Below are 115,343 nucleotides of genomic sequence, written 5' to 3'. Positions count from 1 at the left end.
ACGCCCGGGGGGATCATTTATCAGGCCGACGCCTATCCGCCCGAATTCCAGGGGGCGTTCATCGGCGGCAACCTCCTGTCGAATACCGTCTACTGGCATCCGCTCGCCCCGACGGGCTCGACGTACTCGATGTCGACGGGGGGAACGCTCATCGACGCCAAGGACCCCTGGTTCCGGCCCATCGACCTGCTCGAAGGGCCGGACGGCTCCGTGAACGTCGTCGACTGGTACGACAGGCGAGCGGCCCACCTCGACCCGAGAGACACCTGGGATCGCACCAACGGCCGGATTTACCGGGTCGTCTACGGGCAAAGACGGAAGGTGGCCCCGTTCGACCTCTCCAAGAAGTCGAGCGAGGAGCTCGTGGCCTTGCGGACGAGCAAGAACGACTGGTTCGCTCGGGAGGCACGCCGGATTCTTGCCGAGCGACACGACGCGAGCGTAATCCCTCCGCTCAAAGCCCACCTGAAGGACGATCACGACGAGACACTCGGACTCCGCGACCTCTGGGCCCTTTACGTCAGCGGAGGGCTGGACGACTCGACGGCCTTGGGGCTGCTCGAGCACGAGCTCGCCGGGGTCCGCCGATGGACCGTCCGGCTGCTGGGAGACGAGCGCCGGATGTCGCCGAGTTTGCTCGCCAGCCTGATCCAGCTCGCCGAGACCGATCCGAGTCCTGCCGTCCGCAGCCAACTCGCCGCGAGCTGCCAGCGCTGGGCCTCGAAGGAGGCCCTTCCGATCCTCGCCCGGCTCATGCGGCACGACGAGGACGCGACGGACTCCCAGATCCCCCTCATGGTCTGGTGGGCCCTCGAACGCCAGTTGCGCGACGACCGCGACGGTGTCGTTCGCCTGCTCGCAAATCCCGAGACCCAGAAACGGACCCTCGTCCGTGACGTCGTCCTCGAACGGGTCGCCCGCGTCCTCGCGTCTCGCTCCACTCCGGAAGACTTCGAAGCGTGCGCCCGGCTCCTGTCCCTAGCCCCCGGCGCGAACGAAGTCGCCCCGTTGATCTCAGGCATGGAGAAAGGCTTGGAAGGGCGGAAGCTTGCCGCCGTTCCCCCCGAGCTGGAGACCCCGCTAAGAACACTTTGGAAGCAGGCGACGCCGACCCCGTCGCTGGTCCGCCTCGCCGTCCGACTCGGCAGTCTTCCCGCGTATCAGCATGCCCTATCGCGAGTCGTGGATCCTTCGACTCCCGCCACAGAGCGGATTTCGCTGGTCGAGTTGGTCGGCCAGGTGGGCAAGCCGGCCGGCCTCTCAGCCCTCCTCGGCGTCCTTGCTCGAGACCCGAGCGAGGCCGTCCGCCTCGCGGCCGTCAACGCGGTCGGAGGATTCGACCAGATCGAGGTCGCCACGTCCCTCATCGACCTGTACCCGAAGCTTCCTCCCGTCCTCCGCGATCGCGTGCTGGGCCTGCTCTGCACCCGGGCGGCCTGGGCGAAGCCCCTCCTCGAGGCTATGGCCCAGAAGAAGGTCTCTCCCAAAGACCTGCGACAGTCCCAGGCGCTACTGGTCGCCCAACTCGGAAACTCTGATCTTACTTCGCGTCTCGAGAGCGTTTGGGGTCATGTCCCCGGGCCCGGGTCTCCCGAGAAGACCCGACGGATCGCCGAGATCCGGGGGCTCTTGCCCGAAGGCGACAAGGGGAATCCCGACCGCGGCCGGCCGATCTTCAAGGAGAACTGCGCCGTCTGCCACCGCCTGTTCGAGGACGGCGAACGGATCGGTCCCGAGCTCACCGGCGCCGAGCGAAGCAACCTCGACTTCCTGATGACAAGCCTCGTCGATCCGAGCGCCCTGATTCGCAAAGAGTACGAGTCGCAGACCGTGGCCCTCGACGACGGCCGGATCCTCACCGGCTTGATCGTCGAGGAGTCCGCCAACACCCTGACCTTGCTCGACAGCAACCGCCAGAAGACCGTCGTCCCTCGCGATCAAGTCGAAGAGATGAAGCCGTCTCCCGTGTCGTTGATGCCCGAAGGGCTCATCGACAAGCTCCCCGAAAACCAGATCCGCGACCTGTTTCGCTATCTCCAAAGCCCTGGTCCTCGGTAACGTCCCTGGATTCACGCGCTATCAAATAACCGGCCCCGGCTGGCGACATGATCATGTCGCCAGCCGGGGCCGGTTTTGATGACGCCCTACCTCGATCGCTACCGAACGATCCTCTCGCGGGGTCTTCCCCCGAATTCCTTCGTGTCTCTGTGCCTTTGTGGTGAAGGCCCCACCCCATCGACCGGGAGACTCAACGCCGCTTCGGGTCGAGATTCATCTTCAACTCTTCGGGCGTGACATCGGCCTTGATGCCTTCGGGAGGCACGTCGACCTTGGCCGTCCAGAGGATGGCGTTCAGGATTAGCGAGCGGAACTGGGGGATACCCCAGTTGGTGTGGTTATGTCCGCCCGTGAATCCGAACGAGCGGCCGCCGTCCTTACGCTCGGTCGTCCAGGCGACGACCTGGTCGGTATACGTCTTCTTGTCGTGGCCGACGAGCGACTTGGCGACGAGCAGGGGGGTGACGCGGGGGTCGTCGGGGCGGAAGCGGATCTTGAAGTACCACTCGTCGTTGGCGTGGAAAGGGCGGATCCCGCTGGAGATCGGGTGGCCTTCCTTGGCGACGACTTCGGAGTCGTTGTGGGGATTATCCGAGTAGTGGGTCTCGTAATAACCACCGAGCCATTCCAGGAGCTGGTCCCCGGGATTCCCCTTCGGAAACTCGACGGCATAGTGGAGGCAGACCAGGCCGACGCCCTGATCCATGAGTCGCTTCATGACCTGGAGCCGCTCGCCCTGGATCATGGGGTGGCCGCTGCCGCCGTCCATGTAGAAGACGACCGACTTGGCACCGTCGAAGACGTGCTCATCCTTGGGCCAGCCCCCTTCGACGAAGACCGGGTCGATGCCCGGGATCGCCTTGAGCCACTTGACGAGGAGCTTGGTCCCCGCGTTGAACTCGTGTTCGCCCGGCCCGTGGCTCGCCTTGCCCGCGATCAGGACGATCTTGGCATCCGCCGCCTGCGCGGTGGCCGAGGCGCCGAGCCAGGTAAAGAGGCTGAGGATAGAAAGCAAGAGCATCCGCGTCTTCATGGGCGAGTGTCCTCGATGTGAGCTCAATTGGGCAAGTTTGGATTCGTAGTGTCGATCAACGAACGCGGCCCATGGAAGCCGGCCGATTCCCCAATCGGGAGCTCGTTCGGGACCAAGGGCCATGGGGGCGAGTTCGCGGCACAGCATTTCGGGCGAATCGCGTTCGGGAATGGCTCCCCGAACGATCTGAAACAAGCCCGAAGCGCCGGCGAGTGAATCCCGTTGCAGAAAACTGAAAAAAATACACTCGCCGGCGCTACGGGCTTGTATCGGTGTCACACCGCTCGGTCGTACGGACGTTCCCCCGGTGGGTGGGGCACTCTTGCCCCGCGGCTTTCGCCTCGACGTTCGCAGCAAGAGCGGGGCAGGAGTGCCCCACCCACCGGGGGGATCATCCGCATCCGAATGGGGCCCTGGATTCGGCGCCAACTTTGAGCGTTGACGCCGCTCCAGGCTCGGTTCAGATCAACTGGGTCTGGCCGGGGACGGCCACCGGGGGCGTGGGCAGCGGGCCGAAGGCGAGCGTCTCGGGCAAGAGGTTCTGCTTCGAGTTCAGGGCCTCTTCCCAGGTCACGGCCTTGCCCGTGTAGGCGGACATCCGCCCCATGATCGCCGTCAGGGTGCTCTCGGCGACCGTGCGGAGCTCGTTCAGCGGCGTCCCGGCGCGGATGCTCGCGATCAGGTCGATGTGCTCCTGCACGTACGGGTTGACTTCCTTGTTCCTGAACCGCGACTTCTCCTTGCCGATGAAGCGGTATCCGTTGCTCTCCCAACGTCCGGTCGAGCCAACGACGGTCTCGGAGACGTTGTTCTCGCACCCTTCGATCTGCCGGGCATAGCTCGAGATGTGGACCCCGTTCGCGTACTCATAGTCGACCGCGAAGTGGTCGAAGATGTGTCCATAAGCGGGGCTGGTCCGGACTTGCCTGCCCCCCATGCCGACGGCGCGGACGGGGTGGGCGTTGAGCGCCCAGTTCATGACGTCCAGGTTGTGGACGTGCTGCTCGCAAATATGGTCGCCGGAGAGCCAGGCGAAGTAGAGCCAGTTGCGGATCTGCCACTCCATGTCGCTCCAGGCCGACTCCCTGGGCTTCATCCAGAGGGCGCCCTGGTTCCAGTAGCAGCGCCCGCCGGTGATCTCGCCGATGGCCCCGTCATGGATCCGCTTCATGCACTCGACGTAGCCGGCCTGGTGCCGGCGCTGGGTGCCGGCGACGACGGCCAGGCCCTTCGACTTGGCGACCTCGGCCGCCTCGAGGACCTTGCGGATCCCCGGTCCGTCCACGCCGACCGGCTTCTCGGTGAAGACGTGCTTGCCCGCCTTGATCGCCGCCTCGATCATCATCGGGCGGAATCCGGGAGGGGTGGCGAGCATCACGAGGTCGACGCCGGAATCGATCACCTTCTGGTAGGCGTCAAAGCCGACGAAGCAATTGTCGTCATTGACGGCAAGCTTGTCGCCGACCTTCTCGCTCCCCTTGAGCGTGCTCTTGCAGTTCTGAAGGTGGTCGGAGAAGAGGTCGCCGAGGGCGGTAATCTTGATGTTCTTGTCGCCGGCCGCCGCCTCGCAGAGGTTCTCGGCGGCGCCGGTCCCTCGCCCGCCGCACCCGACCAGGCCGACCTTGATCAGGTCAGAACCCGCGGCGTGCGCCGTCGACAGGAGACCGAACTGGGTGGCGACCGCGCCCCCGACGACTGCGGTCGAGGACTTGAGGAAGTTGCGGCGATTGGCCCCGGTGGGATCGGTCATCGGATCACACTCCTACGAGAGTCTGTCGGTACGGGTACGGCCTTGGGCACGACGGAGGGGAGGGGGGAGTCCCGGGGCAAGGCCCCGGGCAGGTATCGCTGTCGAGAAGATCACCCGCCCTGGAGCGGCGATCCCCCGCTCGATTACTTGGTCCCTTTCTTCTTCACGACCAGCGACTTGAGACCGCGGAGATTCTCCTGCTCGTCGACGGCACGGACGACCCGGAAGCCGACGAACGTGGCGTCGGTGTGCCACCAGATGCTCTGGGGACGCTGCGGGTCGCGGACGCTCCACTCGGGGTTCGACGAGTTCCTCGCCGCGCTGCGGAGCTTCTCCGCGTCGTCGTCCCACGAGCCTCCTCGGGCTACGTACGGATATTCCTTGGCGTCGGGCAGGACGACCGGGCCTCGCGCCGGGGTCGTCTTCGCCAACGTACTGTAAATGTCCCCGACGTAGTGGTCCAGACACCACTCCGCCACGTTGCCGTGCATGTCGTAGAGGCCCCAGGGGTTCGGCTTCTTCTGCCCGACCTTCTGGGGACGCTCGGCGGAATCGACGTTCCAGGCGTACTCGCCGAGCTGTTCGACGTCATCTCCGAACGAGTACGCCGTCTTCGTCCCGGCGCGGCAGGCATACTCCCACTCGGCTTCGGTCGGCAGCCTATAGACATGACCCGTCTTCACGGAGAGCCAGCGGGTGTATTCCATCGCGGCGTGGTGCGTGATGCAGATGACCGGCTGCCCTTTGCGGCCGAGGCCGAAGGTCTCGTCGGCGTAGGGTCGAGTCGGCCTCGTCAGGGCGTCGGCCGCCTTCTCGCTCTCGGGCTGCTTGGCGAGGTCGACCTTCTCGCGCTCCTTGCGCTTCAGGTCCATCGCGAACGCGAACTCGTCGAACTCGTCCCAGGTCACTTCATACTTGCCCATCCAGAAAGGGGCGATCTCGACTTCGAGCTGCGGCCCCTCGTCCTCTCCGCGCTTCTCCTCGCCCGAGGGGCTGCCCATTTGGAACTTGCCGCCGGGGATGGGGAGCATCTCGAACTTCAAGGTCGTGCCGGGGATCGCCTCCGAGTAAGGCTTGGACGCGTCGGTCTGGGCCAACGCGGTGGACGAGCCCATCAATCCCGAGAGGGCGAAGGCCCCGGCGGCGAGCCAATGACGAAGGCAGAACGGAAGCCGTTGCACGTGAGGTAGTCTCCACGAAAGAATGGGCCAAGGAGGGCGATGGGCGTCCTCGGGTCCGAACGCGGCCTGGAGCAAGGTTCTCGATGGCGATCCAACGACGGGGCCGGCTCTCGCGGCCCTTCTTCGCGTGCTTGGCGATCACCGGGTTGGGGGCCGGGCCGGGGCCCGAGCTGTCGCGCTTCGAATTCGCCGAGACCCACATGGGTAGCCAGTTTAAGATCGTTTTATACACGGAAAACGCGCAAACCGCCAGCCTCGCGTCCCGCGACGCCTACGCCCGCATCGCCGCCCTCGACGCCACCCTAAGCGACTACCAGCCCGACAGCGAGCTGATGCGACTCTGCGGCAAGGCCGGTGGCCCTCCCGTTCCCGTCAGCGCCGACCTCTTCGACATCCTCGCCCGTTCCCGCTCCATGTACGAGAAATCCGCCGGTGCTTTCGACGTCACCGTCGCCCCGGTCGTCCGCCTCTGGCGCCGGGCCCGTCGCGAGCGCAAGATGCCCGACCCCGACCTCCTCGCCCGGGCCCGCGCCCTCGTCGGCTCCGATCGGATGATCCTCGACCCCGACAAGCGCACCGTCCAACTCCTGACCGCCGGGATGAAGCTCGACGTCGGCGGCATCGCCAAGGGCTACGCCTCCGACGCCGCCATTCAAACCTTGAAGCGCCACGGCATAACCCGCGCCCTCGTCGCGGGCGACGGCGACATCGTCGTCAGCGACCCGCCCCCCGGCCGCGACGGCTGGACCATCGGCGTCGCTCCCGTCGAGTCGTCCTCTGCCCCCCCTCGCCGCTACTTCTCGCTCAAGAACGCCGCCGTCTCCACCTCCGGCGACGCCGAGAAGTTCGTCGAGATCGACGGCAAGCGCTACTCCCACATCGTCGACCCCAAGACGGGCCTCGGCGTTATCGACCGCGCCAGCGTCACCGTCATCGCCCCCGACGGCGGCACCGCCGACAGCCTCGACACCGCCATCTACATGCTCGGCCCCGACCGCGGCCTCCCCCTCGTCGAATCCACCCCCGGCGCCTTCGCCCTGATCGTCCGCCTAACCCCTCAAGGCGAAAAGGTCTACGAATCCCGAAACCTCAAGACTTTGCCTGCCGCTACCCCACCCCGATGACCTCTGTCTACCTTGTCCTCTTCACACGAACGTTACGCCCGACTCTTGACTCGGGGCCTCCCCCAGGGTATAAAAAGTCTCCTCAAGCCGAAGTGGCGGAATTGGCAGACGCGCTAGGTTCAGGTCCTAGTGGGCTAACCATGCCCGTGGAGGTTCAAGTCCTCTCTTCGGCACATTGAAGCATAGAGGGGTTGCGTCGACTTGACGTAACCCCTTTTTGCTGCGCAGTGTGTTTGTCGCTCGGGTGGCCTACCTCTGCACGCGTCGGAAGTCGACAGCGGCGCAGCGGTTGACCGAACATGATGGTGCGGACGACTCACGACACTTGTCGATTTTTGGTAAATTTGCATTTCTTCAGTTGCGACCAGGCCTCGATCTCAGCCCTCGTGCACGGAGATGTTTCCGATGGACGTCGTACTCAAAGGCGGACCGCTCGATGCTCAGACGGTGACCATCGCCGTCGCCAGAACGACCTACAGCACCCGCATCGACGACCGCCTCGTCGTCTACATCCAATCCAACGAGCGGACCGAACGCGGCCAGCAAGTTTTCCTCCACCGCCCTGCACAGGCGGCCACCAACAATGGTAACCCCTAACTAGACTACCGACGGGGCGGGTGAAAAAGGGGACGTGACGGAATGGCATGAAGATAGCACACAGGTTCTTCGCTGGCAATGATTTGCGGAGTTACCGTCGAGGCTTCTTCATAAAGCGATACCGCTCGGCCCTTGGTTTTTCACCCGCGGCTCGATCCGACTACGCCGCGAGGCATCGACGAGCAAACACCGACAGGTCCCCGCCCTCGATCCCGATCAACCAACTCATCGCATCGACCAGCCGGATCGGGTCGGGTTCCATTCGCAGGAGATGAGCCGACTTACCCATCGACGAATGCACCAGGTTGCACGCCAACGAGATGATCCCCGGAAACTTTAGCACGGCCTCCAGGGTCTCGTGTCGCTGATAGCGTGAGTATGATGACAGATAAAGTTTGAATGTTGATTTGGGCATGCCGTCTCCGGCGGTGGAGCTCGGCCGAGTACGATGCCGCGTCCAGCAGGCTCGTCACCAGCGTGATCTCTCGCATGCGGTAACGCAACCCACGCAGCTTGATCTCCTCAGGCATTGCCCCATCTTTCTCCGCCGTTATCCACGAAGGCTTACCTCTCGACTTGAACCAGACGACGACCTGGTCCGAGTCCCCTTGCGCAGTATCCAACACGAGCGGGCAGCCTCGGAATCTCCTTCGCCCCCCCGGTCCCCGGCTTGCCAGGGGTGAAGTCGACGATCTGTCGCTGATGGATTCGAAACACACCATGCAACTTGCGGCCGAACAGTAAGGCCATGTGAGCATAGGAGCAGAACCTGCGACCCCCCTCTCGATGCCGCCGGGTTCCAGCACCCCCGAAATCTCCGAGGCCCTCGACTTGTCGTGGGTTCGCAACGGCGACGAGATCGAGCGGAGCAGCATCCCGATCGTGAGATCGTTGTGGGAAGCTCTCGCAAATCTGTTTAAAATACCCCCAACCACGGCAAAGAACTGTTTGAGAGCCGGCTACGGCCGAGCTTTTCAAATCGACCTACCGTTTACCTCTCGCCGATAGCGCCCGCTTGAGGACACCTCGTGAAAGGGGTCCGACTTTGCGATTCGGAATCTCCGTCCTCGCACTCCTGTTCGCTGGAGTGATCCTCGGTTCAGCGGATGCGAACGAACCTTCGCGTGCTGAAGCCGCATTTTTTGAGAGCGAAGTTAGACCCGTGCTGGTCGAGCGGTGTTGGTCGTGCCACGGCGATAGCAAGGCCCCCAAGGGAGGGCTTCGACTGACGTCTCGCGTCGAGTTACTTCAGGGTGGGGACAGCGGCGAGGCCGTGGTCGTCGGCGATCCCGATAAGAGTCCGCTGATCCAGGCCGTTCGGTATCTGGGCGAGCCCAAGATGCCTCCCAAGGAGAAACTGAAGGACCGTGAGATCGAGATCCTGACCAAATGGGTCAAGTCGGGGCTTCCGTGGCCTGAGGCGAAGGTCGCACCCGTGGCGGAGAAGCGAGATCGTCGTTTAACCGACGATCCAGGGCGATTCTGGTCATTCCAGCCGATCCAGGCCGTTGCGGCTCCCGAGATACGAAACACGACTTGGCCCCGATCGGACATTGACCGCTTTATCCTCGCTCGACTTGAGGAGAAAGGTTTCGGACCTGCTCCCTCGGCCGATAGACGGAGCTTGATCCGACGGGCGACTTTCGACCTGATCGGCCTACCTCCTTCTCCCGAGGAGGTCGAGGCGTTCATCGCCGACGACTCGCCCGACGCATTCGCGAAGGTTGTGGATCGTCTGCTGGCCTCGCCGCTCTATGGGGAACGCTGGGGTCGTCACTGGCTGGATATCGTTCGCTACGCCGATGCACGTGACCTGATCCAGTTGCCCGCCGAGAGCGATTTTCGCGAAGCCTGGCGTTATCGAGACTGGGTCGTTTCCGCGTTCAATCGCGACCTTTCTTACCCCGAATTCATCCGCGATCAGGTCGCCGGTGACCTTGTGCCGCCAACAGATCGCAACGGGATCAATGCGGCCGGACTGGTCGCTACGGGGATGCTCGCGATTGCCGACTTCGTGCCTGGTGACGTTGACAAGGATCAGATGATTGCGGATTACGTCAACGATCAAATCGACGTCGTCGGCCGGACCTTCCTCGGGCTCAGCCTTGCCTGTGCTCGCTGCCACGACCATAAGTTTGACCCGATCTCGACCGAGGATTATTATGCCCTGGCGGGCATCTTCTTCAGCACTCGGCTCGTCCCCGGCCCTGTCGCGGGCAATACGCCACTCGTTCGAGTGCCGTTGCTCCCGGAGAATGAAGTCGCCAGGATCAAGGCACAAGACGCGGCGGATCTGAAGCGAAGGGCGGAGCTTGAGAATACACTCCCCGACGCCGGGGCGCGTGAATTCCTCGCCTATCTGAAAGGCTCGCTCCTCAAGCAGACGGCGAGTTATCTGGTCGTCGCGTGTGAACATCGGGCGCAGGCATCTGAACCCAAGGTCGAAGTGAGCGAGCGTGCCAAGCAGCAAGGTCTTGACGCCAAGATGCTCGCGGGCTGGGTCGAATATCTGGGCCGAGTAAAATCTCAGACTGGGATCCCGCGTCATGCCACGCTGAAAGCCGCGGCCGCTGGCAAACTCTCCGGGGCTGAGCTCGAACGATCCGCCTCGGAGTTGCAGGCGGCCATCATCTCGCATTCGAAAGCGCTCACAACGGCAAACTCTTCATTGAGCACATCGCTCCTGATCCACCTTCGAGCGGACGACCCCTATCTTGTCACCGATACCCAGGGACATGTCACGCTCTGGCCCAACCATTCGACTCTGCTAGCGGACGCCAAGGTTGTCGGCCGAGAGCTTGGGCCGTCGAAGGTCGAGGTTGCGATCCATGGGAATACCAAGACGGTGCTTCGGTTTGACGGTCGATCGATGATGGAATCGCCGAGACGGGCACCTCCGGTTGGCAGCCTGTTCGCGGTCTTTCGGGGCGCAAAGAGCGGCAGCGCGACTCAACGGCTCGTCGGCTGGGAGGATTCCGATGTCGGTAAACATGGGCTCGGTCTGATGCCGAATCCCGCCGGCCCATTGCACGCGGTCTTGCGGAATCAAGGGACATCGGGAGATCTTGTCGACCCGAATCGGGCCGAGGATTTTGAACTTGTCTGCGTGACCTGGGGCCCGGGCGGGACCGCTCTCTACCGCAACGGAGCAACCTTGGCCCAAAAAGGGATCGAGTCGATTTCTTCCGAAGAGAAGATCACCGCCCTGCACATCGGCGGACCGGGTTCCGGGACCAGTCCGATGTTTCAGGGCGAGGTCGCCGAGATTCGTATTTACGATCGTCCTCTCGAAGAATCCGACCGTAGGCAGGTCGAGGCCGAATTGCGCGGATCCTGGTTCAATCCTTCCGATCCGAGCCGTCCATCTCGCGAAGTTCTGGCCGATCTTAATGAAGAGCTGCTGTCGCCTCGCGGCCCGTTCTGGGTCTCCGCGGAGCAGCAGGCGACGATGCTTCCGGCCGCTAGTCAGGCCAAGCTTGCCGCGATGAGCCGCGAGCTTGCGGAGCTCAAGAAGAAGGCACCACGCGAGATTCCCATGGCGGTTGTCGTCCAGGACGGCGGTCCTGCGGGGACTCGTCACGAAGGCTTCAAGGACGCCCAGGTTTTTCTTCGCGGCAATCCCAAGCGTCCTGGCAAGACGGTGCCTCGTGGCTTCCCTCGAATCTTGACCGGCGAGCATCGCGAGCCGATTACCGATGGGAGCGGCCGTCGCCAACTCGCCGATTGGCTGGGGAGAGCCGATCACCCGCTGACGGCGCGTGTCATGGTGAACCGGATCTGGCAGCACCACTTCGGCGAGGGGCTGGCCCGCACTCCCAACGATTTCGGAAACCGCGGCGAACGACCGACGCACCCGGCGTTACTCGATTTTCTCGCGGGACGATTCGTGGCGTCGGGCTGGTCGATCAAGGCCATGCATCGGCTCATTATGCTGTCATCAACCTATCAGCAATCGGTTCATGCGGTTGCTGGGTTGGTTGCGGCCGACCCCGAAAACCGGCTGGTCGGCCGGATGAACCGTCGTCGACTGGATGCGGAAGCCATACGCGACAGCCTTCTGGTCGCCGCCGGTCGGCTTGACACGGCGCCGGGGGGACCTGCCTTCGTCGATTTGAACGTTCCGAGACGGACGCTTTACCTTTCGTCTGCACGGACCGGAGGCAGCACTTCCGACTTCGGACGCCTCTTCGACCGCGCCGACCCCGGGTCGATCGTCGACCGTCGAGGTCAGTCGACCGTGGCCCCTCAGGCCCTCTTCTTCATGAACGACCCGTTCGTGGTCGATCTCGCTCGCACAGTGGCCAAGCGTGTGGCACGAGAGGAAGGGGACGGTGACGACAAGGCCCGGATCCATCGACTCTACAGGCTGGTTTTGAGTCGGCCTCCGACGCAAGCCGAGGTCGAGTTGGGCCTGGGTCTGCTGATGCCGGGCGCGGAATTCGACCCCTGGGAGCGATATTGCCTAATCCTATTGGGAAGCAACGAGTTCCTCTATCTTGATTGAGTTGAACAATGGATGACATCCACTTCCCGAGTCGCCGCCAGTTGCTCCGACAGGCGGGCGCCGGCTTCGGGTCGCTTGCACTGGCGGCGATGTTGGCCGAAGAGGTTCGGGCGACCTCGGCTGGAAATCCACTGACGCCTCGCGAGCCTCATTTCCGGGCGCGGGCCAAGCGCGTGATCTTCCTGTTTATGCCCGGCGGCCCTTCTCAAGTCGATACCTTTGATCCCAAGCCGCGTCTCCAGCAAGAACATGGCAAGCCCTCACCCAAGCTCTACCAGGGGCAGACCCGAAACCTGCTCGCCTCCCCCTGGAAGTTTCGAAAGCGAGGGGAGTCCGGCCTCGAAGTCAGTGAACTCTTTCCACATGTAGGGAACTGTATCGATCAGCTTTGCGTTATCCGCTCCATGGTGGCCGACGACCCCAATCATCCGGGGGGCTGCCTCCTGATGAACACCGGGGAACGCGTCGCGACGCGTCCCAGTCTCGGCTCCTGGATTTCCTACGGCCTGGGGACCGAGAATCAGAATTTGCCGGCCTTCCTCGCGATCGGACCGGGACCACTCATCGAAGGGAGTCGGCAGTATGGTGCCGCCTTCTTGCCGGCATCGTACCAGGGGACGTTCGTCTCCGACCTGGAACGCCCGATCCGCAACCTGAAGAACGCCAACGTCGGTCTCGATCGGCAGCGACGGGAACTCGACGCCTTGAAACAGCTCAACACGATGCATCTCGACCAGCGAGCCGAGGACAGCCGACTCTCCGCTCGGATCGAGTCGTTCGACCTGGCCTATCGCATGCAGATACAAGCTCCTGAGGCTTTCGACATTGGTCGCGAGTCGGAGGTGACCAAGCGACGTTATGGCCTCGACCGTGAGGAGACGCGAGACTTCGGCCGTCAATGCCTGCTGGCTCGGCGACTGTCCGAGCGAGGTGTGCGATTCGTCCAGCTGTACCACACGACCGGTGGCTTCCAACCTTGGGATCAGCACAGCAACCTGAAGGATGGCCATGCCAAGAATGCCCTGGCCACCGATCAACCGATCGCCGCGCTGCTTCAGGACTTGCAATCGCGGGGGCTCCTCGACGAAACGCTGGTCATCTGGGGTGGTGAATTCGGCCGGACTCCGGCGGCTGAGGGTAAGGATGGGCGGGACCACCATCCCTACGGCTTCACGATGTGGCTCGCTGGGGGCGGTGTACGCGGGGGCATGGCGCACGGCAGCACCGACGAGTTTGGATGGGACGCGGTCGAGGATCGAGTCCACGTCCATGACCTCCACGCCACGATTCTCCACCTCCTCGGGCTTGACCACGAAAAACTGACCTATCGCTCCACGGGGCGAGACTATCGATTGACCGACGTTTACGGCGATGTGGTGAAGAAAATTATCGCTTGAGCACCAGTTGAGCCATCTACGGAATAAGTCAAGGACCGATCGAGTTGCAAACGGAGCGTGTGTCCAACCACCAACCCACCTGATCCCTTCCGACGCCGGATCGCCATGTCGATCGCTGGATTCGCGGCGGGTTTACTGGCAATCGAACCCTCGGGATACGAGGTGTTGGCCTGATATCGTTCGTAGTGGCGTTACGCGACCAAGCTGAACCAGACGGGACGGCCTCACTGCCGGAGTCAGACCGCAACAGCTTCGTGCTCCGGCAGGTATTGCTGGACCACCACGCGAGCACGCTCCACGTATTCCTGCTTTTGGCCGACGGGAGCGACGTATTGGACGACGCTCTCCGCCATGTCCCAACCTGCGAGGCGAGCGATCACCCACGCCGCGAGGTAGTGAGAGCCGAGGCAGCCTCCGGCCGTTGCGACGTTCCCGTGGGCGACAAACGGCTGATCGAGGACCTGGATCCCGGCCTCTTCAACCCACGGCTTGGTCGTCGAATCCGTGCATGCCGGGACGTTTCCAAGGAGTCCGAGCTTCGCGAGCACGAGCGCCCCGGAGCATTGGGCGCCGATGGTCTGGCGCGAAGGGTCGAGCCTGAGCTCTTCCATGAGGCGTGGGTCTCTTACCAGGTCTCGTGTGAATCTCCCACTGCCGACGATGACCGCCTCGGCTTCCCGTGCGAAGCTCAGGGGAGCCTGAGACTGGACGACAACGCCGTTCATCGACGCGACCCGATCGGTGGGGCACACAATCAGAGCTCGCAATTGCGGCGTCTTGACACGATTGAGCATGGCCGAGGCGACGAACGAATCGATCTCGTTGAAACCTTCGAAGGTAAGGACAGCGATGCGCATTCGGCCTCCAAGGTCTGAGGACGCGATACAACGGTTGTTGCCGAGTTGCTATTGCTGACGGCAATTACGGTCGCCGGCCGCCGAAGAAGGCAAGCTCGAAAGCCTTAATGACCGAACATCGAGCTACGATCCGTCACGGATAGGTTGAATGGATTTTGAGCCACGGATGTAGCACGGATAAACCATAGGAACAGGGAATTCGTCCATGGATGGTGCGGATGGTCAAACATCGGAGATTTGTTAAAGTTGTTGAATTAATCAATTGTATCGATCTGCGTTATCTGCTGATCATCCGTTTCTCGTCCTTTCCGTGTTCCATCCGTGGCTAAGAGCGTTTCGTCTTCCATACCCTGGCGGATTCTAGCCCGATGTAGGGTCTTTGAATTCATCTGGCTTTGGGATCCTGCCGCCGTGAAGTCGTCGTCGGTGGCTTGGACTGAGATTCGAGCGCCAGCCGCCGGACGGCATCGAGGATGACTTCCTCGACGCGAGGCTCGAAAAAGCCGACCATGGGGCTCAGGTTTCGGCTCCAGGCCCAGAGGGTCACGCCGATCGCCTCGTGGCCGCCCTCCTTGACGACTCGCGCGGTCGGGAGGTAGCCGAAACAATCGTTGCTGTAGCCGGCGATCCAGAGCTTGTCTGGGCCGATTGCTCTGCGCAAGAGGGTCGCGTACTCGGCGACCGGCTCGCCCGGCAGGGCCGTCAGTGTCAGGTCGTTGCCGAATTGCCAGACCGCGACGGGAGCCTTGTAACGCGTCGGCAACGCTCCGCCCGCGTCCAGAACTTCGAGCATGTGCCGGGCTTGCCACGCCTGGAAATTCGGGCGATCCAGGTAGCCTTTGATCTCCTCTCGGGAGAGTTGCTGCAGCGGCAGGTCCACCTGCGCGTAGCCGATCTGGAGCGGACCGACGACGGGGGCGAGTGGCCCATCGAGCACCCGGCAGACCTCGACGCCGAGTGTGTTGCCGTGCTTCCGCGCCTCTTCGATCGTGCCCCGAGGTTCCGGGTTGGCGTCGCCGCCGCAACCGGCCAGGAACAGGGCCGTCGCGCCGGGGTGTCGGGCCTCGACGACCGCGCGGGCGTAGCCGGGATAGTCGGCGCTCAGGGCGTTCTGGCCGCCGGCGGCTACCGCGTGGCAGGAGCACCCGAAGACCACGGCGAAGGTCTTCCCTTCCGGCGAGTCGATCCGCAGGACGGGAACCGCGTCGTCGACTGGAGCATCGGGGTTGGGAGCCATGATGACCCCTTGCGGTTTCGGGAGCCGACGGTTGGTGGGCACCTTGGTGCGGCCAGCCGCCCAGGAAAGTTTCGCCGGCTTTAAGGCCGCGAGTGCCTGCCCAACCAGGTCGACCAACTGATCCTGAAGCCGACGGGTGTAGTCGATCGTCGCCTCGGCCTGCTCGGACGTCATGCCCGGGTGGGCGACGTTGATCGTGCGGTTCGGATCCAGGCTAACGACCGGCCCGGTGTGGGTGTGCGAGGCGTTGAAGATCAACCGTTCGCGGCCCAGGCCGGTCCGCTCGGTGATCCGGCGCGTCACGGCATCGGTGACGACCGCCGCCTGAAACCCGACCAGGTCGGCGGCGACGATCACGGCACGGCGGCCTTGTGCGTCCTCCAGAGCCAGCGCGCGGGCCGAAAGGTCGTCGGAAACCCCTTCGTACGGCCCCTTGCGGCTGGTGTATCCGAGGAGGATCAGGGGCCTCTCGGGCGTTATCGTGACCGAGGCCGACCCGGCCCGCCAGGACGAGGACGCTGCGCCGCCGTCGAAACCTCGAGTCGCCGGAACACCGAGGATCCCCAACAAAATCCCGACCACCACCGCTCGGCAGAATCTTCTCATCTTCGACTCCATGTCTTTCAGGGACCATCAGCATACCGGCTCTTGCCGCCGAGTGCACCCTCGTCGACGATCCCGAATGCTGGAGGGGGATCACCCCACACGCCGAACTTGCTTTCAATTCGGACTCAAGAAAATGCGACGTAATGAATTGTTGAGGTTGGCTTGATGAGCCGACTGGCTCGATAGGATATTGCCACGCCCCCGCTTCTGGTCTCGAGTGGAATGAAACGGGATACAAAAGCCTCGAGATCTGGCGGACCTATGGACTTCGAGAGAAGGCTCAGGGAGGAATTCGCTCGCAACCCACGGGGCTCGCTCAACTCCAGGTTCGACGTCTGTCGGCGCTCGTCAAGGGCGCTAGCCGAGTGCCTTCGTCCCCAGGGGCATGTGGACTTCCTCGAAGTTATCAGCGACCCTGAGAATAATTGCCACAACCAGATGCTGGAGTGGATCGGTCGGCACCTCGACCCCGAAGTCATCGACCCGGCGTTTGCGACGAGGCATATGAAGGTCGGCCTACCGGACCGGAGGACGATTCAGTGAAGTTCGCCGAGATTCGGCTGAAATGCCGTACGTCCCGGTACGGCCCCAGGCGGGGATCGGGAAACCGAATCGTAGGGGCCTATCCATGAAGCCGGGCAACCGCGACATCCGCCACAAAGTTCTGATCGCCGGTGAGGAACTGCGAGAACTGCAACGGCACACTGCCTTGCTCGTCGAGGCGTTCGGGCTCGATCGCAAGATCGAGGCGTACAAGGGGACTCGACCGATCACCCTTTACCGCTGGGATCTGGAGTGTCTCATGGACACGATCGAGAGTGAACTCAACGATCCGAGAGAATACCCCGACGAAGCTGCGCCCGAGTATTTGGCCCTGAAACGCCTCGCGCAGCAGCTCCGTGAAGAGTATGACCGGCATTACGGCGACGAGTGGGGCGCTCCCAACATTCCTATCAGGGCGGCGAGGATCCGACCTGGGAGTTCGAAGGCCTGGCCCCGTGAGAGTGCCCTCTGGAGTATCGCCTCACTCGTCGTAACGACGTTTGACGAAGACGCCCAGAAACACGTCGGCGGATGGATCGAGTTGACTCCTACCGTAGTAGGTATGGGAAGTTCGAGGGACCCCTGGGCTACGTCAATCCGGGACGGCATTCACGCGATTCGGCTTCTTCTCATCTTGATGAACGGATGAAAGGTCTGACTTGATGATATCGCGAATCATTGTCTCCGTTGGCCTCCTCGGCTCGATCTGGGCCTCGGTCCCCAGTCTACTGGCCCAAGAGGCGCCCAAGCCTGAATGGAACTATTCCGCGGAGCAACTCCGGCCCTTCTGGTTGGGCGAGGTGATGGAAGGAGAGTCGATCCTCTTCCTCAGGGATGACACGACGGGCGAGGCCCGAGCATCGGTGCTCTTCCCAATCCAGAAGCTTCTCTCCGTCCGGAGCTCGTCGGGCGAGGCCCAATATGAGGAAGGGCGAGACTACCTCTGGAAGGCCGACTCGAGAGAGATCGTAATCCCGAAGGGGTCGCGGATCACGACGTCGACGCCTGACTTGCTCCGCAGGCCTGCGGGGAGTCAGCCGTATCGGCTCACGCATCGGGACGGGAACGGGGAGATTTATTTCGGGGGGAAACTCGAGTATCACGAGCTCCAGACCATCGTCCGATATTCGCACGCGCCCGGCCTTTGGAAAACGTCGGTGCCGAAGTTTGATCCCAAGGCTTTGCCGCATACGATGGAGACGCTCCGCAGCCGCGCTCCGCTGAAGATCGTGATGCTGGGAGACAGCATCTCCACGGGGTGCAATGCCTCGGGATGGGCGGATGGGAAGCCGTTCCAGCCGGCTTATCCGGACCTGGTGAGCCGGGCGCTGCACGAGACATATAAGGGACAGGTCGAGGTCACGAACCTTTCGGTCGGCGGGATGGACTCGGCGTGGGGGCTGACCATGGTCGGGAAGGTGGTCGAGGCCCGTCCGGATCTCGTCCTCCTGGCCTTCGGCATGAACGACTCCGGCGGTAGGCCCGCCAAGGACTTCGGGGAGAAGATCGCCGCGACCATCGAGGGCATCAGGAAGGATCGTCCGGGGACCGAGTTCATCCTCATCGCCACGATGGTTGGGAACCCGGGTTGGGTCGCGCTCAAGCAGGAGCTCTTCCCGCAGTATCGAGATGAGCTCGTGCGGTTGTGCGGTCCGGGGGTGGCACTCGCCGACGTCACCTCGATCTGGAGCGAGTTCTTGAGGCTTAAGAAGGATTGGGATCAGACAGGCAATGGCGTGAACCACCCCAACGACTTCGGCCATCGCGTGTACGCGCAGGTGATCGCCTCGCTCCTGATCCCGATCGACGAACACGACGGGGCGAACTCGCCTGCGGGGCGATAGGAACGAGGCTCGACCCAGGTTCGGTCTAGATTCAACTACGGATGGAGGTCGGAAACCATCTAGCCACGGATGAAACACGAATAAGACGGAGAAGGGGAACGATCAACAGATGGCAGGATTAATACAGGTAATCCATTTATTGGTTTGATGGATTTAGTAGGGTTTCCAATCGGAGTGCCGAAAGAATCGCTTTTTGAGTGATCATCACGACCGGGATTGAAGGGAAAGGATCGTGGAGGAAGGGGGGGCGATCCCCGAAATCGGCGAGGTCCTCGGGAAGGTTGATTCGAACCCACGGCGCCTTGAAAGACTCGGCCCAAGCCTTGCAAGCGGCGGGCCGAGTCATTTTCGAACGGTCGTTTTGAAGGCGGGCCGCAGCAAGTCCCCGCGTCGACGCCGGGGTGATTCTATTGTTTACACGTTTTCGCTTGAATCGCGAATCAAGCGACGCAAACGCGTCGGCGCCATCGGCGAACGCCAAGCCCGGCGAGGACGGACACGCACAGGGCGAGTGTCGAGGGCTCGGGGACCGGGGTGTAGTTGTCGTATGCGTAGAACGGCGAGGGCCCGGTGGGGTAGATCGTCTGGGGGGCGAGGATCTGGAAGGATGCGAGCGGGAAGGGCAAGGGGTTCGGCCCGACCTGGGCGATCGAACTGACCGACGCTTGCATCGTGGAAGAGGTCGTCCCGGTGATGGTCCCGTTGATGACGCCCTTGATCTCAAGCTCCGAGTTGGTCGTCCCGTCGTTGAGGAACACGTCGATCGTGTAAGGGACATTGTCGTAGTTCAGGACGTTCGAGCCCGGCAGGCTGACGGAGGTGTTGAAGCCTCCCAGGTTGATCGCGCCCGGCAGGTAGAACGATCCGACGGCCGTCGTCCAGGAGATCGGGCTCCCGGGGTTGCTACCGCCGATCGTGCCGTACGTCGTATAGGAAATCGGGTTGGCCTGGGCCGAGGTTGCTGCGAACCCCCCCAAGGCCACAATGGCAAAAAGTAAGGTGGAGAATCCGCTCCGAGTCACGGCCAAGCTCCTTATTCACGGGTATCCAAAGCTGGATCGACACCAGGTGATGCAACTGATTTCACCCTCATTGTCGGCAAATACCGGAGGCTTCCCTTAGCGAAACGCCTCTGCCAAACCAGGAGTTGCGAAACATAAGCGGCATCCCTGCCGCGCGTCCGGCTTCTGGAGGCGACTGGGGTGAGTGCGCAAGAGAATCCGTTGGCGCCCTCCCTCGAGACGGGAGCGGCAGACTCCGGTCCGGTTTTCGATCTTAGGGGAGGGACGACGACATTTGTGAATTTTCGTTAAGTCCTCATTTCAGCGACCGGGCCTGCGTGAGCCGCGGCCCATTGAGTGTTCGGGGTCAGTCGATCCGGCCATAGGCCGCTGCTGCGTGGCGGAATCCCTTTCAATGGCACAATCCGGCGCCGCACGGGCATAGACCAGGAATGGGGTGTCGATCCCAACGCCCGGATAAGACATCGACCAGACAAACGCTTTATGAGGATTTGAGCCGTCGAACGACCTTGGGCCAAGGAACCGTCGAGCATGAGCGAGCGATCAAGCGCCAACGCGCATGGATTCGGAACCGAGCTTGCCCGACGCATCGACGCGGTCTGCCGCCGGTTCGAGGGCGATTGGCGCTCGGGCCGGAGTCCGGTGAGAGGCGACTACCTGGGGGAGGTCCCCGAGGTGGCACGACGTGCGCTCGAGGCGGAGTTGGTCGGGTTACAGGACGAGTTGCGCCGGGTGGACGAAACACTCGCGAGGATTGAGTCCAGCCCGATCACCAAAGCCGCGACCTTCGCGCCAGCGAGCCCACCCACAATCCTGATCCCGGGCCTGGCGAATCCCCTCGTGGATGAGGAAGCCACCGTCGCACCCGCCGAACCGGTCACGCTCGACCATCTCGGATCAAGGCCGTCGCCGGAGGTCGTCGCACCAACTCGCGTCCGCTACTTCGGCGAGTACGCGATCGTCCGCGAGTGGGGTCGTCTTCGAAAGCGCGACAGGTGGGCCTGATCCGTAAGGTCGCTCTCAAGATGATCCTGGCAGGACAGCTTGCCGACGAAGTCGACGTCAAGCGGTTCCTCACCGAGGCCGAGGCGGCCGCGAACCTGGACCATCCGGGCATCGTGCCGATCCTCGAGGTCAACCAGCACGAGGGTCAGCATTACTTCAGCATGGGCATCGTCGAAGGCCAGAGCCTCTCGCAGCGGCTGGTCGAGGGGCCGTATTCGCCGACTGAGGCCGCGGCCTTGATGAACAAGGTCGCCGAAGCCATCGACTACGCCCATCAGCATCACGTGATCCATCGCGACCTCAAGCCGGCCAACCTCTTGATCGACCCGTCGGTCAACCCGCACGTCACGGATTTCGGCCTGGCCAAGGAGCTGCAAGGTGACAGCGGATTGACGGGCTCCGGCCAGATCATGGGGACGCCCAGCGACATGCCGCCCGATCAGGCCGGAGCGTATCGTGGCGAAGTGGGGCCCAACGCCGACGACTATGCGCCGGGGGCGACGCTCTATGCGTTGATCATCGGTCGTCCCCCATTCCAGGCGGCCAGCGTGATGGACACGGTGCTCCAGGTCATCGGTGAAGAGCCGGTGCCTCCACGCCGGCTCAATGTGGGCGTCCCACGCGACCTGGAAACCATCGTGTTGAAGTGCCTGGAGAAAGAGCCGGGCAAACGTTATGGTTCGGCGGCGGCACTGGCCGACGACCTGCGGCGGTTTCTGGACGGACGGCCGATCAAGGCCCGGCCGGTGGGACCGATCGAGCAGGGCTGGCGATGGTGCCGGCGCAATCGCTGGCTGGCCGTCGCCGCGGGTCTGGCCGTCGCCGCGATCGTGGCCGTCGTCGTTCTGTCCCTCCCGGTTGCCGACCGCCAGGCCCCGCTCGCGAATACGCAGGCCAAGTCGAACAAAGACATCCTCGCGATGGCCCACAAGCTTCGCGAGCAACGCGACTCGGCCCGCGCCAACCTCTACGTCGCCGAGATGCGGGCGGCCGCGAACCTTCGGGATGAGGGGAACGCCCCGAAAATGAACGAAATCCTCGGGCGATTCGCCATCCCCGAGAAGGACACCGTCGACCTGCGGAGCTTCGAGTAGTACTACCTGCGCCGGCTGCCCAGGACTGTTTCGCCTGCTCGTCGCGAGCAGGTCGCGGTGCCATTAGAGACGGGGCAAATACCGCGGAACACGAGTGCCCAACTGCCGGGGGAAATATGGCGGAATGTGAGCGGCACTCGAGATATTGATTTAGTGGAAAGATGTGGATTTCACGGGATTCAAGGGGTCGAGATCGAACCGGCGATCGCCTGCCCGTTTTCTAGCGTTGACCCCCCGAATTTGTGAGTGTGACCTTCGAGTTGCCTTGCAACAGTACAACCTCGAAACACGAACGAATGAATCTCTTGTTATTTATCTAGAAATTCACTCGCTTGCGCTTCGGGCTTGGAAAAGGCCGAATGGAGGCCCCGCGCGATGGGCACAGCCCAGTCGTAATTTGCTCCAAGCCGTTAACCCGGAGGCTACTTAAGGCCCATGAGCCGGGCGATACGATTGGTCAGACCACGGACCAAGAGGTATGGGACGACTGCCAATGTAGCCGCCACGATCATCGCCAGCCCGGGATAGAACCAGTGGAATGCGGTGGCTTGGTAGATCACATCAAGGACAACGGCGACGAAGAACAGCTTGCCCACATCCGTCCAGAGTTGTCGCAACAGGGTACGCCTTTGCGGCGAGTTGAGGACGAGCGTCCAGAGGAAAGCGGGACGCCCTTCGCGGGCGTCCCTCAACCCGGAGCGAATGGCGAAGAACGAGGCCACCAGCGGCTGTAGGATGAAGCGAAAGTGCAACGCACCCGTCGCGCGTCCGACAAGTTGTTCCCAGCCGCGAATGAGCATCTCTTCCATGCGCTAGTTCCCGACCCTCTTCACTGCCGGCGGCTTCCAGGTTCCGTCGAGGATCGACGGGGTCTCTTCCCTGGGCCAATACAACCTCATCATCAGAATGAACGTGTCCTTCGGGGCCGGGAGCCAGTTGGCTTCCTTGTCTTTGCCGGGCGACTCGTTCTGGATGAGGAGATCCAGCGAGCCGTCCGCGTTGTACTTCAGGTTGTTTCGCGGGCTGACCGTGTACTTGTTCAGCGGGTTGTCGGCGAAGAAATAGGCTTCGTCGTACATGGTGATCGACCAGAAAGCGTTGGCCGGCGGGCTTTGGCCCTTCGGGAAATGCAGCACGTACTTGTTGGCCCCACTGTACACCCTGCCGGCGGAGTCGTTGGTCGAGGTGGGGTAGACAGCGTCCTGCGCCCGGTTGGCCCCCAGGCCGATCGCCGTGATGAAGGCCCGCTGTAGATAGTCGGTGCCATAGATCCCGGCCTTCGTCGTGAAAATCCAGCCGTTCTCGAGCGAGCCGCCGTCCTTGAAGTGGGACATGATCCTGCCCTGGGCCACGCGAGGCACCATCGCCAGTCCCTTGGCGATATCCGCATCCACACGCGAGATGTCGAAATCCTTACCGGGGATGATCCCGATCTTCGCCAAGGCCTCGACCATCGGGGCGTCTTCCTTCGCCGGCGCATTTTCCTTCATGAGCGCCGCCAGCAGCTTGAAGTATTCCCCAGAGTCGAGCTTGTGGACCTGTTCCCGGACCGCCGACTTCATGTCCACCGTCGGATCGACCCGGCCTGCGGGGGGCGTGAACGCCTTGCCGAAGGCGCTGAGCGGCCGGAGGTCGTACTTGTCCATCGTCGCATGGCACGCCTTGTAGTCGTCCGGCGTGCCGGTGCAGTACGTGCGTCCGAGAATCCAGATTAGATTCGTGGGTGACTTCAACTCCTTGACACCCTCGGGCAGATCGCCCTTCCATCCCGGACCGGTGATCGCGTAGGTCTGGGCTCGATTCCCCGTGGTCCGGGTGCCGGGCACCGCGAAGACGTCCGTCCAGCCACTGAGCATGGGCATGAGGAAGTAGCGGTCGCCCATGTCCGGCAGGCTCAGGACGTAAGGCTCCTTCGCGAGGTTCAGCCAGGCGGTCGAGTAGAGCGTGTCCGCGTTCGGAGCGGTCACATCTCGGAACGTGGCGTCCGGGTAGGTGCGGGACCTGTAGAACTGGCCCATCGGGGCGTGGTGGTCCTTCGGTCCGTCGACGTTGGTCATCACTCGCCGGGTGAATTCCATCGTGACCAGGGAGTAGCCGTAGACGTAAGCCTGGACGCCCGTCTCGACGGCCTGGTTCTCGACGACCTGCGCCCTGGCAGGCGACAGCTCGCCTGGGAGCGCGAAGAGCCCGAACCCCAGTGTGATAAGCCACCGCGTCATTACATTCATAAAACCCCCCTCCGGATGGTCTGACTCGTTTCGTGGATCATAATTGCGTCGCCGAACAGTTACCGACCGAGATGTTCCAGTGCGGCGCGGAGCGGATCGCTGGGGATTCGAATGATCCCGACGAACGGGCGGTCCAGTTCGAGGATCAGGAAGATCGCACACGAGATCGCCGCTGCGCATACGGCGAGAGACAAGAGTGCGGTTGCGTTCCGGGGCGCGAACAAACCGAAGCTGCCGAGGATGAGGGTCAGCCAGAAGATCAGCACCACGAGGAATGGAAACGGGATCGAGCTTCCTTGTTGCCGTGCGTAAAGCGACCAACGCATCTGTCCGGTGTCGGTGACGATCTTCAGGGCCTGTGCTTGGATCGTACGTTGGGCGTCGGTCTTCGCACCGAGGGCCAGGATGCGGTCGAACACCACCTCATAGCGCCCCTCTGTACCGGTTGTTTTTCCGGACGCTTCGGTCCGGCGGCCGTCGCTTGGCCACGTCCGCTCGATCAGGTCAGTCACCGATACGCGAAGCAATTCGCGGATCTCCTTCGCCTCGGGTCCGTAATGAGCCAGGGTGCGGTCGAGCGTGATGACGTTGCCTGCCAGTTGGGCGATGCCGGCTTGCTGGGAGTCGAACGAGCCTTTGGCCGACGCGACGAGCAAGCCGAGCACCATCCCGGTCAAGGTTCCGAGAATGCCCACGGCCAGCTTGATGACTTCCTTCGACTCCGGGTTGAGTTGATGCTCCGGGAGCCTGGTGCGGAGCAGAACACCGAAAAGGGATCCTCCGAAGGCGCAGGCGAAGACGACAAGGGCAATGGTTATCGAACTCATGAACGCGATCTCCGCTCGGAGCTGGTCTCGACCCTTCGCCTCGGACTCGTCAGACCGCGGGGAATTTGAAGACGCCGAAGGAACGGTCCGAACGGCCAGGACCGGGGCCCAGCCCGCTGTCCGCTTCCGCAACGAACCCGGCCGTTCCGGTAGCCGGCAGACTGTCCGCGAATCTCGGCGGGTCGCGCACGCTCTGGGCGACGAGCCGAAGGACGCGTGGTCCTCGAGCAACGACCCGCGAAATCCGCCACACGGCCGTCGGATCGTATGAGGTCCACGACGAACCGCTCCGGTGTCAGTGGGCGACCGGTCCTCGGCCACCGTGACCACGTGTCGAACTGGCCGAGCCGAAGGCCGGGGACGCTCCCAAGAATTCCCAGGTGACGGTCTGCCGGGAGAAGGCGGCCTGCCGCCATGGCAGGCTTTGCACACCCTATGTGGTAGCCGGCGCAGGACGTCGCGCCAAGTCTGTTCACGGGTCGATCGGTAGACAATGTCACGGGATCGCCGGCTCATCGATAGGAATTCCGATGAAACGCGGCGAGGGAAAGCAACTTTCGCAAATTTACGGATGACAAAGTGCGCTTTGCGCACTTGCCCTTCCGAAGAACCTCGATGGTCGCACGCCACCGTCAGAGCGAGATGATCCCGTGGCGGGTGGCGTACTGGACCAGCTCGGCCCCAGGGCTTCCCGAATCCGGGCCTTCTGGGCCTCCGCGGTACGAACCGATGGATAAGTTCTCCGGCGATCATGGGGCTGATGTAGGTCCGACCGAGCAAGGCCTCGCGGACGGCGGTCACCAGCTCGGCCGACACCGAGTGCTCGAGGACGAGGCCGAGGGCCCCGGCCTGGATGGCCCGGCGGGCGTAAGCCACGTCGCGATGCATGGTCAGGAAAACCACCCCGGCTTGCCCTGTTCGCGAAGCTGGACCGCGGGCTCGATGCCGTTGAGTGTCGGCATTTTGATGTACGCGACGATCACGCCCGGCCGGTGCTCTCGGGCCGCCTCGACGAGTTGTCGCCCGTCCGCCACCATCCCGACGACCTCGAATTCGGGTTCGAACCGGTCGCGCAGGCACTCGGCGAAAATCGTGTGGTCCTCGGCGATGAGGATTCGGGCCTTCACGAGTCGCCTTCCTGGAACGTGGCGTGGACTTCGACCGTGGTCCCCCGCCCAGGTGCGGAGGTGAGGGTCGAGTTGCCGCGGATGAGCCGGACCCGCGCTTCGATGCTGGCCAGCCCGAGTCCCGCACCAACGCGCGCGGCCCTCGGGTCGATTCCGATGCCCTCTTCGCGCACCTGCAGTATCAGGTCCGTGCCGGCGATCGCGAGATTGACTCGGCCTTTGGAGACGGCCGCGTTCTTCGACAGATCGCGAAGGGCCTCCTGGGCGACCCTGTAGACGCACAAGGCCACATCTCGTGGAACGATCCGGGGCACGGCGTCGGCGCGGAAAGCGACGTCGATCCCCTCGCGCCTCGAGAATGCGGCGCACTCGGACCGGAGGGCCTCGGCCAGCCCCAGGTCGTCAAGGATGGCGGGATGCACCTGCCGAGACAGCGCATGTAAATCCTCGGCGACGTCAACCAACCGGCCCTGCATCAAACGAAGTCGCCGGAGTGCGGTCGTCGAGTCACCGAGATGGACCTCGAGATCCGCAATGTCGAAGACCAAGATGGCCTGTCGCTGCGACCCGTCGTCATGCTTTTCAAGGGCGACCCGCCGGCGCTCCTCTTCTTGGGCGGTCAGCAGACTTGCGGCCAACGTCCGGAGGGCATCGTCGGCCCGCTTGCGGGCCAGGGCATTGGTAAAAAACGTCCCCGACCAGGGGGAGTCGGCGGACCAGGTCGTCCGGCCATGCGATGGTCGCGCGGAAGGGGCGAACCCGATGGCTCCCACGACGCTCCCCGTCACCTTCAACGGGATCGTCAGGTTCGTCTTCATCCCCGTCCGGGTCAGGAAGGCTCGTTCGATGGTGGCCTCCCGCGGCAAATCGTCGGGAGTCCGGAACGCTTCGCACGCGAGGATCTTCCGAGAGTAGGCCGGGAAGTGGGACTCCACGATGACCCGAAGCGACGGCGGCACTCCCGGCAATTTGTAAGAGTGAGTGATCTCCAACTGGTTGCCCACCAACTCGCCCATGCCGCTCCGGTCGATGCCCAGGAACTCCGCGATCCGCCGCAGAGCGGTCACGATTTGCGAGTCGAACCGGCCGAAAGGCACGAGACTGCCGTCACCATTACCGACAAGGCCACATCGCTTCGGGCTTGTCGCGTGTACACGTTTGCCATCGCACCGCTCGGACAGGCTGCGACCAGCATCACCCCGCGGTGACGACATACTGCAAGCCTACAGCGGTTCTCAGTCGCATCGCACACTGTAGAATCGGCTGAAAGCCACGGATATTGGTCGAAAGCGTTCGCCTTGTGCGCTATGCCTGCGTTAACCGCTGTAGGCCGCTCGCAAGAATCCAGCCCAGGCCAGGCAGCGACACCGTCTGACCTAAGATTGCCGGGGGTACGGCCCTGGGCTGGATCGCCACCCTGCGGAAGTCGGCGATCGTGAGCCCCATGCCGACGACGACCATCGCGAAGACCATGAGGATCGGCACGCCGACATCAATCAGAGTTTTTGAGAATCGACCCCCCGCGACCGTCGGTCATCGCCGACCGAACACCGGCCATTCGGCCGGGTGCGCCGCTCAACGCAAGGACGCAAGGACTGACATTGTCTAACGTCGTAGCGGATCGGATGCCTCGTTTCAACGCGATTGTCGGGCGTCAAGTTGGCTTTGTTCGGGGATCGCAGCCCATGCCCGAGGCGAGGTGAATTACCTTCTTGTATGGACTATTCATCAGAGAGTAATGATTCTCTCACTGTGCTTCCGAACCCAGACGAGGAGTCCAGTTCCGGCTTGACGTTAAATTGACAAATATTCGATTTTTATATTTATGATTATTGTGATCGGAGTGCCCTGCGGGCGGCGAAAATGGATGGCTGGAGAAAGTATGCGGTCATGCAGTTCAGCATCAAGACCTTGACTTCACTCTGACTTCGCGATGCGGTCGAGCAATTCTCCGAGCAAGAGTCGCTCTCCCGCAGTCAGGCCTGGAATGGTTTCCAGGTATGCCCGAAGCTCGGCTGCGGCGGTCTGCGGCTCCCGTTCAACGCGAGTTTCGCCTACCGCCGAGATTGCCGCGAGGATCGATTCCCTGGTGAACGTCGCGAGGTCGAGGTCTCGGGTCGCCTCCGGCTGGGAGAGGAGCGTGAAGGCGGTGCCCAACGCGGCGGAATGCCAGAGGTCGACCGCTCGGTCCACGCTGGTCGTCAGGAGTCCGGCACGGGCCAGGCGATGAATCCTCTGGCGCAAGACGTCTCTGCCGGCCTTCGCGGCCGGCGATGACCCATTCGACCGAGGGTCACCGGCAAGGATCTCGAAAATGCCGGGGTTGGCCAGGCAGAACGCAATGTGCATGTCCCACCCTTCTCGCAGATCTTCGATCGGATCTCGATTCGGAACCCGTCTCGCCTTCGACGAGACATAGGCCGCCATCGCATGCTCCGCGACCGCGTCGAGCAAACCCATCTTATCGACGAATAAACGATAGATCGTCGGAGCTTGCACGCCGGCCGCCATCGCGACGGCTCGGGTCGTCGCCGCCTCACGACCCCCTTCAGCGATCAGCCGCGAGGCCGCGGCGAGGATGCGCGACCGTACGTCTCCATCGGGTTCGATCGTGCCTGATTGGGTTTGCGCGTCAGCCATGGATCGATCGTAACCGCGTCGTCCTTCCCGAGAAACCGGAACTTGATTTTGACGATTAACGAGGATATCGTTTGGGTGTTATCAATGGAAACGGGCCATCGGAGGGGTTTTCCATGATCGTTGTCACCGGGGCGAGCGGAAATCTCGGTCGGGCGATCGTCTTGGCGTTATTGGAGACGGTCCCTGCTCGACGCATTGTCGCAAGCACCCGAGACGCCGGGAAGGTCGCAGACCTGGCCATGCGTGGCGTCGCGATACGCGAAGGCGACTATACGAACGCGGAGAGCCTCCGCCACGCGTTCGAAGGGGCTGAACAGGTCTTGATGATCTCCTCGAATGCCGCGGCACAGGGGGGCAACCCGCTGGCTCATCATCGGACCGTTATCGACGTTGCCCGCGAGTGCGGCGTAAGACGGATCGTCTACACGAGCCATATGGGGGCCAGTGACCGTTCGCACTTCCCACCGATGCAGACTCACTACGCCACGGAGGAGATGCTTCGGGAGAGCGGGTTGTCGTGGACGGCGCTGCGAAACGGATTTTACGCGAGCACGGCCCTCCTTATGCTCGGAGAAGGGTTCAAGTCCGGCTCGATCCGGGCACCGGAGGACGGCAAGGTTGCATGGACCTCGCACGCCGATCTCGCGGGTGGCGCTGCGGCGATCCTGTTCCACGAGGGGAGATTTGAGGGGCCGACGCCACCATTGACCGCGACGGAGGCTTTAAGCCTCGCCGAACTGGCGGCGATTGCCTCAAGTATTCTGGATCGGCCGGTTGGGCGGGAGCCGATCGCCGACGATGAGTTTCGAGACTCTCTGGTAAAATCGGGAATGCCCACGCCGTTGATCGAACTCCAGATGGGGCTGTTCCGAGCCGCTCGGGCCGGGGAATTCGCAACGGTGGATCCCACGCTCTCGACGCTCCTCAATCGTCCGCCCCAACGGGTCGAGGATCTCGTCAAGGAACGAATGTCAGGCTGAACTGGTCGGGAGTGCTTGGGCTTGGTCCGCCAGGCTCCGTCGAGAACAAACGCCCTAGGACACTCAGTCTCAGCAAAACAAGGAGGGGATCGATGTCGGAGAAGAAAGTCGCTTTGATCACCGGGGCTAACAAGGGGATTGGCTTCGAGATCGGACGCCAACTCGGGAAACTTGGCTTCGCGGTCGTTCTCGCCGCGCGGGACGAGGCCAAGGTCCACGCCGCCGCCGACCGGCTCCGAGGAGAAGGGCTGGAGGCGGAAGGCGTCCGAGTGGACGTGACCGACCCTTCTACCGGCACCAGCGCGGCCCGTTGGCTCGAGGATCGATATGGACGCCTCGACGTGCTGATCAATAACGCGGGGATCAGCCTCGACTTCGCCTCGCACACGAGGCCGTCGGAGCTCGAGTTGGCGACGCTCAAAGAGACCTACGAGACCAATGTCTTCGGGGTCTTCTCCGTAACCAGGGCCATGATCCCGCTGCTTCGCAAGTCGTCCTCGGCCAGGGTCATCAACCAGTCCTCCACCCTCGGCTCTCTCGGCGTCATGAGCAACCCCGCCTTACCGTTCTACGGCGTCAACGTCCTTGCCTACAACTCATCGAAAGCCGCCCTCAATGGTTTGACCGTGGCACTCGCGAAGGACCTCGCCTCCGAAAGGATCTCGGTGAATTCGACCTGCCCAGGCTGGGTCAAGACCGACATGGGCACGGACGCCGCCCCGCGTTCGGTGGAGCAGGGCGCGGCGATCGCCGTGAAGCTCGCCACGATGGATGATCCCCCGACCGGGAAGTTCTTCGACGATAACGGCGAGATCGCCTGGTAGGGTGCGGATCGAAGTCTTGACCGCCGAACTCGAGAGCTCCTGTCCGCGGACGGAGGCGAGGATCGATTCGGGCCAAAACTCGTCGTCCCGGACGATCGGCCCCGGAAGGTTTCAAGCCGTCGGCGGAAACCTTTGTACAGACCGGGCCGACTTCTCCGATAAAGAAGTCGATGGCCGATCGTCGCGGCGGTCGCGAACTCGAAGGGTCGAGGTGCGAGCAGGCCGTCCAAACCCGGCCGAAACGGAGAATCCAAGGTGACGACCTTCACGACGAAGCGAGAGATCTTCGCGAAAACCTCCGACATCTTCGCGGCGATCCAGGATCCGGATCGACTGGCAAAGTGGTGGGGGCCCTCTGGATTCACGAACACCTTCGAGACCTTTGAATTCCAAACGGGTGGTCGTTGGGACTTCACCATGCATGGCCCCGACGGAAAGAATTATCCAAACGAATCGTTTTTCGAGACGATCGACTTAGACAGAAGAGTCGTAATTCGACACGTCAGCGCGCCCCACTTCCGACTCACGATCACGCTGGATGAGCAACCCGAGGGGACGCTCCTGTTGTGGGAGCAAGCCTTCGACGACGACTCGGTGGCGAATGCGATCCGCCACGTCGTCGAGCCCGCGAATGAACAGAACCTCGACCGTCTCTCCGCCGAGTTGGAGGCAAACGTCCCGATTGAAGCCTGACGGACGTGTCGTACCGGCCGATCTTGCGACGCAAGGTGAGAGCGGACTGACAGTCGATCGGCTTGCTTATCCACGACCCTCAGTGGGGCGACAATGGGAGGTTGAAGACTATCCGAAGAAGACACAGGTCGACGCAAGTAAAATTAACAATTGCAGTGATTTCATCTTCGGCGATCTGTGTCTTCTGCGGAAAAACTAGTTTTCTCCGGTCCATTTTCCATTCGCGTTCTTGTCGTGGTCGATTCTCGTCTGATATCCGGGTCGTTGTTCCATTAATCGCGGGCGCCTTCCTGAAGCGGGAGTATGCCATGACGCCGAACTCGCCCGCGCCGACGAACCTCGTCCCACACCCCATATTCGGCGTCGCGTACTCTCCCGAGTCCGGATTCCCGGCAGACCTGTCCCGGCAGAAGCCTTCTCCTTGCCCGATTTTATTTTATGTCGACATGCTGACGAAATGTCGAAATTGCCTTCGGCCGTTCGTATTCCACGCTCGGGAGCAGAAGTACTGGTACGAGGACCTTGGCTTCGACCTCGGCGCTCGCTGCCCTGCACGTTGCCCGGAATGTCGGCGGTCGCGCCGACGGCTCCATCGTCACTTTCAACGATACTCGGAACTGAGCCACCAAGAGGACCTGACCGACACGGAGCTCGGGGTGTTGGTCGGCGATTCGATCGTTCTCTACAAGGCAGGGATCTTGGAGGACGAACAACGATTGCGCAGGCTCAAGAATCTCGCACTAACACGGCTCGCAGGTGAACAAGTCACACAAGAGCTCGTCGGCGTGATCGCGGCGATTCCCGTGGTCGGAGGGCATCGGCTCGGCGTCGCTGAAAGCAGGTTGCTGGAATCGATCCGTCGACTGATCGATGCGGGCATGGAGGTCGTTTCCGAGGTCCAGGCCTTGGCCGCAACTCTCCCGGCGGACAACCTCGACCTCGGGTCGGTCCCCTCCTATGCCAAGGCTTTCGAGCGGCTCAGAAGGCGCGGGCTCTTGACCGATTGGGTCCAGGACAAGAGCGGACGTTGGGGAGTTCGACCCATAACGACCGTTTGAGACGATGGCTTCTGATCCCCTCGCGAATCTCGCCCTATCGCCAACTTCGACTCGAGCCCGTCCGCTCAACCCGCTGCCACCTGGGCTCGACGATGGGTTTTCGTCGGTCGAAGTCGAATTGAGCCACCGTTACCTCAAGTATTGGCTTGTCAGCGAATTCTTGGCGGACAACAGCGCCTCTGGTGTCCCTTCGAAGATGACACTCCCCCCCTTGTTTCCACCTTCGGGCCCCATGTCGATGATCCAATCCGCGTTCTTGATGATGTGCAGGTTATGTTCGATGACGATCACGGTGTTCCCCGCCTTCACCAGTCGATTCATGACGTCCAGGAGATGGCCGATGTCGGACATGTGCAAGCCCGTTGTCGGCTCGTCCATGACGTAGACGCTCCCCTTCTTGTGGAGTTCGCTGGCCAGCTTGATGCGTTGGCACTCGCCCCCCGACAGGGTGCTCAAGGGCTGCCCCAAGCTCAGGTAGTCGAGTCCCACGTCACTCATGGCTTGAAGTCTGCGAACGACGTCCTTGATCTCGAAGAACTCGAGGGCCTGCTGCACGTTCATGGCAAGGACGTCGCTGATGGATTTCCCACTCAGCTTGTACGCGAGCACGTCGTCCTTGAATCGCTTGCCGGCACAGGATTCGCAGGGGGTCTTCACTTCGCTGAGAAAGGCCAGGTCGGTGTAGATCACGCCCAGCCCCTGACAGCCCTCGCAGGCACCCTTCGAGTTGAAGCTGAACAACGAGGCGTTCACCTTATTGGCGGTCGCGAACGCCTTACGGATGGCGTCCATGATGCCGGTGTAGGTGGCAGGATTCGAACGGCTCGAGACGCCCACCGCCGATTGGTCGATCACGATGGCGTCGGGATGCTGCTGCAAGAAGACCTGATGGATCAGGGAGCTCTTACCCGAACCCGCCACTCCCGTCACCACGGTCAGCACACCGGTCGGGATCTCGACGCTCACGTTTTTCAGATTATTGACGTTGGCATTCTTGATCGCAAGTTTGCCCTTCGGCTGGTGGAACTTCGATTTGAGAGGAATTTTCTTCCTTAGATGGGTTCCCGTCAAAGTCTCGGCATGGAGCAGGTCCTGATAGCTCCCTTCAAATACGATCTCGCCACCGCGACGCCCGGCCTCGGGACCGACGTCGACGATATGGTCGGCGACCTTGATCACGTCCGGGTCATGTTCCACCACGATGACGGTGTTTCCCTTGTCGCGGAGCTTCTGCAGGAGCTCGTTCATGCGGTGGACGTCGCGCGGGTGCATGCCCACGCTGGGTTCGTCGAAGACATACATCACGTCCATCAGGCTGCTGCTCAGGTGCTTGACGATCTTGATCCGCTGGGACTCGCCCCCCGATAACGTGTCGGTTTCCCGGTTCAGGTTCAGGTACTCGAGGCCGATGTCCGCGAGGTGCTGCAGGCGAGAGACCAAGGTTTCGACGATCGGCTGCGCGACCGGATCGTTGATGGAACGAGCGAACTCGATCAAGTCGGTGATCTCGAGGTTCGCCAACTCGGCGATGTTACGTCCGTTGAGCTTGCATTGCAGGACGGGCCGGCTCAGCCGAGCACCTTGACATTCCGAACAGGGGCCCATCGTCATGTACGGAGTCACCGCATTCTGCGTGCGCTCCGACATGGTCGCGAGGTCCCGCTTGATGTATTTCGACGCAAACTTTTCGATGATCCCCTGGAACGTCAGGTTGACATCCTTGTTGCCGACCCTGGTCTTAACCTTCACCGGCCCGCAGAACAGTAGCCGATCCATTTCCTCGCGGGTGTAGTCGGAAAGGCGTTTCTCGGGGTCGAACAGTCCGGACTGGATACAGAGGCTCCAGGACCAGCTATCGACCGCGTATTCCGGGAATTGGATCGCTCCCTCATTGAGTGACTTGGATTTATCCAGGAATTTGTTCAGATCGACGTCGAGCTTTCGACCGAGCCCATTGCAATTTGGGCACATGCCCTGCGGGTCGTTGAAACTGAAGACGTTGACCGGGCCGACGAACGGCTGGCCGACCCGCCAAAACAACCGGCGTAAGATGCTGTAGATGTCCGTCACCGTCCCCACCGTCGAGTGCGAGCCGCCGCCAAGACGCTTCTGGTCCACCACGATGGACATGCTCAGATTCTCGATCGCGTCCGCCTCGGGTTGGGGATAGCGCGGCAAGAAATTGCGGACGAAGAGGCTGAAGTTCTCGTTGAGCAGCCTTTGGGCTTCATTGGCGATGGTGTCGAAGACGATCGATGACTTCCCCGAACCGGAGACACCCGTGAAAATCGTGATCTTCCGCTTCGGGATCCGCAGCGAAACATCCTTGAGGTTGTTCTCCCGTGCGCCCCGGATCTCGATGAATTCCTGAGACATTGATCCTCTCCTTGAGATCAAGCGGTGGTCCGGAGACTACAGGCCATTTCCGCAACATGTCTCGCCGATCACCACCAAGTTCACTTCCACCACAAAGGCATCACGACACAAAAGACGAAATCCGGAGAGGATGGCGCCATTTCCGAGGTTATTCAGGTTCCTCGGTGACTCTGTACCTTTGTGGTGGGTTTTCGATCGCGCCGACCAAAAGCGGCTTGGTGGACTTTCGCGAGCCGTCTGGTTATCGCTGGGACTCGACGGCGATCCGTTCGGTCGGTCTCTTGGTCAACAACCTCCGCACGAGATGGCCCTTCCACATCCACAGGCCCGAGACGACGAGTATGGGCAGAAAGACATACCGTGTCGCGGGTGCGTACTTCGGGATTTCTTCGAACGGGCTATAGATGTACCCGATGATCGGAATGCTGAAGATGAGGTGGATCCAGCGCAGGATGGAACGCTTGACACCTTGGTTCATGGACGTCTCCAGAAATGTTTTGAGGGGGGACCTCGAAGGCTCCAGGTCAGGCCTGGGAATCGACGGCCCAGGCCCCCGGGACGAATCTCTGAGCAACTGGGCCCACGAAGCTTCGTCATGCTTGGGCAATGTTGACGTTTGCTTCCCCGTCAGGCTTGACGGTGTTCGTCGCCGTGACTGGCCTCGAGGTTGGCCAGGATGGCGGCGAGCGACTTGTGCATCCTCGCCCAGCCGAATTCGGCCCCACGGATCGCCCCATCGCCCGACGGTTGGGTGAGGTCGAATCCCGAGTGTTCGAAAACGAGATGTGTCCCTTCCCCATCGGGTTCGAGCCGATAGGACACACGCGTGTTCTCGACGGGACCGGCGACCGACCATGAGAAGAGGAGCCTCCTCGGCGGGTCGCACTCCAGGACCTCGCACTGCACGATTAACCCGTCGAAGCCCGCCTTGGGGTTCGGAGGGACGTGGAATGTGAAGCGGTGGCCGACGCTCGGCTTGAAGTCGTTGGGAAACATCCACTCGGCGAGGGTCGCGCTGTCCGTGAGGGCACGCCACACCTGCGCCGGCGGTTGTGGTATCCGCAATTCCCTTCGGATGGTGTTGCTCACTCCTGACTCCTTTCCGTGAGTTGCTGCTGGAGACGATTGAGCCGGTCGTCCCAGAACCGCTCGTAGTGCGCCATCCACTCTCGCACCGGCCCGAGTCGTTCCGGGACGAGATGGTAACGGCGCTCTCGCCCGTGCCGTTGCTCGGTGACGAGCCCGGAATCGAGCAAGACGCGGAGATGCTGGGAGACCGCCGGGCGGCTCATCTCGAAATGCACCGCCATCGCGTTGACCGAATGGTCGGACTCCGCGAGGAGGTCGAGCATCCGCCGACGCGCCGGATGGCTGATGGCTCCGAAGACATCGGGCTCAGAATTGGGGGCGACGACCATGAGGCCTATATTGGTAAGAAAAACCTTACGAGTCAAGTTCGAAGTTTGCGGACTCTCCGCAATTGCGTGTTCACGACTTTGGCCGCCCAGCTTCGCGTTACCGGGCTTCCTGGCGCAAGCCCCGAAAGTCTCCCGGCGCTTGACCCAATCCAGCGAATATTTATAAGTGATAATATTAATGAGTAATTAAATGGAATTATTTTATAAAATATTATTTCGATTTACATGTGTCAATGGGTTGGCGGTAGCTACGCACACCGCTTGAAGGACATCCAGTCTCTCGTCACTCACCCCTTGCGGTCGCTCTCGGCTCCGACTATTTCTGGAGTCCTCCACCTCTACACCTTGAGGGCTGTCCGCATGTCTCCGCTCGGTGAAGCGATTTTTCAGGTCTTGGCCCTGAGAACCGGCCTGGCGAGCCCACTCATTACGTATAAGCAACTTGTAAGCGCTCTTCCTCCGCTAGAGTCACCCTATGACGGGGTGGCACACAATGACGAGCGTCTTTATCGAGCTCTGAGCGAAGTGGGCCAGAACTGCCGAGAGCGCAACCTTCCGGTCCTGATCGCCCTGGTCGTCCGCAGCGTCGAGAAGTCTCCTGGGCTGGGTTACTATCAAAACTTCCACTCAGAGGCAGGAAACGACCCGGCCAAACGACATGAAGCCTGGGAACGGGAGGTGGAACGTGTTCGAGGGACGGTCTACTCCGTGAGCCAGCGAACACAAAGTTCGACCGGTGTGAGCGGGTCATCGACGAAAGAGCGACAAGGGTCCTCACCCCTGGGCATGCTGCGAGTCGCCGAACCAGGGTCGAGGCCAAGCCTGGTTTTTACCGGGCAGATCACCTGCCCTCGTTGTGCCGCGCAACTTCAGGTTGAGGTGGAACGGAACGCGAACGCGATCACGGCGAAACAACCCGCTTTCGCATTGGTCGAGGCGGAGGCAGCATCCGCCGGCAGGGCGATAGGGCACCTATTCATCGGCTCGATCCTCACCTCACCCGTACTCTATTACGGCTCGTTTGTGCACTGCGGGACCGAGCAACGGGTGGCGGTCTTCTTCAATCGGGCACTCCGAGATCGAACGGATGCACATTTGACGATCATGCCCTCGGCATCGACCTCACAAAGTCAGGCGTCGGCGGACGACGAGGGATTCCGGCTTTCCTGACAACCTGACGAGAATTCTGAGAATCGAGTCCTTCCCAGAACATTGAACGCCCATGCCCGGAAGCCATCGCGGTTGGAAGTTCTGGGCATGGGTCGTCTGCATGGTCGGGGGAGTTCTAACCATCAATTCCGGCTGGACTTAACTCAGGCTCACCAACTTGTTCTCGACGGCCAACCAGATGCATTCGTTGGCCAGACGAGGAGGAAGTTCGGGATGCAGCCCAAACCACCAACGGATGAACCCGGCTTCATCGGTGGGGACTACACCTCGCCCGAATTTCTTCACGAACTTCTCGTGGAACGAATCGAGCTTGAAGTTGGCGAAGACGGCCGTCAATCCTTCTCGCCAAAGCCAGAGCTGCCAGTCGCAGATCATGTAAGCCGACATGGCTGGTCCGACCATGAAGAATTCAGCGGCCAGGCGGGTTCGTAGAGCCTGCTCGATGGTCCACATGCCGCCACCGAACGGGACGCCTTGCCTGAAGTCGCTGGGGGGAAAGGATTGGATCCCCAATTGGTCGCATTCGGCCCGGAGCCATTCACGGAAGGAGAATCGGAAGGGACTCAGTTTGTCCGAGTTCTGCAGCAATGCTCTCAGGGACCATCGATATTTCGTTCGAGGGAATTTCTCGAAGGCGTCCGCGAGCGATTTCCCGATCTCGCCCCCTTCTGTTCGCAGAACTTCAATGGTCTCTGGCCGTAGATACTCGTCCCAACGTCCTCCACGTAGATGATCACGAATCGTCTTAATCTGCCACAGCGAGGCGAGCTCCGGGATTCCGATGCCTCTGGTCTTCAAGGGAATGAAGTCGGGGGCATGCCTTGTCAGTGGGTCGATTCCGGCGAACTCGGCGGCTCGGAAGCCCTGCATGTCGATGCTGTGCCCGAGGAATGCGTGCCAGTTCAGATCCTCCTCCGTGTCAGGAATGAGGATGTCCGAACGAAGAATCATTTGGGCGTAGGCTGACCATGCTTTGTCCAGCTCTGGACAGCCGGTCGAGATCGTCGCCGGGACTTCGCCCTTGCCCGAAATGGCGCAGGGGCGAACGTTATCGATGAGCGCCTGAGTCGCGAGATTTGGACGTTCGGTTCCCCCGGCCACACACGCGGTCGACGCGTCCGGTTTGGTTGCAACCTGGGGATCACATACGCCGCAAGGACTGATCCCGAATCCGGTCGCGTCGACCGCCCAGCGGTCCAGAAGCTTTGGAATCGTCGAGCAGGTCTTGATGTATGACCGCGTCGTCCAGTTGTTCGGCAAGCCGGTATTGATCAACTTGCACGACGTACGATGCAACTTGAGGTAGTTGCCGGTAGGAACGCGGAACGAGTCGACAACGAAGCCGTTCGGATTCTCCGCAAGCCAGCGGAGGTAGCCTTGCTCGTCGTCGACGAACTGGACGTAACCGGTGAGATTGTCGCTCATCTGCGTGTTTCCTCGTATTCGTAAGGCGCAAACAAAAAACAGGGCCTCGAACCGGCACTTGACGTTGTGCCGACGTTGCCCTGCCTTTATTTGCCCACGACCGGGTTCCCATCGCAGGCGGCATCAGAATGTCTCAGGATTATCAGAGACGTCGTGCTTGTTGTCAAGCACCTCGCATAGCTATTGCCAGTTACCGATCTTCGTTTTTCGTCTCACTGGAGGAGCTTTAGGAGGACCCACCTCGGGCGAGGGGCTTCAAGGATCTTCTATGTTTTCGGCCTTTCCCCCTCTGCTCTTGGTTCCCGCATCGCAAACGCTCGATCGATACGACAGGACGAAGCCCGGACAATCTATAAAACCTTATTAAATCTAGAGTAGGAGTCTTCAGGTTGGCGTCGTCTCGAGCTCAATCCAGGTCGGTGCATGGTCGCTCGTTTTCTCCCTCGCTCGGATCTCTCGGTCCACACCGGAGATCCTCAACTTTGGGAGCAAGTCCGGGCTCAGGAGCAGGTGGTCGATCCGGATGCCTGCGTTGCGGGAGAAAGCTCCTCGCATGTAGTCCCAGAAGGTGTAGATCGTTTCCTCGGGGTGGAGGTGCCGGATCGCGTCGGTCCAACCTTGGGCGAGGAGGTCCTGATACGCCCGGCGAGTTTCGGGGAGGAAGAGGGCGTCATGGACCCAGCGTTCGGGCTTGTAGGCGTCTCGCTCGGATGGGATGACGTTGTAGTCGCCGGCGAGAACGACTGGTCCCCGCGCTTCGAGCAAGCTCGCGGCGTACTCGTGGAAGCGTCGAAACCATGCGAGCTTGTAGTCGAACTTGGGGCCTGGGGCAGGGTTTCCGTTCGGGAGATAGAGGCAGCCGATGGTGAGGTCATCAACCTTGGCTTCGATATAACGGCTATGCGTGTCGTCAGGGTCGCCGGGGAGTCCTCGCCGACTCTCTGCGAGCGGCCTGCGTGCGAGGATGGCGACCCCGTTCCAGCTTTTTTGACCGTGCCAGACCGCCTCGTAACCGACCTGACGAATGGCCTCGACGGGAAATCGTTCGTCGGGTGCTTTCAACTCTTGCAGGCAGGCGACGTCGGGCCGGAACGACTCGAGCCATTCCAGGAGAAGAGGGAGACGTGCCCCGATTCCATTGATGTTGTAGGTGGCGATCTTCATGAGGGGATGGTCATCCGTGAACGTTGGTCACTGGACATTTCCCGCGCGAAAACGCGGACTGGTCTTCCTTCGAGGACTCCGAGGGATTAAGCCCCTGAAACGACCAGGGCGAGCGCAAAGCCGTCGTAGCCCTTGATTCCCACCGTTTGCAACGCGGTGGCGCTGACGCGAGGTTCGGCCGAGAGCCTTGCGTTAAAGCGTCGCACCCCTTGAACGTTGGGGTCGTCGCTCGAGGGATCGATCACGGCGCCGTTCCGCACGACATTGTCGACGATGACCAGGCTCCCGACCTTCGAGAGCTTGAGAGCCCACTCGAAGTATTCCGTCGTGCTCGTCTTGTCGGCGTCGACGAAGATGAGGTCGAAGGGCCCGAGTCCCGCACCGGCGATTTGAGGGAGCGACTCCAACGCGGGACCGAGCCGGATCTCCACGATATCACCGAGTCCGGCTTGTTGAATATTCTCTTTGGCCACCTCGGCATGCTTGGGATCGGCCTCGAGGGTGATCAGGCGACCTCCCGCTGGGAGCGCACGGGCGAGCCAGATCGTGCTGTAGCCGCCGAGAGTACCGACTTCCAGGATTGTTCGGGCGCCTTGGAGTCTCGCCAGGAGATGGAGGAGCTTTCCCTGGGCGGGAGAGACGTGGATCGCCGGCAGGCCGGCCGAGTCGCTCCGTTGTAGGGCGGCTTCGAGAGACGGGTCTTTCGCGAGCAGAAGATCGGCAAAGTACGTGTCGACGGCTGTCCATGTCTCCTGCGTCATCATTCCTCCGATTGGGGGCCGGCTTGCTCGGCGGATCGTGTGGACGGATCGATCGGCCTCTCGCGCGAGCTCGACCGGGCTCACAGTACCATCGTCCCTCTTGGCTCGACAGGGTCGACCGAATTCGTTGAGTCCTTGTCCGGACGAACGATGCTGCTATCCAAGCGCAATACCCGTAGGTCGTGAAGATGAGGGAAGAACGATTCCACCAGGGAGACCGCATTTTCAGAATCGTTTTTCACTTGGGCTCGGGACGCTTTACAATGGCGACGCAACTCGAACGGTCCCCCTGGGACATCTCTCCACGAATCTGGTCCTCGGAGCGCGACTCATGGCGACATCCTGCCGATGGGGACACCGCCGGACTCTGGCTGTGCTCGGCCTTCTAAGTGTGTTGATAGTTGGATGGCTCCTGCGTCGAGAGACGCTCGCGGCTGAGCCGTCAGGATCCTCCTCCGGCAAATCGACACGCGTACCCTGGCGAAGTTCGAAGCTTGTGGGGTCGCCCGATCCGCCCTTACCGTTCAAGTTAGTCCGAGCCTTCCCGAAGCTGAAGTTCGACCATCCCGGGCTCATGTCGCGGATCCCAGGGACTGACCGACTGGTCGTCGTCGAAGTGGGGGGCACCCTCACCTCGTTCGTCCCCGGTCCGAATGCCAAGACTGAACCGTTCCTCGACTTCCGAACCGAAATCAAGACGATCCCGGACCATCCCGACGCCAAGGAATTGGAGTCGGTCTACGGACTCGCCTTCGACCCCGACTTCGAAAAGAATCGACGCTGCTACCTCTGCTATACGCTTAGGGGGAAGTCCAGCAAGCCGAACCTCGAAGACGGCACGCGAGTCTCCCGATTCACGGTCACTCAGGCGAACCCACCGAGGATCGACGCCTCGAGCGAAGAAGTCCTCCTGACCTTCAAGCAAGGCGGGCATAACGGGGGGGACATCCACTTCGGGCCCGACCGAATGCTCTATATCTCGACCGGCGATGCCGGGTCGCCAAACCCACCCGACCCGTTCAACACCGGTCAGGATATCTCGGACCTTCTCTCGTCCATCTTGCGCATCGACGTCTCGCGCAAAGACGCGGGGAAGAACTACGCAGTCCCTCCGGACAACCCGTTCGTCGGGACCAAGGACGCGAGGCCTGAAGTCTGGGCCTACGGGCTCCGCAATCCCTGGCGAATGAGCTTCGACCGACAAACGGGTGAGCTGTTCGTCGGCGACGTCGGCTGGGAACTCTGGGAGTCGGTCCACCGGATCGAGAAGGGGGGGAACTACGGCTGGTCCGCGATGGAAGGACCTCAACCTGTAAAGCCCGAGAAGGTCGGGCCGACCCCGATCCGGCCGCCGCTCATCGCGCTTTCGCATACCCTCGCCTGCAGCATCACAGGGGGCCTGGTCTACCACGGGCAAAAGTTTCCGGAGCTCCGAGGTGCCTATATCTTCGGTGACTGGGAGACCAGACGGATCTGGGCGGCCCGATTCGACGGCGACCACGCGAAAGAAATGACGGAGATCGCGCCGCCATTAGTTCGCATCGCGGCCTTCGGCGAGGACAAGGACGGGGAGATCTACGTCCTCGACTACGACGACGGCACGATCAATACGCTCGAGCGCAATTCCCGAACCGCCCGCAACACGAAGTTCCCGACGACCTTGTCGCAGACCGGGCTCCTGTCGTCGGTCCCGAAGTACACGCCCGCGCCCGGGGTCGTACCGTTCAAGGTCAATAGCCGACAGTGGCAGGACGGGGCGACCGCCGAGTATCTGCTGGGACTTCCCGGGACTTCGTCCGTCTCCCTGTATGACAAGGGGAAGCCGGTCCCAGGCATGGTGAATTGGCATAGCTTCCGGATGCACTTCCCCAAAGACGGTGTCCTCGCCAGGACGCTTTCCGTCGGTGGGCATCGCGTCGAGACCCAGGTTTTGCACTACGATGGCCTGGATTGGCGACCCTACTCCTACGCCTGGCGAGAGGACCAGTCCGACGCCGACATCGTCCCCGCGGAAGGCCTCGAGAAGGACGTTCGCGACGGGAAGCAGGTACGGCGCTGGCAATTTCATAGTCGAAGCCAGTGCATGTCTTGCCACAGCAACCAGTCGGAATACACCCTGGCGTTCCTCCCCGAGCAGTTGAACCGCAAGGGGACCGATGCGGTGAACCAGCTTGTCTTCCTGACGAGGGCCGGATACATCCAGCGCAAGGGGGACGAGGACAAGGCGCTCCCGCCCTTCACGGCGAGTTCAGTGGCCAGGGAGCCGAAGCTCGCCGACCCTGCCGACCGCGGCCAGACGCTCGAAGCCCGGGCTCGGAGCTACCTCCACTCGAGTTGCGGCCACTGCCACAGCGAGCACGGGGGCGGTTCGGTGCCCTTGCGTTTGAAGTTCCCCGTCGAAGTCGATGAAATGAATGCCGTGGGAGTTCGGCCGCTGCGGGGAGACTTCTCATTGCCGGAGGCCTGCATCATCAAGCCGGGGGATCCGGGTTCGAGCACGTTATATTATCGAATGTCCAAATTCGGACGTGACCGTATGCCCCACATCGGTTCCGAACGTCCCGACGAGGCCGGCTTGCGGCTAATCGAGCTGTGGATTGCCAGCCTCGACGCCGCCCAGGGGAAGAAGTGGGCGGCATCCCCGGCCAATCCGACGGCCGCCGTCCTGGCCGACCCCAAGTCGGCCTTGCCCCTGGCCCGGAAATTCGGTCGAGGCGAGCTCAAGCCGGCGGAACGGGACGCGCTCGTCGCCTCCGCAGCGAAGCTGTCCCCCGGGCTGGTCCGCGACCTGTTCGAGGGCTACCTGCCCGTCGATCCCAAGGCGGTCCGAAAGCTCGGGTCGAACCCCCAACCTCGCGCCATCCTGACGGTGTCGGGCGACGCCAAACGAGGCGAGACGCTCTTCTGGTCCACCGCTCTCAACTGCGGCCAGTGCCACAAAATCGGTGAGCGTGGCAAGACGATCGGCCCTGACCTATCGGCGATCGGCAAGAGCCGTTCTCGGGAGGATCTCCTGGAGAGTCTCCTCGAACCTTCTCGACGGATCGAACCCAAGTATGCAGCCTACCTCGCCCTTTTGAACGACGGGAGGTCGGCGACGGGGCAGTTGGTCAAGAGAAGCGAGAGCGCCGTCGTCTTGCGTGACGCCGAGGACAAGGCGATCACCCTGGAGGCCAAGGACATCGAACAGCTTCAACCTTCCCTCCGATCGCTCATGCCCGACCAGCAACTCGCCGGCCTGACCTCGCAAGAGGCGGCCGACTTGCTGGAGTATCTCCGGAGCCGGCAGTGAAACGCCGATTGTCGAGGGGGTAAGGTGAGCTCGCTCTGAGAAGTCGGCTTGGGGGGCGGGAGGATTGCCGGGACGTTCCGTCCTGGTCGTCTTTCCGCCCACCTTGTTTGTTGCGGAATAGGGTGGGATGATCGCGTACTTGTCTCCGGCAAGTGCCGAGGCCCTGAATCCTGCCCATACTCGACGTCGACTTTTATGAGAATGGTCCTCGCCCTCGGGATCGTCGCGGCGACCATAGGCCTGGTCGTTCGCCGATACGACCTCAGGCTCGCCCTTTTTGGAGGAGGGCTGGCCCTCGCGAGCCTCGCGGGCCGACCGCTCGCGGTGCTCGACGCGTTCGCGAAGTCGATGATCGCCGGGATGGTCGCGCCGATTTGCGCGGCGATGGGATTCGCGGCCGTGCTCCGGGTGACCGGGTGCGACCGCCACCTCGTGAATGTGCTCACCCGCCCGCTGCGAGGCCGTGCCTGGGCCGTGGCGCCGGGTGGAATCGCCGTGGCCTACGTCGTGAACCTGGCCGTCCCCAGCCAGTCCGGCGTCGCGGCGATGCTCGGCCCGATCCTGATCCCGCTTCTCGTCGCCGCCGGATACCGCCCCGAAGTCGCCGGTGCGGCGTTGGTGCTCGGGGCCTCGTTCGGGGGCGATCTGCTCAACCCGGCCGCCCAGGATGTCCAGGCCCTCGCCGGGGTCGTGGGGATCATCCCGCATGCCCTGAGTCGTCGTGTGATCCCTGCAAGCATCGCCGGACTCGTCTCGGCCATCGTCGTCTTCAGCTTCAGCGCCCGGCCGGCTCGGGGCGAGGAAGTCCCCTCGACGGTGGACCCTCACGGGGCAACGATTCCCGAGATCGATCCTGAGGAGCGAATCCAACCGCTGAAGGCGATCATCCCGCTCGTACCCGTGGGGCTGCTCCTCCTGTCCCACGCCGGTTGGGCCCCTCTCGGCTGGCTCCTGGTCGTGGACGGTGTGGCCAATCGGCCCGACCTCGCGGCCGCGATCCCGGTCGTCCGAGCCCTCCTGATCGGCTTCGGGCTGGCCGCGTTAATCGGCTGGCGGGAGATTCGCCCGGTGGCCTCGGCGCTTTTCGAGGGGATGGGGGCGGCCTACCGCGACGTCATCAGCCTCACGATCGTTGCCCAGTGTTTCGGAGCCGGAGTCGCCGCCGTCGGGCTGGGCGACGCCCTCCTCTCTCGGGTCGGTCATTCCCATCGAGGTTTGGCGTTCCTCTCGATCGCAATTCCCTGGGGCCTCGCCGCACTCTCGGGTTCCGGTTCCGGGCCCGTCCTGGCCTACGCCCAGGCTTGCCTCGCACCGCTCGCCGACCGGGCCGGAATGCCGACCCTCGGTGCCCTCGCGTGCCTCTCCGCGGCCGCCGGACGGACCATGTCCCCCGTCTCCGCCGTCGTCCTCTGTGCCACGGGCCTCGTCGGCACCACGCCAGCCGGCCTCATCCGACCACTCCTGCCCGCACTGGTGGCCGGCATGGCCGTGGCCCTATTGATGGCTTATGGGCGAGGATAGGGATTCACCGGGCGAGGATGAATTCTTTGGTGTATTGTCCCGTGAAATTCATTCGGACAGGATGACGAATCGCTCTGTGATGCGAGCGCGACGGAATCGACGGCGGCGGTTGACGTGCGCTCCACGGGGCCTGATGCCATGTCGAGGAAGTCCTCGCACGCGTTTCAACGGTACCGATTCCGTCGAGGTGACGCAAAGCTCCTTATCTGAAAAGATGGCAATGAGAAGGCGCCAAGAATAGATAAAGTGGGTAAATCGGAGAGAAATGGCCTGACACGGACGGTTTGGGCCTGGGGCTTAAAAACTTCATATCGCGACGGTGTGGGCCGAATCATCATGAAGCGGATTCCATGAAGCCGAGGGGTGTTCCGGTGTCTGTACCTGCTGTTCGACTCGACGAGCTCAGGGCGAGGGGGAGATCCGCACGTCCGAGTTGGAAAACCGGGAGGCGTTCGTCGACCTGCCCTCGTGGGCTGGAAGACACGTGAGCGGCAGACCGTAACGTGCCGTCGCATTCTCATAAAAGGTGGCGTGCCCTGAGCCTGGTTCGTGCCTTAAAGGTTAATTCTCAGGAGACTTAGGGTAACCATCCGGGTTCTCGGCCTTCGACTTGTCAGCGAACCGGTCGTTGGGATAAAATGCTCGTTCCTTGGAACTGGTGATTCCCGGGAGCCTCGCCTACCGCTTGTCACCCGAACACCATCTCGACGAGGGGCGCTGCGACGGACGCTAGGGCGTTCCTGCCAGGCTCGCGAGGTGGAGAAAAAATATCGTGCAACGGCGCCCGTTCATTTTCTTTTGGAGTCTATGAACGTGGCCACCGTTGCGCAGAAAACCGCCGCCTTCACCGATTATCTCGTCGCCGACATCGGGCTCGCCCCGTGGGGCCGCCGCGAGATCGCGATTGCCGAGACCGAAATGCCTGGCCTGATGGCCATCCGCGACGAGTATGCCGCGTCGCAGCCCCTGAAGGGCGCACGCATCACCGGCTCGCTCCACATGACCATCCAGACGGCCGTCCTGATCGAGACGCTCAAGGCCTTGGGCGCCGAGATCCGCTGGGCCTCGTGCAACATCTTCTCCACCCAGGACCACGCCGCCGCCGCCATCGCCGATGCCGGCATTCCGGTCTTCGCCTTCAAGGGCGAATCCCTCAAGGAGTATTGGGACTACACCCACAGGATCTTCGAATGGGCCGACGGTGGCCACTCGAACATGATCCTCGACGACGGTGGCGACGCGACCTTGCTGCTCCACCTCGGCGCCCGCGCCGAGGCCGACATCCACGTCCTCGACAACCCGAGCAGTGAGGAAGAGCGGATCCTCTTCGCCGCCATCAAGAGCCGCATCGCCTCGCAGCCGGGCTGGTACTCCAAGAACCTCGCCGCGATCAAGGGCGTGACGGAAGAGACCACGACCGGCGTCCACCGCCTCTATCAGATGCACAAGCGGGGCGAGTTGAAGTTCCCCGCCATCAACGTGAATGACTCCGTCACCAAGTCGAAGTTCGACAACCTCTACGGTTGCCGCGAGTCGCTGGTCGACGGCATCAAGCGCGCCACCGACGTGATGATCGCCGGCAAGATCGCCGTCGTCGCCGGCTACGGCGACGTGGGCAAAGGTTCGGCCCAGGCCCTCCGTGCCCTCTCGGCCCAGGTGTGGATCACCGAGATCGACCCGATCTGTGCGCTCCAGGCCGCGATGGAAGGCTACCGCGTCGTCACCATGGAGTACGCGGCCGACAAGGCCGACATCTTCGTGACGACCACGGGCAACTTCAAGGTCATCACGCATGCTCACATGGCCAAGATGAAGAATCAGGCCATCGTGTGCAACATCGGCCACTTCGACAACGAGATCGACGTCGCGTCGCTCGAAGACTACCGGTGGGAGGAGATCAAGCCCCAGGTCGACCACGTCATCTTCCCCGACGGCAAGCGGATCATCCTGCTCGCCAAGGGCCGCCTGGTCAACCTCGGCTGCGGCACCGGCCACCCCTCCTACGTCATGAGCTCGTCCTTCGCCAACCAGGTGCTTGCCCAAATCGAGCTCTGGGGCAACCCCGACAAGTACCCCATCGGCGTCTACGTCCTGCCCAAGAAGCTCGACGAGCACGTCGCCCGGCTCCAGCTCAGGACGCTGAACGTCCAGTTGAGCGAGCTGACCACCGAGCAGGCCGCCTACATCCACGTCCCCAAGGAAGGTCCGTACAAGTCGGACCACTACCGCTATTGATCGAAGCCTCTCGACCGCGGGGAGCCTTGCTCCCCGCGGCCGCCTATCTGTCCTGGTCAAAGCCGTATTGTATGTCCATGAACAAAGATTATCTTTTGTCGTTATCGCTTTGCAATCCTGTCATTTTTCCGATTGGCATTGATGAATTGGTGAAGGCAAAGGTTTGATTCCCACGCCAAGATGGCGTACCGTCGACGCGTAAACGCAAGGCCGAGTCGGGGACCGAATCTTTCCTGGCGCCCGCCAGCGATCGACCCGGAGGTGGACTCGCATGCAGGACGCGTCAGCTTCACCCATCGCCCGCAGGCGCACGGCACCGCCTGAGCTGCTGCGTGCCCTCGGAGATCGGTTCGGGGATCGGTTCAGCACCGGCGAGGCCGTCCGGCAATCACACGGCCGGGATGAATCCCCGTTCGACGCCACGCCCCCGGACTGTGTCGTCTTCGCGGCGACCAGCGATGAGGTGGCCGAGGTCGTAAGGTTGTGCGCCCTGCACCGGGTCCCGGTCATTCCTTACGGCGCCGGGACTTCGATCGAAGGGCACATCATGGCCGTCGAGGGGGGCGTGACCCTCGATCTGTCTCGTATGAACAAGATCCTCGCGGTAGACGGGGAGGATTTCACCGCGACCGTCGAACCGGGGGTGACTCGCAAGCAGTTGAACGCGGCGATCGAGGGGGCCGGGCTCTTCTTCCCGGTGGACCCGGGCGCGGACGCCACGCTCGGCGGTATGGCCGCCACGCGCGCGTCGGGCTCGAACGCCGTGCGTTACGGGACGATGCGCGAGAATGTCGTCGGCCTGAAGGTCGTCACGGCCGATGGCGAGGTTGTCCGCACCGGCCGCCGCGCGAAGAAATCCTCGGCGGGGTATGACCTCACGAGGATCTTCGTGGGGAGCGAAGGGACGCTCGGGATCATCACCGAGGTCACGGTCCGGATCTACCCGCGTCCCGAGGCCATTTCGGCGGCCGTCTGCCCCTTCCCGGACGTGGCGGGAGCGGTCAACACCGTCATCCGGACGATCCAGCGGGGGATCCCGATCGCCCGCGCCGAGCTGCTCGACACCCTGACCGTCACCGCGGTCAACCGGTATCAACAGACGGCGTTGAAGGAGCAGCCGACGCTCTTCCTGGAGTTTCACGGCACCCCGTCGGGGGTTGCGGAGCAGGTCGAGGCCGTGCAGGAGATCGCACACACGCTCGGTGGCCACGACTTCGAGTGGGCGACCGCTCCCGAGGATCGTGCGCGACTTTGGGACGCTCGGCATACCGCCTTCCTGGCGATCCTCCAACTCCGTCCCGGAGCGCGGGCATTCGTCACGGATGCCTGCGTGCCGATCTCGCGGCTGGCCGAGTGCATCGCCGCGACGATCGAGGACACCCGCACCTGCTCGCTGCCGTGCCCCGTGCTCGGCCATGTGGGCGACGGTAACTTCCACTGCATCATCCTCGCGGATCCGGACAACCCGGACGAGATGCAGGAGGCCGAACGACTCAACCATCGGGCGATGCGCCGCGCCCTGGAGCTGGACGGGACCTGCACCGGCGAGCATGGCGTCGGCCGGCATAAAGTCGAGTTGCTCGTCGAGGAGTTCGGCGATGCCGGAGTCGACCTGATGCGTCGGCTCAAGCTGGCGTGGGATCCACTGAACATCCTCAATCCCGGGAAGATCCTCCGCTCAACGTGAGCGGGACGAGCGCGAGTCTCGTCGAGTCGAGGATTGGTGGGGGCCTTGTCGCCGACGTGTCGGGTCCGATCCGGGGTCGCTCCTGTGGAGAGTCTCATGGCACCTCGCGGATCGCTCGAGGACAAGTTGGCAGCGCTCCGCGAGCTTAGGGGCCAGACGCTCACGCCCGATCAGAAGGACGAGGTCCGCAAACGTCTCGGCGACCGCTCGAACCTTCTCGTGGCCGCGTCGGCGGTAATTGTTGGCGAGAGCAAGCTCATCGAGTTGGCGAAGGACCTGGAAACGGCCTTCGACCGAATGCTGATCGACCCGCTCAATGTCGACAAGCTCTGCCGCGCCAAGATCGCGATCGTCCAGGCCCTCGACCTGATGGAATACGACGCCCCGGATCTTTTTCAGAAAGCGGCCGGTCACGTTCAATTCGAGCCGGTCTGGGGAAGGACGGAAGACTCGGCTCCTCCCCTTCGCGCGTCGGCCGTCGTCGCGCTGGCGAGGCTCGAAGGCCACCGCTCGCTTCCCACTCTGGTCGACGCGCTGGCCGATCCCGCCAGGGATGTGCGGACCGCAGCGGCCTCGGCGCTCGGCGCCGTCGGGACTGAAGCGGCCGGCCTGATCCTCCGCCTAAAGGTCCGCATCGGGGACGGCGACCCCGACGTCCTCTCCGAATGCCTGTGCGGCCTGCTTGCCGTCGACCCTGGGGAAAACCTCGGGCTCGTCACTGAGTATCTCAACCCGATCCATCAACCAGCCTGCGAGGCGGCGGCCCTGGCACTCGGGAGGTCGCGCCTCCCCGAGGCACTCGCCCCACTCAAAGAGTGTTGGCCCCGTTGCCTCTCCGCCGAGTTGAGACAGCAGGTCCTCTTGGCCATCGCCATCCTCCGCAGGTCCGAGGCGACCGAGCACCTGATCCAACTCGTCGCCTCAGAAGAGGTGTCGACGGCGATCGCCGCCCTGTTCGCGCTTCGAATCTTCAAGGGTGACGCTCGGTTTCTCGAGCGTGTTGCGTCGGTCGTTCACGATCGCGGCGACGCACGACTTCGGAGCCACTTCGAACGAGACTTTCTCGTCGAATGAGACCTGAGCTCGGGGAATCCGAGGTGGGATACTCCTTCGGACCATAGGATCGTCGACCCTCGTAGACGATGTCGCACACGAGTGCGCGTTTGGTTCTACGACCGCTGGACAATCTCGACGCCCGTCAATATTCACCATGGACAATCTCGACGCCCGTCGATATTCTCAATGCCGGTTACCATGATCGGCTAGACGAGCGGCGATCAACTGCAGGCGAGGGAGGCCATGGCCGAGGAACGCCTACCTGATGCAGAGCTTGAGGTGATGGCCTGCTTGTGGGGGCTGCGCCAGGCGACCGCGCGCCAGGTCCGCGAAGCCATGGAGGCGTACCGGCCCATGGCACACACGTCGATGGTGACGCTACTGGGCCGGCTGGAGGTCAAGGGCCTGGTGAAACGGGTCAAGGGGCCGGTCGGCAAAGCGTTCGTGTACACACCCACGCGCCGGCCTGGCGGTATGTACCGTCGCGTCATCGGCGATGTGCTGCAACGCATCTTCCGCGGTAGCGGGCCCGCGCTGGTCACTGCGCTTTTCGAGACGCAGCCACCGACACCCGCCGAAATCGAGGAATTACAGCGACTGCTGGACAGGCTTCGACGGGAGGCCGATCCCGGGGAGTGAAACGTATGCAACCGCTGCTGCCACAGATCAATGATGCCGCCGCGAATTGGTTCCCATACGTATGGCACGTCACCTGGCAGGCATCCTTACTCACCGTATTACTACTCGTCGTCGTCCGGTTGGGGCGGAGATGGCCTTCACCGTTGCGCTACGCGCTGCTGGTGATTGCGCTGGTCAAGTTCACGCTACCGCCGCAGTTGTCCATGCCGACGGGCCTGTTCAGCCGAATAGGGCCGACGGTTCGGGATGTTTCGGCCGAGACGAATGTCTCCACAGTGGTGTTGAGTCCCCCTCGTCTGATGGCTCCTCCCACGCCTCTGGCGGGGATCCCATTGGGACTGCCTCGGATCGATCCTGCATCGAAACGGGCGACGAGATCGAGCGCTCCTCAACCCGACTCGACGACGCTCGACGGCAAATCATGGTTGATGCTCCTGCATACCATTGGCCTCCTTGCCTCCGGCCTCTGGCTCTTGCATGGGTTGCTCACCATGGGCCGCACCATCCGTCGGGCCGCGGAAGTCTCCGACGGTGAAATTCGGCAAAGATTCATTCAGTTATCCGAGAGACTTGGCCTGCGGCACCCGCCCCGCCTCCTCCTGTCGCACGAGTCTTTCGGGCCGGCCGCCTTCGGCGTGCTGCGACCCGTGGTCATCATCCCCAGCGTGGTGGCGCAACTGGAACCCTCGGCGCTCGACGCCGTCCTCGCGCATGAGTTGGCCCATCACCGCCGGCGCGACCCGTGGATCAACTGGGTCCAACTGGGCCTGTCGGTGACCTGGTGGTTCAATCCCGTGGTCTGGTTTTTGAATCGACAGATCCGCAGGATCCGTGAGGATTGCTGCGACGATCTCCTGTTGACACACAACCTGACGACGGGCCCGGCCTACTGCGACACACTTCTCGAAGCAGCGTCCCGCCTGAGTGGGCGGGCGAGCGCCAGCGTCTCGATGATGCTGGGCGCACACTTCCACCCCCTCGGCCGCCGTTTGGAGCGAATCATGGATCGAACCTTGCGGAGAGCACCACGACTCTCTCTCGCCGGCATGCTATCCCTGGCTGTACTCGCTTGCGTGGCCTTGCCCGGGCTCCGCCGATCGGAAGGTGATGAGCCAACGCCGTTGGCGAGGAGTGTCGAGCCGTCGGCTCCCAAGACCACGGCAAACGACGCCGTCGCGACCCAGTCCTGGCCCGAAGGAACGAAGATCCAGGGGAGGGTGCTCGACCACCGCGGCGTTCCAATTGCTGACGCCGAAGTGCTCTTGCTCGGCGAGGAGCGGATCATCGTGGACGCCGATCGGCGGAACTGGTTCGTGATCAATCGGGAAGCCCCGAGCCCGTCTTCCACGCGGACGGACCGGGACGGCTCTTTCACCGTCACGAGAAAACAGGGGCCCGCGAATCGACTGGCCGTGATCGCCAAAGACCCGCTGCTCTGGGTCGTCCCCCGCTCCGGACTGCAACAAGTCGACAAGGTCGAGGTCAAACTTCCCCCGTCCAGTCGCCTTGCCATCCGGAGCGATTTCCCGAACAAACCGCGCAAGCTGCCCGTGATGATCGAGCTCAAGTCCTGGGACGGCTCCGCATGGAATGCAGACTCGCTACGATTCCACATGTCGTTCTTCTCGCTGAACAATCCGGGCGAAACGGTGTTCGAGCATCTTCCCCCCGGACACTACACAGTCCAACGGTTCGAGGAGACGAAATCGAGTGGGAACTCGGTGCTGATGTCGGGGGCCGACCGTCGGCTGATCCAGATCGAACCCGCGAAGCGGGCCCTGCTCTCCCTGGAAAGAAAGCTCGGGCGACCGCTCTCCGGTCAGGTGCGAGGTTTGGAGGGCGTCGAGTTGCGTGAGGCGTATTTGACGATCTCTCAAGTGGGCCCGGAAGAGGTCCTCGACACGGATGGGCGACGAGGCAGGATGATCGTGACATATGATGTCGTACCAGTCACACCTCAAGGCCGGTTCACGATCGACCCCATCCCTGGCGGAGAATATTCGGCAGACCTCTTCGCGGTCCGTGCATCGACACCGCGGTTGTCGAGCCAATCGTCGGATTTCTCGGCCGGTTCCTCATTCACGGTGCCCGAAAGAGGAGACGCCCCAAAGGTCGAGTTCGTCGCGAAAGCGACCGCCCAGCCGGATCTCTCCAAGACGACCGACCTCCGCCTGCGCGTCGTCGACGAAGCGGGGACGCCAGTCTCGAGACTTGACGCGATGGTGCACACCGCGGATGCGGGCTACGGGCCTTGGGTCTCCGGTCGCGACGGCATGGTGTTCCTCGGCGGCGGGGGGGAGTATCGCGAGGCGCAGGCCCTCGACGTGCACGTGCGAGCCGACGGCTTCGCGTCCGCCGTCGCGCGGTTCGTGGGCCCCCAGCGCGAGGAGTTGAGTGGTGGCCGTGCGACGATCACGCTGAGGCGTGGGCGGAAAGTCCAGGTGCAATTCACACTCCCCGAGGGCATGACGTGGCCCAAGGGAGCGATGCCCGAGTCCTACTTCGACGATATGCAAGAACGGGTGCGCATGATGCGACAGCCGAGCAATCGTCGGGGCGAAGTTGTTTCGGATTTTAATATGCTCAGCTTACGCGAGGTGGGCTCGGGTCGATTCGAGTTCCGCCTGGCCGAGGACACGCCTCGAGTTCACATCGCCGTCCACTCGCCCGGTTTCCTCCAATTCTTCGAAGCCGGTCCCTTCAGCCTCGCAAACGTAAAGGGCGAGAACCTGGAGGTCGAAGTCCCTCGTCCGGCCGGGCTCAACGTCTCCTTCGAGCCCGGCGTTCCGCCGGGCGGTGAAACGCCTTTCAAAGGTGCCTCGCTGCAAGTCCTCCGCCAACTCCAAGGCAACAGCTACCTGGAGGTCAGCTCGACTTCCGGGACGTCACCGAGCCCTCAGCTCAAGCTGACCGACCTCGCCCCTGGAAAATACCTCGTCAGCGTCCGCACCCAACCCAAGGAAGAGATCAAGCCGCTTCCCGGCACTGAAATCAACATCGGTGCCTATTTCGACCAAAGACAACCGACGCTCAAGGCCGGTCAATCCGAGCGGATTGAATTCCGCTCGACACCCTACGACCCGAATGCTTTCCGCGGTAAGCGGACTGCGGTCGTGAAGATCCGGACGTCCGACCATAAACCGGCGCAGGGCCGCCACGCGTCCGTGACCTATTTCGACGGTCACTACGGAACCCAGGTCGTCTATTCGGGTGCCGTGCCTGCCTCCGGCGACATCGAGCTGACCGGCCTCACCGACAAGGCACAGCCGTCGTGGTTCCCGTACCCCGCGTACACGGTCAGCGTCGACAAAAAGCGACTGGGTTCCTTCGGCTTCGCCGACGACCCGTTGACGCAGCCTTTCGAGTTCTTCCTGGCCCCGGGCGCGGGTGACATGGCACCCGACCTGGAGTTGACGAGCTTAGCGGGCGGAAACACGTTACGACTCAGCGACCTCCGCGGCAAAGTGGTCTTCCTGGAACTCTGGGCGACCTGGTGCGGCCCTTGCCAGCAACCCATGGCGAAGCTGAACGCCCTGGGGAAAGAGCAGAGAAACGCCTGGAGGGATCGAGTCGTCCTCCTCCCGGTAAGCATCGATTCGGACCAGGTGAAGGTCCGGTCGCACATACAACAACGCGGATGGACTGGGTTGGAACATTTCTGGTCCGGCGGGGGGGGCGCCAGTGATTTCGATGCTCCCGCCGCGCGGGCGTTCGTCGCGTCCGGGGTTCCGGAAGCCGTCCTCATCAGCCCAGCCGGGCGTATCCTATGGCGCGGCCATCCGCTCGAGAATTCGGGCGGAAACGACCTCAGAGCGAGGATCGAGGGCGCCTTGAAATAGGGGCGAGGCCGGTGTCTTCCCCGTGCGAATAAGAAAACCCCTCGGCGTTTCCGCCGAGGGGTTTTCGTTCTGAACGAAAGTCGGGGCGAGAGGATTTGAACCTCCGACCTCACGGACCCGAACCGTGCGCTCTAGCCAAGCTGAGCTACGCCCCGTCTTTTCCTCACTGGCGGGTTCATAATAGCGTCCCAGGCAGGATTGTCAATCGCGACTCGACGATTCTATGCGTGGAACGGTGGAAGTCGCTCGTTCTTCTCCGAGTGGGGTCCGAACAGAATTCAGGTATCGGTGCCAGCCCTGCTCGAGGGGTTCGAGATCGCGGCCGAAGACGGAGTGGAAGGCGGCGAGGGGTCGGTTTTCGGTAGAAGGGCCACGAGGGTTGGGCGTGCGGAGGAGGTCGAGGTAGGCCTGGAAGGACTCGGGATGCTCTTTGCGGAGGAAGTAGACGAGAGCCCAAGATTGGGCGTAGAGGGATCGTTGGTAGCCCTGGGTAAAGCTGGCGGTCTGGAAGAGGGGAAGGAGGGGGGGGGAGGGATGGATGCCTCGCCAGTCGAGGAGGCGGATGTCGTGGGCGCGGCCAAAGCCTGACCAGCGGCCGCCACGGATGACTTCAAACTGGGCGGCGAAGCCTTCGTGGAGCCAGGTGGGGAAGTCGTCGTGGCGCGGGGCAAGTCCGCTGGCGTCGACGAGCTGGTGGACCATCTCGTGTGCCGCGGTTCCTAGGTCGATGGCGCGTCGGTCCATGTCTTCAAGGAACTCGCGGCGCTGGAGGTCCTGATTCAGCTCGCTTAAGACCTTTTGACCCTCGGTTCGGTTGAGGAGTCGCGGCCGATCGCCGCGGAGCTCGAATCGCAGTCGACTTCGCGGGGGCATGGTCTCGAGGGTCTTGGAGAATTGCTCGAGATCGGTTCGGCGAAGATCGAGGGCCTCGCGCGAGGCCCTCGACGTTTCATGGCTCCTGGCGTCGAACGCGACCACGGCCTTGAACGTCGGATGGTAGTAGCCACGAGTGCCCCGGAAGGCCCCGGCCTCCTGGGATTTCAAGAAGGCGAGATAGTCCTGTTGGTCCGAGAACCAGACGGAGGGCATCCGCGTGCGAGAGACCGGGAGTTCGGTCCCCCGGGCGGCGAACATGAGGTAGTAAGTCGTCGTGACCCGCTCGATGAGATCGATACGCTCCGCGGCCTCTTCCGAGGAATGCTGGTGGAGCAGGAGGACGTGGGATCCTCGGGCGGCCTCGGCTCGGACGCCGATCGCCCGCTCGAGCCGCTCGAGGTTTGGCGGGTCGGAGCAAGGCGTTTCGAGTCGAGCGAGGGCCGCCAACATCCGTGAGGTTGGCGCGTGGGAGGAGTCGCCGGGCTTGCCCTCGCGCAAGAGGGCCACCGCCTCGGGGGTGAGGCCGTTCTCGAGGGCCCACCACGCGGCGGCGAAACGATCCTCAGCAGTCCCCGACAGGGCTTTTCGGTGCCTCGCGTCCCACTCATAGGCGGGCCAATGGCCGGGGACGATCTTGCGGAACTCCCGGCGCGAGAATTCGAGGAAGCCGGTGGGGACCTCGAGCCGCACGACGTCGCCCTGGACGGTCGCGGGGATCTGGGCTTCGCCCCCTTTGGCGAAGTAGACGAGCTCACCCCGGACTTCGAGAGGCCAGTCGACGGCCGCGGCCAATGCGATGAGCAGGATGGCGATTCTGGGTCGCATGAGGCCGACGCTCCTTCCTGGATGGACGGTCGTTGATCCTAACGGCTGCGGTAGGCTATCGCCATCCGAGGATCGAACCGACGGATGCAAGAACTTCGTCGGGATCGGGGTTAAGGCATTTTTCGACCCTGGCTGTGTTCGGGCGGGCTTTTCGCGCAAAATCAGGGCGAAGGATTCGCAGGGGAGGTTTGTCTCCCGGAAGTCAGTCCTGTCTCGACACGATCTCCGAGGATGGCGAGTGATGCAGGAAACGTCCGCCCCCAATCCGCTCACGGTCGGCGCCGGGAACACGATGACCCCGCAGCCGTGTTCCCTGGTGATCTTCGGCGGCAGCGGCGACCTGGCGCGTCGGAAGCTGATCCCGGCGGTCTACAACCTCGCCCTCGACGGGGTCTTGCCGACCAACTTCGCCGTGATCGGCTTCGCGCGGAACGAGTTCAGCGACGAGAACTTCCGGACGTTCGCCCGGGAGGGCGTCGAGACGTTCTCCAGGAGGCCGATCGACGACGAGCACTGGCCCGACTTCGAGCGGTCGCTTTTCTTCGTGCCGGCGTCGTTCGACGACCCTTCGTGCTACGAAGCTTTGAAACAGCGGCTGGCCGAGGTCGAACCCCAGTTCGGGATCCCGGGGAATCGCGTCTTTTACCTGTCGATCCCGCCGAGTTTGATCGGGACCTGCGTCGAGCAGCTCCGGGCCTCGGGGTTGATCAATCCCGAAGGGGATGGGCCTTTCACCCGGATCATCGTCGAGAAGCCGATCGGACGGGACCTGGCGAGCGCCCGGCAATTGAACGCGACCTTGTCGAAGGATTTCGACGAGCGGCAGGTCTATCGGATCGACCATTACCTCGGCAAGGAGACCGTGCAGAATCTCCTCGTCGTGCGGTTCGGTAACTCGATCTTCGAGCCCCTCTGGAACCAGAAGTACATCGACCACGTCCAGATCACCGTGGCCGAGGAGGAGGGGGTCGGCACCCGCGCCGGCTATTATGAAGAGGCCGGTGCGCTTCGGGATATGGTGCAGAACCATATCCTGCAGCTCCTCTGCGTCACGGCGATGGAGCCGCCGTGGTCGATGGGGGCCGACGTCGTCCGGGACCACAAGCTCGAGGTCCTCAATTGCCTCCGGCCGCTCGCCGGCGCCGAGGTCGACCGGAACGTCGTGCGCGCCCAGTACGGTCCGGGATTCCACAACGGGGAAGGGGTCCCGGGTTATCGTCGAGAGATGGGGGTGAACCCCAACTCGACGACCGAGACCTATGTGGCGCTCAAGATCTTCGTGGACAACTGGCGATGGGCGGGCGTCCCGTTCTATATCCGGACGGGGAAGCGACTGCCTAAGCGGGCGAGCGAGATCGCCGTCCAGTTCAAGCCCGTCCCCGAGATCCTCTTCAACGCCAATCCCTCCGCCCCGCTCGAGCCCAACGTCCTGGCGCTTCGGATCCAGCCCGACGAGGGGCTTTCGTTCAAGATCGCGACCAAACGGCCCGGGCCGAAGCTGAAAATCAACCCCGTCCGGATGGACTTCCGCTACGACACAACCTACGGCGACCAGACTCCCGAGGCCTACGAACGGCTCCTCCTTGACGTGATGGCGGGCGACGCCACGCTGTTCATGAGGCGCGACGCGGTCGAGGCGTCCTGGGTCTGGATCAACAACATCCTCGACGCCTGGGAGCACAGCCGGAGCAAGTGGCTGCCCGAGTATTCCGCGGGGACCTGGGGCCCCGTGGAATCGGATCGTTTGATCCAGTCGGACGGGCGAGAATGGAGGACTTTATGAGCGCATCCTCATCGAAGCCCGACCTCTTCATCCACCCGCCGAAGCCGGTCGATATCGCGGCGATCGAACGGGAGCTCGCGCAGCTCTGGAAGCACCCTGAGTCGAGCTCCTCCCGAGGCGCGCAGGTGATCCGCGCCTGCATGTCGAACCTGATCGTCTATTGCTCGAGTCAGGACCAGGCCGGCGTGGTCATCGAGGAACTCGACGAGATCGTTCGGCTCCACCCGAGCCGAGTCCTCCTCCTCGTGGGCGAGGTTGGCTCGGGGGCGGGGACGATCGAGGCATACGTCTCGGCCCATTGCCACCTCGCAGGCGACCACAACCGGGTCTGCTCGGAGCACGTGACCGTAAACGCCTCGGGCGACGCGGTCCCGCGACTCCCGTCGACCGCCCGGTCCTTGCTCATCGGAGACCTGCCGACGTCCCTCTGGTGGGCGAGCCACGAAGCCCCTCCGCTCGGCGGTGCGCTCTTCGACGAGCTCGAAGCGATGACCGATCAGGTCGTTTATTCGAGCCTGAACTGGACCGATCCTGCACACGGCACGCTCGCCACGAGCCGCTGGGCGCCGGAAGCCGAGACCTCCCACACGCGTGTTGCCGACCTCGCCTGGAGGCGTCTCAAACCGTGGCGAAGTCTCATCGGTCAATCGCTCGACCCCGTCGCTGCGCCGGGCGCGCTCGAGGCGCTCGACCGCGTGACGATCGAGCACGGTTCTCCCAGCCTCCCTCAGGCGTGGCTGCTCGTCGGCTGGCTCGCCTCGAGGCTGGGTTGGCGATCGGCGGGGGCGGCGATTCGCAAGGGGGAAGAACTCGTCTGGCGATTCCAGTCCGCCAGAAGTTCGGTCGAAGTCCGGACCAGGAGGATCCCCGAGGGCGACCCGGAAATCCGCGACGTCGCCCTCTCGTGGAAGGCGGATGCGTCGAGAGCGACCCTGCGGTTCTCCTCGAGCTCGCCCGGAAAACTTGCCGTCACGTGCGAGGGGATCTGCTGCCAGCCGAGGGTTTTGCTCGCACCCCACCAGTCGCGGGCGATCCTCGTCGGGCTCCAACTCCAGGATCGTGACCCCGACCCGCTCTTCATGGAATCGCTGGCGATGGCGGGGCGCATGGCCGAGTGAGTCCATCCGAGTGGGCGGGAGAGCAGGGACGTTCTAGCCACGGCTTGAACACGGATAATCCTGAGGCATTCAAGATATTTTAATTATATTTTTGAATGTTTATTATTTTAATATGTACCATCTGTTGATTGAAAATTTTTCCTGGTTAGTGCTCCGTTCGGGGCTTCTCCGAGGGGCTCGGGCAAGTCGGAATCGATCGAGATAGAATGCCGCGTGGCTGGTGCGAGGAGAAGTGCCAATGCTCCTGGCTGGTGATATCGGGGGGACCAAGACGGTCCTGGCGCTGTTCGAAGAGTCCGAGGGGAACCTGACGAAGGTCCGCGAGGCGACGTTTCCCAGTCGAGCGTACGACACGTTCGACAAGCTCCTCCTCGAGTTTCTCGCGAATCGCGCGGAAGGGGCGCCTCGGGCGGCGTGTTTCGGGGTGGCGGGGATCGTGGTCGACGGGCACTCGGACGCGACGAACCTGGCGTGGTCGTTGGACGAGCGGACGTTGGGCCCCGAGATCGGCGTGCCTCGGGTGAAGCTCCTCAACGATCTCGAGGCGGCCGCGTACGGCATGCTCTATCTCGGGCCGGACGAGCGGAGCATCCTCCAGGCTGGGACCGCGGGACGACGGGCGGGGAACGTCGCCGTGATCGCCGCGGGGACCGGGTTGGGCGAGGCGATGCTCTTCTGGGACGGCGAGCATTACCACCCGATCGCCTCGGAAGGCGGGCATGCCGACTTCGCTCCGACCAACTCCCTTGAGATTGAGCTCCTGCTCTATCTTCGAGACAAGTTCGGCGGCCATGTGAGCTGGGAACGCGTCCTCTCGGGGCCGGGGATTCACAACCTCTACGAGTTCCTGAAAGATCGCGGGCATGGGGTCGAAACTCCCGAAGTCGCCGAGGAGTTGATGCACGGAGATCCGAACGCGACGATCGCCGGACATGCCCTGGCCGGGACCGACCCGCTCAGCGAGGCGGCGGTCGACCTGTTCTGCTCGGTCTACGGCGCCGAGGCGGGGAACCTGGCGCTGCGTTGCGTTGCGACCGGCGGGGTGATCATCGGCGGCGGGATTGCACCGAAGCTCCTCCCCGCGTTGAAGAAGGGGGCCTTTACCCGTTCCTTCGCCGCGAAGGGGAGGCTTGCGCCGCTGCTCTCCTCGATCGAGGTGAGCGTGGCCCTCAACCCTCGGGCGCCCCTGATCGGCGCGGCGCATTACGCGGCTCGCCTCTGAACCGCCGACAGACGAAGCGGCTCTCCCACCCGGTCGGTCGGTCAGGGTCGCTTCGTTGCCCGGGATCCCGGCATCCGTTGACGATAGGCCTGAACGATGACGGCCCTGTCTCGAGTCCGAATCGAATCATCTTGATTCCCCTCCATTCGTCGAGCGCTTCTCTCCATGACTTGCAAGGAATCCGAGCGGCTCAAGACGTGCACCGATGACTGCGGTGGCTGGCGGAGTTGGGGCCCCTACCTCAGCAGCCGTGCCTGGGGGACGGTCCGAGAGGACTACAGCGACGACGGCGACGCCTGGAGCTACCTCCCGCATGACCTGGCCCGGAGCAAGGCCTTCCGCTGGGGTGAGGACGGCATCGCCGGCATATCGGACCGGTTCCAACTCCTCGCCTTCGCCCCGGCGTTCTGGAACGGGAACGACCCAATCCTCAAGGAGCGCTTCTTCGGGGTCGACTCCCACGAGGGGAACCACGGCGAGGACGTCAAGGAGTATTATTTCTACCTCGACAACACACCCACACACTCCTACATGCGGATGCTCTACAAGTACCCGCAGCGCGAATATCCCTACCGCCGACTCGTCGAAGAAAACCGGCGTCGGACCGAGGCCGACCCAGAGTTCGAGCTGATCGACACGGGGATCTTCGACGACGACCGCTATTTCGACATCACGATCGAATACGCCAAGCTCGACGTCGAGGATATTTGCATACGGATCGAGGCCGTGAATCGAGGCCCCGACCCGGCCCCGTTGCACATCATCCCCCACCTTTGGTTTCGCAATACCTGGGCCTGGGGGGCTCGCCCCTCGCCCGAGCCCAAAATCTCGCTGAGTTCGGAGGATCGATCGGCCATCAGCCTGGTGACCGACGACTCCGAGGTCGAGACCTTGCAGTCGATGCCCATCCATTACCGGCTCGGCCGCCGGGCCCTCCACGGCCCCCAGGGCGGCGTCCCGTTGTTTACGAACAACGAGACGAACATGCCGAGGGTCTTCGGCCCCGGCACGCCCGACCGGAAGCCTTATGTGAAGGATGCGTTCCACCGGTTCATCGTCGACGGGGAACACTGTACGAGCCCGACGCCCATTGGGACGAAGGCCGCACTCCACTACCGGTTCGACGCGATCGAGCCGGGCGGCACGGTCGTCCTCAACCTTCGGCTCACCAACCGTGGCGAGCTGGACGCGCCGTTGGACGTGGTCGAGCCGACGATCGCCCTCCGCCGGGCCGAGGCCGACGAATACTACGAGACGATCCACCCGAAGTCGGCGACCGTCGACGAGAAGCTCGTCCAGCGCCAGGCCCTCGCGGGCCTGATCTGGAGCAAGCAATCCTACCTCTTCGACGTCAACGTCTGGCTCGACGGCGATAACCCCGAATGGCCTCCTCCGGAAGGGCACAAGACCTTACGGAACCACCACTGGAGGCACCTGAACTCCCTGCGAGTGATGACGGTCCCCGACAAGTGGGAATACCCGTGGTTCGCGGCCTGGGACCTCGCGTTCCAGTCCGTCGTCTTCGCGCTCGTGGACGGAGAGTTCGCCAAGCACCAACTCTGGATCCTGCTCTTCGAGCAATTCCAGCACCCCGATGGACAGATCCCCGCCTACGAATGGGAATTCTCCGACCTGAATCCGCCCGTCCACGCCTGGGCGGTCTGGCGCGTCTACAACATGGACCGCATCCGCTCGGGGAAGGCCGATCGCGACTTCCTCGAGCGCTGCTTCCACAAGCTCCTGATCAACTTCGCGTGGTGGATCAACAAGGTCGATCGCGAGGGCAACAACATTTTCGAGGGGGGGTTCCTGGGCCTCGACAACATCACCGTCGTCGACCGGAGCGTCCCCTGCTCGGACGGTTCCCGGATCGAACAGTCCGACGCGACGGGATGGATGGGGATGTTCTGCCTCGTCCTGATGCGGATCGCGCTCGAGCTGGCGAAGGAGAATCGGGTCTACGAGGCACTCGCGTCGAAATACTTTCAACACTATACGTATGTTGCGGCGGCCATGAAGAACATGGGCAACCGCGACTACCAGCTCTGGGACGAGGACGACGGGTTCTTCTACGACGTCCTGCGCTACCCCGACGGTCGTTACCGCAAGTTCCGGGTGCGCTCGCTCGTCGGGCTAATTCCCCTGTTCGCGGTCGAGCGCCTCGAGGAGGCGTGGATCGAACCGTTCAAGGAGTTCCGGGCCAACTTCGACTGGTTCATGCGGAATCGCCCCGAGCTCGTCCGCAACGTCGTGCACACCGTCGAGTGGGATGGGCAGAAAACCCACGTCCTGACCATCCTCGATCAGGAGCAGATCTGCCGGATTACGGAACGGATCTGGGATCCCAAGGAGTTCCTCTCCGACTACGGGATCCGGAGCATGTCCCGGGCTCACCTGGCCGAGCCGTTCGTCTTCGACGGCCGCGTCGTCGGCTACGAGCCGGCCGAGTCGTTGGCGCGAGTCAAGGGGGGGAACTCGAACTGGCGAGGGCCGATCTGGTTCCCGACGACCTTCCTGCTCATCGAGTCGCTCCGGAAACTCGGGAAGGCCTTCGGCAACTCGATGGGCGTCTCGGCACCGGGCTGCCACCCGGTCACCTTCCAGGAGCAGGCCCAGGACATCGCCGATCGGCTCATCAAGATTTTCTCCAGAGACGATGACGGTCGCCGAGCGGTCTACGGGGGATCGAAAAAGTTCCAGACCGACCCGCACTGGCGGGACCTGATCCTCTTTTATGAATACTTCCACGGAGACAACGGGGCCGGCCTCGGGGCCGCGCATCAGACCGGCTGGACCGCCCTGGTGGCCTCGTTGATCGACGAGTGGCGTGGTTGAGTCGAGACCGAAGGTTCCAGGAAGTAGTCATCCTGATCGAGTCGGAGGGACGCGGGGTCGATCATGGTCCCCGGACGTGCGAATGACGACGAGACACCCTATCCAAGGCAGAGCCGCAGGGGGAGACACCGTATGATCCATAAGGACTTCGTCAGGCTAGCAGCGATCGCCATTGCCCTCATGTTGTCGGCCCTTGCGAAGGCGGCTCCACCCAAGCCCGACACGGGCTCGAGCGGGGCGTTCCCTACCGATGCGAAAGGTCGTCCGCTGAACCTCGGCTTCGAGACCGGGACTCTCGAGGATTGGAAAGTCGAGGGCGACGCTTTCCAGGGGCCGCCCGTCGAAGGGGACACGATCCATGCCCGTCGTTCGGATATGAGCAGTCACCACTCCGGCAAATACTGGGTCGGCTCCTACGAACGCCGGGGGGATGCCCCCCAGGGTACCTTGACCTCGCTGCCATTCAAGGTGACCCACCCATTCGCGAAATTCCTCGTCGGCGCAGGGTCACACCCGACGACGCGTGTCGAGGTCGTCCGTCAGGATACGCAGAAGGTGATCTTCGTGGCTTCGGGTGATGACTCGGAGAACCTCAAGCCCGTCGCCGTGGACCTGACTTCGCACCTCGGTAAGATGATCTTCTTACGACTCGTCGACCGCCACTCGGGGGGATGGGGACACGTCAACTTCGACGACTTCCGCTTCTTCTCGACGAAGCCCGACGTCCCAGATCGCCCCGCTCCGCCCGTTCCCGACGAATACGCGCACGAGGGCCTGAGCCCGACCGACGCCGCGGCCGCCATGACCGTTCCCGAGGGGTTCAAGGTGACGCTTTTCGCCGGGGAGCCCGACGTCGTCCAGCCCATCGCCCAGGCTTTCGATGACCGAGGGCGTCTCTGGGTCGTCGAAGCGTACTCGTATCCCGTCCACGTTCCCCAGGACAAGGCAAAGGATCGGATCCTGATCTTCGAGGACAAGGACGGCGACGGCAAATTCGACAACCGAAAGATCTTCGCCGAGAAGCTTAACCTCGTGAGCGGGCTCGAGATCGGTTTCGGCGGCGTCTGGGTCGGGGCCGCCCCGAACCTGATGTTCATTCCCGACAAGGACGGCGACGATCGTCCCGACGGGCCGCCCCAAATTCTCCTCGATGGCTGGGGCTTCGAAGACACCCACGAAACCCTCAACTCGTTCACGTGGGGGCCAGACGGCTGGCTTTACGGGTGTCACGGAGTCTTCACGCATTCTCGAGTCGGTCCCCCCGGCACTCCGGACGACAAACGCGTACCGATCAACGCCGGCATCTGGCGCTATCACCCGACCGATCACCGCTTCGAGGTGTTCTGCCACGGCACGAGCAACCCCTGGGGCGTCGACTTCGACGAACGCGGGCAGGCCTTCCTCACGTCCTGCGTCATCCCGCACCTTTACCAGGTGATCGACGGGGCCCGCTACGAGCGGCAGGCCGGTCCGCATTTCAACCCGTACACCTATGACGATATCAAGACGATCGCCGACCATCGCCACTACCTCGGGTCGAACCCGCACGGCGGAAATGGTCGATCGGACGGGGCAGGGGGAGGGCACGCCCACGCCGGCGCGATGATCTACCTCGGCGGAGCCTGGCCCGAGGAATACCACGGCTCGATCTTCATGAACAACATCCACGGTGCCCGGCTTAACCGAGACATCCTCGTGCCGCAGGGGTCGGCCTTCGTCGGCAAACATGCCCCCGACTTCCTCATGGCCAACGACCGCTGGTCTCAGGTCGTCAGCCTGAAGTACGGCCCCGACGGCAACCTCTTCATGATCGACTGGTACGATAAGAACCAGTGCCATCACCATGTCTCGGAGCTGCACGACCGCACCAACGGGCGGATCTTCAAGGTTTCTTACAAGAACTCCACGACCGAATCGGTCGACCTGAACGCGTTGACCAGCTTCGAGCTGGCGAAGATGCAGCGCTACCGGAACGAGTGGTTCGTACGCCACGCGCGCCGAATCCTCCAGGAACGCGGACCCGATCGGGACGCGATCCAATTCCTCAAGGACGCCCTGCTGCACGACCCCGATGCCCCACTTAGGCTCCGGGGCCTCTGGGCGCTCCACGCGATGGGAGCCCTCGATGACTCGGTGATCGACGCCGGCCTCTCCGACTCTCGCCCGGACGTCCGAGCTTGGACGATGAAGCTCGCGGCCCAATCGAGGGGCCTCAGCCCGATTCGCTCGAGGCTGGCGAAGCTCGAGGAGATGAGCCGGTCCGACGCGTCGCCGATCGTCCATCTCGCCCTCGCCTCGGTGGCCCAACGATTGCCGCTCGGCGACCGTTGGGGGATCGTGGCGGGCCTCCTCGAGCACTCCGAGGACGCCGTCGATCACAACGTCCCGTTGATGGATTGGTTCGCGGCCGAGCCGCTCGTCGAATCCGATCCCGGTCGAGCCCTCAAGCTGGCCGATCAGGCTCGGATTCCCCTGGTCCAGACGTTCCTGGTCCGCCGGATCGCGTCCCTCGGGACGAACGAGGCGATCGCGAGCCTCGTGGTCATGCTCGGCAAGTCCAACTCCGCCCCCGTGCAACTGGCGATCCTCGAAGGGATCAATGAGTCGCTCAAGAGTCGTCGACAAGTGGCTATGCCCAAGGCCTGGCCCGAGGTCGCCAAGACCCTCGCGAACAAGGGCGATGCCCGGATTGTTGCCGAGGCGAAGGCCCTCGCCCTCACCTTCGGCGACCCATCGGCGCTCGCGTCGATGCGCGAAGTCCTCGCAAATCGGGCCGCGGACCTCGGTCGACGCCGAGGCGCCCTCGCCGACCTCCTGAGGGTCCATGACCCTAGGCTCGCACCCACGCTCCAGACGCTCATCAACGAGACATCGCTCCGAGGTCAGGCGCTCCGGGCCCTGGCTTCGTACGACGATCCCGACACGCCCAAGGTCATCCTCCTCGCGTATCCCGGATTCAGCCTCGCCGAGAAGCGTGACGCCTTGAGCACGCTCGCGTCGCGACTCGAGTGGGCCCGCGGACTCCTGGCGGCCGTGGCGTCGGGGACCGTTCCGTCGAAAGACCTCTCCGCGGAGATCATCCGCCAGCTTCGCGACCACAAGAGCGCGGCGCTTGACGCCGAGATTACGAAGCACTGGGGGACGATCCGGGAGACGGCCGCCGACAAGGCCAAGCTCATCGCATCCACGAAGGCCAAGCTCAAGTCGGACTCGGGACGTGAGCCGGACGAGCAGTTCGGACGGGCCGTCTTCGCCAAGACCTGTCAGCAGTGTCATTCCCTTTTCGGCACGGGAGGGCAGGTCGGCCCCGACCTCACCGGGTCGAACCGGGCGGATCTCGACTATGTCCTCGCGAACGTCCTGGATCCCAACGCTCTCATCGGCAAGGACTACCAGGCGCAGGTCATTTCCACGACCGACGGTCGCGTCCTGACCGGGATCGTCAGGCGCGAAGATCGAGACGCGGTCGTCCTCCTCTCGGCGAATGACACCGTCACGATCCCCAAGGGCGAGATCGACGAGCGGCGGACCAGCGACAAGTCGATGATGCCCGAGGATCTGGTTGCGAACCTCTCGGAGTATGAGTTCCGGTCCCTGGTCGCCTACCTGGCCAGTCCCAGGCAGGTGCCCATGCTCGCGAACGCCGACAACCTGCCCACGTTCTTCAACGGGCGAGACCTAACCGGCTGGCAAGGCGACCCGCGCCTTTGGTCGGTCGAGAACGGTCAAATCGTCGGGAAGACGCCGGGACTCGGCCGCAACGTGTTCCTGCGTAGCGAGCTCGCGGTCCAGGATTTCCGACTGACGCTCCAGGTGAAGCTCGTCGCGAACCAGGGGAATAGCGGGATCCAGTTCCGGAGCGAAGCACTCCCTGAAGGGGAAGTCAAAGGCTACCAGGCGGACGTCGGCGAAGGATGGTGGGGCAAGCTCTACGAAGAGCACGGGCGCGAGTTGCTCTGGCCCCAATCCGGAGAGGACTACGTGAAGCCGGGCGAATGGAACACTTACGAGATCCTCGCCGTCGGCGACCGGATCCGGACGTCGATCAACGGTCACCCCTGCGTCAAGCTCGACGACCCCGCCGGTTCTCGTCGCGGCATCTTCGCGCTCCAGCTCCACGCCGGAGGGGCGACGGAAGTCCGGTACAAGGACCTCAAGCTCGAGCTGAATCCGAAGGCCGGGGATTGAGCACGAATTCCTGTTCGGCTTAATCCCGCGCATTCTCGGCCGTGGGACGGTCGGAGTCCTGAAATGGTGTCGGTCGGCATGCCCGCTTCGCGATTGATTAGTCAATGGGCGCTCGGCCGAGTCGCACTCTTTCGGGACTCTCGATTCTTTTTCCGGAGCATGGGATGCTGGTCTTGAGTCGGAAACGATCGGAGCGGATCCTCATCGGGTCCGACATCAGGATAACGATCGTCAGGATCGAAGGTAGTCACGTACGGGTCGGGATCGAGGCGCCTGACAACTTGATGATCCTCCGCGCCGAGCTCCTCGAGCGAGGCACGGCCGAGGTTGCCAACGAACAACCCTCCACCCAACCTTCGGGGCTTCCCGAAGGCTGAGCGGAGGGTTTCAAGTTCGTCGGACTTCGGTTCGAGACTCACGTCTCGGTTCAGAAAGCGACGCCCGGATTGGCCCCGACGGCTTCGTCTTCCCCGCCACCGCCCGAGAAATACCGTTTCGCCTTGTCGCCGACGGCGAACGACTCGAGGCAGAGCTTGATCTTGCCCGTGAGGCTCGATTGGTCGGCCTTCGGGAATTCGAAGATCAACGCAACCTCATATTGATCTTTCTTGTAGAGATAGATCTGGACGTTCTTCCCGTTCACCTCGAAGGTCGTCCACTTGTATTCGTTCGACTTCTCGTTAGTCACCTTGAACTTCGAGAGCACCAGCTCTTCCGGCGGCGAGTAGGAGCTGGTGACGAGGTCGATGACATCCTTGTTGAAGTTTGTCCGGTCGGCCGTGTCGGCCGGCGACGGGGCCGCCTTCTTCTTGGACGCGTTCTTGGCGAGCTTGAGTCGTGCCAGGACGTGGAGGCTCTGCTTCTGCGCTTCCAGGAAGGTCTTCTCGATCTCGAATTTCCCGGGTTCCGGGGCCGTCAAGAAGAACTCCTTGGCGACCGCGAGGGCCTTCGGAGGTCGCAGGTAGATGGAGAATTCCTGCCACTCTTTATCGGTTGCGGCGGGCGTCAGCATCTTGTCGAGCCGATCCTCGTACTTCATCCGTTCCAGCGTCTGATTCAATCGGGCCTCGTAGCTGTTCAGCCCGCACCCTCCCGCCAGCAGGATGACCGCGCTCCCCAACATGGCCGCGACCCGTCGCATGAAATCACCTCGCCGTCGGCATCTCGAAACAGAAACTTCGTTCCTCTTAATGTCCATGGGCTTCCGGGCCTTGTCAAGCGAGCCCTTTCCGGGTGGGATGGGGGGTCGAGGACCGAGTTCCTCGTTCCTCTTGCCCGCGGCTCGGCATTCGGAATGGTTTCAGAAACCGGGGACGAGCGAGAGTTCCGGTCAACCTCGAGATCTCACGACCGGGGAGGTCGTCGGCTTGGTGCAGATCATCGCGCTGGTCAAACCGTTCCGGGCACAAGCCGTCCTGGCGGCCCTGGAGTCGATCGAGATTCTTGGCGGAACGGTCCGCGAGGCAATGGGTTACGGCCGACAGAAGAATCGGCTCCATCGCTACCTTGGGAGTGAGTACAACGCCTCATTCTTGCCTAAGGTCGAGATCACCCTCTTCGTCAACGATCAGGATGTGACGACTGCGGTCAAGACGATCGTTGCCCACGCGAGGACGGGACGCATGGGCGACGGCAAGATCATGATCTTGCCGTGTTTAGAGCCGTCCATCTCCTGGTGATCCGGTTCAGTAACCCGGCCAAGGCGCAGGGAAACCCGCCGAAGGGCGACGTTCGCCATCGGTGGGTCCGTTCGACTTTCGACGAGTACGTTGGGGGTCTGGGGCGAGAACCGCGGTTCCTCGCAGGAAACGCCCGGGCCTTACTCGTCGTCGTCGAACTTCAGATCCAACAAGAAGTCGGCGACGGCATCGTCGGTGGTCTTCTCGGGTTCCTTGGGCTGGGCCTTCGCCTTCGGCTCCGGCATGCTCTTGACGACGGTTTCTTCTTCTTTCGCAACGACGGCGATTGGTTCGGACATTTCGAAATCGTCGTCCATCTCGATTTCGAATTCGTCGTCTCCCGAGTCGACCGGTGCCACTTCGACCACGGCCGTATCGCCGGGCTTCGGGGCTGTCGCCGGGCGTGCCCCGACGGCGTCGGCCTTGGCGACTTTCAAGGAAACTTGACCGACGGTCAACTCGTCGCCGGCTTCCAGGACCCGCTGGTCCGTGATCCGCTTACCGTTGACGTAAGTGCCGTTGGAGCTTCCAAGGTCCTTGACGAGGAGCAGGCCCTTTTTCTCGAACAACTCGCAGTGCTTGCGGCTGACCTGCGAGGATTTAATTCGAAGCTGACAATCGTCTTGTCGGCCGACGGTGGTGACACCGTCCCCGAGCTTAATCGTCGTCGAGGCACTTCGGCCCCGGACGATCACGAGTTGGAAGTCCATATTCGACGATCCTAGACGGAAACCACGGGGAGGGACGGCTTTTCTGGGGAAGATAGGCGTAATACCAGGCTAACTCCTCCGGCCGTCCGACGCAAATGAAATCCGGCCCTACGAACTCGTCCACCTCCCTAAAAAATCGGGGGCGGATCGGCAAATTCCAGGGAAAAGCAGACCGAGCGCAAACCAATCGTGAAGGACCGACGTACAAAATCCAAGGTCGCGATGAAACTCCCCCGTGCGAGACCTAGAATCATTGTGGAAGGCCAAACGATGGCGTGGCCCGACTCCTTGAGGATGAGAAACTGACGTGGATGATGGTTTGTTTGCGTGATACAGTAAAAATGATACCGGCCGGCCCTCAGGGATGGACCTTTGGGAAGGTGGCCGGGACCCGCGAGAGTGTTCTATGAGAGTTGAATTCGAAAGCCCGAGGCCGGAAGATCCCGCGATGTTTGCGGCCGAATTGCGTTCCTTGGCATCGAACGCCCACCGAATGATGCATGACTCTTCGTCCTCCCCGGCGGAGGCCAAAGCGTTGGCGTGCCGTGCCGCCCGCCTCAAGTCGCGGGTCGTGGCGAGGTCGTCCAACGATCTGTCCGAATGGTTGTCTAACCTCGAACGACAACTCGACGACCGCTCGAAGACGAGGTCCAGGTCGCTTGCCCGTTCCGGGGTGGCTTGATTCGGAGCGTTTTGTGATTCGTTCCACCTGCTGAGATAGGATCGTCAAGTCCGAACCCGCCCGGCGCATTCGCCGTGTGCATGACCGAACCACTCGGGGACTTGGCGATTACATTCCGTCACTCCTCGGCACCCCAAAAGTCAACGTGACGACCGGGACTCGGCATGTTTCCGAGTCACCATTCCCCAACCTCGATCCCTCCCCAAGACTTCGCAGTTTTCGAACCGACCAACCAAACGGTTTGAGTCGCGGGGGAGCGTCATCGCGCTCGGCACCGACGAAAACTGACAATCGAAAGCAAACGAAGAGAACGCGGATTCACGATCGCGCCTTTGGCCGGGGCCACGACGGCTCGGCTCGATTGTCAGTCATTTGATCAGTGATAATCTTGATGATTTGACCGACGTAGGGGTGTGACGATCAAACCCCAGCCACCAAGTCCGATGGGAGGATGTCCTTACGGATTTCCTCCCTCGGTCGGCGACCTATGGTGGCAAGGTATCCTCGCGGCAGGATCCCGCCCGGCGAGCTTGGCGAGGGATTCGAATCCTCGGCGTCCGGACCCCAGCGTTTGCGAATCGCCGGGGTCCGGAACGTTCGCTCAACGACCGTGGTGAGCGAAAGGCCGGTTCGCGTGGGCTCGTTGCTTCATGGAGGCGACCGAGCGTCCGAGCGGCAGGATCGCCCGTTGGGAGATGAAGGAGATCGTCGAGCCGCTTCCCTGGAAGGGCGCCTGACCCAGGAAGGTCGCGTAGGCGACGCGCCTGGCCGCCTGTCCGAGCGGGACGATAAAGCTGGCCTTGCCCTGGACCAGGGTAAAGCTCCTGAGCCGATTGTTGCCGTAGGCGATCGTCACGGTGCCTGCGGGAACCCCGAGGATGGGCGAGGCAGGGGTTACCGTGATCTGGAAGGTCACGAACCGTCGCCCCCTGACCGTCTCCACGAGCGGCACAAGTTGGGTCGTCGTCAAGGGAGACGGTACCACGACAGGAGGGGGCGGCGGAGTCGGAGCGGCGTTGACGACCTGAGAGAATGCAGCCGAAGTGCTCGAGGCCAGGACCGCAGTCCCTCCGTAGGTGGCCACGACCACATGGGGCCCCTCGGCAAGCGTCGAGCTTGTCAACGTGGCCTGCCCCTGGCCGTTCAAGGTGGCCGTACCAAGGGTCTGGTTGGTGCTCTTGTCGAGGAACGTGACCGATCCCGACGGAATCGGCAAGCCGGGCCCGTTCGGGCTGACGATCGCGGTGAAGGTGACCGCCTGTCCGACGGTGGCCACGCCCTGGGAGCTTGTGAGCGTCGTCGACGTCACGGCCGGGGTGGTCGTCACGGTCTGTGTGGTTGTTGGCGTGATGACGGCCTCATAGTTCGGGTCGCCGCTATAGAACGCCGCGATCTGATAGCTCCCCGCAGGCAGGGCTGGCAAGGTCAGGGTGGCACCGCCCGTGGCACTCACGGGGACCGTTCCCAGGATCTGTCCGGGCGACTGGAAGGGGCTGATGAAGGTGCTCGGGGTGCCGGTGACGATCACCTCGAAGGTGACCGTCCCGGTCGGAGCAGTCGTCCCGGCGACCGCCGGTGTCACCTGCGCCGAAAGGGTGACGGACTGCCCCACATTCGTCGTCCGTGCCGAAGTCGTGAGTGTGACGGCCGGCTGCGAGTTGGTCGCATAGTCGACGACCTGCGCGTCGGTCAACGGTGTCACTGCGGGGGTGTTGCCGCCATACAGCGTGTTGATCTCATTGATGATCGCCTGGGACAGGACCCCCTGGAGAATCGTTCCGGGATGGAACCCGTCTCCGGAGAAGCCGTCGGTGATGGCCTGACCGGAGGCGGTCATGTCCACGGTCACGCCGTCGATGACGGGGTTCTTTGTGAAGTCCGTGAAGAGTTGCTGGGTGTCGACAACACCAACGCCCGCCTTGTTGGCGTAGGTCGTCTTCAAATAGGTATTCAAGTCGGCCGCGTCACGGGTGATGTCTCCCTTCAGGTTCGGGTAGAACACCGAGGCGACGCTGAGAAGTGAGTCGACCAGTGGGGAGATGGTGATGTCCGGGGTCGTCATCAGCACGATCTTGGTGTTCGGGCTGGCCGTCTGGATCGCGGAGATCGCCGCCGCAATCGAGGTCTCGATCGCCTCGTTGATCACCCATTGGCCGGATGGGGCCGTCGTCTCGAGCGGAGCCTTGTCGCCGTGGGCCACATAGTTCTGCGCAGCCTGGGCGTAGTCGTTCCCGCCGATCAGGATCGTGACGACGTTGATGTCCTGGATCGTCGGCGAGCTCTGGGTCACGAGCCCGGGCTGCAGCACAGGCGTCGTGGTGGGGAACTCATTGGGGTAGCCCTCGTACTCCTGCGCGAACGTCGTCCCCGTCTGGGAGTAGTTGTAGCCCGCGGCGGTCGTACCGCTCAACGCCCAGTCTTCGGCATAACCCTGCTCTCGCGTCGCGCCTCGGCTGATCGTGGAGAACGGCCCGAAGCTCACCTGGGAGGAAAGGTTCGTGGCGACATTCTCTACCCAGTTGCTCGCCGAGCTCCTGCCGGTGAGGAAGAGCTCCGGGGGAAGCGTCACCTTGAGCGAGCTGGGCGCCGACGTCGGCGACGAAGGGAGGGAGCCGAGGATCCCGAGCAGGTTGGAGATGGGGTCCGTCGTATTCCCCGCACCCGTTGTCAGCGAGCCGATGAGGGCCGCCGCGCTCGGCGGTCCATAGAACTGGTACTCGTCGCTCAGGCTGTCGCCGAGCGCCGCGAACGCCAACGGCTGCGTCGCCAGCAACACTCGACTCTCGACAGACTCGACCATCGGCCGTATCCCGAGCGTCCGGGCCCGCCCGTTCTGGCCAAATGCAGCCAATCGGCGCCGATCCTTGATAGTAGCGATCCTTGTCCGCGAGCTCATGGTGCATCCTCTCGGCTTGAAGTTGGACAGGTATGTCGTCGACGGGTGCTAATCTTCGATGATCTTATAAGCCCGTCGTACGCGATCCATTGAGATGGAAGATTTCGCTTCACCCAAGCTGCCCAGATGCGAACCAGGCAGCGATTTCGGACTCGAGGACGACCCCCATGTTTCCCCGAAGATCGGGTGACGTGGGGCGTGATCCCCATTGGAATGGGTCGGCTTGGAATGGGGAGGAATGGTCCGCCTCGCTGCGCAGAGTTAAGCCCGGAGAGACTGCCGCGAGTTTCGAGCGCGATGCTCATCCGCATCGAGGTAGCGGAGGCCCCCCCGACTCAGAGCAAACTCTGGAATGGTGCCATGCAAGCCCAGCCTTCGCCGGAGTGTTCCTGACCGTCACACGCCGGGGTTGTCCCTGAATGCGCGCACAACATCTTCCAAAATTCTGAGCTGTGAGACCCCCACAAGAAGACCCGTCTCAACAGATTCGTGAGAGTCATCCTAGCGGACCAACAACGCGAGTTCGAGTGTTTTGGGTAAGATGTTTCGATTTTCCCAACCTCGACGAAACCTCAACATTTTTCACGCACGCATGCTCGTGTGTATGGGGTCCGATCGGAATTCCGAAGGTCGAGAGTTGAGAATCCCCCGGGGCTTCGGCGTGTGCCGATGACGCGTACGCTCGTGTCGTCCTCGCCTTGTTGGACCGGAGGCATGGTGTCGGTACTGGGAACTCGGGATCGCTCGAAATTGGACCAAAATCGAAGGCGAATTTTTTAAGAATTGGAAGGCGTCTTCGTTTATTGGTGTTCAACAGCATCGTAAGTGCCTGAGACCACAGGCGCGGTACTGTGATGCGAAGGGAGTCGCGTCATGATGGGATTGGGAAGGCCGAAAACGTTCGTGTCACACCAATCGCGATCTGGAATGGTGAAGTCGGTCCGACGCAGACAGCTCGCCGTCACTTGAGGTCGAGGAGACTCGGCCGATCGCCCGCCGAATTTAGTCATCGCCCGCTTGCCAGGCCGCGTGCTCCGTACAATTATTGAATTGGACACGTTCGAAGATGTTGGCCGATTCCGGGGGCCGGCCGAGGGCAGGAGTCGCCTCGGGGCTTTTCCTCCTGATTTTCCCGCCCGTTGGCATCGCTCGAGAAGGATTATCGGTTTTCCCAACATGAACCACCGAAACCCATGGACCGCCGGTCTTCTTACGGCGGTATCCGGAGCTTTCTTGATCGGCTCGATCGTCGGTTGTTCCGGGAGCGGCGTCGAAACGCCTCCTGGGGACCCGGTCGTGCGTCGGAAGGCCAAGGAAGACATGCTGAAGGGGATTACCGGCTCCGGCAAGACCGGCAAGTCGAAGAAATCCCGTGCCGCGAACGACCTCTTCTGAGCGATCGCATCGAGCCCCGCCGCGGTCCCCGAAAAGGCGACCGGCGAACCCCGATGCGGCCCTATTTCATCCCGGTCCCCGACGACCCGTGGACCCGCGGTTTCCAATCATCAAACGACACAACGACCCAGGAGTTTCTGCATGATCCGTTCGTCGTCCTCGCAAACGACCCGAACCCGGGGCTTCACTCTCATCGAGCTTTTGGTCGTGATCGCGATCATCGCGGTCCTCATCGCGTTGCTGCTCCCCGCCGTGCAGGCCGCCCGCGAAGCCGCCCGCCGCATGCAGTGCGTCAACAACTTGAAGCAGATCGCCCTCGCGTTCCACAACTACCATTCGCAGAATAACGTCTTCATCACGGGCGAAGGTTGGTCGGGCAACGCGGTGAGCCCGGGAAGCCCGCCGCGACGGTCGTGGGGATGGCGGCTCGGCGTCCTGCCGTTCATCGAGCAGGCTCCGCTCTACAATGCGTTCAACATGAGCCTCACGGCCTGGAATCCCCAGAACTGGCCGACCGTCGGTGACGTCACCATCAACGCCTTCCTGTGCCCGAGCGACGGCAAGGTGGCCATCCCCACGAATCAAGGGACGGCCTTCTCCGGTTTCGGCTACAGCGGTACCGTGAATATGCACTACTCGAGCTATGCCGGCATGGCGGGGACCTGGTTCAACTTGACCACCCCGATCGACTGGCCTGGCCTTACGAGCGTGATGGCGGGCGCCAACAATAGTAACGGGATTATGTTCCAGGGCAGCAACATCGGTATCAACTCGATCACCGACGGCACCAGCAACACGATCCTCATCGCGGAATGGGCCTACGGCAAGATCCGCGACTACCAGGACCAATGGCATTGGTGGCTCGGCTACAACCCGGCCGACTCCACGATGACCTCGGAGTACCCGATCAATCCCCAGCGAGTTTGCCGCGACGGCGTCGGCGTGAACACCAGCTACATCGATGCCGACTCCGCGGGCAGCTTCCATCCCGGCGGGGCCAACTTCGCCTTCGCTGACGGCTCGGTCAAGTTCCTCAAGGATTCGATCAACACTTCGCCGTACGACCCGAATAGCTGCACGATGACGATCATCCAGGGCGGGAACAACAACTACTCGTTCATTCCCGGCAGCACCCTCGGCGTCTACCAGGCCCTGTCGACCCGCAACGGCGGCGAAGTCATCAGCTCCGATGCTTTCTGAACCCAGGGACGCTCGAAGAACGCGACCCGGGTGAACCGCTCAGGTCGCTTTCTCCACCCCGACACTTTGCCCGAGAACGATCCGATCTCGAAGGACCAGCCGATACTCGGCTGGTCCTTTTTTTGCGCACCTCCCTGACGACATCCGCGATTCATTCGCACTTGACGCGACGGTCTCGGAGCGTCTCGACGAGACAGATCTTCGATGAGGACCACCACGGTCGAACCGGAAACGAGTGCGGTCCGCCGACCTTCCCTCGCATCGCGGTTGGGAAGGTCGGCGGACCGAGTGTTACGTCAAAATCTCAGGATTTGATCAAGAGGTGGTTTCGAAGGGATTGCTCACTCGAAGAGCATGGCGGCCTCGACCGTCCGGATGTCGTTGCCGTCATGCACGGCCAGGTTCATCGGGCCGCGCATGTTGGCCGCGGCGAACTTGCCTTCCTTGGTGAGGCAGAAGAACGAGACGCCGAAGTTCGGCTTGCCCTTATCGTCACGGAAACGGGGGTCGCGGGTCGTCGTCTCGTGGATCCGCTTCAGGACCGCGACGAGGGCATCCTTGGGGGCCATCCCCTGGCGAAGGAACTCGACGACGAGGAACGAGGAGCAATTCAGGAGGTTGACCTCGCCGAGGCCGACCGAGCCGCACGAGCCGACGGTGTTGTCGAGGTAGAGCCCAGCGCCCAGGATCGGCGAGTCGCCGACGCGGCCCGGGACCTTGTACCCCACGCCCGAGGTCGAGGTGACGCAGCCGAGGTCGCCGTGGGTGTCGAGCACCGAGCAATGGATCGTGCCGTGGACGAACGTGTTGGTCAGGTCGCGCACCTTCGGCTCGAGCTGGGCGACTTGCATGGGGATCCGCGAGTCACCACGAAGTCGCGACTCTTTCCACTGGATCCAGGCCTTCCGGGTGACCTCGGTCGTGAGATCCGCCTCGGGGAAGCCGTGGCTCGTCGCAAATTTCAGCGCATTGTCGCCGACGATCAGGACGTGCTTGGTGCGCTGCATCACCACGCGAGCCACGGCCGCGGGATGGACGATGTTGCGGAGGGCGGCGACGGCACCACCGCCGTGAGTTGGTCCGTGCATCACGGCGGCGTCGAGCTCGACGACACCGTCTTCATTCGGGGTACCACCGAGACCAACGGTGTGATCGTTGGGGTCGGCCTCGATCACGGCCACGCCTTCGATCGCGGCGTCGAGAGGGTCTGCACCCGCCCTGACCTTCTCCATGGCGATCTCGACGACCCTTTGGTTCCCGCTGGAGATGACCACCGGCCGACCGGCTCCGGGCGGCTTGACCGGCGCCGCTCCGAGGGCCAACGTTGCCATACTCGCGGTCCCGGCAGACATGAAAGTCCGGCGATTCAAGCTCGATCTCATCGGAGTGCGATCCTGCTCTAGTTCGGGTCGAAGAAGTCGTGAAGGGGGGAGGAAGATGATACCACAAAAACGAACGGAGCCCCGCCACCCCCAAAGGGGAGGACGGGGCTTGAGCCGTTCGATTTGATCGAACGCTTCGGATCAGTACGAATCCGCGCTAATGACCTCGCCACCGTTGCGGGTGGAGAGGGCCATGTAGGTCGGGAAGGGGGCCGTCGCGATGAACGAGTTCGCCCCGGCGTTGATTTGGGGAGGAACGCTCGCGCCGTTCGGGACCGGCCACGTGGAGATCGTGTCCTTCAGGAATTTCACCGAACCGTCGCAGAAGAGGAAGTTCGCCCCCCCGGGATGGAAGCTCGAAGCGGCACAGACCCACTGGTCGGCGTTGATACCGGCAGTGCCACCGTCGCTCGACTTGTTGAACGGGTTCATCGGATACATCGTCGTGAACATCGTGTCCGCGTAGTTACCCGAGGTCCACCATGCCCAGCAGCCCTGCTCGGCCGGGGTTACTCGACCGTAGGCGACCTCCGCGATGGCCATCGTATTGCTCGTGCCATCGGTGATACCTGCAATCGTGGAGCTGCTATAGAAATAGTACATCCCATTGGCCTGGGATTTGGACGTCGCGAAGGCCGCAGGGTCACAGGCCGGATCCATTGAACGGGCGGGGGTGAACCAGGTCCCGGAGCTCCCCTTGTAGCTGGTGAACCGCATGCCGCCGGGCGCCGCGTTTGGAAGCAACTGGCTAACCTTGCCGTCGCTCGGGCACCAGAGAGCCGTCACCCCGGTCGACTGCACCGTGTAATTCGGGGGATTCTGGTAATGAACGGCGCTATTGTAGGCATTGAAGAGCTGGGCCTGCTCCATGAACGGCAAGAGCGCGATGAAAATGCTCGATTCGTGACGTCCCGAGCATTTAGTCGAGGCGGGATCGCCGGGCGGGCCGACCGTACCGCCACTGGTGGGGGTCATCATGTAGGCGCCGATCGGGAATGCACTGTTCGCCGACTCGTAGTTGGCCGAGCCCAGGCCCAACTGCTTGAGGTTGTTGACGCACTGGGTCCGTCGGGCGGCCTCACGAGCGGCCTGCACGGCGGGCAACAGCAGGGCGATCAGGACCGCGATGATCGCGATGACGACGAGCAACTCGATGAGCGTGAAGGCTTTCGTGCCCAAACGCTTCCGGGGTGATCCCAACAGCATTGCGGAAACTCCTGCGACAAGAGGAAGGAAAAATGCCGGACGATCAGGACAAGGCAAACATTCGCGAATCAACGACATGAATGCCTATTAAGGACTAGAATTGGATCGAATTCCTGCGCCGTCGCCACACTTCGGAGGCGGCGTTCCGAACCCTTCGATCTCGGGGAACGACGGCGTTATCGACTCCTCCTGGCTTTCCCTTTCGGGTTCGCCACGATTCCCTTGGTCACGCCGAAATTCCCCTTCTGCATCGCGTCTCTCCGGGATTGAACGGCCTTGAAGTTCTCCTCCGTGGGTGCCGGCCCGGAACCGGAGCAACCCGCGACGGACACCAATCCGGCGATCACTCCGCAAGACAAGATTCCCCTCAGTCCTCGGTCAAGGCGCATGGAACCTCGCATTTCGACTCCACTCCGCAAAAGAGAGAATCCTCAAGACGTTCAATCCCGGGCGAAGCCGAGACCAGATCGACGGGACGAAACGGCCCGGGCGGGGAGCGCACGGGTGTACTGCGTGGACAGACGAAAAACCCGAGGAGAGATCTAAGCAAAAGAAGGAGTGTTAATTCTTTAAGAAGAAGAATTCGTCTCCCCGTGTTTCTTCAGAATCGATCCGACTTCGCGGGGGGTGGTCCGAAGCAACCATCAACAGGACGCATTCAAACCGTCGAGGTGATGGAGGCACGACATCGTGCTGTGTCGCCGAAACGCTTGAAATTTCTCGACTTCGTCAGACAACACCATACCAGATCGTGAGGTGTGTGACACAATATTGGGTGACTCATCCATGCAGTCAACTGTGTGGGGTGGTGGATTGTTTTCGGTAGCGAGACATCATTATGGAAAACGATCTCTTTAGTGGATCGGATCATTCGAGTTTCGAAGATTGTGGCGGGAACGAGGGAGCGTCGTGATTGTCGTCCACCAGCGTTTCATCCGAGTCTAGGCACAGGAGGATGCGGGACTGAAAGTGTTAGGCCCAACCGGCCGCGATTGTGTTGTGGCGTTCCTCGAGGTGAAGGACGTGGCGGTCCTTCCTGGACTCGAACCACGATGAGGAGAGACCTGGCAACACGACTTTCCACTCCAGGTCTCACCGAATAAATTGAGACATAGGGGACCATGTCGCTCCACCATCCTTGCCGAACGCGGTTTGGCAGGGAACTCTTCATTCCATCGCTTTAATTTCAGAACCGTCCTTCTCCACTCGGCTGCTGCGAGGTTGTCGAGTGAGTCAGTTCAAGGAGTGAATGGGATCGCTGGACAGCCGAAAGCCGATATTGCGATTTGAAAATATTGGCGATTTGAAATGGGTTCGAGCAGGCTTCGGACCGACCGCTTTACCGGCGGCGGTTGTTGGGTCGAACGAAGCTTGCATCGAAACGGAAGGAGCCGATTAGGCGGGGGTTTGCTGGGAGATGGTGACGTGAGCGTTTCGGTGGTCGATTCGATCGTCAGGGATTGCGTGCGGTAATATCTGCCGACGAGCTCGCGGATCGGCTCCTAGGATTTGGGATTCTCGAGCAACCGTCGGCCACAACAAGGTCGGTTGCACGTCCTTCGCGCCGTCGGCGATCTCGCTGCCCAGGACTACGGGCGGGTGGACCGTCCCGGCCGAGCCATCCTCGGCAAATCACCGAGCATGTCCTTGAGTCGTCGGAGGATCCGTGATTTCGCCTGTCGGACCGCTGCGGCTGAAACCCCGAAATCGTGCGCAATGTCTGCCGGGCTATGCCCTTCGACCGCGGCGCGCCAAAACGCCTGCCAGCTCCGATCCTCGAACTCGCCTCGGACGAGTTCCATGGCCCGACTGAGAAGCTCGTCGATTTCCAGATCCCCCGAATCATCGGGGAAATCGAGTCCCGGGTCGGGAACCTCGAGGAATCGACGATAGGCCTCGGCACCCCCCTGGGCGGGTGGGCCGTGACGCCGATAGGTGTCGAGGAGCTTGTTCCGCGTGATCCCGCGGAGCCAACCCCGGAAGGTATCGCCTGAACGCTCGTAGCGGAAGGTGTTCATCCCGAGAGCGACGGCCTGGAAAACCTCCTGAACCACGTCGTTGGCATCTTCGCCGCGGACGCCCCACCGATGGCACCAATGATGGACGAGCGGGGTGTAGAGGTTGACCAGCCTGGCCCACGATTCCTGCCGATGGGCCTTGATCCCCTCCATCAAAGTCAAAGAGGTCGAGTCCGCCGGCTTCGCACGGAGGCGTTGTGGGAATTTGGCTTCATGCACGGCCCGGTCACTCCGATGTCATCATCGACCGATCGAGTGCTTACACGCCGATTATTTTAATTTCATTAATTCTTCACGGGATGGACGGCGGGCCACATATCGGTTAGTCGCGAATCCGCGGCCGGGAAGAGGCGGGCCGACGCTCTTAACTGCTTGGTATCATTCTAAGAGATAGAGCGGAGGAAAGGAAGGAACGTCCGGCATGAGGTTCGGAAAAACAACCCCGGCCCGGGGACCCGATCTCGAGGACGCTTCAGGCTCCTTAAGTAGGCCTGGCTTAAGACCGATCCGGCGACCTGATCGACGTCCTCACGAGTGAAAGTCGGGCGGCAAAGAGTACCGACTTTCGCGATACGGACCGGGAGCGATGTCACAGGGCTCCGATGTCTAATTGAGTGGCCGAGTTTTAGCTGTATGTGAGCACGAGGTTTCGCGTCGCGTCAAAAGTATTCCTGGCGAATCGTACTGGTCCACGTGACCGAGCGGGACTTCAGAGTGAGGTAGTTGATCGTGCGCCGCCATGGTTGCCCTTCGGACGAAGAGTTATCCGACTTCAATCTGGGCGACTTGTCGGAGAGCCTTCTCGACGAGGTGGCCAGGCATCTGGAATCCTGCCCACGTTGCGAGGCCCGCGCACAGAGACTCGACTCGCAGACCGATGAGATCCTCGTGGCCTTGCGACGCACCGCGTCGGGCACGAGTTCGCATCCCGACTGCAAACCCCAGCCTCGTCGATCAGGCCGGGGCAAAGACTCCGGACCGGTCCGCCCATTCCTGGATGAAGAGATTCCTCGATCGCGACCGAAGACATCCGCCGAAGATCGCTTGGCTTCCAGGAAAAACCCCATAACCGAATCCGCCTCGGGCGAGCCGCCGGTGCTCGAGGATTTTCGGCTCGATGGTTACGAAATCGGCGACGCGCTCGGCGAGGGGGGCATGGGCCTCGTCTACCGGGCACGCCAGGTCGCGTTAAATCGATCGGTCGCCTTGAAGATCATCAGGGGCGATCCGACTCGGCTCGTCTCGCGGTTCCAGATCGAGGCCGAGGCCGTCGCCAGGCTCCAGCACCCGAACATCGTCCAGATTTACGAGGTCGGCTGGAAGGACGGTCGCCCCTATCTCGCTCTCGAACTCGTCGACGGTGGCTCGCTCGAAGAGAAGCTGGCCGGGCGTCCCCAGCCGGCCCGGGAAGCGGCCGAGTTGGTCCGCACCCTGTCGAACGCGGTCGACTATGCTCATCGTCGGGGGATCATCCACCGAGACCTCAAGCCCTCCAATATCCTCCTCACCGCCGGAGGCGTCCCCAAGATCGCCGATTTCGGCGTCGCCAAGCGCTTGGAGCTCAACGACCACGAGACTCGGGATGGCGACCTGATCGGCACTCCCTGCTATATGGCCCCCGAGCAGGCCAGCGGCTCGGGAGAACAAATTGGCCCCGCCACCGACGTCTATAGTCTCGGCGTAATCCTGTACGAGACCCTGACCGGCCGAGCACCATTGCAGGCCCCGACCGCAATCGAGACCCTGATCCTGGTCAACGTCCAGGAGCCGGTTCCTCCTCGACGCCTCCAGCCCCGGATTCCGGCCGACCTCGAGAGGATCACGCTGAAGTGCCTCGAAAAAGAGCCCGGTCGACGCTATGCCAACGCGCTCGACCTGGCGGAAGACCTTGGACGGTTCCTCAACAACGAGCCGATCCTGGCTCGGCAGATCCCCTGGTACGAACGGGCGTGGCGTTGGGCACGTCGACGGCCGGCCCTGGCCTCCGCGCTAGGTGCGGCGGCCATCGGGCTCGTGACCTCGATCCTCGCGGGCTGGCAATACAATGCGATGCTCCGGAGGTTCAATTCGGACCTCCAGACCGCCGCTGCGCACGAGCAGGCCAACGCAATCCGGGCGGAGCAGGCGAAGCGAGAGGCGCTCGTCAACGCGAAGTCCGAAGCGGTGCAACGCGAACAGGCCGAGAAGACCCTGTACTTCAGCCACATCGCGCTGGCGGAGAGCGAGTGGCGGAACAACAACGTGGCCGGGGCCGACCTGCTGCTGGAGAAGTGCCTGCCGGGACCGGGGCGACATGACTATCGAGGCTGGGAATGGGCTTACCTCAAAGGGCTCTCGCACCCCGAATTGCTGACGCTCCGAGGCTGTCGGGAATGGGTTCATTCCGTCGTCTATAGCCCCGATGGACGCCGGGTTGTTGCCGGGTCAGGCCTCCCCTTTAACCTCCCCGGGACGAATCCTTCCATCACCCCGGGCGACCTTCGCATCTGGGATTCGGCAACCGGACAGTTGATCGCAGCCCCCGAGAAACATGCCGGGGCGATCTGGGCCGTCGACTATAGCGCGGATGGACGTCGAATCGCCTCGGCCAGCGCCGACGGCGCCATCTGGATCTGGGATGCCCAGACCTTCCAGACGGTCGCCAAGCTCAGCGGGCCGGAGGTCTCGAACGTCTCCTTGAAATTCTCCCCGGTCGGCAGCTTGATCGCGATCGCCGATTCTCGTTCCTTGCGGCTTTGGGACTGGAAGACGCAGGAGATCAAGTTCGAGTCGACACACTTCCGAGGAAACTGCCCGATGGCCTTCACGGCCGACGGCACCCGGCTTGTGGCGGGACATGAAAGCAGCGTCGTCGAGCTTCTCGATATCAAAACCGGCTCGATCTTGAGGTCGTTCAAGGCGGACTTCGGGCAGATTCGCGGGGTTACCTTCAGCCCGGATGGTTCGATCCTCGCCGGGGCGACCGAGATCGGACCGATCGTCATATGGGACGCGGCGACCGGCCAGGAACGGCTCCAACTCCGAGGCCACGGGGGCGAGTCGACTTGCGTGGCCATCAGCCCTGACGGCACGAGGCTGGTCTCGGGCTCGGTCGACCAGACGGTGAGGGTCTGGGACCTGAAGTCAGGTTTTGAAGTGCTGAACCTGCGCGGGCATACGTTCGGCGTCCGCTCCGTGGCGTACCAGTCCGACGGCGCCTGCATCGCCTCTGGTAGTCAGGACGGCACGGTCAAGGTTTGGGACGCGAATCGAGACCCTCGCGGACTTCGGATCCGGAAGGGAGACAACGGGGGGGAATGGACGGGACGACTGACCTTCACACCGGATGGTGAGCGCATCATGGTCGTCAGGCACGACCTCGGGCTGCTCCAGTCGTACGACGCGACCTCCGGGAAGTCGTTATCGCAAAAGTCGATCCGGGTCGACAACCAGTACCGCTGCCCTCGAGGGGATACGTCCTTCGATGAGGACTGCCGGCAACTCGCGGGCCCGCTGCGGGAAGACCCCAAGCAGATCATCATCTGGGACACGTCGACGGGACGCCAACTCCTCGCACTCCAAGGACACTCGACGAGGGTCGTGAGTGTCGCGTTCGCCCCCGACGGTCGGCGACTGGCGTCGTCGGCTCGGGGGGCCGCGGGAAGCGGCGAGAATGGTGAGGCCATCCTTTGGGACGCGGCCACGGGGTCTCGACTCCGGACCTGGTCCGGCGAAGCGAGCTCGGCGGTGGTCCGACACGTGTTCAGCCCGCGTGGAGAGCAACTCGCCGCCGGGAACGACGACGGGACGATCCGAGTCTGGGATGCGGAAACGAAGGCCCTTCGCCTCACACTCGTCGGCCACCGCGGTTCGATCACCGACATGGCCTTCAGCTTCGACGGGCAGCACCTGGCGACGGTCGCCCGCGAAGACCCCAACGTGCGTGTCTGGGACCTCTCCGACGGCGCCGAGATCCTGACGCTCCGGGGCGACAAGCATCCGCTCACGAGCGTCGCTTTCAGCCCCGACGACCGGCGACTCGTCTCACTCGGATACGAAGGCTCGGTCAAACTCTGGGATGCCACGACCGGACAGGAAATCCTGAGCTTGCGAGGGCTGATTTCCCAGCGTCCCGGCGACTATTACTTCAACGCCAGGGCTGTTTTCAGCCCTGATAACTCGAGAATCGTCTCGAACATGTGGGACGGCGGGCTCGCCGTTTGGGGGGGGAAGGAACCGAACCCCCGCTAGCCTCCCTCGCCCCACACCCGCCAACGACTGGACCTCGCCCGAGGCCAGCCACACTCCCTGTATTAACCATGTTTTCACCGATCGCTAGGAGAAATCATTTTATGGAAGCCGTATCGCGCCCCGGGTCCTTCGACGTCGAAACCTATCCGGGACCGAAGCCCAAGGTTTCTCCGAACCGCGCCGCCACGGCCCTTCTCGGGGTGATCGCGACTCTTCTCGTCGCCTCGGCCTCCACCTCGATGGCCGTGGAACCTCCCCAAGGCTACGTCTGCGAGAAGACGACCGGAGCGATCAAGATCGACGGCAAGCTCGACGAGGCCGACTGGGCCGAGGGCCATCTCTCCGGCGACTTCATCGACATCGAAGGGCCGGCCAAGCCCAAGCCCCGCTTCGGGACCAAAGTCCAGATGATCTGGGATGACGAATATTTCTACATTGGTGCACACCTCGAAGAACCGCACGTGTGGGCGACTCTAACTGAACACGACTCGGTAATCTTCGCCGACAACGATTTCGAGGTCTTCATCGACCCCGACGGCGACAACCTCGAGTACACCGAGTTCGAGCTCAACGCCCTCAACACCGAGTGGGACCTCTTGCTCCGCAAGCCGTACCGCGACGGCGGCCCTGCCGAGAACAGCTTGGAACTTCCCGGCCTGAAGACGGCGGTCCATGTCGACGGCACGCTGAACGACCCGAGCGACATCGACCGAGGCTGGACCGTCGAGATCGCGATCCCCTGGAAGACCCTCGCCGAACACGCCAACCGTCCGTCCCCTCCGAAGCAGGGGGAGCAGTGGCGCGTGAATTTCTCGAGGGTCGAGTGGATCACCAACATCGTCGACGGGAAGTATCGCAAGCTGCCCAAACACCGCGAAGACAACTGGGTCTGGTCGCCCCAGTTTGTCGTCGACATGCACCGGCCCGAACGTTGGGGCTATGTCCAGTTCGCGACCGGCCCTCGTGGTGCCACCCCGTTCAAGCCCGACCCGACGGGCCCGGCCAGGGATCGCTTGATCTCGGTTTATCAGGCCGAGCGTGCCTATCACAAGGCGAATGACGGACGTTGGGCCGGGAGCATCGAGCAACTCGGACTATCGAAGGACGTTTGCGACCCCTCGAAGCCCATCACCCTCCAGTTGACCGAAAAGGGGTTCGAAGCCACGGTCGAAACCCCCACGGCCGACGGGGCGTCGAAGAAGCTCCATATCCGTCAGGATTCGCGCATCTGGTTGGATTGAGCGATAGCGTCTCGAGGACAGGAAATGCAAACGAGGAGGGAGGACGCCGATCGTCCTCCCTCCTTTCGATTTCGAAACGATTGGACACATCAGGTCGTCAGTCTCGACCCACGCGCCTCACTCACGTCCTGGATTCGGCCGGAACTCGGCTTGCGTCCGTCAGGCCGAAATCGATGGAGACGGTATCCGGGATCGACGTCCCGGACGACGCGATCCCGGCGTCGAGTTCCGAGACTCGGAGTCGCAGTTGTGCGTCGGTCATTCGACGTTTCAGCGACGGGATCGCGTTGGTGAGCCGCATCCCCGTCCGCATCGCTCCGAGGGCCAGTCGACCGACGACAGGCTTGTGGATGAAGCTATCGCCGTTCATCTGTTTGCGTGATTCCTTGACGGCCTCGAAGCTGTACTCGAGCATCTTGGATTCGTAATCGGCCACCGCTTCGACCAGCGAAGCTTGGCTGTCCCGCACGGCGGTCAAGTTTCGGCAGAGCAGGGCGGCGTCTCGCAAGGCCGTATTCGCCCCCACCCCGCGCCCTGGCGTCATCGTGTGAATCGCATCGCCGAGGAGCGTCACCCGCCCGCTCGGCCAGGGCTGCGGGGGGACCGAAGTTCGGATGTTGATCGGGAAAACCGTCGAGAGATCCGAGCGCCGAATCAACTCCCGGAGATTCGGGTGCCAGCCGGCAGTCATCTCCTGAACGATCCCCACGAGTTCTTCGCGAGAGGCCTTCAAGGGATCGAGCCTGTACCTGCGCCGGGAGGCCCAGAAACCCCACATGATGTAGTCGGTCGTGTTGTCGTAGAGCATCCCCGGCCAGTGCCCGATCAGATCGGCATCGTTGCCACCGATCCCCGTCTTTACGCCGTTTCGATCCCACTTGAACTCCATGACGTGCAGGATCGCCCCATACCCCTTGGGGGCCATCACCATCGAGATTCCATGGTACGCCTTGAAGGGCAGCAAACTCCGGGTCTCGGCCGTGAGAGGGACCTTGGCACCGATGCTGAGGATCCCCGTATCCTCCATTCGGGCGTGGGGCAGCATCTGTTTACGAACGCGTGACCCGGCGCCGTCGGCGGCGATCAAGATGTCGCTTTCGACCGAGGTTCCATCCTCGAAGTAGGCCGTGACCTTGCCCTCGCGATGTTCCTCGTAACGTACGAACCTCTTGTCGAAATGCACTTCGTCTTCGAGGCCCGTGAGGAGGACTTGTCGGAGCGTCATGCGACTGACCGACTTCTCGCTCAAGATCGGGTCGTCCTCGGGGGGGACCTCGAGCGAGAGCACCTCGGACAACTGCTCCGTCAACATATTGAAGTATTTCGGTGCACGGGCGCAGGTGGCTACGAACGTCTGATAAAGATCTGGGGGCAAGCACTCGTGAAGGGCTCGGCTGCCCGTCGGGCTGATGCCGACACGATATCCCTGCAACCCGTCGGTCCGCGTCCGGTCTCGCTCGAAGACATCGACCCGGATGCCGGCTCGCTTCAAACCATGCGCGAGGCACAACCCACCGGTCCCTGCACCGATTACCACGACACGCAATGAATTCGGATTCATCACAACGCTCCTTCTCCCACGGGATCAATTCCGAGGAACGAACGCCCCGCGCCAGACTGGCGCGGCTTGCCCGACGAAGCGTCGCCTGTTACCCTCCCATGCGCCTGCATTGAGGCCAGGTTTCGCTCCGCGAGCCCGACTTCAAGGGCCGAGCCCTCGGCGTCGGTGGTGACACACCTCGCCGGGGGCCGGCTTCAACTCTTGCCACGAGCTAATTTGTCTCGGGTCCCTTCGGTGCGGCGTGGAACCCTCTCCACGCCAGGGAGTACCCTTCGTCCTCCTTAATCCGACGAACGATCTCATCGATGAACTGACGTTCGGCCTCGATGACCGCGATTCGATACTCGACCTCGACAAGATACAACCGCTCGACAACCTTGGTCGCCTCGGCGAAGGACGCACGCAACTCCTCGGCGATCTCACCGAGCCGCTCGGTCCTCGCTTCGAGGAGCACGACCGCCTCGTCGGGCGGAATCGCCGGGAGGAGCGCGAGTGCCGCCTCGAATTGCAAGTATTCTTTGTTGGGTGTCTCGATCATCTCCCGGAGCCAGGCCCGCATCCGCTCATTCCCGCTCGGGGTCAACTCGTAGATCGTCCGCTCCGGTCGTCGCCCCTCTCGGACCGTCTCCTTCACCTCGATCGACCCTTCACGCAAGAGTCCTTCGATCACGGTGTAGAGCGATCCGTACCGTAACTTGATACTAGATCCCTTGTTGCGCATCTTCAGCGTCGCCGCCATCTCGTACGGGTGCATCGGCCTTTCGAAGAGCAGCACGAGAACCGCGAGCGCCAACGGATTCGAGGACGGCTTACTAGGAGCCAAGGCTGTTCCCTCCTTCGCGAATATCCGTCGCCGTATATATCGAGAACGGATAGACGCTGCAAGCCAGTTCGTCCGGTCGATCGGTTTATTCGCAGGAGGTCGGGGAACGAACGGCGAGTCATTTGACTCGAGCTTGACGGGTTCTAAAGCTCGGACATCCGCTGAGCGGTGTGGAACGCCTGCAATGACCTCGTAGACGTATATCCCAACCCTTGCTCTCGCCCAGCCAGCCCTCCCGAGGCATCTCGAAATGCCCGATTTACAGGCTCGCTCTCCCACTCAATTCGGCAAGAGTTGATCCGGACAAGCCCGTCGCAACCCTTCAGGCTTTCAAATACAATGGGTGCCGATGGAGGCCTGGGAAAACAGGGGTGAATTTGAGGTTAGATTCTCAGGGTCCGTCGAAGTCGAGTTGCTCACAATCAGGAGATGCATCCGTGGACCAGTCGATCTCGCCAGGAGGCAAGGGAGCGCCATGGAATTCAAAGAGAATTCGACGTAAGAGGACGCCCATATTTCCGGCCTGCGAGACACTCGAGTCGCGCGAGATGCTCTCGACTTTCGCAACGACGTCGCATCGTCAGGAGACATTAATTCCGCCAGCTTGGGTCGGTCGGGCCCACGGTGTCGTCGGTTCCGCGGCCACGAACCGGGCCACTTCAACGGTGGTTTCGTCGCGATCCGCCGTCCTGTTGCAGACGCTGCAACGGGTGATGAATCAGTACCAGATTCCAGGTGCGGTCGCGGGGGTTTGGACGCCCGGTAAACCGCTCTGGATGGCATCCCAGGGCTTCGCCAACGTCTCAACCGGCGAGCCTATGACCCTGAAGGACCGCTTCCAGATTCGGAGTGTCACCAAGTCGTTCACCGTGACGCTCGTCTTGCAGCTCGTACGAGCACACAAGCTGTCTTTGACCGATCCGATCTCGAAATACGTTCCCGGGATCCCCAACGGCGGCACGATCACGCTGGCCAACCTCGCGGGAATGACCAGTGGCCTGAAGAACTACACGGCGGTTCCGGCGTTCCAGGCCGGCCTGATCGCCGACAATGCCCGGCAATGGACGGCCCGAGAGATCGTGAATCTGACGATCCCCGATTCTCCGTTGTTCCCGCCCGGAGCCCAGTACGACTACAGCAACACGAACACTCTCCTGCTGGGAATGGCCGTCGAGAAAGTGACCGGTCACCCGCTCGGCCAGGTCCTCACGACGCGGATCTTCCGGCCTCTCGGCCTCCGATCCACCGCCTATTTCGACGGCTTCGCCACATCCACGCCGATGCCGACCCCTTATGAGGTCGACCCCCAAACCGGCGAGCGAGAAGCTCTCCCCGAATTCAATCTCTCGGGCTTCGGTGCCTCGGGGGCCATGGTCTCGACGCTCCCCGACCTCCTGCGTTGGGGACGAGCCCTGGGGACCGGCCGATTGATCGGACCACGACTCTTGAACCTTCGCCAGCAGCTCGCGCGTCCGGCGACCGACGGTCCCGAATACAATCAGTACGGCCTCGGCATGGGGCAACTCAACGGCTGGTGGGGCCATACGGGCGAAGGCCTCGGCTTCCAGGCCGCCGTCATGTACGACCCCATCAGCCGATCGGTGATTGCCGTCGCCATCAATTCGAGCCAACCGGAGAACGTCGCCACCCAGATCTTCAAGGCCTTGGCCAACGTCGTTCGTCCCGGAAGCGGACCCGAATCGCGAAGGTGATAAATGGCACCCGGAATCGAGGCAACCGACACGTGAAGCGATTTATTGCCCCGATTCCGCTTTCATGTATAAATTCTGGCGCATAAGCATTCTGATGTACTGTGAACCGCTCCGGCGGGAATTGCCTGAATGGCTTGGCAACAGGTGATTATGACGCGTCATCCCGTTGCGTTCTCAGAGATCCTGGTGCAGTCGGACTGGAATACACGTCCGCAATCACGATTCGTTCAGATTTGCACTCCAGTCTGCACCAAACCCGTGCAAGACAAGGCTTTCCCTTTCCATTCCTGGCATCCTGACTTCAGAGCGAGTAGTGGGGGAAGGCTGAAGGCGTGGAGGGATGAGTGGGGCAGTCAGGAGAATGCCCTTGTTGAATCTCCTGACAATCGGCTTGAGTGGGCGATGAGGGACTCGAACCCCCGGCATCCTGCGTGTAAAGCAGGCGCTCTACCGACTGAGCTAATCGCCCAATGATTCGAAGCGTCGAGGTTCCTTTCGACGGGTTTGGCCCGCGCCAGGAACCTCGAAGGATTATGTTAAGCCAACGATGGGTGAACTAGAAGGCGATTTTCGGTCGATTCCCGTTTTGCCCTCGCCATACCACCGCCGATCGGGAAGAACTGTGGGTCGAACTACTGAAATTCCAAGTCGGTAGGGCGGGTGAACGAGGTCAGCGAGTGTCGATCAAGGCATCGTTGGTACCGACGTTCCCGGCCGCGTCGGTGGCGCGAACCATGAGGATGTGGAATCCCGGCTTGAGGTCGGGGAGGGACAACGTCATGGTTTCTCGAGGCGAGTCGTAGAGGCCATCTTCGGGGAAAATCGGGGTCCATTCGCCGCCGTCCAAAGCGTAGGCGGCCTTGACGAGCCGGGTTGAACGGTCCTGGAGCGTGATGACGGCACCTCGAGATTTCGGGGCGATCGATACCTCGGGGGACTGGTGGTCGACTGCGAAGACGTCGCTCGTCCGATCGACGGTCAAGACGTCGTCGGGGTTGTTCGAGAGTCGGTCGCTGGCCGTCAAGCGAACTCGGTAGTGGCCGTCAGGTACGGCGGTCGTGTCCCACTCGAGGCTCGAGGCGGTGATGGGCTGCTCGGGGCCGATGCGGATCCAGTCCGGCCAGCCTTCCTTGCGGAGATGGACGGTGTAGCTCAACTCGTCGGAATTCGGGTCGGTCACTTCCCAGCGTAGGTTGAGCTTGGTTTGACGGGTCGTGCCGTCGGCGGCGGTGACGTCGGGGACCTCGACCTTCACGATCTCGGGGGGCAGGTTGACGGACTGGTGGCGGATTGCGACGGAACGTAATTCGGGAGTCTTGGAGGAGTCGCGGGTCGAGAGGGTCGCCCGATACTGGGCGAACCGGCCCGGAGGAACACCCGCTTTGGCCCCCTCCGGGTCGGTCTGTTCGCTCGACCACGGGGACCATGTGGAGTCGGGCTCGCCGACGTTCCCGGTTCGCATCTGGAGGGCCACCGTCGTCCCCTCGGGCTGTTCGGCCCGCCACGTCAACGCACCGAAGCGGCTGATGAGCTTGGTATCGAGGACGTCGGAGACGATCGTGCCGCTGGCGACGTAGCCGGAATCGAGCCGGATAATCGCGCCGGGATCTCCCGTCCCGATGAGGAGGGCATCCTGCGGACCGGGGATCATCGAGAGGATCTGTCCGTGATCGAGCTTGGCGATCGGTGCCCAGGCATGCCCCTGATCGCGGACCTCGAACAACTGGCCTTCGGGACCAGTTCCCACGAGTAATCGGTCGCCTTGCCGGGCCAGGGAAAAGATCAGGACGCGGCTGCGGAAGACTTCGCGAGGTACGCCGTCGGGCCCGATTCGATAGACCGCATTGTCGCCAGCTGCGGCGGGCTTGGGGTTCGCCGATCCACCGACGGTAGGCGGAGGGTTAGACGAGGGTGTGGGAGATGCCGACGGCTTCGGCGGTTCCTGAGCCGCCATGACGGCCCCTATCTTGGTGTCGAGTGCGGTGAGACCACCACCAGTGAAGAGCGAGTTGCCTCGGCCCGAGCCTCCGCCCCCGCCGGCTTCGGCGGCCGTCCCCGCATAGAGGACGCCCTCGGGAGTGAAGAGGAGCGTCCGGACCTCGCTTTGCGGGGCGTCATAGACGACCGACGTCTTCCCCTCGGCGGAGACCCGATAGATCAATCCCTCGCCGTCGCTGCCGGCGTAGACCGAGCCGTCCGGGCCAATGGCGACGCAAAGAAGATGTGAATGGGGACTATCAAGCAGGAGCGTCCGCGTGCCGTCGGGGCTGATTTTCCAGAGTTGACCCGTCGGGCCCGTGGCGGCGTAGAGGTTGCCCTTGGTGTCGGTCGCCAGGTCCCAGAGGTACTTGATCTCGGGCGTGAGCCGAGGCGCGGTTATCGGCGCCTTCGGGTTGCTGATATCCACCAGCAAACCGCTCGGCCCCGTGCCGACGAAGACTCGGCCGTCGGGCAGGGTCGCGAGCGAGAGGGCCTGGGAGTCGGAGGCGTCGTACGCCAGGGTCCACGCCGAGTCGTCCTTGGGATCCCGGCGGAAGACCTTGCCGGCGTCGCCGGTGGCGGCGAAGACGGTCCCATCCGCCAACTTGGCGAGGTCCCAAACTCGGGAGGCGTCGAGCTTGCCGACCGTGCTCAAAGACTGGGCCAGCCGGACTCGGCCATTCTCGGCGACGACGATTCTCTCGCGATGGCCCTTGCTGAATGCGGCCGAGGTCTCCTGCCGCCAGGTCTCGAGTTTTGCGGCGGCCGGGCGTGAAAACGCGGTCGACACCGCGACGATCCCGAGTAGGAGGGCTCTGGGGACGATCCGCCGACCGGCCTGCGCATTCAAGCTCATCAGATCCCCTTCGATGATGGACGACGCTCACCCGGACCCGGACGTTCCCGCGATCACTTCAGCGAGAGGCCGGTATCCTTGACGACGGTGATCCGGAGCGTCTGCATTCCTTCGACAACGTAAGGCGTGTCGGCCACCGCGATCAAGTCGGTCCTGACGGGAGGCTCGGGGCTCTGCCGGCTGGTCGAGAGTATGGCACGAGCGCTGCCGGGCAAGTTGGGCAACGGTTGCCCCTGGATCGCAAGGCCGCGGTCGGGCAAGGTGAAATGGAGGTACAGCCCCGTCCGTCGCGGCTCGATTTGGAAATGGATCGACTTGAGGACACCGGCAAGGTCTCGAGGCTCCGTGAGGGCAGGCTCGTTGCGGAGCCGGCGTCGGAGGCTGTTGACCATGTCGCAGACACCGACCTCATAAGTCCCGTCCTCGAGATCCGCCGGCAGGGCCAGGTCGAGGGTCACGGTCTGCCGGTCCCCCTTGAACGGCTTGAGAGTGACAGAGGCCTTGACGGTCTCGCCCGGCTGGAGTCGGTCCGTCGCCAGTCGGACAGACTCGATCTGCGCGACGGTACGCCCCGAGTCGATTTCGACGTCGCAGTCGATGGATTCGATCCGGACAGGTGCCATCGCGTTGCGGACCAGGATGCTGACGATCGAGGCGACCGGGCTGAACAGGGCTGCGGGCCCCATCGGGCCGGTGTAACGCGGACCGCTGGCCGTGTCGTGGATCTCGATCGGGTCGTGTCCCTTGAGCTTGATCGTCGCGCGGACTTTGGCCGTCAACTCTTCGGGGAGGTTGCCCTCGGTGTCGATCGCATTCGTGAGGACCGACATCACCAGCGAGGGGAGTAGGTTTGGCTCGCGGACCAGTTGCACGTGGTAGGTTCGCGGCTCGGAGTATCGCCCCGTCTTGACGTGGACGTCGAGCGGAATCATGTCGGGTTTCGGGCCGATGCGACCGGCGACGCCGGTGCTCACGTCGGTGTCGACGACCCCGACGACTCGGAGCGGCGAGCCCATTTTCATGCTCACGCTGGCTCGGGGATAGACCGTGTGGATGTAGCCGGTCATCATCGGGAACTCGCAAGCCCCGAGGCTGAACATCGGGTGGCCGAAGCCGTAGACCCGGTTACCTTCGACATGGGTGACCGTGCCGATCCCCGAGAGGTCGAAGTCTCCGGTCACCATGGCGATGCTCAGGGGAGAACCGGGGACGAGGGGTCGGTCGCCTTCGTCTCGGATGACCTGTTCGGGGGCACCGCCGCCGGCCATCGGAGCGAGTCCGAGAGGGCGGAGCCGGTCGCCGAGGATAGCCAACGCCCTGGGGCTGAACCCCGTCGCCGCCATGGGCATGGCGATCGGACGCATCCCGGCGAGGGAGCCTCCCGAGACCGCGACGGGCAACCCAGAATCGGTCGAGTCGGTCGAGAGCCCGTCGATGAACATCGAGGTTCGGTCGTAGGCTGCGTGGATCCCGCCGTCGGTCGACTCGGCGGCGATCCGGCGGTCGTTCGAGCGGACGTACTGGACCATCTGTTGGAACGGCGTGACGCCCGCGATCGGATCCTTGGCGAATTCCCAGGCGAACGCGACGGCTCCCAGGAGCTTTCCGTCAATATAGATCGGGCTCCCGCTCATCCCCTGGATGATGCCGGCGTGCTCGAGGTTGCATCCGGTGAGTCGGCAGAGGACCATGTCGCGGCCGGGGCTCACCCCGCGCATCACGCCAAGAACCTCGGCACCGAACTCCTCGAGCTTCGTCCCGACCATTACGGTCTGTCCCGTCCCCTTCATGCCGGGGCGGACATCTTTAATATCCCAGTAAGTTTTGGGGTCCGGCTCGGCGGCCTTGGAATGCACGCCACCCAGGAGGAGGCCGAAGAGCACGAGTCCCGCGGGCCCGAGCTTCCGAAGAGGGAACGACGAGGCTTGCATCGAGCAGATCTCCCTGGGAGTGGCCAGCGGCCAATGGCGCGGGGATCCAAAGCAGAGAAAGGAATCGGAAAGGAGAGAGGAGGAACGTGGCGTCGAGCCGCCGTAGTTGAGTGGAGAGGGATCCCCAAGGAGGACCGAAGTCGCATCCACGGAGGGGATTCGGGAGATCCGCCGACACCTCCATCACGGGATGAGATCCTGCTCCTGGATTATCGTCTTCAATGGTAGCCCTCCCTTAACATCACGTCAACCAATAGTTCATCCGCTCTCCATCAAGGCGACAAAGGTTCTACGTCGGGTCGGACAAAAGGTGCGCGCGAGCCGAACAGGCGTCGGGATGAGTCAATGATTCGACTCGCCGAAATGGTCGCCGAAGCCGTTGAGGCTTTCTCGAGGCTTGGGATTTCGACTGAGCTCTTCGCGGAGGATCTCGAGGCGCTCGTTCGCGAGGGCGCGGAACTGCCGGCGAGCGTAGATCTTCGTGGCGATCCAGTCGAAAAACGCGAGGACGAGCAGCGCGAGGATGAGGATGAAAACCCCGAACCAGATCTCGACGAACAGCAAGTTCGTCCGCCCCTCCACCTTCGGCGCGATCCGAGATCCCGCGGAGAGGCCCACGGCGATCAGCATCAGGATCAACGCGACGAGAAATCGACGAAGGTCCTGACGTCGGAAGTGCTGGAGGTCTTCCTCGGGAAGCTCGTCGGAGCGGTTCTTTCGCTCAAACCAGAGCCAGAACGCCAGCGCGATCGCCACCGCGCCGACGGCCAAGGACATGACGAGGCCCGCCGCCGCCGTTCGATGGTCCACAGGCACGAGCGTCACCCTCTCGTTCGGGACGGGATCGAGCCGCCCTCGACGATCCCTGAACCGACAGAGATCCGGGAGACTTGAGCTCACCATCCTAACAAGGTTCGGAGGGAAGTGCCCGTGTCCTCGGATTGTTGTGGAGTGAAATGGAGTCCGACCGGAGTCTCGTCGCCAAGGTTGTGGCCACCGGGAGAGGGGTCGAGACTCGGGCAAGTGGCCGAGCCGAGGGGGCAGGGCGGTCGGACCGAACGCTCTCGGCCCGACCGAGGTGCTAGGAAGATCAGTAGCTGTCGGCGCTGATGACTTCGCCCCCGGCCTTGGTGCCGAGGGTCCACCAAATCCGGCGATCGATCGAATTCTTGATGAACTTGACGCCGCCATCTCCGAACAAGGTATTCACACCGCCGGGGTGGGCGCTGTTGGCGGCCCAGGTGAAACCATCATCTGGGTAATTGTTGGGACCGCCATCGAGTCGGCAGGCACCGAACGTGTACTTGCTATCGTTAGGCGTCTGGATGGTGTTGAACATGGTGTAGCCGGTGATGCCTTGGGCCCAGCGATAACCGCGATGGTCGCCGATCTTGTCCGTGGTCGTCTGGAACGCGCTCTGGCACTTGTCCAGCAACGACAGGATGAACGTGGGGTTGGTGAAGGCATCGTTAAGTCGATTGTCGAGGTCGCTGGGGCTGGCGCCATAGATCATGTTGCCGCGATAGCGACTCGGCGGCGTGGTGCTCGGCCCCCAGACGCTGCTGGCCCGGCTGTCGCCGACGAGCGTCTCGGAGTAGGCCACCGTGTTCGACGTCCCGTCGGTGCAACTGCCGATGTTGTACGCGATCGTCTGGGCGAAGAGGCCGGTGCTCCCCGTGAACGTCCCACCGACGGGTTGTCCGGGGGCCCAGGCCAGCCATTCCTTCGTGCTGTTCATCGAGTCGGTGGTGGTCCCGATGCAGGCGGCGTAGTTGTTCGTGTTTTTCTTGCCGGCGACGTAGGGGTCGGACGGGCACAGGTAGGCGGCCAGGATCGTGAGCGCGAACGTCGAGTTGATCCCGTCCTCGAACTCGGCCGCGAAGTTGAAGTTCGCCGCGTTGTAGAGCGGGGCCTGCTCGAGATAGGGGAGCATGAGGGCCTGGGCACTCATGTTCGGACCCCAGGTGGAATAAAAGCCCGTCGTCGTGAAATTGACGGAAGCTCCCGACGGGAACGAGCCCAGGGCGGAGTGGTAATTGTGAAGCGCCAGCCCGATCTGCTTGAGGTTGTTCGTGCACTGAATGCGACGGGCCGCCTCGCGGGCCGACTGCACCGCGGGCAGCAGGAGGGCGATCAAGACCGCGATGATTGCGATGACGACCAGGAGCTCGATGAGCGTAAACCCGCGCCGAGACCGATGAGTCATGAATCTGCCTCCGGATTCGAGATGTGATGACTGCAGAGATTGATCCGTCTAAGGGTGCCTCACTTCGTCCGAATTCCAAAGCCTGTGCACGATCATTACCGGGTCCGCCTCGCCTTCACCTTGGTGGTGGCCGCGCGCTGTTTCATCATGTTCTTGAAGCCCTCCGCCATGATCTTTTCTTTCTCCTTGTAATCGGCGGGGACGACGGCCCTCGAGCCCGCGGGGGGGACGCCTCCGCCGCAGCCCGTCGTGCCGAGGAGGAAGGCGGTCCCCACGGCGAGCTTCATGAAGCTATTTCGCGACATGTCGATGGGACTCCCATGGAACCCGAGGGGATTCACGTACGAGGGATGCATTGAAAGATTGGGCGTGGAGTCGCTTCGGAGTCCGGCGCAGACCATCCACGCCGCACGTCGTCGGTGCGTCAGGGGCGCTCCGGTGGATTTGATTGAACGGGACCGTCGACCGAGATTGGGTCAGTTCTGCGCCTCAGGGCCCCAACCGCTGCCCTGTCTCGCGGTGGACTTCGGGGTCGGGCTCCCCTCGTCGGACGGCGATCCGGATGGGACCATCAGGCTGATCTTATACCGACACGTTTCCCGAAGGTGGTCGACCATCGCGCGACGACACGCCTCGGGATGCCGCGAGCGGAGGGCCTCTATAATATTCAAGTGCTGATTCCAGCACATGATTCGAATGTCCGACCGCTCGGTCATGGGAATCAGGCCGGTCGCGATCAAGACCCTCTCGATTTGGTCGTGGATGAGCATGGTCAGGCCGTGGAGCTTGACGATCTCTCGGCTCAACAGCGGATTACCCGATCGAGTACCGATCAGGCTGTGGAGCTCGACGTCGAAACGGTCGAATGCCTCGAAATAGCCGGGGGCGGAGATGTCTCGGGCCGCCTCGGCCAGAGAATCGAGGCGGTCGAAATCCGACGATGAGACGTGCCCGCACGCCAATTCCGCCGCCAGTCCCTCCAGGGCCTCGCGCATCTGATGGAAATGGATCAACTCCTCACGACCCAGGCGACGTACCACGGCGCCATGGTTCGCCCGCATCTCCACAACACCATATTCGGCCAGGCGATGCAGTGCCTCGCGGATCGGCGTTCGGCTGACCCCAAGCCGGTTGGCGAGCTCCACCTCACGAAGCGAACCCCCCGGTGCCAGTTCGCCGGTCAAAATCATCGGCAACAGGTAGTCATAGACCCTATTGCTAAGTGTCTGTACCTTCATCATTGGTCGAGCTTCTGGAGCGTCGGGAGGTGAGGTTTGTCGACTGTAGAAAGTATACAATCTGCCGTCAACAACAAAATCAAGAAAATTCTTATCTCTAACCCATTCAAGTCGGCTTGGACTCTGATAGCCCAGCAATCGAGTCCTGTTGATCTTCTTTGTTCCGAAGGAACAGGTCGAATGCGTCCGACCTATCCTGAAGTTCTGACTCACCGGACGTCTCATCTTCGGCAAGGATCTGGGGCCGAACGTCGAGTCATGGCCCTGCTCTGAACGTTCGGCGACCGAATTGCCGATCCCCGTGCGAGCCAAATCAGACGGTATGGGGTGTACGACTCGGGGGAATCGGTCTGAGGAGGGTCGCGAGTTCGAGGTCTGAGCCGGATCGTGTGGGCGTCAGTACAGATCGACGCTGCTCAGGAGTTGTTCGACGTGGTCGCCGCGTCGGGCGATCTCGAGGAGTGCGGCCCGGATGTCGAGCGCACTGACCCGGTCGCGGAGGAAGGTCCTCGTCATCACGAACATCGGCTGGGAGTCGACAGAGCGGATCGAGAGACTGCCGAAGGTCAGCTTGGCGTTCATCCTCAGCGCGAATTCGAAGTGCTTCGGATCGGCGGGACCGCAGACGGAGAAGATCGAGAGCCGACGACCTTCCTCGTCGCGCTGAGTCACCTCGACGTAAACTTCCTGGAGGCGGTCGTTGGGGAGTGAGAAGAGGATGCGGTAATGATCACGCCCCCCTTGTATGAAGCAGTCGAGTCCTTCGACGCTCTCGCGGACGAGGCTCTCCGTCTCCTGGAGGCCGAAGAGTGCGGACTCGAGGTCGTCGGCAAGCTCGTCGGCCGATTGATAGCGTTCCTCGGGGTACTTCGCGAGACAACGGGCGAGGATCTCGGTCACGACATCGGGTACGTCGGACGCGAACTCGCGGACATCGGGGACCGGCGCCGACTTGTGGAGCTGGATCAGTTGGGCGATCTGGTCCGAGACGTAGGGGAGTCGGGCGGAGACGAGGTAGAAGTACATGACCCCGACTGCGTAGATGTCGGAGCGATGGCTGGCCGGGATCCCGGCGAAGAGTTCGGGGGCCATATAAGTCGGGGTCCCGGCGACCGGGACGCCGGCCAATTCCAGTTCGCTTAGATGGCGGACGAGCCCGAAGTCGGCGAGTTTGGCATGGCCTTCGGGGGTCAGGAGGACGTTCGACGGCTTGACGTCGCGATGGACCATGCCCGAACGGTGGGCGGCGCCGAGGGCGAGAACCACCTGTCGAACCAGGGTTGATGCGCGGATCGGGTCGAAAGGACCCTCGCGGATGAGCGACTCCGCGAGGCTGATGCCCCCCTCGATGTACTCCATCTCGATGAAGTGGTATCCGCGGTCGCTCCCCAGGTTGTGGACGGTCACGACGTGGGGGTGCAAGAGGTTGGCGACCGCCCTCGCCTCGGCCCAAAAGCGCTCACGGATTTTGGGATGCTTCTCGACCAAGCCCGGATTCATGACCTTGATCGCGCAGGGGCGGGCCAGTCCGAGGTGCTCGGCCCGGTAGACACGTCCCATGGTGCCTCGCCCGACCACCGACTTGAGGTGGTACTGGCCAAGCGGGCTGTCGATCAGGTCGTCGATCTCGGGGAAGCCGTCGTCGACTTCGCCGGCGACCGTGAAGCTGCCGTCGCGAAGGGCGACCGTGACGTCATTCCGATAGGCAATCGTCTCGCCGAGCCGGTCGGAGGGCCGATCCCCCGGTCCCGAGTCCGAACGAGCCTCGCCGACCACGCCCCCGACGGCACAATGATGGACGGTCGCGGGCTCTCGAATCGGCTCGTTGCAACTCGGGCATCGACTCCCGCGACTCATCTTCGCTCTCGCAGTCTCGAGGCGCGCCACGGGTCGGGCATCCAATCCCTTCCCCGGCTTACCCACGATATCCCCTAGAGAATGTTCGGCTCTGCTCGAATAAGTCAAGTGTGGAGACTTGGGTTTGCGTTTCATTCAATAACCATTCGATCGGCATGCTCCGGAGGCGACTTTCACTTCTTGTGCATCAGGAGGCCTCGGTCGAGCGTCGCTCGCCCCTCGACCGCCCGACACTTCCCGGCGACCCCACCAACATTCTAGTGTGAGCGCCATTTTAAGCCAGCAAGTCCCGGACCGGACCTCGAACCGGTTGAAGGATCGCGCCGAACGTCGAAATCCAGGATGCGGGTGTACGACAAGAGGTGGTGGGGGAGAGAAAAACGCTCTCGACGCGAAAGACGAGAGACCGGCACGAGCCCGAAGGTGGGCTGTGCCGGTCCCGGTACGTGTAAGCGCTCGTCGGAGTCGGCCGAAGCCGGGTCAGACGTTATAAGAGGTTGACGACGTCGTGCCGCCGCGGCCGGTCCAGTTCGTGTGGAAGTATTGGCCACGGGGCTTGTCGACGCGCTCGTACGTGTGCGCACCGAAGAAGTCACGTTGGGCCTGGAGCAGGTTCGCGGGGAGGCGTTCGGTCCGGTATCCGTCGTAGTACGACAGGGCCGAGGACATGGTGGGGATCGGGACCCCCGCGGTCATCGCCGCGGCACAAACCCGTCGCCAGCCGTCCTGGGCCCGGGCAAGCTCGCCCGTGAAGTAGGGGTCGAGGACGAGGTTCGTCAGCTTGGCATTCCGGTCGAACGCGTCTTTGATCTTGCCGAGGAAGGCGCTCCGGATGATGCAGCCGCCCCGCCACATCAGGGCGACGCCGCCGTTATTGATCTCCCAGCCCGCTTCCTTGCCCATGGCGTTCATGAGGGCGTAGCCCTGGGCGTAAGAGATCATCTTGCTGGCGTAGAGAGCCATCTCGATGTCGTCGATGAGGGCTTTCGGGTCCCCGGTGTATTTGGGAGTCGGCCCGGGGAGGACCTTGGAGGCGGCGATCCGCTCGTCCTTCTGGGCCGAGAGACAGCGGGCGAAGACGGCCTCGCCGATCAGCGTCAGGGGGACACCCGTGTCGAGCGCGGAGACGACCGTCCACTTGCCCGTCCCCTTCTGACCGGCCGCGTCGAGGATCAGGTCGACCATCGGCGTCCCGCTCTCGGGGTCTTTATAGCCGAGGATGTCGCGGGTGATCTCGATGAGGTAGCTGTCGAGGACGCCTTCGTTCCACTTGGCGAAGACGTCGTGCATGGCAGGGGGTTCCATGCCGAGCAGCGTCTTGAGGAGGTCGTAGGCCTCGCAGATGAGCTGCATGTCGCCGTATTCGATGCCGTTGTGGACCATCTTGACGAAGTGGCCCGCCCCTTCGGGGCCGACCCAGTCGCAACACGGCGTGCCGTCGGCGACCTTGGCGGCGATGGCCTGGAAGATCGGCTTGACGGCCGGCCAGGCGTCCGGGTCGCCGCCCGGCATGATCGACGGGCCCTTGAGTGCGCCTTCCTCGCCGCCGGAGACACCGGTGCCGATGTAGAGGAGCCCCTTGGCCTTGAGGGCCTGCGTCCGTCGGGTCGTGTCGGGGAAGTAGGTGTTACCCCCGTCGATCAGGATGTCGCCCGGCTCGAGCAGGGGGGCGAGTTCGTCGATCACGGCGTCGACCGGCGGCCCGGCCTTGACCATGATCATGATCTTTCGGGGCCGCTTCAGCGAGGCGACAAGGTCCTGGACCGTGTGGCAGCCGACGAGCTTCTTCCCCTGGCCTCGGCCGTTGACGAAGTCGTCGACCTTCGAGGTCGTCCGGTTGAACACGGCGACCGTGCTCCCGTGGCTCTCCATGTTCAGGACGAGGTTCTCGCCCATCACGGCGAGGCCAATCAGGCCGATGTCGGCGGTAGGTGTCGGCATTGCAGGTACTCGGGTCGTCTCTGGGATCGGGAAAAGATCAGTCGAATCGCAACGAGATAGGGCCGCTAAAGCACGCGCGGCTCGAAGGGAGGCTCAGAGGGTCTTCCAGGGGGGCCGCTCCGGCAGGAGCGCCTCGAATCGAGCGACCTGCTCGGCCATGTAGTCCCCGGCGTAAGTACCGGCGTAGAATCGGGGTAGGGCCTCTTCGTAGAACCGACGCCAGGACTCGTCCTCGAACCCGGGGTCGATCGGGTAGAAGAGAACGCCGTTGGCTTCGGCCGCCTTCCGATCGCCGGGGGCGTCGCCGATCATCAGGACCTTGGACGGCTCATAACGACCGCCGGTCGCCAGGGCGAGGTGCTCCTTCTTGCTCCCCATCTCCTGGCCTGCAATCAAGGCGACGTGGCGGTCGAGGTCGTGCTCTTTCCACTCACGCTCGAGCGCCTCGGCGGGAGTCGCCGACACGACCATCACGTCGGCGTTTACCGCCATCGACTCGAGCGCCTCGCGGACGAACGGGAAGGGGGGCACGTTCCGGACAACCTCGCCGACCATTCGGTTGACCGCTTCGCTCCAGGCCAAGGTCAACGTCAGGTCGGGGTCTCCGGTCGCCGCCACTTCGGCCTTCAGCGTCCCATTCGCCAGCTTCGATTCCCGAGCGATCCAGCTCCGGAGACCCGCAACCTCGGGGATTTTAAAGCCTCGACGGGCCACCTCGGGGCGTCGGGCCAGGACGTCGAGGCTCGTGGTGAGGGCCGGGAAGCGGTTGACCCCACGCCACTGCGAGTAGAGGTTGACGAACTCCCAGGACTCTCGAGCGAATTTCGAGATCGCCGCGAGCCCGAAGTATTGCACCATGCAGGGGATGAAGCATTCCTTATGCTTAACCTCCATGGAGTCGAACGCGCATCCGTCGCTGTCGATGCCGATGAAGAATTCCTGGGTCTGTCGGAAGTCGCGGAGCGGCGACTGGGGGTCGGCGGGCACCGACATGCGGGGGTCCTTTCGGGTCGGACGAAACGCACCAGGCCCATCGGACTCGGGTCGCGGGGGCGCATCGTTCGAAAATCGTAGCGGTCCCCGCAGGGGATGTCCAGTTACCGCCGAGGAAGGTCGACCTCGGCCAGCCTGCCCAACCTACCCGAAGTGGTGGATTTCGCCTCGAGAGTCCGGGGAGCGTGTTCGCGAAAAAGCAAATCGGCGGGGCGATGAGGCCCCGCCGAAGTCGACATTTCCAATCCGTGAGCGCCGGACCTCCATGCGGAGATCATCCCCCTCCCATGAGGGTGCTGAGCAGGCCGGGGGCCTTGCCACCGGGGACGATGATGCGATCGCCGGGGAAGACCTGGTAGTTGGTGAGGTTGTCACCACGATCCTTGATCCCGAACCAGTCGATCTTGAGGACCTGGTCAGGGCCGCCGGTGGGGTGGGGCCGGACGAGGTAAGCCTTCTCGGGCAAGCTGTTCGTCCGAAGCCCGGCCGCGAGGATCGCGTCGAGCACGGTCTCGTTCCCGGTGCTCGGGAACTTGCCCTGAGTGGTGACGGTGCCGAGCACATAATAAAACTTGCTCGAGCTCCCGTTCACCAGGCGGACCGAGACGTGGTACGGCTCCTTGGGCTTGTCGGCGAGGTTGAGGGTGAGGAGGTGTTGGGCAATCTTCTGTTCGACCTGCTGGAGGGTCAGGCCCGCGACGTAGACGTCGCCACCGAACCCGAGGTCGATGTTTCCGTCGGACTGGACCGTCAAGGTGCTGAGCGAGAGGTCGGCGACCGCGGGTCGGATCGAGACTTCGAGCTCGTCGGGGGGTTCGACCACGTACGGGGGCAGCGAGATCATCTGGAGCTCGCGCGGCTGATCCGGATCGATGACGCCGTATTGGGGGATCTTCTTGGAGGCGTGCCTCGAGAAGCTCTGGCATCCGGAGATCAACGGGACCGCGAGGGCGAGGAAGGCGATTCCAAAGCGCAGGCGCGGGGGTGTCAGCGTCCTTGCGGTCATCGGCCGATACCCCTGTTCGGGATCAAGAGGCCTCTCGAGTGGCCCGCGCGTCTCTTGAGGTAAACGCGAAGGTCCCGACCCAACCTTGAGTCGGCATCGGTTTACTGATCGGCAGAGTCGCTCGATTCCTTGACCAAAAACTCGGCATTGACCCCGACCGGGTGAGGGAGTAGTTTGCGGCCGACCCGGAGTCCTGTCATTCTTGGCTTCGATTTCACGATCGGAGGCCAAGGCTTGCGTCCCTCGATGGAATGGGAGATGCGAGGACCCCGGGATCTCGAGGCAACCGTCCCATGCCGGCTCATGCGTCTCGGGTCTTGTTCCTCGGTCTGGACGGCGGCACGATGTCCGTCTTCGGCCCTTGGTTCGATCGGGGACTCTTGCCGAACCTCGCCTCGCTCTGGCGACGCTCGGCGTTCGGCACGCTCCGATCGAGCGAGCCGATGGTCACCCCCGTGGCCTGGACGTCGTTCGCGACCGGCTGCACGCCGGCGGTCCACGGGATCCATGAGTTCTACCACGTCGAACCGTCCGACCGGACGATCCGGTCGAATCACTCGGGTCGCGTCCGAGTCCCGACTCTCTGGCAAGTCCTCAGCGCGAACGGCCGCGAGGTCGTGAGCCTGAACCTGCCGATGACCTATCCGCCGCCGAAGGTCCGGGGCCTGGTGGTCGCCGGCTCCGATGCGCCGGGGCTCGATTGGGCCTTTGCCCAGTGTCCCGATTTCGGCGACGAGATCTTCGCCGAGGTCCCCGACTACACACACAAGATCGTCTGGAAGTCTCGGCCGAAGTCGTTCGACGAACTCCAGTCGCAAGGGACGCGAAATCGGGCGATCTTCCGCGCCCAGGCCGAAGCCGCGGAGCGTGCGGACGCCCGGACCGACTGGTCGGCCCTGATGGTCCACTTCCACAACCTCGACAGCCTCCAGCATCGCCTCTGGCCCTACCTCGACGTCGACGAGACCGGAGTCCGCCAGGTTGGCTGGAATAGCGAAGTCGAGAGTTGCATGCGAGTGCTCGACGAGAGTGTGGGACGGCTGCTCGAGCTCGCCTCGAAACGAGACGCGGCCGTCATCGCCGTCTCCGACCACGGCTTCGGCCCCTGCAAGGCCCTCGTGAACGTCAACGGGCTATTGCGGCAGGCAGGGCTTCAGCGCGGGCTGATGTACGGGACCAGGTTCCGCTATCGTGCCCAAAGGCTTGCCGACCGACTCCATCGCTGGCGGACCCGCCGAGCCCCCGGGGGACAAGGGCGTCGGCTCCCCAGGTCGATCGAGGGGCAGGTCGGCTGCGACTGGAACAAGACGGTGGCGTTCGCCCCGTTCGGCCAGCTCAGCGGCTGCATCTTCCTCACGCCCTCGAGCAATGAGAATGCCTCGGTCGCCGAGCGGATCCGCTCCGACGTCATTGCAACCTGCCTCGAGGCTCGGGACCCGAAGACCAACGCCCCCCTCTTCCGCGACGTCTTCTCCGTCGCCGATCGCTACGGCCTCGACCCCGCCGCCGAAGGTTTGCCGGACGTCATGGCGCTTTCGGCCGACGGGTATCAGGCCCAGGCCAAGTGGGGCGTGAGTTTCCGAAGCGAGTTGGTCCGCCCCGACCCGAACCTCCCGGCGACCCACTGGATGGACGGGGTGATCGCCATCGAAGGGCCCGACATCCGCCCCGGCGGCCATCTCCAGGCCGACCTCCACGACATCGCCCCGACCGCCCTGGCGATGCTCGGGCTTCGGGTCCCCGAGACGATGGAAGGCCGTGTCCTCCACGACGCCTTCGAGACCCCCTTGCCCGTGCGGTACGGGGCCCGACCCGAAATCGAGACCGACCCCCGATTCGAGGCGCTGCTGGCCGCCGGCTTCGGGGCCGAGTGCGCCTGACGCTTGTCCCCCCCATCATCGCCAAGAGGCTGCCATGAACGACATCCAAACCGCGGTCCACCACTTCATCCTGAGCGAGTTCCTCCCGGGCGAAGACCCTTCGGAGCTCACCGGCGAAACCCCCTTGATCACGGGAGGGATCCTCGACTCGATCAGCACCTTGAAGCTGGTCAACTTCCTCGAAGATCACTTCGGAGTCACGATCGAGGCCTACGAAGCCGGCGTCGATCACCTCGACTCGATCGGCGAGATCGCCCGCCTGATCGCCGAGAAGAAAGCCGCTTGAATCTCAGTCGAGGGAGTCTTCGCAACCTCGAATAAGGATATCCCTTCCCCATCGCCCCGGGGGTTTGCTTCGTGGAGAGAATGAAGCCACCCCCCAATCTTCACTCCCTCCCTCGCCGATCTTGGCAGAATCCTCTCGATAAGGACGCCCGTCTTCTTAGAACGGGTCCGCACACTCTTGCGTGTTCGAAGGGATCTCCGGCCCGGCCGACCCGCGGAATCTCTCATCGATCTCCGCGCGATTCAGCGGCGAACTGTCCTCGACGATGGCCGCCCTGGCCATGGCGATGACAACGAATTCATTCCCGAAACGGGAATGGAGATCTCCATATCGCCGGACAATAGGGACGGGTCCAGGATCTTTTCGAATAAGTGCTTGACAGGGTTCCGAGCCGCCCAGAATAATAAGGCCGCATCAAGTCCAGACCATCCGTCGAGGGTAGAGCCGCCTGCGATCGTCGGGCCTGCCTTCGCGACATCACGAGTTCGTTCGGCTTCACAGTCGGCCCGCACCGTATCGATCTCGAGCGGTCCCCTCGCCCCGTGCGATGAGCGCCGCAATGCGCCTCTGAGACTCTCCCTACAGTCCGGAGTCACGATCACCGTCGGAGCGCCTTCTGTAATCGAAGCCGCCGAGGTGGACGTTATGGCGATTCAGTCTCCTCGTACCGTTAATCCTGTGAGTGCGTACGAGAGTCGGCGGCCCCGTTAAAAACGTCTCGTTCCCCCCTTCGCCTTGCGTGAAGAGAGGGTTCATCCACGATCACACTTCGTGCGGGCCGGTATTTCCACGTCGCGCACATACCCCGAAACCTCGGGACTCACCTCGTTCGACAAGCCGATCTTCTCGGCTCACCAGGAGACTCAACGATGAAGACGCCCGTTCATCATGGATTCACGTTAATCGAACTCTTGGTCGTCATTGCCATCATCGCCGTCCTCATCGCGCTGCTGTTGCCCGCCGTCCAGGCGGCCAGGGAAGCGGCGAGGCGGGCGCAGTGTGTGAACAACGCCAAGCAAATCGCCCTGGCGATGCATAATTACCACGATCAAATCGGCACATTTCCGCCAAACTCGATCGCCGACGGCAACTGGAGCGGGACGTGGTGGGCCTGGCCTTCGTTCATCCTGCCGCAGGTCGAGCAAAATAACGTGTACAACTCGATCAATTACACGAGGAGTTGCACCAACCTGACGAATTCCACGGCCTTCCGTACGATCGTCACGAGCTTCCTTTGTCCGTCGGACGACTCCAATAAGTTGTTTGCCGACCGCGTGTATGTCGATGTGAATCAGCCCGATTTCGTGACGCCTGGCCCCTATACCATGGCCTCGCTGAACTATGTCGGGAATGCCGGGGACATGAAGAACAGCACGATCTTCGATTACCTTTGCCTCGACCCCGCCCAGGCCGCCGGGCCGACCTATGGATGCAACGGGACATTCCGCGGGATGTTCGGAGACTGTAGCTCGGCGAAGTCGATCCGGATCGCCGAAGTCACGGATGGCACGAGCAACACGCTCCTGATCGGTGAGAACTCCCCGAACCTCAATAGCGGGCTTGCCTGGGCCTCGGGGAACGACATCTACGCCTCGACGATCATCCCCTTGAACTGGATGACCAAGCTCAAGAATGGGCAGGTCGACAGTAACGGCGACGTCTGCTCGCCTGCCGCCTGGAACCCCAGCGACCCTTCGTCACAAATCCATTGCTATAACAATCAATGGTATTATCAGGCGTTCAAGAGCTTCCACCCCGGTGGTGCCAATTTCGCGATGTCCGACGGCTCGGTCCGATTCCTGAAACAGACGATCAACTCGAGGACCTACATGGCCCTGAGCACTCGCGCCGGCGGGGAGATCGTCTCGGCTGATGCTTATTGAAATCAATGTCCCGACGTCGGGCTGAGAATAGCGGATGAAGACGATCCGCAGATGACGCGGATTGACGCAAACAAGGTTGAGAGTTTATTCGCGTTGATGTGTGCCAATCGGAAGCCTCTGCGGGTCGATTCGCCCATTCTTGTCTGCCTTCCATCCTCGGCCGTGTTGAGCCCGATGTCAGGTCGTTGATCGAATTGATTCGACACGATCGCGTTGAGACGCTTAGGGGGTCGCATGAAGCGAGTTGCCAGGATCGCACTGGCGAGCCTTGGGGTGCTGGGGGGATGCTCCGCCGACAACGGCCTCACCATGGGGCGCGTTTCCGGCACCGTGACGTACCGGGGTGAGCCGATCGAGTCGGGACAGGTGCTCTTCGCGCCCGACGAGTCCAAGGGGACCGTCGGGGTCCCGGCCATGGCGAAGATCAACTCGGACGGGACGTACACGCTCTCCACCCAGGACCCTGGCGATGGCGCCATCGTCGGGTTCCACCGGGTCGGCATCCGCGGATTGGTGCCGAAATCCGGAGCGGGCGGGGAGAAGGCCGAGCCTGCCGCCAACACTCCGAAGTCCGGCCAACAGATCTTCGCCGCTCGAGCGAAGGCCGCACGAGCCGCGTCGCGAGTCCGACGTACGAACCCTGAGAACGCAACGATCACCATCAACGGCCAGGAGTATCAACTTTCGACGCCGAGCAAGCTCGCCAATCCCAACGTGTCGGGCATCCTGGTCCAGGTCTCGCGAGGGTCAAACACGGTCGATCTCGCCATCCAGGAGGATGGTTCCGTCAAGATCGAACAGTGAATGGAACCTTGCGGCGACTCGAACCTATCCCGGGGCATCGAGCGGGTCACCGGTTCGGATGAATCACGGGGGGCCGTAGAGGAGTTCCGCATACCGCGCAGGCATGCGCAGAGGAAGGGTTCTCCGGCCCATCGTGCGCATGCGGGTGTTCTCCATCGCGGGAAAGAGCATGGCGGCGGTGAGCACGATGATCATGAGCGCCACGACGAGGTCAACAATTCGGAGACCATGACGCGACAATAACAAGGTCCCGACGACCGCAACAAGGAGTGCCGAGACGACGAACGCCGTCGATGCGGGCACGCGCTGGAGCGATAACCCGAGAGCACAGACTGCGGTCGTCAAAGTATAGCCGCCGAGCGTCCACTGCCAGGGAGCCGTGAGCCAACGTCGAAAACCCAGGGCGGATGCAAACACGAGGAGATGCGCGAGCGGGTACGAGGTTCTCTCGACATGAAGCCGCCACCAAGGTTCATCTCGATCCATTCGACGCCTCCCTTTGCCGGTCGATAAAGTCGACCCTCTGCCCACGAGGAGAGCCACGCCCGATCGATTGGCGGAATCCATTCTTGAGCTTCGATTGCATCGGACGCAAGGAGTTTTCGCGCGAGGAATCGCCCCGGAACCCTCACAAGTGCGAGTGCCGGGGCGAAAGTCTTGGAGCATCACGCGGTGATCGATGGAACTCCGTCCTCGACGGCGGCGGGGGTCGCCTCGACCTCGGGAACCGTTGGTGTCGAAGCCATCGCCTCGCGGATCATTCGATCGCTGAATTCTTGGAGGGCCGCCGACGAGCCGTTCTCCGAGGGTGCAAAGCCGGACTTCTCGGCCACCAGGAGACTCAGCAGGAGGCCGACGATCCCTTGCCCTGCGGACGCCGAGGGATTTTGACCGTCGCCTGAGGCCGATGCACCGGCCACGAAGACGCGCTCGGGTACGAGTGGCTGCCGGCTCTGGGCCAATTGTTCGGCGACCATGGCGAGCGCGAACAACCTCGGATCGCTATAGGATTCGATCTTGCGGAGGAGGACCGAGGCCTCCGACATCCCGACCTGGAGCAATCTCGAGCCTTCGCCTCGGCCGGCGAGGACGCGTTGCTGACTCTCGGCCTGCGCGGTGACGACCAACTGCTCGGCCTGTTTGCGAGCCCTGGCCAGGGCGGCCTCACCCTCGTTCTCGGCGATTCGAACCTGGACGAGCGAGGCGGTCAACTTTGCCTGCATCTCGGCTTCGGCCACGGCCTCGTTCAGGGTCTGCTGCTCGACGGCCGCTTCGCGTTGGCGTCCGAAGGTCTCGATCTGCTCGATCGAGAGTTGGCGGAGGCGGAGCTGCTCCAGGAGCGTCTCGATCTTACCGCCGGCCTCGGCCGTGTCGGGCTTGCCGATCAGGACGTCGACGCACTCGATGTCGAACTGGCCGAAACGACTGCGGAGCTCCTCGCGGGACTCGCGCTGGATGGAGTCGCGCTCGTGGAGGAGCTCGAGCATGGTCCGGCGATGGGCCACGTCCCGGAAGTAGGCGCTGAGCATCGGGTCGAGGGTCTGGGTGATCAGCTTTTTGACATCCCCAAACCTCTGGATCACACTCGGCGCTTTCTGGTAGTCGATGTGGACGACGACCGACAGCGGCAAGGTCGGCTCATAAGCATCTTTCGTGACGAGCTCGATCGACCGGAGGCTCTCGTCGTAGCGGTGGGTCTCCGACTTCCCGGTGACCCAGTGGAGGACGAAGTTGGTGGTCGGCACCAGCACGATGTTGCCGGCGTAGGTGTTGAACGGATACTTCCCCGGCCCGAGCGGTTTCTCGAGCACGCCGCGTTCCCCTTCGACCACCCGTTCCCCGTGCCGAAACGTGGTGCCCGAGACGTCCTGCCCAGACCTTCCGTAGTAACTCACGATCACGCCGACATAGCCGATCGGCACGACGGTTTTCGGGATCATCTCGACGTCGGCGAACCAACGGTTGATGAAGTAGGTGCCGTCCGTCAGCGGAACGTACTGTCGTCCTCGGTATCCCCCCGCGCGGAGGAAAGCCTCGGGATCTTGATAATTGTTGTGAAAGTGCTTGTCGGATCGTTCGACGCCGACGCCCGGTGCGATGATCTCGCCGGGCCTGAGCGTCGGCCCGTCCTGCACCGTGACGATCCCGATGCCGTCGACGGTCGACGTTCGGTCGCGATCGAGCGCGTCGTGGAACGCGACCTGTCCCCCCACGACCACCGGGTTGAAGCCCTGGATTTGGGCCAGTTCTTTCTGCCAGCTCACCAGCGTCTGGAGCTCGGCCTTGCCTTGCTGGCTGAGCCGGTAGACGAAATCCTCCGTGATCACCACGAAGAGGCCGAGGTTGATGGCGTAGACCCCCTCGCGGAGGATCTGGCGTTGTCGACCTCGCTGGCCGACGAGCGGCTCGCCGTCCTCGTTTCGATCGCCCTCGAGGAACGCTCGGGCGTCCTGAAAATTGTCCGAGGAGAGAACGACCCGGCCGATTGTCTGGCTCGGCATCAAAGGCTCGCCGTCCCGGGCATAGACATACCCGATCTTGCCCTGAGGCACGGTCACCAAAGGGACGAGGTGGACGCGATACTGGAAGAACCAGTAGCCGAAATGCAGCCCACCACGAAGCACGTTCGTCTGGATTCCCGCCTCACCGTGCAGGGCGAGGATCTGGCCCGAACTGACGGAACCTCGGCCCGACCACAGTTTCTCCAACACACCGACACGATTGTTGGGGATGTAGCGCACGCCCAACAACAGCACCATCCCCAAGAAACCAAGGAACGGCACAACAAACCAAACAATCGACCCGAGATCGGTGACCGACTCAGCGAACAATGGCCCACCCGCAACCAACGGCGCATTCATGGAAGCGACTCCCCGAAGGGACTCCTACGCCCATGATCAGGAGATCGACACCAATGATGCGTTCGCCCGCGGGATGGAAATGTTAGGAATGAGCGAGGCGGGGATTGCTGGTTTTGGCCCCTTGGGGATTAAGCCAGCATGCTTCGTCTCTCACCATTGCAGAGCTTGGATACCCGCGAAAACTAAACGGTTAGCGGACCCGCGGGGAGCTCTCGATCGATCTGGCCGCTTTCGCGAAGGAAGCTCGCGAGGTGATTCGTGAGGGTGCCGGCGTTGTCCATTCGGGGGACTTTGTGCTGGCCGCCGAGCTTGCCTCGCGAGCGCATCCAGTCGTCGAATCCGCCGGGGCGTGCGGCGATGAAAGCCGGCAGGGGGAGGCCGACACCCTCGGCGCGGTGGGCAAGATAGTCGGCATTGCGTGCCGAGAGGTCGGCGTCGAGCAACTCGCGGAACCTGGCGAGGTCGTCGGGAGGCTTCAGAAACTCGACGACATAGAGGTGATAGCCCAAAGGCCCCTGGAATACGGGCCCGACATGCCAGTCGCGGACCGAGGCCCCGGTATTCGCCGACGCCGAGGCGACGGCCGCCTCCACCTCCTCGTTGATCAGGTGCTCGCCGAAGGCTGAGAGCGTGTACTTTGTCCGGCCTGTGAAACTCAAAAGAGGAGGGTCGAGCGATTCGAACCGGACCGTATCCCCAACGATATGGGACCACATTCCTGCGCATGTGGATACGACGATGGCGTAGTTGACCCCCAATTCGACATCACCCAACCAGTGTCGTGTGGGACGTTCGGACTCGAGCTCGTCGAGCGGGACGAACTCGTAGAAGATCCCGTGGTCGACGAGGAGTCGGAGGAGGCCGGTGGCCGGGTCACCGAAGGCGATGAACCCTTCGGAGCAAGGATATGACTCCTGGAGGCGGATCTTCGGGCTCCCGAGGACTTCCTCGAAGGCCTCGCGATATGGGTCGAACTTGACGCCCCCATGAACGACGACCTCGAGTTGCGGCCAGACCTCGGCGAGCGTCGACTTCCCCGACAGGTCCAGGAGTCTCCCGAAGAGCGCGAGGAGCCAGCTCGGGACTCCGCCGACCAGGGTGATCGGCTCATGGAGGCTATGCTCGGCGAGGAGGGCGAGCTTGCGATCCCAGTCCGGCTCGAGGGCGAGCTCGAGCGGCGGGAAGGTGTAGGGCCGGAGGAGTTCCGTGATCTCTTTCGAGGCGATGCCGCTCAGGTCGCCTTGCGCGACGCCCGTCGCGGGGCGTTCGAGGTCGCTCGACCCGCCGAGGAAGAAGACGCGCCCGTGGAACAGTCGGGAGTCGCCGCGGGTGGCCATGTGGTGGGCCACCATCGAGAGCGCCCCCTTCCGGTTCGACGCGAGCATCTCTCGAGAGACCGGGATGTACTTCGTCGCCCCCTGCGTCGTCCCGCTCGTGAGGGCGAAGTAGGGGATCCGGCCCGGCCAGGTCAGGTCGTCGAAGACCGGGTACCTGTCCTTAAGATAGGATTTCCAGAGGTCTTCATACGATCGCAGCGGTACGGCCCTGCGATAGTCGTCGACCGTGCGGATCGCGGAGAAGCCGTGATCGACGCCGAATCGCGTGTTACGGGCCTTATAGACGAGGGCCCTCATCATCCGTTCCTGGACGGATACCGGGTGCATGCCCGCCATCGCGGCGACCCGACGGTTCGAGAATTGGCGGAAGCCGGCGTTGACGATCGAGCGAACGGCCGAGGTCCCCGCGAGTGAGACGAGCGGTGAAGGCCGGTCCATGTCAGGGAAGGTCCTTCACGCCTCGGCAGAAATAAGCCCCGGCGGGGGGGAGGTTCCGCGGCTCGAAGACGAAGTCCACGTGGTCGAAATGCTTTCGGTAGAAACGGAGGTAGACCCAGGGAAGCTCGGTGATCTGGTTATAGGTCCCCGAAGGCGCGAGGACCTTCTTGACCACGCGGAAGAGGTCGAGCTGAAGGTCTTTGGGGAAAGACGGGACGGGGAGCCCGGAGATGATGTAATCCACCTGGGGGATGCCCCGCGCGGAGAGCATCTCGGCGAGATCGCGGACGTCCCCTTCGATGACCTCGAAATTCGGTCGGCCTTGGAAACGCTCGCGGAGCAGGCGGGCGAAGTCGGCGTCACGCTCGAGCACGATCACCTTGCAGTCCGGGTGGGCTTTCTCCGCGATCACCTTGGTGATCGGGCCCGTGCCCGCGCCCAGTTCCACGAGGATCCGCGTGGTCGCCCAGGGGACGTTCCGGACGGTCGTCCGGGAGAGCCAGGGGCTGCTCGGGGCGAGGCTCGCGATCGCGGTCCCGTGCTTGAAGAACTTGCCAAGGAACAGGAAGAAGTCTCGCATCGGTGCTCGGTCGGGGAGAGGGATCGAAGCGCGATCGGGCTCGTTGGCATCGGGGACACGATCGGTCCGACTTTGGTCCCGGGCAACGACCCTGGGAACCGTCGGGGACGGCGATCGTGGAACGGGTCCAAGGCTTCTCGTCCGCCTGGTTCATTCAGGCTCGACGGACGAGTTCGCGACGAGGGCCGTCAGGATCGCGGCCCTCGTCGCGGAGGTTGGCTCTCAGTGGGCGGTGACCGGGCGAAGCCGCCCGTTCTGCTTGTTGAGGAAGCGTTGGGGATCCAGCGTCGGTGGGACCGACTTGAGGCGGTCGCGGAGGAACTGGAGGACCAGTTGATTGACGATCCTCGCCTTCTCGATTTGCGGGGCATGCCCGCACTTCGGGATGACGACCTGGCGAACGCCTTGGATTTGCTCCGCCGCGCGGATGGAGCCCGCGACGTCGGAGATCACCCGGTCGTTGTCACCCCAAATGATCAGCGTCGGCTTCTTGATCTGCGAGAGCAGGGGGGAGACCGAATGGCCGACCGTGCCTCGGAGAGTCCTCAGGACGCCCTTCTTCCACTTGCGATCCTGGAACTTCCGCTCGATGACCGCGACCAGGTCGTCGCTGGCGAAATGCGAGCGGTGGAAGACCGACTTCACCAAGGTGTCGTACTGGCTGCGACGGACCCCTTCCATCATGGGGAGGTTCTCGTCGCCGTAGATGCCCGAGGGGCAGAGCAGGGCGAGCCGCGAGACCTTTTCGGGGTAGCGGGTGGCGTAGGTGAGGATGATCTGGCCGCCGAGGCTCGACCCGACGAGGTTGTAAGGCGGGCGCTGAACGTACTCGTCGAGGAACGTCGCGAGGCGGTCCGTCAGATAGTCGACGG

At 62.7% G+C, this 115,343-nt stretch carries 81 protein-coding genes, 3 tRNA genes and 1 riboswitch (2 of these 85 running past the window's edge); of the genes, 36 read left to right on the top strand and 48 right to left on the bottom strand.

What is annotated here, in order from left to right:
* Positions 1-2,058, top strand: the 3' portion of a protein-coding gene (locus ACYOEI_RS15105; protein WP_462850341.1) for a PVC-type heme-binding CxxCH protein. The gene continues 933 nt to the left of window position 1, outside the view; the window shows 2,058 of its 2,991 coding nt (coding positions 934-2,991); its start codon lies beyond the left edge, outside the window; the stop codon is at positions 2,056-2,058.
* A gap of 190 nt (positions 2,059-2,248) precedes the next feature.
* Here the strand turns inward: ACYOEI_RS15105 and ACYOEI_RS15100 are convergent, their stop codons facing one another.
* The 3 genes from ACYOEI_RS15100 to ACYOEI_RS15090 all read right to left on the bottom strand — a co-directional run bounded on the left by ACYOEI_RS15100 (position 2,249) and on the right by ACYOEI_RS15090 (position 6,022).
* The gene (locus tag ACYOEI_RS15100) at positions 2,249-3,091 is read right to left on the bottom strand and encodes a ThuA domain-containing protein (RefSeq protein WP_462850340.1); all 843 of its coding nucleotides are present in this window, start codon (positions 3,089-3,091) and stop codon (positions 2,249-2,251) included.
* 460 nt (positions 3,092-3,551) lie between these two features.
* Positions 3,552-4,841: a Gfo/Idh/MocA family protein gene (locus tag ACYOEI_RS15095; protein WP_462850339.1), complete on the bottom strand. Its 1,290-nt coding sequence runs from the start codon at positions 4,839-4,841 to the stop codon at positions 3,552-3,554.
* A gap of 143 nt (positions 4,842-4,984) precedes the next feature.
* On the bottom strand, positions 4,985-6,022 hold the full coding sequence (locus ACYOEI_RS15090) for a formylglycine-generating enzyme family protein (protein ID WP_462850338.1): 1,038 nt from the start codon (positions 6,020-6,022) through the stop codon (positions 4,985-4,987).
* 83 nt (positions 6,023-6,105) lie between these two features.
* Here ACYOEI_RS15090 and ACYOEI_RS15085 point away from each other — a divergent pair, with 83 nt between their 5' ends.
* The 3 genes from ACYOEI_RS15085 to ACYOEI_RS15075 all read left to right on the top strand — a co-directional run bounded on the left by ACYOEI_RS15085 (position 6,106) and on the right by ACYOEI_RS15075 (position 7,743).
* A complete protein-coding gene (locus tag ACYOEI_RS15085) occupies positions 6,106-7,146 on the top strand; it encodes an FAD:protein FMN transferase (RefSeq protein ID WP_462850337.1) in 1,041 nt (346 codons plus the stop codon).
* Between the two features lie 86 nt (positions 7,147-7,232).
* Positions 7,233-7,319, top strand: a tRNA-Leu gene (locus ACYOEI_RS15080).
* Between the two features lie 232 nt (positions 7,320-7,551).
* Entirely contained in the window at positions 7,552-7,743 is a 192-nt protein-coding gene (locus tag ACYOEI_RS15075; RefSeq protein WP_462850336.1) for a hypothetical protein, read from the top strand.
* A gap of 160 nt (positions 7,744-7,903) precedes the next feature.
* On the opposite strand, the gene ACYOEI_RS15070 is transcribed toward ACYOEI_RS15075, so the two are convergent.
* The gene (locus tag ACYOEI_RS15070; RefSeq protein ID WP_462850335.1) at positions 7,904-8,158 is read right to left on the bottom strand and encodes a hypothetical protein; all 255 of its coding nucleotides are present in this window, start codon (positions 8,156-8,158) and stop codon (positions 7,904-7,906) included.
* 747 nt (positions 8,159-8,905) lie between these two features.
* Here ACYOEI_RS15070 and ACYOEI_RS15065 point away from each other — a divergent pair.
* Together ACYOEI_RS15065 and ACYOEI_RS15060 are read left to right on the top strand one after the other, a co-directional pair.
* Positions 8,906-12,247, top strand: a complete 3,342-nt coding sequence (locus ACYOEI_RS15065; RefSeq protein WP_462850334.1) for a DUF1553 domain-containing protein — start codon at positions 8,906-8,908, stop codon at positions 12,245-12,247.
* 8 nt (positions 12,248-12,255) lie between these two features.
* Positions 12,256-13,644 carry a DUF1501 domain-containing protein gene (locus tag ACYOEI_RS15060; protein ID WP_462850333.1) on the top strand — a complete coding sequence of 463 codons (1,389 nt, stop codon included), beginning with the start codon at positions 12,256-12,258 and terminating at the stop codon, positions 13,642-13,644.
* 236 nt (positions 13,645-13,880) lie between these two features.
* Here ACYOEI_RS15060 and ACYOEI_RS15055 read toward each other — a convergent pair whose 3' ends face one another.
* Complete coding sequence (locus tag ACYOEI_RS15055) at positions 13,881-14,501, bottom strand: DJ-1/PfpI family protein (RefSeq protein WP_462850332.1); 621 nt, start codon at positions 14,499-14,501, stop codon at positions 13,881-13,883.
* A gap of 385 nt (positions 14,502-14,886) precedes the next feature.
* Positions 14,887-16,344, bottom strand: a complete 1,458-nt coding sequence (locus tag ACYOEI_RS15050; protein ID WP_462850331.1) for a neutral/alkaline non-lysosomal ceramidase N-terminal domain-containing protein — start codon at positions 16,342-16,344, stop codon at positions 14,887-14,889.
* 628 nt (positions 16,345-16,972) lie between these two features.
* Between ACYOEI_RS15050 and ACYOEI_RS15045 the strand changes: the two genes are divergently transcribed.
* Complete coding sequence (locus ACYOEI_RS15045) at positions 16,973-17,536, top strand: hypothetical protein (RefSeq protein WP_462850330.1); 564 nt, start codon at positions 16,973-16,975, stop codon at positions 17,534-17,536.
* A gap of 13 nt (positions 17,537-17,549) precedes the next feature.
* Positions 17,550-18,731: an SGNH/GDSL hydrolase family protein gene (locus tag ACYOEI_RS15040; RefSeq protein WP_462850329.1), complete on the top strand. Its 1,182-nt coding sequence runs from the start codon at positions 17,550-17,552 to the stop codon at positions 18,729-18,731.
* Between the two features lie 440 nt (positions 18,732-19,171).
* Here the strand turns inward: ACYOEI_RS15040 and ACYOEI_RS15035 are convergent, their stop codons facing one another.
* On the bottom strand, positions 19,172-19,753 hold the full coding sequence (locus ACYOEI_RS15035; protein WP_462850328.1) for a PEP-CTERM sorting domain-containing protein: 582 nt from the start codon (positions 19,751-19,753) through the stop codon (positions 19,172-19,174).
* Between the two features lie 531 nt (positions 19,754-20,284).
* Here ACYOEI_RS15035 and ACYOEI_RS15030 point away from each other — a divergent pair.
* Positions 20,285-20,758, top strand: a complete 474-nt coding sequence (locus ACYOEI_RS15030) for a hypothetical protein (RefSeq protein WP_462850327.1) — start codon at positions 20,285-20,287, stop codon at positions 20,756-20,758.
* A complete protein-coding gene (locus tag ACYOEI_RS15025) occupies positions 20,749-21,852 on the top strand; it encodes a serine/threonine-protein kinase (RefSeq protein ID WP_462850326.1) in 1,104 nt (367 codons plus the stop codon). Before ACYOEI_RS15030 ends, ACYOEI_RS15025 begins: the two co-directional genes overlap by 10 nt.
* Positions 21,853-22,274: 422 nt before the next feature.
* On the opposite strand, the gene ACYOEI_RS15020 is transcribed toward ACYOEI_RS15025, so the two are convergent.
* The 8 genes from ACYOEI_RS15020 to ACYOEI_RS14985 form a co-directional block, all read right to left on the bottom strand.
* Positions 22,275-22,661, bottom strand: coding sequence for a hypothetical protein (locus tag ACYOEI_RS15020; RefSeq protein ID WP_462850325.1), 387 nt, complete (start codon positions 22,659-22,661; stop codon positions 22,275-22,277).
* A 3-nt stretch (positions 22,662-22,664) separates the two neighbouring features.
* A complete protein-coding gene (locus ACYOEI_RS15015) occupies positions 22,665-24,080 on the bottom strand; it encodes a DUF1254 domain-containing protein (RefSeq protein ID WP_462850324.1) in 1,416 nt (471 codons plus the stop codon).
* A gap of 59 nt (positions 24,081-24,139) precedes the next feature.
* Positions 24,140-24,907: a bestrophin-like domain gene (locus tag ACYOEI_RS15010; protein WP_462850323.1), complete on the bottom strand. Its 768-nt coding sequence runs from the start codon at positions 24,905-24,907 to the stop codon at positions 24,140-24,142.
* A gap of 890 nt (positions 24,908-25,797) precedes the next feature.
* The gene (locus ACYOEI_RS15005; RefSeq protein WP_462850322.1) at positions 25,798-26,034 is read right to left on the bottom strand and encodes a response regulator transcription factor; all 237 of its coding nucleotides are present in this window, start codon (positions 26,032-26,034) and stop codon (positions 25,798-25,800) included.
* Complete coding sequence (locus ACYOEI_RS15000; RefSeq protein ID WP_462850321.1) at positions 26,031-27,101, bottom strand: sensor histidine kinase; 1,071 nt, start codon at positions 27,099-27,101, stop codon at positions 26,031-26,033. The genes ACYOEI_RS15005 and ACYOEI_RS15000 overlap by 4 nt, the downstream gene beginning before the upstream one ends.
* Positions 27,098-27,229 (bottom strand): hypothetical protein, encoded by a 132-nt coding sequence (locus ACYOEI_RS14995; RefSeq protein ID WP_462850320.1) that lies wholly within the window; start codon positions 27,227-27,229, stop codon positions 27,098-27,100. The genes ACYOEI_RS15000 and ACYOEI_RS14995 overlap by 4 nt, the downstream gene beginning before the upstream one ends.
* 110 nt (positions 27,230-27,339) lie before the next feature.
* On the bottom strand, positions 27,340-27,519 hold the full coding sequence (locus ACYOEI_RS14990) for a hypothetical protein (protein ID WP_462850319.1): 180 nt from the start codon (positions 27,517-27,519) through the stop codon (positions 27,340-27,342).
* Between the two features lie 432 nt (positions 27,520-27,951).
* Positions 27,952-28,674, bottom strand: coding sequence for a TetR/AcrR family transcriptional regulator (locus ACYOEI_RS14985; RefSeq protein WP_462850317.1), 723 nt, complete (start codon positions 28,672-28,674; stop codon positions 27,952-27,954).
* Between the two features lie 113 nt (positions 28,675-28,787).
* Here ACYOEI_RS14985 and ACYOEI_RS14980 point away from each other — a divergent pair, with 113 nt between their 5' ends.
* From ACYOEI_RS14980 to ACYOEI_RS14965, 4 genes are all read left to right on the top strand, one after another.
* Complete coding sequence (locus ACYOEI_RS14980; protein ID WP_462850316.1) at positions 28,788-29,654, top strand: SDR family oxidoreductase; 867 nt, start codon at positions 28,788-28,790, stop codon at positions 29,652-29,654.
* Positions 29,655-29,746: 92 nt separating this feature from the next.
* On the top strand, positions 29,747-30,478 hold the full coding sequence (locus ACYOEI_RS14975) for an SDR family oxidoreductase (protein ID WP_462850315.1): 732 nt from the start codon (positions 29,747-29,749) through the stop codon (positions 30,476-30,478).
* A 255-nt stretch (positions 30,479-30,733) separates the two neighbouring features.
* A complete protein-coding gene (locus tag ACYOEI_RS14970; protein ID WP_462850314.1) occupies positions 30,734-31,171 on the top strand; it encodes an SRPBCC domain-containing protein in 438 nt (145 codons plus the stop codon).
* A gap of 101 nt (positions 31,172-31,272) precedes the next feature.
* Positions 31,273-32,229, top strand: a complete 957-nt coding sequence (locus ACYOEI_RS14965) for a zinc-ribbon domain containing protein (RefSeq protein ID WP_462850313.1) — start codon at positions 31,273-31,275, stop codon at positions 32,227-32,229.
* 129 nt (positions 32,230-32,358) lie between these two features.
* On the opposite strand, the gene ACYOEI_RS14960 is transcribed toward ACYOEI_RS14965, so the two are convergent.
* From ACYOEI_RS14960 to ACYOEI_RS14930, 7 genes are all read right to left on the bottom strand, one after another.
* Positions 32,359-34,605 carry an ATP-binding cassette domain-containing protein gene (locus ACYOEI_RS14960; RefSeq protein WP_462850312.1) on the bottom strand — a complete coding sequence of 749 codons (2,247 nt, stop codon included), beginning with the start codon at positions 34,603-34,605 and terminating at the stop codon, positions 32,359-32,361.
* Positions 34,606-34,846: 241 nt separating this feature from the next.
* Positions 34,847-35,083, bottom strand: coding sequence for a hypothetical protein (locus tag ACYOEI_RS14955; RefSeq protein ID WP_462850311.1), 237 nt, complete (start codon positions 35,081-35,083; stop codon positions 34,847-34,849).
* Between the two features lie 149 nt (positions 35,084-35,232).
* Positions 35,233-35,694, bottom strand: coding sequence for an SRPBCC family protein (locus ACYOEI_RS14950; RefSeq protein ID WP_462850310.1), 462 nt, complete (start codon positions 35,692-35,694; stop codon positions 35,233-35,235).
* Positions 35,691-36,023, bottom strand: coding sequence for an ArsR/SmtB family transcription factor (locus ACYOEI_RS14945; protein WP_462850309.1), 333 nt, complete (start codon positions 36,021-36,023; stop codon positions 35,691-35,693). Before ACYOEI_RS14945 ends, ACYOEI_RS14950 begins: the two co-directional genes overlap by 4 nt.
* Before the next feature lie 1,308 nt (positions 36,024-37,331).
* Positions 37,332-38,468, bottom strand: a complete 1,137-nt coding sequence (locus ACYOEI_RS14940) for a hypothetical protein (RefSeq protein WP_462850308.1) — start codon at positions 38,466-38,468, stop codon at positions 37,332-37,334.
* A 534-nt stretch (positions 38,469-39,002) separates the two neighbouring features.
* Positions 39,003-39,782 carry an exodeoxyribonuclease III gene (xth, locus tag ACYOEI_RS14935; protein WP_462850307.1) on the bottom strand — a complete coding sequence of 260 codons (780 nt, stop codon included), beginning with the start codon at positions 39,780-39,782 and terminating at the stop codon, positions 39,003-39,005.
* Positions 39,783-39,868: 86 nt separating this feature from the next.
* On the bottom strand, positions 39,869-40,543 hold the full coding sequence (locus tag ACYOEI_RS14930; RefSeq protein ID WP_462850475.1) for an O-methyltransferase: 675 nt from the start codon (positions 40,541-40,543) through the stop codon (positions 39,869-39,871).
* A gap of 574 nt (positions 40,544-41,117) precedes the next feature.
* Between ACYOEI_RS14930 and ACYOEI_RS14925 the strand changes: the two genes are divergently transcribed.
* The 7 genes from ACYOEI_RS14925 (at position 41,118) to ACYOEI_RS14895 (ending at position 54,812) form a co-directional block, all read left to right on the top strand.
* Positions 41,118-43,835 carry a PQQ-dependent sugar dehydrogenase gene (locus ACYOEI_RS14925; RefSeq protein ID WP_462850306.1) on the top strand — a complete coding sequence of 906 codons (2,718 nt, stop codon included), beginning with the start codon at positions 41,118-41,120 and terminating at the stop codon, positions 43,833-43,835.
* 195 nt (positions 43,836-44,030) lie between these two features.
* Positions 44,031-45,356, top strand: a complete 1,326-nt coding sequence (gene dcuC, locus ACYOEI_RS14920; protein ID WP_462850305.1) for a C4-dicarboxylate transporter DcuC — start codon at positions 44,031-44,033, stop codon at positions 45,354-45,356.
* Positions 45,357-46,059: 703 nt separating this feature from the next.
* A riboswitch (S-adenosyl-L-homocysteine riboswitch) is annotated at positions 46,060-46,149 on the top strand.
* Positions 46,150-46,169: 20 nt separating this feature from the next.
* Entirely contained in the window at positions 46,170-47,591 is a 1,422-nt protein-coding gene (gene ahcY, locus ACYOEI_RS14915; RefSeq protein ID WP_462850304.1) for an adenosylhomocysteinase, read from the top strand.
* 271 nt (positions 47,592-47,862) lie between these two features.
* Complete coding sequence (locus ACYOEI_RS14910) at positions 47,863-49,278, top strand: FAD-binding oxidoreductase (RefSeq protein WP_462850303.1); 1,416 nt, start codon at positions 47,863-47,865, stop codon at positions 49,276-49,278.
* Between the two features lie 96 nt (positions 49,279-49,374).
* Positions 49,375-50,352 carry a HEAT repeat domain-containing protein gene (locus tag ACYOEI_RS14905; RefSeq protein ID WP_462850302.1) on the top strand — a complete coding sequence of 326 codons (978 nt, stop codon included), beginning with the start codon at positions 49,375-49,377 and terminating at the stop codon, positions 50,350-50,352.
* A 225-nt stretch (positions 50,353-50,577) separates the two neighbouring features.
* Positions 50,578-50,973, top strand: coding sequence for a BlaI/MecI/CopY family transcriptional regulator (locus ACYOEI_RS14900; protein ID WP_462850301.1), 396 nt, complete (start codon positions 50,578-50,580; stop codon positions 50,971-50,973).
* 5 nt (positions 50,974-50,978) lie between these two features.
* Positions 50,979-54,812 carry a M56 family metallopeptidase gene (locus tag ACYOEI_RS14895; RefSeq protein ID WP_462850300.1) on the top strand — a complete coding sequence of 1,278 codons (3,834 nt, stop codon included), beginning with the start codon at positions 50,979-50,981 and terminating at the stop codon, positions 54,810-54,812.
* Positions 54,813-54,892: 80 nt separating this feature from the next.
* Here ACYOEI_RS14895 and ACYOEI_RS14890 read toward each other — a convergent pair.
* Both ACYOEI_RS14890 and ACYOEI_RS14885 read right to left on the bottom strand, forming a co-directional pair.
* Positions 54,893-54,967, bottom strand: a tRNA-Pro gene (locus tag ACYOEI_RS14890).
* 46 nt (positions 54,968-55,013) lie between these two features.
* Complete coding sequence (locus ACYOEI_RS14885; protein WP_462850299.1) at positions 55,014-56,513, bottom strand: DUF1570 domain-containing protein; 1,500 nt, start codon at positions 56,511-56,513, stop codon at positions 55,014-55,016.
* Between the two features lie 241 nt (positions 56,514-56,754).
* Here ACYOEI_RS14885 and zwf point away from each other — a divergent pair, with 241 nt between their 5' ends.
* The 6 genes from zwf to ACYOEI_RS14855 all read left to right on the top strand — a co-directional run bounded on the left by zwf (position 56,755) and on the right by ACYOEI_RS14855 (position 68,036).
* Positions 56,755-58,296 carry a glucose-6-phosphate dehydrogenase gene (gene zwf / locus ACYOEI_RS14880; protein ID WP_462850298.1) on the top strand — a complete coding sequence of 514 codons (1,542 nt, stop codon included), beginning with the start codon at positions 56,755-56,757 and terminating at the stop codon, positions 58,294-58,296.
* Positions 58,293-59,414, top strand: a complete 1,122-nt coding sequence (locus ACYOEI_RS14875; protein ID WP_462850297.1) for a glucose-6-phosphate dehydrogenase assembly protein OpcA — start codon at positions 58,293-58,295, stop codon at positions 59,412-59,414. The genes zwf and ACYOEI_RS14875 overlap by 4 nt, the downstream gene beginning before the upstream one ends.
* 238 nt (positions 59,415-59,652) lie before the next feature.
* A complete protein-coding gene (gene glk / locus ACYOEI_RS14870) occupies positions 59,653-60,636 on the top strand; it encodes a glucokinase (protein ID WP_462850296.1) in 984 nt (327 codons plus the stop codon).
* Positions 60,637-60,801: 165 nt separating this feature from the next.
* A complete protein-coding gene (locus ACYOEI_RS14865; RefSeq protein ID WP_462850295.1) occupies positions 60,802-63,471 on the top strand; it encodes an MGH1-like glycoside hydrolase domain-containing protein in 2,670 nt (889 codons plus the stop codon).
* Between the two features lie 132 nt (positions 63,472-63,603).
* A complete protein-coding gene (locus ACYOEI_RS14860) occupies positions 63,604-67,659 on the top strand; it encodes a PVC-type heme-binding CxxCH protein (RefSeq protein ID WP_462850294.1) in 4,056 nt (1,351 codons plus the stop codon).
* Positions 67,660-67,823: 164 nt separating this feature from the next.
* Complete coding sequence (locus ACYOEI_RS14855) at positions 67,824-68,036, top strand: carbon storage regulator (protein WP_462850293.1); 213 nt, start codon at positions 67,824-67,826, stop codon at positions 68,034-68,036.
* 50 nt (positions 68,037-68,086) lie between these two features.
* Here the strand turns inward: ACYOEI_RS14855 and ACYOEI_RS14850 are convergent, their stop codons facing one another.
* Positions 68,087-68,800, bottom strand: a complete 714-nt coding sequence (locus ACYOEI_RS14850) for a hypothetical protein (RefSeq protein WP_462850292.1) — start codon at positions 68,798-68,800, stop codon at positions 68,087-68,089.
* A gap of 229 nt (positions 68,801-69,029) precedes the next feature.
* Here ACYOEI_RS14850 and ACYOEI_RS14845 point away from each other — a divergent pair, with 229 nt between their 5' ends.
* The gene (locus ACYOEI_RS14845) at positions 69,030-69,338 is read left to right on the top strand and encodes a P-II family nitrogen regulator (protein WP_462850474.1); all 309 of its coding nucleotides are present in this window, start codon (positions 69,030-69,032) and stop codon (positions 69,336-69,338) included.
* A gap of 140 nt (positions 69,339-69,478) precedes the next feature.
* On the opposite strand, the gene ACYOEI_RS14840 is transcribed toward ACYOEI_RS14845, so the two are convergent.
* Positions 69,479-70,048, bottom strand: coding sequence for an FHA domain-containing protein (locus ACYOEI_RS14840; protein ID WP_462850291.1), 570 nt, complete (start codon positions 70,046-70,048; stop codon positions 69,479-69,481).
* Positions 70,049-71,331: 1,283 nt separating this feature from the next.
* Entirely contained in the window at positions 71,332-73,530 is a 2,199-nt protein-coding gene (locus tag ACYOEI_RS14835; protein WP_462850290.1) for an Ig-like domain repeat protein, read from the bottom strand.
* A 1,632-nt stretch (positions 73,531-75,162) separates the two neighbouring features.
* Here ACYOEI_RS14835 and ACYOEI_RS14830 point away from each other — a divergent pair.
* Positions 75,163-76,221: a DUF1559 family PulG-like putative transporter gene (locus tag ACYOEI_RS14830; RefSeq protein ID WP_462850289.1), complete on the top strand. Its 1,059-nt coding sequence runs from the start codon at positions 75,163-75,165 to the stop codon at positions 76,219-76,221.
* A 341-nt stretch (positions 76,222-76,562) separates the two neighbouring features.
* On the opposite strand, the gene ACYOEI_RS14825 is transcribed toward ACYOEI_RS14830, so the two are convergent.
* The 3 genes from ACYOEI_RS14825 to ACYOEI_RS14815 all read right to left on the bottom strand — a co-directional run bounded on the left by ACYOEI_RS14825 (position 76,563) and on the right by ACYOEI_RS14815 (position 81,046).
* A complete protein-coding gene (locus ACYOEI_RS14825; RefSeq protein WP_462850288.1) occupies positions 76,563-77,552 on the bottom strand; it encodes a glycosylasparaginase in 990 nt (329 codons plus the stop codon).
* A gap of 192 nt (positions 77,553-77,744) precedes the next feature.
* The gene (locus ACYOEI_RS14820; RefSeq protein WP_462850287.1) at positions 77,745-78,809 is read right to left on the bottom strand and encodes a DUF1559 family PulG-like putative transporter; all 1,065 of its coding nucleotides are present in this window, start codon (positions 78,807-78,809) and stop codon (positions 77,745-77,747) included.
* A 1,589-nt stretch (positions 78,810-80,398) separates the two neighbouring features.
* Positions 80,399-81,046: a sigma-70 family RNA polymerase sigma factor gene (locus tag ACYOEI_RS14815; RefSeq protein WP_462850286.1), complete on the bottom strand. Its 648-nt coding sequence runs from the start codon at positions 81,044-81,046 to the stop codon at positions 80,399-80,401.
* Positions 81,047-81,922: 876 nt separating this feature from the next.
* Between ACYOEI_RS14815 and ACYOEI_RS14810 the strand changes: the two genes are divergently transcribed.
* Both ACYOEI_RS14810 and ACYOEI_RS14805 read left to right on the top strand, forming a co-directional pair.
* Positions 81,923-85,057 (top strand): protein kinase domain-containing protein, encoded by a 3,135-nt coding sequence (locus ACYOEI_RS14810; RefSeq protein ID WP_462850285.1) that lies wholly within the window; start codon positions 81,923-81,925, stop codon positions 85,055-85,057.
* Between the two features lie 101 nt (positions 85,058-85,158).
* Positions 85,159-86,298 carry a carbohydrate-binding family 9-like protein gene (locus ACYOEI_RS14805; protein WP_462850284.1) on the top strand — a complete coding sequence of 380 codons (1,140 nt, stop codon included), beginning with the start codon at positions 85,159-85,161 and terminating at the stop codon, positions 86,296-86,298.
* Positions 86,299-86,419: 121 nt separating this feature from the next.
* Here the strand turns inward: ACYOEI_RS14805 and ACYOEI_RS14800 are convergent, their stop codons facing one another.
* Positions 86,420-87,859: an FAD-dependent oxidoreductase gene (locus ACYOEI_RS14800; protein ID WP_462850283.1), complete on the bottom strand. Its 1,440-nt coding sequence runs from the start codon at positions 87,857-87,859 to the stop codon at positions 86,420-86,422.
* Positions 87,860-88,070: 211 nt separating this feature from the next.
* Positions 88,071-88,682: a PadR family transcriptional regulator gene (locus ACYOEI_RS14795; RefSeq protein ID WP_462850282.1), complete on the bottom strand. Its 612-nt coding sequence runs from the start codon at positions 88,680-88,682 to the stop codon at positions 88,071-88,073.
* 692 nt (positions 88,683-89,374) lie between these two features.
* Here ACYOEI_RS14795 and ACYOEI_RS14790 point away from each other — a divergent pair.
* Positions 89,375-90,394 carry a serine hydrolase domain-containing protein gene (locus tag ACYOEI_RS14790; protein WP_462850281.1) on the top strand — a complete coding sequence of 340 codons (1,020 nt, stop codon included), beginning with the start codon at positions 89,375-89,377 and terminating at the stop codon, positions 90,392-90,394.
* 396 nt (positions 90,395-90,790) lie between these two features.
* Here ACYOEI_RS14790 and ACYOEI_RS14785 read toward each other — a convergent pair.
* From ACYOEI_RS14785 to ACYOEI_RS14735, 11 genes are all read right to left on the bottom strand, one after another.
* Positions 90,791-90,863: transfer RNA gene (locus tag ACYOEI_RS14785), tRNA-Val, on the bottom strand.
* A 201-nt stretch (positions 90,864-91,064) separates the two neighbouring features.
* Positions 91,065-93,230 (bottom strand): hypothetical protein, encoded by a 2,166-nt coding sequence (locus ACYOEI_RS14780; RefSeq protein ID WP_462850280.1) that lies wholly within the window; start codon positions 93,228-93,230, stop codon positions 91,065-91,067.
* Between the two features lie 53 nt (positions 93,231-93,283).
* A complete protein-coding gene (locus ACYOEI_RS14775) occupies positions 93,284-95,161 on the bottom strand; it encodes a SpoIVB peptidase S55 domain-containing protein (RefSeq protein ID WP_462850279.1) in 1,878 nt (625 codons plus the stop codon).
* A 342-nt stretch (positions 95,162-95,503) separates the two neighbouring features.
* On the bottom strand, positions 95,504-95,977 hold the full coding sequence (locus ACYOEI_RS14770) for a hypothetical protein (RefSeq protein WP_462850278.1): 474 nt from the start codon (positions 95,975-95,977) through the stop codon (positions 95,504-95,506).
* A gap of 274 nt (positions 95,978-96,251) precedes the next feature.
* A complete protein-coding gene (locus ACYOEI_RS14765; protein ID WP_462850277.1) occupies positions 96,252-97,367 on the bottom strand; it encodes a DUF1559 family PulG-like putative transporter in 1,116 nt (371 codons plus the stop codon).
* Positions 97,368-97,462: 95 nt separating this feature from the next.
* The gene (locus tag ACYOEI_RS14760; protein ID WP_462850276.1) at positions 97,463-97,672 is read right to left on the bottom strand and encodes a hypothetical protein; all 210 of its coding nucleotides are present in this window, start codon (positions 97,670-97,672) and stop codon (positions 97,463-97,465) included.
* A gap of 171 nt (positions 97,673-97,843) precedes the next feature.
* A complete protein-coding gene (locus tag ACYOEI_RS14755) occupies positions 97,844-98,608 on the bottom strand; it encodes a GntR family transcriptional regulator (protein WP_462850275.1) in 765 nt (254 codons plus the stop codon).
* Positions 98,609-99,001: 393 nt separating this feature from the next.
* On the bottom strand, positions 99,002-100,462 hold the full coding sequence (locus tag ACYOEI_RS14750) for a serine/threonine-protein kinase (protein WP_462850274.1): 1,461 nt from the start codon (positions 100,460-100,462) through the stop codon (positions 99,002-99,004).
* A gap of 480 nt (positions 100,463-100,942) precedes the next feature.
* On the bottom strand, positions 100,943-102,403 hold the full coding sequence (gene gnd / locus ACYOEI_RS14745) for a decarboxylating NADP(+)-dependent phosphogluconate dehydrogenase (RefSeq protein ID WP_462850273.1): 1,461 nt from the start codon (positions 102,401-102,403) through the stop codon (positions 100,943-100,945).
* A 93-nt stretch (positions 102,404-102,496) separates the two neighbouring features.
* Positions 102,497-103,396, bottom strand: a complete 900-nt coding sequence (locus ACYOEI_RS14740) for an HAD family hydrolase (protein ID WP_462850272.1) — start codon at positions 103,394-103,396, stop codon at positions 102,497-102,499.
* Between the two features lie 274 nt (positions 103,397-103,670).
* Positions 103,671-104,402 (bottom strand): polysaccharide biosynthesis/export family protein, encoded by a 732-nt coding sequence (locus tag ACYOEI_RS14735; RefSeq protein ID WP_462850271.1) that lies wholly within the window; start codon positions 104,400-104,402, stop codon positions 103,671-103,673.
* A 293-nt stretch (positions 104,403-104,695) separates the two neighbouring features.
* On the opposite strand from ACYOEI_RS14735, the gene ACYOEI_RS14730 reads away from it, so the two are divergent.
* The 4 genes from ACYOEI_RS14730 (at position 104,696) to ACYOEI_RS14715 (ending at position 109,255) form a co-directional block, all read left to right on the top strand.
* A complete protein-coding gene (locus ACYOEI_RS14730; RefSeq protein ID WP_462850270.1) occupies positions 104,696-106,282 on the top strand; it encodes an alkaline phosphatase family protein in 1,587 nt (528 codons plus the stop codon).
* 34 nt (positions 106,283-106,316) lie between these two features.
* Positions 106,317-106,568, top strand: coding sequence for an ornithine lipid biosynthesis acyl carrier protein (locus tag ACYOEI_RS14725; protein ID WP_462850269.1), 252 nt, complete (start codon positions 106,317-106,319; stop codon positions 106,566-106,568).
* An 869-nt stretch (positions 106,569-107,437) separates the two neighbouring features.
* Complete coding sequence (locus ACYOEI_RS14720; protein ID WP_462850268.1) at positions 107,438-108,451, top strand: DUF1559 domain-containing protein; 1,014 nt, start codon at positions 107,438-107,440, stop codon at positions 108,449-108,451.
* A 234-nt stretch (positions 108,452-108,685) separates the two neighbouring features.
* Complete coding sequence (locus ACYOEI_RS14715) at positions 108,686-109,255, top strand: hypothetical protein (protein ID WP_462850267.1); 570 nt, start codon at positions 108,686-108,688, stop codon at positions 109,253-109,255.
* Positions 109,256-109,318: 63 nt separating this feature from the next.
* Here the strand turns inward: ACYOEI_RS14715 and ACYOEI_RS14710 are convergent, their stop codons facing one another.
* The 5 genes from ACYOEI_RS14710 to olsI all read right to left on the bottom strand — a co-directional run.
* Positions 109,319-109,741: a hypothetical protein gene (locus tag ACYOEI_RS14710; protein ID WP_462850266.1), complete on the bottom strand. Its 423-nt coding sequence runs from the start codon at positions 109,739-109,741 to the stop codon at positions 109,319-109,321.
* A gap of 179 nt (positions 109,742-109,920) precedes the next feature.
* On the bottom strand, positions 109,921-112,014 hold the full coding sequence (locus tag ACYOEI_RS14705) for an SPFH domain-containing protein (protein ID WP_462850265.1): 2,094 nt from the start codon (positions 112,012-112,014) through the stop codon (positions 109,921-109,923).
* A gap of 284 nt (positions 112,015-112,298) precedes the next feature.
* Positions 112,299-113,891 carry a lyso-ornithine lipid synthetase OlsH gene (gene olsH, locus ACYOEI_RS14700; protein ID WP_462850264.1) on the bottom strand — a complete coding sequence of 531 codons (1,593 nt, stop codon included), beginning with the start codon at positions 113,889-113,891 and terminating at the stop codon, positions 112,299-112,301.
* A 1-nt stretch (position 113,892) separates the two neighbouring features.
* Positions 113,893-114,471 carry an ornithine lipid N-methyltransferase gene (gene olsG / locus ACYOEI_RS14695; RefSeq protein ID WP_462850263.1) on the bottom strand — a complete coding sequence of 193 codons (579 nt, stop codon included), beginning with the start codon at positions 114,469-114,471 and terminating at the stop codon, positions 113,893-113,895.
* A gap of 222 nt (positions 114,472-114,693) precedes the next feature.
* Positions 114,694-115,343: the 3' portion of an ornithine lipid biosynthesis O-acyltransferase OlsI gene (gene olsI / locus ACYOEI_RS14690; RefSeq protein WP_462850262.1), read on the bottom strand. The gene runs 217 nt beyond the window's last position; 650 of the gene's 867 nt are visible here — the last part of the coding sequence; its start codon lies beyond the right edge, outside the window — the gene reads right to left on this strand; the stop codon is at positions 114,694-114,696.

It is taken from the genome of Singulisphaera rosea (assembly GCF_054877945.1).
The sequence above is the reverse complement of the archived record's forward strand: the minus strand, read 5'-3'. Positions and strand labels throughout refer to the sequence as shown.

Coding starts and splice junctions, on each gene's coding strand:
- ACYOEI_RS14710 (WP_462850266.1), bottom strand. CDS start 109,741: ATGGATCGAGATGAACCTTGGTGGCGGCTTCATGTCGAGAGAACCTCG.
- ACYOEI_RS14995 (WP_462850320.1), bottom strand. CDS start 27,229: ATGCTGGTCGCAGCCTGTCCGAGCGGTGCGATGGCAAACGTGTACACG.
- ACYOEI_RS14850 (WP_462850292.1), bottom strand. CDS start 68,800: ATGCGACGGGTCGCGGCCATGTTGGGGAGCGCGGTCATCCTGCTGGCG.
- ACYOEI_RS14735 (WP_462850271.1), bottom strand. CDS start 104,402: ATGACCGCAAGGACGCTGACACCCCCGCGCCTGCGCTTTGGAATCGCC.
- ACYOEI_RS15050 (WP_462850331.1), bottom strand. CDS start 16,344: ATGAGAAGATTCTGCCGAGCGGTGGTGGTCGGGATTTTGTTGGGGATC.
- ACYOEI_RS15020 (WP_462850325.1), bottom strand. CDS start 22,661: ATGGAAGAGATGCTCATTCGCGGCTGGGAACAACTTGTCGGACGCGCG.
- ACYOEI_RS14975 (WP_462850315.1), top strand. CDS start 29,747: ATGTCGGAGAAGAAAGTCGCTTTGATCACCGGGGCTAACAAGGGGATT.
- ACYOEI_RS14825 (WP_462850288.1), bottom strand. CDS start 77,552: ATGGCAACGTTGGCCCTCGGAGCGGCGCCGGTCAAGCCGCCCGGAGCC.
- ACYOEI_RS14910 (WP_462850303.1), top strand. CDS start 47,863: ATGCAGGACGCGTCAGCTTCACCCATCGCCCGCAGGCGCACGGCACCG.
- zwf (WP_462850298.1), top strand. CDS start 56,755: ATGCAGGAAACGTCCGCCCCCAATCCGCTCACGGTCGGCGCCGGGAAC.
- ACYOEI_RS14830 (WP_462850289.1), top strand. CDS start 75,163: ATGATCCGTTCGTCGTCCTCGCAAACGACCCGAACCCGGGGCTTCACT.
- ACYOEI_RS15015 (WP_462850324.1), bottom strand. CDS start 24,080: ATGAATGTAATGACGCGGTGGCTTATCACACTGGGGTTCGGGCTCTTC.
- ACYOEI_RS15060 (WP_462850333.1), top strand. CDS start 12,256: ATGGATGACATCCACTTCCCGAGTCGCCGCCAGTTGCTCCGACAGGCG.
- ACYOEI_RS14905 (WP_462850302.1), top strand. CDS start 49,375: ATGGCACCTCGCGGATCGCTCGAGGACAAGTTGGCAGCGCTCCGCGAG.
- ACYOEI_RS14900 (WP_462850301.1), top strand. CDS start 50,578: ATGGCCGAGGAACGCCTACCTGATGCAGAGCTTGAGGTGATGGCCTGC.
- ACYOEI_RS14945 (WP_462850309.1), bottom strand. CDS start 36,023: ATGGTCGTCGCCCCCAATTCTGAGCCCGATGTCTTCGGAGCCATCAGC.
- ACYOEI_RS14755 (WP_462850275.1), bottom strand. CDS start 98,608: ATGATGAAGGTACAGACACTTAGCAATAGGGTCTATGACTACCTGTTG.
- ACYOEI_RS14750 (WP_462850274.1), bottom strand. CDS start 100,462: ATGAGTCGCGGGAGTCGATGCCCGAGTTGCAACGAGCCGATTCGAGAG.
- ACYOEI_RS15075 (WP_462850336.1), top strand. CDS start 7,552: ATGGACGTCGTACTCAAAGGCGGACCGCTCGATGCTCAGACGGTGACC.
- ACYOEI_RS14805 (WP_462850284.1), top strand. CDS start 85,159: ATGGAAGCCGTATCGCGCCCCGGGTCCTTCGACGTCGAAACCTATCCG.
- ACYOEI_RS15095 (WP_462850339.1), bottom strand. CDS start 4,841: ATGACCGATCCCACCGGGGCCAATCGCCGCAACTTCCTCAAGTCCTCG.
- ACYOEI_RS14730 (WP_462850270.1), top strand. CDS start 104,696: ATGCCGGCTCATGCGTCTCGGGTCTTGTTCCTCGGTCTGGACGGCGGC.
- ACYOEI_RS14925 (WP_462850306.1), top strand. CDS start 41,118: ATGTCGCGGATCCCAGGGACTGACCGACTGGTCGTCGTCGAAGTGGGG.
- ACYOEI_RS15070 (WP_462850335.1), bottom strand. CDS start 8,158: ATGCCCAAATCAACATTCAAACTTTATCTGTCATCATACTCACGCTAT.
- ACYOEI_RS14980 (WP_462850316.1), top strand. CDS start 28,788: ATGATCGTTGTCACCGGGGCGAGCGGAAATCTCGGTCGGGCGATCGTC.
- ACYOEI_RS14800 (WP_462850283.1), bottom strand. CDS start 87,859: ATGAATCCGAATTCATTGCGTGTCGTGGTAATCGGTGCAGGGACCGGT.
- ACYOEI_RS14930 (WP_462850475.1), bottom strand. CDS start 40,543: ATGACGCAGGAGACATGGACAGCCGTCGACACGTACTTTGCCGATCTT.
- ACYOEI_RS14740 (WP_462850272.1), bottom strand. CDS start 103,396: ATGTCGGTGCCCGCCGACCCCCAGTCGCCGCTCCGCGACTTCCGACAG.
- ACYOEI_RS14760 (WP_462850276.1), bottom strand. CDS start 97,672: ATGTCGCGAAATAGCTTCATGAAGCTCGCCGTGGGGACCGCCTTCCTC.
- ACYOEI_RS14725 (WP_462850269.1), top strand. CDS start 106,317: ATGAACGACATCCAAACCGCGGTCCACCACTTCATCCTGAGCGAGTTC.
- ACYOEI_RS14715 (WP_462850267.1), top strand. CDS start 108,686: ATGAAGCGAGTTGCCAGGATCGCACTGGCGAGCCTTGGGGTGCTGGGG.
- ACYOEI_RS14960 (WP_462850312.1), bottom strand. CDS start 34,605: ATGTCTCAGGAATTCATCGAGATCCGGGGCGCACGGGAGAACAACCTC.
- ACYOEI_RS15010 (WP_462850323.1), bottom strand. CDS start 24,907: ATGAGTTCGATAACCATTGCCCTTGTCGTCTTCGCCTGCGCCTTCGGA.
- olsG (WP_462850263.1), bottom strand. CDS start 114,471: ATGCGAGACTTCTTCCTGTTCCTTGGCAAGTTCTTCAAGCACGGGACC.
- ACYOEI_RS14875 (WP_462850297.1), top strand. CDS start 58,293: ATGAGCGCATCCTCATCGAAGCCCGACCTCTTCATCCACCCGCCGAAG.
- ACYOEI_RS14765 (WP_462850277.1), bottom strand. CDS start 97,367: ATGACTCATCGGTCTCGGCGCGGGTTTACGCTCATCGAGCTCCTGGTC.
- olsH (WP_462850264.1), bottom strand. CDS start 113,891: ATGGACCGGCCTTCACCGCTCGTCTCACTCGCGGGGACCTCGGCCGTT.
- ACYOEI_RS14855 (WP_462850293.1), top strand. CDS start 67,824: ATGCTGGTCTTGAGTCGGAAACGATCGGAGCGGATCCTCATCGGGTCC.
- ACYOEI_RS14835 (WP_462850290.1), bottom strand. CDS start 73,530: ATGGTCGAGTCTGTCGAGAGTCGAGTGTTGCTGGCGACGCAGCCGTTG.
- gnd (WP_462850273.1), bottom strand. CDS start 102,403: ATGCCGACACCTACCGCCGACATCGGCCTGATTGGCCTCGCCGTGATG.
- ACYOEI_RS15055 (WP_462850332.1), bottom strand. CDS start 14,501: ATGCGCATCGCTGTCCTTACCTTCGAAGGTTTCAACGAGATCGATTCG.
- glk (WP_462850296.1), top strand. CDS start 59,653: ATGCTCCTGGCTGGTGATATCGGGGGGACCAAGACGGTCCTGGCGCTG.
- ACYOEI_RS14780 (WP_462850280.1), bottom strand. CDS start 93,230: ATGAGCTTGAATGCGCAGGCCGGTCGGCGGATCGTCCCCAGAGCCCTC.
- ACYOEI_RS14820 (WP_462850287.1), bottom strand. CDS start 78,809: ATGCTGTTGGGATCACCCCGGAAGCGTTTGGGCACGAAAGCCTTCACG.
- ACYOEI_RS14840 (WP_462850291.1), bottom strand. CDS start 70,048: ATGGACTTCCAACTCGTGATCGTCCGGGGCCGAAGTGCCTCGACGACG.
- ACYOEI_RS14865 (WP_462850295.1), top strand. CDS start 60,802: ATGACTTGCAAGGAATCCGAGCGGCTCAAGACGTGCACCGATGACTGC.
- ACYOEI_RS14860 (WP_462850294.1), top strand. CDS start 63,604: ATGATCCATAAGGACTTCGTCAGGCTAGCAGCGATCGCCATTGCCCTC.
- ACYOEI_RS14985 (WP_462850317.1), bottom strand. CDS start 28,674: ATGGCTGACGCGCAAACCCAATCAGGCACGATCGAACCCGATGGAGAC.
- ACYOEI_RS14885 (WP_462850299.1), bottom strand. CDS start 56,513: ATGCGACCCAGAATCGCCATCCTGCTCATCGCATTGGCCGCGGCCGTC.
- ACYOEI_RS15045 (WP_462850330.1), top strand. CDS start 16,973: ATGAAGCCGGGCAACCGCGACATCCGCCACAAAGTTCTGATCGCCGGT.
- ACYOEI_RS14895 (WP_462850300.1), top strand. CDS start 50,979: ATGCAACCGCTGCTGCCACAGATCAATGATGCCGCCGCGAATTGGTTC.
- ACYOEI_RS15100 (WP_462850340.1), bottom strand. CDS start 3,091: ATGAAGACGCGGATGCTCTTGCTTTCTATCCTCAGCCTCTTTACCTGG.
- ACYOEI_RS14720 (WP_462850268.1), top strand. CDS start 107,438: ATGAAGACGCCCGTTCATCATGGATTCACGTTAATCGAACTCTTGGTC.
- ACYOEI_RS15085 (WP_462850337.1), top strand. CDS start 6,106: ATGGCGATCCAACGACGGGGCCGGCTCTCGCGGCCCTTCTTCGCGTGC.
- ACYOEI_RS15030 (WP_462850327.1), top strand. CDS start 20,285: ATGAGCGAGCGATCAAGCGCCAACGCGCATGGATTCGGAACCGAGCTT.
- dcuC (WP_462850305.1), top strand. CDS start 44,031: ATGAGAATGGTCCTCGCCCTCGGGATCGTCGCGGCGACCATAGGCCTG.
- xth (WP_462850307.1), bottom strand. CDS start 39,782: ATGAAGATCGCCACCTACAACATCAATGGAATCGGGGCACGTCTCCCT.
- ACYOEI_RS14705 (WP_462850265.1), bottom strand. CDS start 112,014: ATGGTGCTGTTGTTGGGCGTGCGCTACATCCCCAACAATCGTGTCGGT.
- ACYOEI_RS14775 (WP_462850279.1), bottom strand. CDS start 95,161: ATGCAAGCCTCGTCGTTCCCTCTTCGGAAGCTCGGGCCCGCGGGACTC.
- ACYOEI_RS15040 (WP_462850329.1), top strand. CDS start 17,550: ATGATATCGCGAATCATTGTCTCCGTTGGCCTCCTCGGCTCGATCTGG.
- ACYOEI_RS14955 (WP_462850311.1), bottom strand. CDS start 35,083: ATGAACCAAGGTGTCAAGCGTTCCATCCTGCGCTGGATCCACCTCATC.